This window comes from Pollutibacter soli, assembly GCA_029269725.1.
Lineage (GTDB): Bacteria > Bacteroidota > Bacteroidia > Chitinophagales > Chitinophagaceae > Pollutibacter > Pollutibacter soli.
The window spans coordinates 288,358-403,700 of sequence record JARJHS010000001.1 but is presented as its reverse complement, the minus strand read 5'-3'; the positions used below and the strand labels follow the sequence as shown (position 1 = coordinate 403,700).

Annotated in this window: 96 protein-coding genes, 1 tRNA gene and 1 other RNA gene (2 of these 98 only partly in view); 49 read left to right on the top strand and 49 right to left on the bottom strand. The window is 42.0% G+C overall.

The genetic code is table 11. The annotated features are described in order from the left end of the window. Together P2W82_RS01710 and P2W82_RS01705 are read right to left on the bottom strand one after the other, a co-directional pair. A protein-coding gene (locus P2W82_RS01710) for a T9SS type B sorting domain-containing protein (protein WP_336514101.1) crosses the window boundary here: on the bottom strand, nt 1-1,262 show its start. The gene continues 2,095 nt to the left of window position 1, outside the view; the window shows 1,262 of its 3,357 coding nt (coding positions 1-1,262); the start codon lies at nt 1,260-1,262; its stop codon lies off the left edge, out of view. Nucleotides 1,263-1,294: 32 nt separating this feature from the next. Next, complete coding sequence (locus tag P2W82_RS01705; RefSeq protein ID WP_336514100.1) at nt 1,295-2,053, bottom strand: TylF/MycF/NovP-related O-methyltransferase; 759 nt, start codon at nt 2,051-2,053, stop codon at nt 1,295-1,297. Nucleotides 2,054-2,139: 86 nt separating this feature from the next. Between P2W82_RS01705 and P2W82_RS01700 the strand changes: the two genes are divergently transcribed. The 6 genes from P2W82_RS01700 to mqnE all read left to right on the top strand — a co-directional run bounded on the left by P2W82_RS01700 (nt 2,140) and on the right by mqnE (nt 12,120). Further along, a complete protein-coding gene (locus P2W82_RS01700; protein ID WP_336514099.1) occupies nt 2,140-2,859 on the top strand; it encodes a class I SAM-dependent methyltransferase in 720 nt (239 codons plus the stop codon). Then, on the top strand, nt 2,856-4,010 hold the full coding sequence (locus P2W82_RS01695) for a glycosyltransferase (RefSeq protein ID WP_336514098.1): 1,155 nt from the start codon (nt 2,856-2,858) through the stop codon (nt 4,008-4,010). Before P2W82_RS01700 ends, P2W82_RS01695 begins: the two co-directional genes overlap by 4 nt. Further along, on the top strand, nt 3,994-5,481 hold the full coding sequence (locus P2W82_RS01690; RefSeq protein ID WP_336514097.1) for a polysaccharide biosynthesis C-terminal domain-containing protein: 1,488 nt from the start codon (nt 3,994-3,996) through the stop codon (nt 5,479-5,481). Before P2W82_RS01695 ends, P2W82_RS01690 begins: the two co-directional genes overlap by 17 nt. 79 nt (nt 5,482-5,560) lie before the next feature. After that, nucleotides 5,561-6,865 (top strand): NupC/NupG family nucleoside CNT transporter, encoded by a 1,305-nt coding sequence (locus P2W82_RS01685; RefSeq protein WP_336514096.1) that lies wholly within the window; start codon nt 5,561-5,563, stop codon nt 6,863-6,865. A 308-nt stretch (nt 6,866-7,173) separates the two neighbouring features. Next, complete coding sequence (locus tag P2W82_RS01680) at nt 7,174-10,842, top strand: T9SS-dependent choice-of-anchor J family protein (protein WP_336514095.1); 3,669 nt, start codon at nt 7,174-7,176, stop codon at nt 10,840-10,842. Between the two features lie 102 nt (nt 10,843-10,944). Continuing rightward, complete coding sequence (gene mqnE / locus P2W82_RS01675) at nt 10,945-12,120, top strand: aminofutalosine synthase MqnE (protein ID WP_336514094.1); 1,176 nt, start codon at nt 10,945-10,947, stop codon at nt 12,118-12,120. Nucleotides 12,121-12,123: 3 nt separating this feature from the next. On the opposite strand, the gene P2W82_RS01670 is transcribed toward mqnE, so the two are convergent. From P2W82_RS01670 to P2W82_RS01645, 6 genes are all read right to left on the bottom strand, one after another. After that, nucleotides 12,124-13,557 (bottom strand): TolC family protein, encoded by a 1,434-nt coding sequence (locus P2W82_RS01670; protein ID WP_336514093.1) that lies wholly within the window; start codon nt 13,555-13,557, stop codon nt 12,124-12,126. Beyond that, nucleotides 13,554-14,912 (bottom strand): HlyD family secretion protein, encoded by a 1,359-nt coding sequence (locus tag P2W82_RS01665; protein WP_336514092.1) that lies wholly within the window; start codon nt 14,910-14,912, stop codon nt 13,554-13,556. Before P2W82_RS01665 ends, P2W82_RS01670 begins: the two co-directional genes overlap by 4 nt. A gap of 10 nt (nt 14,913-14,922) precedes the next feature. Beyond that, nucleotides 14,923-16,611: a peptidase domain-containing ABC transporter gene (locus tag P2W82_RS01660; protein ID WP_336514091.1), complete on the bottom strand. Its 1,689-nt coding sequence runs from the start codon at nt 16,609-16,611 to the stop codon at nt 14,923-14,925. A gap of 109 nt (nt 16,612-16,720) precedes the next feature. Then, nucleotides 16,721-18,148, bottom strand: coding sequence for an L-serine ammonia-lyase (locus P2W82_RS01655; protein ID WP_336514090.1), 1,428 nt, complete (start codon nt 18,146-18,148; stop codon nt 16,721-16,723). A gap of 75 nt (nt 18,149-18,223) precedes the next feature. Then, nucleotides 18,224-18,739, bottom strand: a complete 516-nt coding sequence (locus P2W82_RS01650; protein ID WP_336514089.1) for an FKBP-type peptidyl-prolyl cis-trans isomerase — start codon at nt 18,737-18,739, stop codon at nt 18,224-18,226. A 115-nt stretch (nt 18,740-18,854) separates the two neighbouring features. Beyond that, nucleotides 18,855-19,172 (bottom strand): hypothetical protein, encoded by a 318-nt coding sequence (locus P2W82_RS01645; protein ID WP_336514088.1) that lies wholly within the window; start codon nt 19,170-19,172, stop codon nt 18,855-18,857. A 144-nt stretch (nt 19,173-19,316) separates the two neighbouring features. On the opposite strand from P2W82_RS01645, the gene P2W82_RS01640 reads away from it, so the two are divergent. Together P2W82_RS01640 and P2W82_RS01635 are read left to right on the top strand one after the other, a co-directional pair. After that, on the top strand, nt 19,317-20,261 hold the full coding sequence (locus tag P2W82_RS01640) for a hypothetical protein (RefSeq protein ID WP_336514087.1): 945 nt from the start codon (nt 19,317-19,319) through the stop codon (nt 20,259-20,261). Between the two features lie 114 nt (nt 20,262-20,375). Next, entirely contained in the window at nt 20,376-21,089 is a 714-nt protein-coding gene (locus P2W82_RS01635; protein WP_336514086.1) for a lysoplasmalogenase, read from the top strand. Nucleotides 21,090-21,114: 25 nt separating this feature from the next. On the opposite strand, the gene P2W82_RS01630 is transcribed toward P2W82_RS01635, so the two are convergent. The 3 genes from P2W82_RS01630 to P2W82_RS01620 form a co-directional block, all read right to left on the bottom strand. After that, nucleotides 21,115-22,197 carry an aromatic ring-hydroxylating oxygenase subunit alpha gene (locus tag P2W82_RS01630; RefSeq protein ID WP_336514085.1) on the bottom strand — a complete coding sequence of 361 codons (1,083 nt, stop codon included), beginning with the start codon at nt 22,195-22,197 and terminating at the stop codon, nt 21,115-21,117. Between the two features lie 341 nt (nt 22,198-22,538). Continuing rightward, nucleotides 22,539-24,176, bottom strand: coding sequence for a chaperonin GroEL (groL, locus tag P2W82_RS01625; protein ID WP_336514084.1), 1,638 nt, complete (start codon nt 24,174-24,176; stop codon nt 22,539-22,541). A 52-nt stretch (nt 24,177-24,228) separates the two neighbouring features. Beyond that, nucleotides 24,229-24,510, bottom strand: a complete 282-nt coding sequence (locus tag P2W82_RS01620; RefSeq protein WP_336514083.1) for a co-chaperone GroES — start codon at nt 24,508-24,510, stop codon at nt 24,229-24,231. A 73-nt stretch (nt 24,511-24,583) separates the two neighbouring features. Here P2W82_RS01620 and P2W82_RS01615 point away from each other — a divergent pair, with 73 nt between their 5' ends. The 6 genes from P2W82_RS01615 to P2W82_RS01590 all read left to right on the top strand — a co-directional run bounded on the left by P2W82_RS01615 (nt 24,584) and on the right by P2W82_RS01590 (nt 28,023). Continuing rightward, nucleotides 24,584-24,823 (top strand): hypothetical protein, encoded by a 240-nt coding sequence (locus P2W82_RS01615; protein ID WP_336514082.1) that lies wholly within the window; start codon nt 24,584-24,586, stop codon nt 24,821-24,823. Beyond that, nucleotides 24,795-25,724 carry a transcription antitermination factor NusB gene (nusB, locus tag P2W82_RS01610; RefSeq protein ID WP_336514081.1) on the top strand — a complete coding sequence of 310 codons (930 nt, stop codon included), beginning with the start codon at nt 24,795-24,797 and terminating at the stop codon, nt 25,722-25,724. Before P2W82_RS01615 ends, nusB begins: the two co-directional genes overlap by 29 nt. 32 nt (nt 25,725-25,756) lie before the next feature. After that, on the top strand, nt 25,757-26,215 hold the full coding sequence (locus tag P2W82_RS01605) for a DUF1573 domain-containing protein (protein ID WP_336514080.1): 459 nt from the start codon (nt 25,757-25,759) through the stop codon (nt 26,213-26,215). Nucleotides 26,216-26,272: 57 nt separating this feature from the next. Further along, nucleotides 26,273-26,614, top strand: a complete 342-nt coding sequence (gene yajC, locus P2W82_RS01600; protein ID WP_336514079.1) for a preprotein translocase subunit YajC — start codon at nt 26,273-26,275, stop codon at nt 26,612-26,614. 82 nt (nt 26,615-26,696) lie between these two features. Further along, complete coding sequence (gene coaE, locus P2W82_RS01595) at nt 26,697-27,299, top strand: dephospho-CoA kinase (RefSeq protein WP_336514078.1); 603 nt, start codon at nt 26,697-26,699, stop codon at nt 27,297-27,299. Next, a complete protein-coding gene (locus tag P2W82_RS01590) occupies nt 27,292-28,023 on the top strand; it encodes a CPBP family intramembrane glutamic endopeptidase (RefSeq protein WP_336514077.1) in 732 nt (243 codons plus the stop codon). The genes coaE and P2W82_RS01590 overlap by 8 nt, the downstream gene beginning before the upstream one ends. A 260-nt stretch (nt 28,024-28,283) precedes the next feature. Here the strand turns inward: P2W82_RS01590 and P2W82_RS01585 are convergent, their stop codons facing one another. Further along, nucleotides 28,284-29,474, bottom strand: coding sequence for a pyridoxal phosphate-dependent aminotransferase (locus P2W82_RS01585; RefSeq protein ID WP_336514076.1), 1,191 nt, complete (start codon nt 29,472-29,474; stop codon nt 28,284-28,286). A gap of 319 nt (nt 29,475-29,793) precedes the next feature. On the opposite strand from P2W82_RS01585, the gene secDF reads away from it, so the two are divergent. Then, a complete protein-coding gene (secDF, locus tag P2W82_RS01580; protein ID WP_336514075.1) occupies nt 29,794-32,895 on the top strand; it encodes a protein translocase subunit SecDF in 3,102 nt (1,033 codons plus the stop codon). A gap of 90 nt (nt 32,896-32,985) precedes the next feature. Here secDF and P2W82_RS01575 read toward each other — a convergent pair whose 3' ends face one another. Beyond that, nucleotides 32,986-33,333 (bottom strand): HesB/IscA family protein, encoded by a 348-nt coding sequence (locus P2W82_RS01575; protein ID WP_336514074.1) that lies wholly within the window; start codon nt 33,331-33,333, stop codon nt 32,986-32,988. Between the two features lie 77 nt (nt 33,334-33,410). Here P2W82_RS01575 and P2W82_RS01570 point away from each other — a divergent pair, with 77 nt between their 5' ends. Together P2W82_RS01570 and P2W82_RS01565 are read left to right on the top strand one after the other, a co-directional pair. Further along, the gene (locus tag P2W82_RS01570; protein WP_336514073.1) at nt 33,411-33,920 is read left to right on the top strand and encodes a DUF7935 family protein; all 510 of its coding nucleotides are present in this window, start codon (nt 33,411-33,413) and stop codon (nt 33,918-33,920) included. 11 nt (nt 33,921-33,931) lie between these two features. Next, entirely contained in the window at nt 33,932-35,488 is a 1,557-nt protein-coding gene (locus P2W82_RS01565; RefSeq protein ID WP_336514072.1) for an acyl-CoA mutase large subunit family protein, read from the top strand. Nucleotides 35,489-35,499: 11 nt separating this feature from the next. On the opposite strand, the gene P2W82_RS01560 is transcribed toward P2W82_RS01565, so the two are convergent. Then, a complete protein-coding gene (locus tag P2W82_RS01560) occupies nt 35,500-38,076 on the bottom strand; it encodes a cation-translocating P-type ATPase (protein ID WP_336514071.1) in 2,577 nt (858 codons plus the stop codon). A 287-nt stretch (nt 38,077-38,363) separates the two neighbouring features. Further along, nucleotides 38,364-39,986: an ABC-F family ATP-binding cassette domain-containing protein gene (locus P2W82_RS01555; protein WP_336514070.1), complete on the bottom strand. Its 1,623-nt coding sequence runs from the start codon at nt 39,984-39,986 to the stop codon at nt 38,364-38,366. Nucleotides 39,987-40,307: 321 nt separating this feature from the next. On the opposite strand from P2W82_RS01555, the gene P2W82_RS01550 reads away from it, so the two are divergent. Beyond that, nucleotides 40,308-41,606 carry an amidohydrolase gene (locus P2W82_RS01550; RefSeq protein ID WP_336514069.1) on the top strand — a complete coding sequence of 433 codons (1,299 nt, stop codon included), beginning with the start codon at nt 40,308-40,310 and terminating at the stop codon, nt 41,604-41,606. A gap of 321 nt (nt 41,607-41,927) precedes the next feature. On the opposite strand, the gene P2W82_RS01545 is transcribed toward P2W82_RS01550, so the two are convergent. Beyond that, nucleotides 41,928-42,842, bottom strand: coding sequence for an SPFH domain-containing protein (locus P2W82_RS01545; protein ID WP_336514068.1), 915 nt, complete (start codon nt 42,840-42,842; stop codon nt 41,928-41,930). Then, a complete protein-coding gene (locus P2W82_RS01540; protein WP_336514067.1) occupies nt 42,839-43,018 on the bottom strand; it encodes a hypothetical protein in 180 nt (59 codons plus the stop codon). The genes P2W82_RS01545 and P2W82_RS01540 overlap by 4 nt, the downstream gene beginning before the upstream one ends. Before the next feature lie 467 nt (nt 43,019-43,485). Here P2W82_RS01540 and P2W82_RS01535 point away from each other — a divergent pair, with 467 nt between their 5' ends. Further along, nucleotides 43,486-46,032 carry a TonB-dependent receptor gene (locus tag P2W82_RS01535; RefSeq protein WP_336514066.1) on the top strand — a complete coding sequence of 849 codons (2,547 nt, stop codon included), beginning with the start codon at nt 43,486-43,488 and terminating at the stop codon, nt 46,030-46,032. 319 nt (nt 46,033-46,351) lie between these two features. On the opposite strand, the gene P2W82_RS01530 is transcribed toward P2W82_RS01535, so the two are convergent. The 4 genes from P2W82_RS01530 to P2W82_RS01515 are packed head-to-tail and all read right to left on the bottom strand — an operon-like array spanning nt 46,352 to nt 50,666. Next, complete coding sequence (locus P2W82_RS01530) at nt 46,352-47,023, bottom strand: YggS family pyridoxal phosphate-dependent enzyme (protein ID WP_336514065.1); 672 nt, start codon at nt 47,021-47,023, stop codon at nt 46,352-46,354. A gap of 1 nt (nt 47,024) precedes the next feature. Continuing rightward, on the bottom strand, nt 47,025-48,689 hold the full coding sequence (locus P2W82_RS01525) for a hypothetical protein (RefSeq protein WP_336514064.1): 1,665 nt from the start codon (nt 48,687-48,689) through the stop codon (nt 47,025-47,027). Nucleotides 48,690-48,692: 3 nt separating this feature from the next. Continuing rightward, nucleotides 48,693-49,463, bottom strand: a complete 771-nt coding sequence (locus P2W82_RS01520; protein WP_336514063.1) for an ABC transporter ATP-binding protein — start codon at nt 49,461-49,463, stop codon at nt 48,693-48,695. Between the two features lie 48 nt (nt 49,464-49,511). After that, nucleotides 49,512-50,666 carry an acyl-CoA dehydrogenase family protein gene (locus P2W82_RS01515; RefSeq protein ID WP_336514062.1) on the bottom strand — a complete coding sequence of 385 codons (1,155 nt, stop codon included), beginning with the start codon at nt 50,664-50,666 and terminating at the stop codon, nt 49,512-49,514. Nucleotides 50,667-50,713: 47 nt separating this feature from the next. Here P2W82_RS01515 and P2W82_RS01510 point away from each other — a divergent pair, with 47 nt between their 5' ends. Then, nucleotides 50,714-51,736, top strand: a complete 1,023-nt coding sequence (locus P2W82_RS01510) for a cation diffusion facilitator family transporter (RefSeq protein ID WP_336514691.1) — start codon at nt 50,714-50,716, stop codon at nt 51,734-51,736. Nucleotides 51,737-51,808: 72 nt separating this feature from the next. Here the strand turns inward: P2W82_RS01510 and P2W82_RS01505 are convergent, their stop codons facing one another. Genes P2W82_RS01505 through P2W82_RS01495 form a run of 3 tightly spaced genes read right to left on the bottom strand, consistent with a single transcriptional unit; the run spans nt 51,809 to nt 57,138 of the window. Then, nucleotides 51,809-54,313, bottom strand: a complete 2,505-nt coding sequence (locus tag P2W82_RS01505; RefSeq protein ID WP_336514061.1) for a DUF5686 and carboxypeptidase regulatory-like domain-containing protein — start codon at nt 54,311-54,313, stop codon at nt 51,809-51,811. Nucleotides 54,314-54,316: 3 nt separating this feature from the next. Then, nucleotides 54,317-54,673 carry a hypothetical protein gene (locus P2W82_RS01500; protein WP_336514060.1) on the bottom strand — a complete coding sequence of 119 codons (357 nt, stop codon included), beginning with the start codon at nt 54,671-54,673 and terminating at the stop codon, nt 54,317-54,319. 26 nt (nt 54,674-54,699) lie between these two features. Beyond that, nucleotides 54,700-57,138, bottom strand: a complete 2,439-nt coding sequence (locus P2W82_RS01495; RefSeq protein ID WP_336514059.1) for a penicillin acylase family protein — start codon at nt 57,136-57,138, stop codon at nt 54,700-54,702. Nucleotides 57,139-57,259: 121 nt separating this feature from the next. Between P2W82_RS01495 and P2W82_RS01490 the strand changes: the two genes are divergently transcribed. Further along, nucleotides 57,260-57,868, top strand: a complete 609-nt coding sequence (locus P2W82_RS01490) for a MiaE family protein (RefSeq protein ID WP_336514058.1) — start codon at nt 57,260-57,262, stop codon at nt 57,866-57,868. A gap of 393 nt (nt 57,869-58,261) precedes the next feature. Here P2W82_RS01490 and P2W82_RS01485 read toward each other — a convergent pair whose 3' ends face one another. Genes P2W82_RS01485 through P2W82_RS01475 form a run of 3 tightly spaced genes read right to left on the bottom strand, consistent with a single transcriptional unit; the run spans nt 58,262 to nt 60,802 of the window. After that, nucleotides 58,262-58,897, bottom strand: coding sequence for a uracil-DNA glycosylase family protein (locus P2W82_RS01485; protein WP_336514057.1), 636 nt, complete (start codon nt 58,895-58,897; stop codon nt 58,262-58,264). A gap of 34 nt (nt 58,898-58,931) precedes the next feature. Next, complete coding sequence (locus P2W82_RS01480) at nt 58,932-59,909, bottom strand: GSCFA domain-containing protein (RefSeq protein WP_336514056.1); 978 nt, start codon at nt 59,907-59,909, stop codon at nt 58,932-58,934. A gap of 41 nt (nt 59,910-59,950) precedes the next feature. Next, nucleotides 59,951-60,802: a hydroxymethylglutaryl-CoA lyase gene (locus P2W82_RS01475; RefSeq protein WP_336514055.1), complete on the bottom strand. Its 852-nt coding sequence runs from the start codon at nt 60,800-60,802 to the stop codon at nt 59,951-59,953. A gap of 200 nt (nt 60,803-61,002) precedes the next feature. On the opposite strand from P2W82_RS01475, the gene P2W82_RS01470 reads away from it, so the two are divergent. Then, entirely contained in the window at nt 61,003-61,662 is a 660-nt protein-coding gene (locus tag P2W82_RS01470; RefSeq protein WP_336514054.1) for a DUF6134 family protein, read from the top strand. A 161-nt stretch (nt 61,663-61,823) separates the two neighbouring features. Here the strand turns inward: P2W82_RS01470 and rlmB are convergent, their stop codons facing one another. The 5 genes from rlmB to P2W82_RS01445 all read right to left on the bottom strand — a co-directional run bounded on the left by rlmB (nt 61,824) and on the right by P2W82_RS01445 (nt 66,808). Then, nucleotides 61,824-62,564: a 23S rRNA (guanosine(2251)-2'-O)-methyltransferase RlmB gene (gene rlmB / locus P2W82_RS01465; protein ID WP_336514053.1), complete on the bottom strand. Its 741-nt coding sequence runs from the start codon at nt 62,562-62,564 to the stop codon at nt 61,824-61,826. Between the two features lie 4 nt (nt 62,565-62,568). Further along, the gene (locus P2W82_RS01460) at nt 62,569-63,129 is read right to left on the bottom strand and encodes an NUDIX hydrolase (protein ID WP_336514052.1); all 561 of its coding nucleotides are present in this window, start codon (nt 63,127-63,129) and stop codon (nt 62,569-62,571) included. 66 nt (nt 63,130-63,195) lie between these two features. Then, a complete protein-coding gene (metK, locus tag P2W82_RS01455; protein ID WP_336514051.1) occupies nt 63,196-64,455 on the bottom strand; it encodes a methionine adenosyltransferase in 1,260 nt (419 codons plus the stop codon). 46 nt (nt 64,456-64,501) lie between these two features. Next, complete coding sequence (locus tag P2W82_RS01450; protein ID WP_336514050.1) at nt 64,502-65,953, bottom strand: DUF4270 family protein; 1,452 nt, start codon at nt 65,951-65,953, stop codon at nt 64,502-64,504. Between the two features lie 39 nt (nt 65,954-65,992). After that, on the bottom strand, nt 65,993-66,808 hold the full coding sequence (locus tag P2W82_RS01445) for a glycogen/starch synthase (protein ID WP_336514049.1): 816 nt from the start codon (nt 66,806-66,808) through the stop codon (nt 65,993-65,995). A gap of 104 nt (nt 66,809-66,912) precedes the next feature. Between P2W82_RS01445 and panC the strand changes: the two genes are divergently transcribed. From panC to P2W82_RS01395, 10 genes are all read left to right on the top strand, one after another. Beyond that, a complete protein-coding gene (gene panC, locus P2W82_RS01440; protein WP_336514048.1) occupies nt 66,913-67,755 on the top strand; it encodes a pantoate--beta-alanine ligase in 843 nt (280 codons plus the stop codon). A gap of 132 nt (nt 67,756-67,887) precedes the next feature. Beyond that, complete coding sequence (gene panD, locus P2W82_RS01435; RefSeq protein ID WP_336514047.1) at nt 67,888-68,232, top strand: aspartate 1-decarboxylase; 345 nt, start codon at nt 67,888-67,890, stop codon at nt 68,230-68,232. A gap of 21 nt (nt 68,233-68,253) precedes the next feature. After that, nucleotides 68,254-69,279: a lysylphosphatidylglycerol synthase transmembrane domain-containing protein gene (locus tag P2W82_RS01430; RefSeq protein WP_336514046.1), complete on the top strand. Its 1,026-nt coding sequence runs from the start codon at nt 68,254-68,256 to the stop codon at nt 69,277-69,279. Then, nucleotides 69,251-69,742 (top strand): D-glycero-beta-D-manno-heptose 1-phosphate adenylyltransferase, encoded by a 492-nt coding sequence (rfaE2, locus tag P2W82_RS01425; RefSeq protein WP_336514045.1) that lies wholly within the window; start codon nt 69,251-69,253, stop codon nt 69,740-69,742. The genes P2W82_RS01430 and rfaE2 overlap by 29 nt, the downstream gene beginning before the upstream one ends. A 306-nt stretch (nt 69,743-70,048) precedes the next feature. After that, nucleotides 70,049-72,145 carry a polyphosphate kinase 1 gene (ppk1, locus tag P2W82_RS01420; RefSeq protein WP_336514044.1) on the top strand — a complete coding sequence of 699 codons (2,097 nt, stop codon included), beginning with the start codon at nt 70,049-70,051 and terminating at the stop codon, nt 72,143-72,145. A 70-nt stretch (nt 72,146-72,215) separates the two neighbouring features. After that, a complete protein-coding gene (locus P2W82_RS01415; RefSeq protein ID WP_336514043.1) occupies nt 72,216-73,103 on the top strand; it encodes a Ppx/GppA phosphatase family protein in 888 nt (295 codons plus the stop codon). A gap of 119 nt (nt 73,104-73,222) precedes the next feature. Beyond that, nucleotides 73,223-74,038, top strand: a complete 816-nt coding sequence (gene panB / locus P2W82_RS01410) for a 3-methyl-2-oxobutanoate hydroxymethyltransferase (protein ID WP_336514042.1) — start codon at nt 73,223-73,225, stop codon at nt 74,036-74,038. 47 nt (nt 74,039-74,085) lie between these two features. Continuing rightward, the gene (gene amaB, locus P2W82_RS01405; protein ID WP_336514041.1) at nt 74,086-75,609 is read left to right on the top strand and encodes an L-piperidine-6-carboxylate dehydrogenase; all 1,524 of its coding nucleotides are present in this window, start codon (nt 74,086-74,088) and stop codon (nt 75,607-75,609) included. 79 nt (nt 75,610-75,688) lie between these two features. Then, on the top strand, nt 75,689-77,377 hold the full coding sequence (locus tag P2W82_RS01400; protein WP_336514040.1) for a S8 family peptidase: 1,689 nt from the start codon (nt 75,689-75,691) through the stop codon (nt 77,375-77,377). 59 nt (nt 77,378-77,436) lie between these two features. Continuing rightward, entirely contained in the window at nt 77,437-77,949 is a 513-nt protein-coding gene (locus P2W82_RS01395) for a DinB family protein (RefSeq protein WP_336514039.1), read from the top strand. A gap of 3 nt (nt 77,950-77,952) precedes the next feature. Here the strand turns inward: P2W82_RS01395 and P2W82_RS01390 are convergent, their stop codons facing one another. From P2W82_RS01390 to P2W82_RS01375, 4 genes are all read right to left on the bottom strand, one after another. Next, nucleotides 77,953-79,776 (bottom strand): M61 family metallopeptidase, encoded by a 1,824-nt coding sequence (locus P2W82_RS01390; protein WP_336514038.1) that lies wholly within the window; start codon nt 79,774-79,776, stop codon nt 77,953-77,955. Nucleotides 79,777-79,881: 105 nt separating this feature from the next. Next, nucleotides 79,882-82,698 carry a M16 family metallopeptidase gene (locus P2W82_RS01385; RefSeq protein ID WP_336514037.1) on the bottom strand — a complete coding sequence of 939 codons (2,817 nt, stop codon included), beginning with the start codon at nt 82,696-82,698 and terminating at the stop codon, nt 79,882-79,884. Nucleotides 82,699-82,785: 87 nt separating this feature from the next. After that, nucleotides 82,786-84,921: a carboxy terminal-processing peptidase gene (locus P2W82_RS01380; protein ID WP_336514036.1), complete on the bottom strand. Its 2,136-nt coding sequence runs from the start codon at nt 84,919-84,921 to the stop codon at nt 82,786-82,788. A 150-nt stretch (nt 84,922-85,071) separates the two neighbouring features. Next, nucleotides 85,072-85,145: transfer RNA gene (locus P2W82_RS01375), tRNA-His, on the bottom strand. 326 nt (nt 85,146-85,471) lie between these two features. Here P2W82_RS01375 and P2W82_RS01370 point away from each other — a divergent pair. Next, nucleotides 85,472-88,111, top strand: coding sequence for a TonB-dependent receptor (locus P2W82_RS01370; protein WP_336514035.1), 2,640 nt, complete (start codon nt 85,472-85,474; stop codon nt 88,109-88,111). A 275-nt stretch (nt 88,112-88,386) separates the two neighbouring features. Here P2W82_RS01370 and P2W82_RS01365 read toward each other — a convergent pair whose 3' ends face one another. Continuing rightward, nucleotides 88,387-89,043 (bottom strand): protein-L-isoaspartate(D-aspartate) O-methyltransferase, encoded by a 657-nt coding sequence (locus P2W82_RS01365; RefSeq protein ID WP_336514034.1) that lies wholly within the window; start codon nt 89,041-89,043, stop codon nt 88,387-88,389. Nucleotides 89,044-89,161: 118 nt separating this feature from the next. Here P2W82_RS01365 and P2W82_RS01360 point away from each other — a divergent pair, with 118 nt between their 5' ends. After that, a complete protein-coding gene (locus tag P2W82_RS01360) occupies nt 89,162-89,656 on the top strand; it encodes a BON domain-containing protein (protein WP_336514033.1) in 495 nt (164 codons plus the stop codon). 28 nt (nt 89,657-89,684) lie between these two features. Next, nucleotides 89,685-90,056, top strand: a complete 372-nt coding sequence (locus tag P2W82_RS01355; RefSeq protein ID WP_336514032.1) for a LysM peptidoglycan-binding domain-containing protein — start codon at nt 89,685-89,687, stop codon at nt 90,054-90,056. 68 nt (nt 90,057-90,124) lie between these two features. Here P2W82_RS01355 and P2W82_RS01350 read toward each other — a convergent pair whose 3' ends face one another. Continuing rightward, nucleotides 90,125-91,849 carry a phospho-sugar mutase gene (locus P2W82_RS01350; protein ID WP_336514031.1) on the bottom strand — a complete coding sequence of 575 codons (1,725 nt, stop codon included), beginning with the start codon at nt 91,847-91,849 and terminating at the stop codon, nt 90,125-90,127. A gap of 223 nt (nt 91,850-92,072) precedes the next feature. On the opposite strand from P2W82_RS01350, the gene P2W82_RS01345 reads away from it, so the two are divergent. Then, nucleotides 92,073-92,963: a DUF2279 domain-containing protein gene (locus P2W82_RS01345; protein ID WP_336514030.1), complete on the top strand. Its 891-nt coding sequence runs from the start codon at nt 92,073-92,075 to the stop codon at nt 92,961-92,963. A gap of 32 nt (nt 92,964-92,995) precedes the next feature. On the opposite strand, the gene P2W82_RS01340 is transcribed toward P2W82_RS01345, so the two are convergent. Next, nucleotides 92,996-93,490 (bottom strand): phosphoribosyltransferase family protein, encoded by a 495-nt coding sequence (locus tag P2W82_RS01340; RefSeq protein ID WP_336514029.1) that lies wholly within the window; start codon nt 93,488-93,490, stop codon nt 92,996-92,998. A 68-nt stretch (nt 93,491-93,558) separates the two neighbouring features. Here P2W82_RS01340 and P2W82_RS01335 point away from each other — a divergent pair, with 68 nt between their 5' ends. After that, nucleotides 93,559-94,884 carry a (Fe-S)-binding protein gene (locus P2W82_RS01335; protein WP_336514028.1) on the top strand — a complete coding sequence of 442 codons (1,326 nt, stop codon included), beginning with the start codon at nt 93,559-93,561 and terminating at the stop codon, nt 94,882-94,884. A gap of 2 nt (nt 94,885-94,886) precedes the next feature. Here the strand turns inward: P2W82_RS01335 and P2W82_RS01330 are convergent, their stop codons facing one another. From P2W82_RS01330 to P2W82_RS01310, 5 genes are read right to left on the bottom strand one after another with little or no spacing between them, the layout of a single operon-like run. After that, nucleotides 94,887-95,531, bottom strand: a complete 645-nt coding sequence (locus P2W82_RS01330; RefSeq protein WP_336514027.1) for a LysE family transporter — start codon at nt 95,529-95,531, stop codon at nt 94,887-94,889. A 34-nt stretch (nt 95,532-95,565) separates the two neighbouring features. After that, nucleotides 95,566-96,618 (bottom strand): hypothetical protein, encoded by a 1,053-nt coding sequence (locus P2W82_RS01325; protein WP_336514026.1) that lies wholly within the window; start codon nt 96,616-96,618, stop codon nt 95,566-95,568. Continuing rightward, the gene (locus P2W82_RS01320) at nt 96,618-97,346 is read right to left on the bottom strand and encodes an NRDE family protein (protein WP_336514025.1); all 729 of its coding nucleotides are present in this window, start codon (nt 97,344-97,346) and stop codon (nt 96,618-96,620) included. Before P2W82_RS01320 ends, P2W82_RS01325 begins: the two co-directional genes overlap by 1 nt. Next, nucleotides 97,334-97,834, bottom strand: coding sequence for a DinB family protein (locus P2W82_RS01315; protein WP_336514024.1), 501 nt, complete (start codon nt 97,832-97,834; stop codon nt 97,334-97,336). Before P2W82_RS01315 ends, P2W82_RS01320 begins: the two co-directional genes overlap by 13 nt. A gap of 39 nt (nt 97,835-97,873) precedes the next feature. Beyond that, nucleotides 97,874-98,410, bottom strand: coding sequence for a YceI family protein (locus P2W82_RS01310; protein ID WP_336514023.1), 537 nt, complete (start codon nt 98,408-98,410; stop codon nt 97,874-97,876). A 404-nt stretch (nt 98,411-98,814) separates the two neighbouring features. Here P2W82_RS01310 and P2W82_RS01305 point away from each other — a divergent pair, with 404 nt between their 5' ends. The 9 genes from P2W82_RS01305 (at nt 98,815) to P2W82_RS01265 (ending at nt 107,472) form a co-directional block, all read left to right on the top strand. Beyond that, on the top strand, nt 98,815-99,591 hold the full coding sequence (locus P2W82_RS01305; protein WP_336514022.1) for a (Fe-S)-binding protein: 777 nt from the start codon (nt 98,815-98,817) through the stop codon (nt 99,589-99,591). 30 nt (nt 99,592-99,621) lie between these two features. Continuing rightward, complete coding sequence (locus P2W82_RS01300; RefSeq protein ID WP_336514021.1) at nt 99,622-100,137, top strand: hypothetical protein; 516 nt, start codon at nt 99,622-99,624, stop codon at nt 100,135-100,137. A gap of 95 nt (nt 100,138-100,232) precedes the next feature. Continuing rightward, nucleotides 100,233-101,657: a tRNA (N6-isopentenyl adenosine(37)-C2)-methylthiotransferase MiaB gene (gene miaB, locus P2W82_RS01295; protein ID WP_336514020.1), complete on the top strand. Its 1,425-nt coding sequence runs from the start codon at nt 100,233-100,235 to the stop codon at nt 101,655-101,657. An 18-nt stretch (nt 101,658-101,675) separates the two neighbouring features. Next, nucleotides 101,676-102,920 (top strand): sigma-54 interaction domain-containing protein, encoded by a 1,245-nt coding sequence (locus tag P2W82_RS01290; RefSeq protein ID WP_336514019.1) that lies wholly within the window; start codon nt 101,676-101,678, stop codon nt 102,918-102,920. Between the two features lie 4 nt (nt 102,921-102,924). Further along, entirely contained in the window at nt 102,925-103,425 is a 501-nt protein-coding gene (gene lptE, locus P2W82_RS01285; RefSeq protein WP_336514018.1) for an LptE family protein, read from the top strand. Nucleotides 103,426-103,441: 16 nt separating this feature from the next. Then, nucleotides 103,442-105,052 (top strand): hypothetical protein, encoded by a 1,611-nt coding sequence (locus P2W82_RS01280; protein WP_336514017.1) that lies wholly within the window; start codon nt 103,442-103,444, stop codon nt 105,050-105,052. Next, nucleotides 105,049-105,387: a preprotein translocase subunit SecG gene (secG, locus tag P2W82_RS01275; RefSeq protein ID WP_336514016.1), complete on the top strand. Its 339-nt coding sequence runs from the start codon at nt 105,049-105,051 to the stop codon at nt 105,385-105,387. The genes P2W82_RS01280 and secG overlap by 4 nt, the downstream gene beginning before the upstream one ends. 72 nt (nt 105,388-105,459) lie before the next feature. Further along, the gene (gene mltG / locus P2W82_RS01270) at nt 105,460-106,485 is read left to right on the top strand and encodes an endolytic transglycosylase MltG (RefSeq protein WP_336514015.1); all 1,026 of its coding nucleotides are present in this window, start codon (nt 105,460-105,462) and stop codon (nt 106,483-106,485) included. 18 nt (nt 106,486-106,503) lie between these two features. Then, the gene (locus P2W82_RS01265; protein ID WP_336514014.1) at nt 106,504-107,472 is read left to right on the top strand and encodes a YihY/virulence factor BrkB family protein; all 969 of its coding nucleotides are present in this window, start codon (nt 106,504-106,506) and stop codon (nt 107,470-107,472) included. An 8-nt stretch (nt 107,473-107,480) separates the two neighbouring features. On the opposite strand, the gene P2W82_RS01260 is transcribed toward P2W82_RS01265, so the two are convergent. Continuing rightward, nucleotides 107,481-108,065: a TrmH family RNA methyltransferase gene (locus tag P2W82_RS01260; protein WP_336514013.1), complete on the bottom strand. Its 585-nt coding sequence runs from the start codon at nt 108,063-108,065 to the stop codon at nt 107,481-107,483. Nucleotides 108,066-108,145: 80 nt separating this feature from the next. Between P2W82_RS01260 and P2W82_RS01255 the strand changes: the two genes are divergently transcribed. After that, nucleotides 108,146-108,919, top strand: coding sequence for a creatininase family protein (locus P2W82_RS01255; protein WP_336514012.1), 774 nt, complete (start codon nt 108,146-108,148; stop codon nt 108,917-108,919). Between the two features lie 3 nt (nt 108,920-108,922). Here the strand turns inward: P2W82_RS01255 and P2W82_RS01250 are convergent, their stop codons facing one another. Together P2W82_RS01250 and P2W82_RS01245 are read right to left on the bottom strand one after the other, a co-directional pair. Continuing rightward, a complete protein-coding gene (locus tag P2W82_RS01250; RefSeq protein WP_336514011.1) occupies nt 108,923-109,942 on the bottom strand; it encodes a dipeptide epimerase in 1,020 nt (339 codons plus the stop codon). Continuing rightward, nucleotides 109,942-112,653, bottom strand: coding sequence for a 4-alpha-glucanotransferase (locus P2W82_RS01245; RefSeq protein ID WP_336514010.1), 2,712 nt, complete (start codon nt 112,651-112,653; stop codon nt 109,942-109,944). The genes P2W82_RS01250 and P2W82_RS01245 overlap by 1 nt, the downstream gene beginning before the upstream one ends. Before the next feature lie 182 nt (nt 112,654-112,835). Between P2W82_RS01245 and P2W82_RS01240 the strand changes: the two genes are divergently transcribed. Next, on the top strand, nt 112,836-112,985 hold the full coding sequence (locus P2W82_RS01240; RefSeq protein ID WP_336514009.1) for a hypothetical protein: 150 nt from the start codon (nt 112,836-112,838) through the stop codon (nt 112,983-112,985). Nucleotides 112,986-113,601: 616 nt separating this feature from the next. Next, nucleotides 113,602-114,369: a hypothetical protein gene (locus P2W82_RS01235; RefSeq protein ID WP_336514008.1), complete on the top strand. Its 768-nt coding sequence runs from the start codon at nt 113,602-113,604 to the stop codon at nt 114,367-114,369. 164 nt (nt 114,370-114,533) lie between these two features. On the opposite strand, the gene rnpB is transcribed toward P2W82_RS01235, so the two are convergent. After that, nucleotides 114,534-114,943, bottom strand: an RNA gene (gene rnpB / locus P2W82_RS01230) — RNase P RNA component class A. Then, nucleotides 114,943-115,343, bottom strand: the 3' end of a protein-coding gene (locus tag P2W82_RS01225; RefSeq protein WP_336514007.1) for a Smr/MutS family protein. 622 nt of this gene lie beyond the right edge of the window; 401 of the gene's 1,023 nt are visible here — the last part of the coding sequence; the start codon falls outside the window, past its right edge; its stop codon occupies nt 114,943-114,945. The genes rnpB and P2W82_RS01225 overlap by 1 nt, the downstream gene beginning before the upstream one ends.

The following is a 115,343-nucleotide window of genomic DNA, read 5'->3' as shown; positions in this document are numbered from 1 at the left end:
GTTCCAATGAAAATTTCACCAGTTCCAGCATTGGGTGAATTATAAAAGTAGTCCGATGTATACCCTGTATTTCCGGAACTAAAATTACCATTCGGAATAAGATTTGGTCCATCCTTCCTGACAGTAACCACATAGGAAGTCTTCTGACTGGGCTTGATTGTAAGTTCCCTGGTTTGAACTGTTCCATTCCAGCAGTATTGAGTTGCACTATCAGATTTCAATGTTACTTCCTGCCCCAAACAAATCACTGTATCCCTGGGTGATATGACAGCTGTTTTTAAATAATCGATGTAGAGCAATTTTCTTACTGTGTCAGTACACGCGCCACTACCGGCGACTAATAAAACCTCGTAACTACCATTACCGGGATATTTATGTATTGGATTTCTGATTGTACTTACTGGTGATCCGTCACCAAAGTGCCACCTGAAGTTGTTATAAAATGACTGATTGATTGTAAATTGAAAACTATTCGGATCGCAAATCTGCTGCTCAAAATAAAAGTTTGTACTACTTGAAATGTCGGCAGGGCGATCTTTATACAACTCAACTATCTCGTCATTGGTCAACGGTCTGTTATACCAACGCACATCATCCATGTAACCTTTAAAAGGAATTAAGTCTCCTTCCCACCAGTTTCCAAATCTCAACTCACTATTGCAAAGAGCCATCGAATTAAAACTACTCGCTACCGATTTTTTGAGTACACCATTGATGTAAATTTTATGAAACTGGCCGTCAAAAACAATTACCGCGTTGTACCATTTTTGTGCACAGATGGGTTCACCAGTATTGGTATAACTCATTATTGTGATGTCGCCACATCCATTAAGACTAGAAATAATATTTGAGCCAATACCAGGAGCCGGGGGATAATTAATAAAAAACTGAAATTGCTGTCCGCTGGGAGGTGCAGCAGTAAAATTTCTTTTACCAACAAGATTTTGAAGTCTGGTATCATTCGCTTTAAACCAGATAGAAATACTCATTTGAGGAGTAGAAAAATCCCCATCAGTATCATCAACAGAAATATAGTCATCAACACCGTCAAAATAATATGACTTACCCTGCGCACCATATCTATCAATTCCGGGAACTATTCCATTGTGAATAACACCGTGATGATTATTGCCGGATACATCATTTGAATTTCCATCGAAAGCATAACGCGCTACAAGACCGTTATTGAGGTTAACCTGGCAAATACCATTAATCTGAAATAAAAATAGAAATACAAATATCCAAAAAAGGGGGTATTTCATAGCGGTTAGTTCGGTAGGTAGTGTTTTTCAGATCAGATTTCTGTCTTTATAATTATTCTTCCCGTGTCGTCAATTCTGTTTATTATTGGTCGCAAATTTCTTTCGTTGAAAAATTGTAAAACTGCTTTTTTTGCCCCTTCCCAAAATCCGAAATCGTCAATAATCAGAACACCATTTTTTACAAGAAGGTCATACAAATGGGTGAGTTCATGATATGTCGATTCATACCAGTCAGTATCTAATCTTAAAAGAGCGATACTTGCTGGGATCTCACCGGGAATGGTATCTTCAACCTTCCCTTTGATAAGTTTCAGGTTAGAAGAAGGGTAACCAATCTTGCTGATATTAGCCCTGACCTCGTCAAGTGTAGAATAACACCAGACTGAATTCGGATCATTTTTATCCGATGAACTTAACAGTTCAGATGCCAACCTGCCGTCTCCTGCCACAGTATCGTTGCTTGTTGGAGCAGACATACCTTCGAAAGTGTCGTATAAAAATATTTTCCTCGACGTGTTTTTAAATTTCAGTAATGTGAGGGCCATTAACATACAGCTACCGCCTTTCCAAACCCCACATTCAACGAAATCTCCTTGTATATTATTTTCTTCCAGATATTTGACAGATTGATACAATGAAAACAACCGTTCCGGAGACGTCATCGTAAATGGCCGGCATTGATTAAAAATTTCGATAAATGCTTGGTCTGCAAGAATATCCGGGGGAATACTGGGTTTATTCGAGGTTAGCGTATATCCAAATTTGTTTACGATTTTGTTCAGTAGTTTCATGCACTTTTTAATGAAATCAGAATAGTGTCAAAAATAAGTAAACAAGGGGAATTCTAAGTACCTGACAATTGAATTAAAATAGCAATATGACGAGTCTGGCGAGAAACCTTGAAAGGGAATTTAATCCAAATATTACAAGTCCCGTATTTCTGATCAAGCAAAACCTTTATCGTAAAATCAGACAATATGCGCCAAACCTTAATGGCCGGTTAATGGATTTTGGATGTGGCCAAAAACCATATGAACATTTATTCAAAGTATCAAATTACATAGGCGTTGATTTTAAGGGCGAAGGTGAAACATACAGTCAGGAGAAAGTCGACGTTTTTTACGATGGGAAAACGTTACCCTTCGAAGACAATTATTTTGATGCTATATTCAGCAGTGAGGTATTTGAACATGTATTTAATCTCCCCGAAATTCTCATGGAACTAAAACGGGTTTTGAAGCCCGGTGGCAGAATATTAGTCACTTGTCCATTCGCATATGGTGAGCATGAAATTCCAAATGACTATGCCAGGTATACATCCTTTGCAATGAAATATATGTTTGAATCAAATGGATTTAAAATACTTGTCCAGGACAAAACCGGGGGAAATATTGAGGCAATCACTCAGCTTAGAATCGTTTACTGGAATCTTCATATAATTTCTAGAGTCAGAAAAATTCCGGTTGTCAGGTCTCTTTTCCGATTTCTGGTTTTTGTTCCAAATAATCTGTTTGCAATAATTGCTGGCAAAATTTTCCCTTATCGTCAGGATTTATATTTGAACAATATTGTACTGGCAGAAAAAACAGCTGAATGAAGATTGCTTTTATTTCAATTGTAAGAGATCCCTGGGGTGGCAGTGAAGAACTTTGGGCGAAGGCCGCGAAACTCGCATTGGACGAAAAACATGAAGTCTTTATTTCATTTTATAAAAAGAATTATCTCGTACCTCAACTGACGGCTCTTCAAAATGACGGTGCACAAATTATTTTCAGAAGAGGATATATAGCGTACCATACTCCACTTTTCAACCGGGTTTGGAAAAAAGCAAAAAACTTTCTTCTAAATCGCATCTTTAATCCATATAACAGTTTATTTGCCAAGAAACCAGACCTTATCGTTTATAGTTGCTCCTGTTATTCAATATTGGATGACACGGAACTGTTGAAAAAGCTGGAGAAATCGCAAGCCAAATTCATCATTAATACTCAAGTTAATGTCGAATATGGAAAACCAATAAATGAAAGCCAGGCAAACATTGTGCGAGAGGCTTTCCAAAGGGCGTCCAGAGTACTGTTTGTTTCTGAAAGAAATCTTGAGGTTGCCGAAAGACATCTCGCGAGTAAAATATCCAACAGCGGAATTGTTAGAAATCCGGTAAATCTGTCAGATACTTCGATTGTTCCTTTTCCTGACGACACTGGTCGTGTTGAATTCGCTATGGTTGCAAATCTCCTTGTCAATCATAAAGGTCACGACATAATTATTGAGGTTTTAAGTAAGCCTAAGTGGAAAAACAGAGACTGGCATCTTAATATTTACGGTAGGGGGATAGATGAAGGATATATCAAAGCGCTAGTCCAGTTTTTTGATCTCACTGAAAGAATTACTTTTCATGGGCATTCAAAGGATATCCGGAATGTTTGGAAGAGCAATCATTTACTTTTAATGCCATCCTTAAACGAAGGAATGCCACTTGCTGTCGTTGAAGCAATGATCTGCGGAAGAATAGTAATTGCGACTGACGTCGGTGGTCACATGGAATGGATCTCCGACGGAGAAAATGGATTTATTGCTGAAGGAGCCAATGTATATTCATTTGACAGGACGATGGAAAGAGCATGGCAGTCAAGTAAATATTGGAAGATTATTGGAGAAAGAGCACATGAAACTGCAACCGCAAAATATGACCCCTTTGCAGAAAGAACTTTTTTAAATATTCTAGAAGAACATGGGCGAGGTTCGTAGGCAGAGTATTCTTTCAAGTATTTTCATCTATATCGGTTTTGCCATCGGTGCAATAAATATTTTAGTTCTTTTTCCTAAGTATTTTTCAGCTGAACAAATAGGTTTGACAAGAATCATCCTTGATGTTGCATTGCTTTTTGCGACTGCATGCACTTTGGGAAGCATCCCGATCACAATAAAATTTTATCCATTTTACAACACATTTCTTGAAAAGAAAGATAATGATCTTCCATTTTATACAATACTCCTTTGTCTCACAGGAGTATTACTGATGTTCATCATTCTTCCATTTTTTGAATCCACGATAATCAAGAAATTTGGTGCCAGATCACCGTTGTTTGTCGATTACTTTTACCTGGTATATCCATTTACAGCTTGTCTGACATTTTTTTATTTATTTGAAGCTTATTCCTGGAGTCTGAAAAAAACCGTTTTATCGAATGCGCTAAAAGAATTTGCATTTCGAATTATCACTACTGCATTGATAGTATTGTTTATATCAGGCATAATAAACTTTCCTTCATTCATAAATCTCTACTCATACATTTTTGGCATTCCTGTATTAATTTTCATTTTCAGCTTTACAAAAAGTAACAACCTCCCAATCCAGCCGAAACCAAGTCACGTTACACGCAGACTGTTAGGAAAAATGCTTCCGTTTGCGGGGTTTATTTTTGGAGGTTCGATGCTGAACATCATTGCCAGGACAAATGATACAATAATCATAGCCAGTCAGTCTGCAGGAGGCCTTGCAGATGCAGCGGTATTCACAATTGCAACCTACCTGGTGACAGTGATGGAGGTTCCGCAAAGAAGCCTGGTATCCATAACAACACCTGTAATTGCGGAGGCCTGGAGAAGCAAGGATTTAATTAAAATTGACCGACTTTATAAGAAGACTTCTTTGAACTTATTAATAATTGGATTGGGGATTTTCGGACTTGTTTTACTTAATGTTGATGATGCAACAAAATTTCTTGGTCCGGAATATATCCTATTGGGCAGTATTGTTTTGGTGAGCGGTATTGCAAAACTGATTGATCTGGCAACAGGATTGAATACGCAGATTCTGTTGTTATCGAAATTTTGGAGATTGGAATTTTTTACAAACATGCTATTAGTTGGGTTAAGCATCCCGCTTAATTATTGGTTGACTAAAAAATTCAATGTATTGGGACCAGCATATGGAAATTTAATAGCTCTTTCCGTTTTTAATGCCATCAGATTGGGACTTATCTATAAGAAATTTGGAATGCAACCTTTTTCGAAATCGAACCTGTTGGCACTTATGATTGGCACAGTTTCATTTGCTATTGTGTTCGTAATTCCTGTTACAGAGAATATTTTTATTAATGTCGCCATCCGATCAATCATCTTTTGTGGTTTGTATGGACTGTTAATTTTAAAGTTCAAGGTCTCGTCAGATATTCATGGGCTCGTTGAAATAATCAGATCAAAATTTAAATGGTAAAAGATGGGTTGGGAATACTTTTGAAACTATTCCTACTTCCATTTAAATTGTATATTGCTCCTTTAACCATTTCTACTGCATGGAAGTTACTGGTATCGGCCTTTTACGCGGGTTATTGGGTTTAGTCTTCCTGCTGGGTCTGTGCTATATTTTCAGCAATAACCGGAAAGCGATCAACTGGAAACTTGTCGGTATTGGCATCTTCGCTCAAATCGCTTTCGCACTCGGTGTACTTTCCGGTGGCAAATACAATATCTTCCGAATCGTTATCCAATGGCTCTCCGAGAAATTTGTTGAGATCATCAATCTGAGTCATAAAGGCATCGAGTTTATTTTTGGAAATCTCGCTGATGCATCAGGTTCCTGGGCCTATGTTTTTGCTATCCAGGTTTTACCCAATATCATTTTCTTTGCTGCACTCTCTGCCCTGTTATACTACCTGGGAATCCTCCAGAAAGTAGTATACTTTTTCGCATGGCTGTTAAGCAAATTGCGGGTATCAGGTGCCGAAAGTGTATCTACAGCAGCCAATATTTTCCTCGGACAAACCGAAGCACCGCTGATGATCCGGCCGTTCCTCGATAAAATGAACCGGAGCGAGATTCTATGTATTATGATCGGAGGAATGGCCAATACTGCAGGTAGTGTACTTGCCGCTTATGTCGGCTTCCTTGGCGGAACCGATGTAGATCAGCAGAAATTCTTTGCACTGCATTTATTGAGTCAATCCATTATGAGCGCGCCTGCGGCCATCGTTTGCTCGAAAATTCTTTTTCCGCAGACAGAAAAAACCGATAATACCATCCGCGTCAATAAGGAAAAACTGGGTGACAACATGCTTGATGCCATTTCGATCGGTACAACCGATGGTTTGAAACTGGCGGTTAATGTTGGCGCTATGCTGATCGTTTTTACATCCCTGATGTATGTCCTTAACTGGATCCTCGGATCGATCGGTTACCACACGGGTTTAAATGATGTAGTGAAACGCATGAGCAGCGGACGTTACGACGGTCTTTCCTTCCAGATGCTGTTAGGATATATCTTTTCACCAGTCGCCTGGATGATCGGCGTCGATGGAAAGGAAATGGTCCAGGTCGGACAGTTACTGGGAGAAAAAACCGTGATCAATGAATTCCAGGCTTACCTCACTTTCGGATCAATGAAGACCAGCGGCGCCATTGCCGATCCGAAATCGATCCTGATCACTACTTATGCACTCTGCGGTTTTGCCAACTTCGCATCTATAGGTATTCAAATCGGTGGTATAAGTCAACTTGCTCCAAATCAACGTCGTAACCTCACTGAACTGGGCCTCAAAGCCCTACTTGGAGGAACCATTGCATGCCTGATGTGTGCCTGTATTGCAGGAGCATTGGGGTGATGCAAGTTCATAGTTCACAGAAGGCAACGGTCAACGGGTGACAGATAAATTTAACCAGGCTGCAATTTTTGTGTTGTCAGTTGTCAGAACATGTGCAGTTAACCTGAGGAATTCAGTTAACGTTATGAATTGATCTTTTCCCCCCGGTTTTCTGTATCCTGTATTCTGCCCCCTACTCTTCCCGGCTGTTTCCTCCTTACTGCTTACTTCTCACTTCTTACTTTTTTTCATTCATAAAACAATAAAAATGCATGATTTGGAGTCTTATACCTGCCTTTTCGGAAAGGTTTCCGTTGGCAAAATCCAATATGCGTTTTCTTTTAAACCTGATTGCTTTCCTGGCGTTGAGTCATTTGGTTTCCGCGCAGGCGCAAAACCCAGTTTCCTTCCAGGGACATAAACTCGTTTCAACTGCTCCGGTATCCGGCATGTCGATAGAAATGCTGATGAAAGAACGGAATAACACAAAAAGCCGTGTAGCCGCCGGAATACAGCTGCCTGTACATAAGAAATTCAGTCGGCAAAGAAAGTTTGATGAAAATGCCGTACAGTCTGATTTTGACGGGCAAACGCAAAGTCAGTCCAGACCATCACAAAAATCCGGGCGCAATCAAAAAACACTGATCGATTCGTATAATTCGGAAACGCTTCAGAGCTACAACGGCATAGGATACACGAATGTGACTCCTGCGGATGCCAGCCTCGCAGTTGGGCCAGATCATATCATACAGGTTGCGCATGGCTCGCAGGGCAGTACTCTTTTCAGAATCTTCAGTAAAAACAACGGTATTCTTCTCAAACAAGGTTATATGCAAAACCTTGCGGGCGCCACCTATGAAGGATTTGGTAATTGCATCAGCTGGTATGATCAATTAGAAAACCGCTTTATTATGACGGAATTCGGAAGCGATCAACCATTTGGTCTCGAAGTAAATTCACTGATTGTTGCAGTTTCAAAAACACCTGATCCCCTCGATGGCTGGCATATCTATACTTTTTCGGACCTGAATTTTTATCCGGATTTCCCGAAATACGGAAACTGGCACGACGCATGGTATGCAGTTACGCGTGATTTTCAGAATGGATATCTCGGTAGTTCGATCTGGGCATTTAACAAACAACAGATGATCAACGGAGATCTTACCGTGAACGTTCAACGTACGCGTATAGCCGATAACGAAAACAAATACTTTTCTCTCACGCCGGTGTCTCTTGCAGGAAATCTCCCCGCTCCTTCCGGAACACCAGGATTGTTCATGTACTTCAGCGATGAGGATTTTACTTCGGATAGCCGGGATCGTGACAGCGTCGGTTTGCTCGGGTTCCATGTTGACTTTTCAGACGCTGCACAATCATCTGTTCAACCAGTAACCAGCCAGGAAGTATCATCTTTCAAATCGGATATTTGTCCTGATCGCAATTGCGCGGTGTCCCCTGATGGCCAGGGTTACGATGTTCAAAGTGCAACAATTATGAACCGTCCCTGGTACAGGAATTTCGGAGCCTACCAGTCCCTCGTGGCTACACATACTGTTGATGCCAATGGTGACGGACTTGCCGGGCTGCGATGGTATGAGCTCAGACGGAATTTCCCCGGATGGTCCGTGTTTCAGCAAGGTACATTTTCCCCACAGGGAGATCAGGCATGTTCTGAATCCTCACCTATGCATCGGTTTATGGGCGCCATCACTATCAATGCTGAGGGACAAATTGCAATGGGTTATTCTTCCAGCAGCAGCAAACGATACGCGTCACTTTCATTTACAGGAAGAAATGCACAGGATCCCCTGAACAGGATGACCTACCTGGAAACCGATGTAATACAAGGTTCAGGATATGGAAGTTTTGGAAACCGATGGGGCGATTACAGTGAAATTGTGCCGGATATTTCAAACGATTCTGTTTTCTGGTTTACCGGAATGTACGGAGCTGGTCCCACTTCATGGAGAACAAGAATCTTTTCATTTAAACTCACTCCCAAACCCACGCTGGACGCTCGTTTGGTGGCCATTGAATATCCCAACACCTGCGAAAGCTTTTGCTCACAACTTGTAATACCAAGGATCAGGTTCAGGAATATGGGTACGGAAGAGATCAGGTCTGCTAAAATCAATATCCAGGTAAATAACGAAGACATTACCAGCATACCGTGGACCGGACAGCTAGCCATAGCCGAAGAAGCGACCATCGTACTTCCCCCGGATTCATTACCGATCGGAAGACCTTCACTAAAAATCTTTCTTTCAGAAATCAACGGTATACAGGATTCCAACCAGGCAAATGATTCAGCGAAAATCAGCGTCTCGGTAGGTTATTCTGCAGCTTTGCCAATTATCCAGGGCTTTGAAGGCGGCTTCCCCGCCAGTGGATGGGTTCAAAAATCCAACGGTACAAAAAATCTTCGATGGAACAAAAATGTACTGGCAAGTCATTCCGGAAAGTCTTCTATCAGGTTCGATAATTTTAACAATGATGAGCCAGGCAAATATGCGCAATTGCAAACATCATTAATCGATATTACAGGAAGCGATTCAATCCACTTGTCTTTCTGGCTGGCCGCTGCTGCATTGAACGAAAACAATGTCGACACCCTTGAAATTCTGGTTTCGTCAGATTGCGGTGCGAATTTCCAATCGATCTGGGAAAGATGGGGACAGGAACTTGCCACACAGCCGGGGTTTGAATTGAGCGACTATATCCCCACAGCGGATGACTGGAAGCGAGTAAAGATCGACCTCTCTCCTTACATCGGAAAAGAGAAAATCACTCTAGCCTTCAGAGTTGTCAACAACTATGGAAATAACATCTACATAGATGACCTTGAAATATTGAAAACGATTCTTCCAAAAGCAGATATGGCAATTGTCAGTATTGATAAACCGGGAGATATTGAATGTTCGACACGTATCAATCCTGAATTCAGATTTGTCAATCTTGGAAGAGACAGTATACAAAACTTCAGGATTCATTACAAAACAGGCAACGTGGAAGGAGATACATTATGGACTGGTTCACTCCCGAGGACCGACACCGCAGTTGTCAGACTTAATTCCATTGCCACGATGTATGGAGTTAACGAGATAAAGGTCTATGCTTATTTTCCTAATGGATCAGATGATGGCAATACGATAAATGACACTACTTCAAAAACATTTGCGGTTGTTAAAACCCAAGGTTTGCCTGTAAAGGATGACTTTGAATCAGGATCTTCTCAGAGTGAGCTATGGAATATCAGTTCCGACGGTCAGTTTGAAGGATGGAGAAAAACAGATGTAGCCTATTTTTCTGCCACTCATTCTTTACAGGTCAGAAACTTCGGCTATCCCTCAACGGGAGGTGTATCGTTTTTGATCAGTCCCACGCTCACATTCGAAAATGCAGATAGTATATTGTTACATTTCAAACTCGCCGCTGCAAGTTATCTTTCTCCAGCCACTACAACGGAACCCCTGGATACACTGGAAATTCTTTTGACAAAAGATTGCGGCAGAACATTCACTTCTGTTTATAAAAAATGGGGCACAGCTTTACAAACAACGATTGATGCCAATATGCCTGTACTTACTGAATTCATCCCGGGGGCAGCAGAGTGGCGTAAAGAAAAAATTAGCCTTGGACATCTGCTGGGAAGATCAAATAGTTTTATGATACTGTTTAAAGTGACTGGTAATGGCGGAAATAATATTTATATCGATGACTTATCCGTCGAATCAAAGAAAGGTACCGGTACCAAAGACTATAAGATATCACCCAATCCTTTTACAGAGCAATTGAATTTACAGCAATACAATAGTGGTGAAAAAGCAGCAGCTATCGAGTTGCTGAATATTTCGGGGCAGCGCGTTTATTTTCGAAAGCTGCCGCCAAACAGTTCGTTAACAGAAATCAATGCAGGGTTTCTTACGGCTGGGATCTACACGCTCCGGCTAATTTATGGCGATAAGATCAAAACAGAAAAACTGGTCAAAGCCAGGTAATTCAATTGGCTCATCCCGCCGGCTTTTTGAAGTGGCATTCCTGAATGCTGCGATCCGCGACTAAGGTCATTATGTACTAAATTTGCAAAAAAACAGGAGTACATGAGCAAAGCCGTGGTTGAAACGCTTTTGTCAGGATCTGGTGTTTCCGAGGGATTGAAGGTCGTGGGCGTTAAAGTCCTCGAAGGAGAAAGGATTTCTGATGCAGACGCAATTTTATTATTTGAGACTGCTCCGCTCGCTTATGCCGGTGCTCTTGCCAATTTTATCCGGGAGAAGAAACATGGGTTAAAAACATATTTTAACAGGAATTTCCATATCGAGCCGACGAACGTATGTGTTTTTTCATGCAAGTTTTGTTCATACTCCAGGTTATATGCTAAAAGAGAAGAAGGATGGGAACTTTCGATGGATCAGATGATGGACCTTGTACGAGCTTACGACGGCAAGCCTATTACTGAAGTTCATATCGTTGGTGGTGTGCATCCTAAAATGGATATCCGCTTCTTCGCCGAACTTTTAAAATCAATCAAAGCGCACCGGCCGGAACTTCATATCAAAGGCTTTACAGCTGTTGAATTGGATTATATGTTCCGCAAGGCAAAACTAAGCAGAAAAGAAGGATTGGAATTACTGAGAGATGCCGGTCTCGGATCACTTCCTGGTGGCGGCGCTGAAATTTTTGATGCATCAGTAAGAGAACAAATCTGCGCAGATAAGGTAGATGCTGACGGCTGGTTGGATATTCATGCGACTGCTCATCGCCTTGGTATGCACAGCAATGCAACTTTACTTTACGGACATATTGAAACATATACGCATCGTGTTGATCATATGCGCAGACTTCGGGAACTTCAGGATGACACCGGAGGTTTCAATACATTTATTCCGCTCAAGTTCCGCAATCACGACAATGAAATGAGTGATGTAAAAGAGTCGACCATTATCGAAGACATGAAGATGTATGCCGTTTCACGCATTTATCTTGATAATTTCCCGCACATTAAAGCTTACTGGCCGATGCTTGGTCGCCAGAACGCACAACTGACATTATCCTTCGGTGTAAACGATATGGATGGCACCATTGATGATTCAACAAAAATCTACAGCATGGCCGGAAGTGAAGAAAAGAACCCGGCTATGTCAACACAGGAACTTGTTACGCTTATTCACCAGGCGGGCAAAGTGGCTGTTGAACGGGACACGTTATATAACGAGATTCAAAACTTTGGTGACGCAACCCAACGAACAGAGACAAAAGCTTTCAGCAGGAATTAGCACTTATTGCATCAGCCCTGCAGCTCCCTGCAATGCCACAAGCGACTGCATGAATTTGGTCTGCAGTTCAATCAGTTTCTGACGTGTTTCCAGCACTTTATTTTCCCTGCTGTTCAGTATAAACAATGAACTTTCCCCGACAGAAAATCTGGTCTCCTCTCCCCGGAAGAGGCGATAATAGTTTTCATAGTTTCTGCCGGCAATTGCCATCTGCGTTTGAAGATTTCCTACTTCAGTAAACACCGATTTGATTTTATTTTCTATTTGAAGCCTCGTCTGACTTCGATCCAAACCGGCATCGAGCAATTTCAATTTTGCCATCCGATATTCACCCCGACCTTGCGAAAATCGGAGAGGGACGCCGATATCGAAACCGAATTTGTAATTGTTTTCATAAAGCGGTATGGAAGCATTTTCAAACACATTGTACCCACTGTTGAGCAGGTTGCCTTTCAGATTAATCGCCGGAAGCAAATCCTGGAATTTCAATCGGCGCTCAATCTCCAGTATCCTGATCTTATAGTCAAACTGCATCAGTTTAGGATGATATATTGCAGCACTCGATGTCAATTGTTCAAGGGCAGGCAGTTCCATATCGGTGAAATTCACTTTTGTCCAGTTGGTATCGGGGATAACATCGGGTGTGATATAAAAAGGTGTGCTGTCATTCACCCACATGTAATTCGACAGCTCGAGTCCTGATTGCAGGAATTTAACCTGCGATTCATTTTGGGCGAGCTGAAACGATTCCAGTTGAGCAAGTGCTTCTGTTGTGTCAATAGCCGGTCGGTCACCCTGCTGATAACCAATCTTAATAAGCCGGTATCTCGCCTGCGTTACGGCTACTGCTTCCTGCCTTATTTTAAATACATGATAGTCTTTGACCCAGTTCCAATAACTGTAATTGGCTTCTGTCAGCAGATCATTGAATATCTGTGCACGTTCGGCATTACTTAAATCGGTGAATATTCGTGCTTGTTTCAGAACGGCACGACGTTTATCCATCAGCAGATTTTTTGCGACAGGTAAACTTATACCGAGGTAACTTGACTTACCCTTGGTATATTCCGGATTAAGATAATCGCCTATATTATTCTCCAGCCCTGCTTTTACTTCGATACCAAACCAGGTGGGAATTTTTAATTCGGGCCGCACCCAGTTGTAGTAGTTGACACCGTCAAAAGTTTTTCTTTCACCATTCATGCTGAAAAACGGATCAAACCCAGCCCGTGCAGCAATCAATCCGGCGTCGGCCATTTCTGTAAGCAGCTTCGCCTGAAGGGCCACAGGATGAAATGTTCTCACCACGGAGAGAAATTCCTGCTGTGATAACATCTTCAATGAATCTACCGTCTGCGCGGTCACAATTCCCGGAAAAAATACTTTCCAGAAAATGATCGCTCCACATATACAGTGCTTGAATATCAGCCCCCTCATTCAATAGTGGATTTTTTAGGTTTACTCTGAACAATTTTGTAATAATCCGGTGGAAATCCATTGATGTTTCGCCAGAGCTCATACCACACAGGCACATTATTAAGCAAAGCAATCGACTGAGCGCCTGTTCCTAATTTCAACTGTCGCGGCCATCGCTTATCAGTACTATCCTCACGAATTAAAATCCTGAACATACCATTAGGGCTAACCGAAGTTTCAATGGCTGCAACAATGCCACCGAAGGTTCCGTAAGATGATTCGGGCCATCCGCTGAAAACGATTGCTGGAAATCCATCGAATATGATTCTTGCCTTCTGACCATCAGCCAGCAAGGGAAGATCTACCGGCCTTATAAATACCTCGATAGCATAGTCAATTTCGGTAGGCACTATTTCTACAATAATTTCGCCGTCTTTAACAATTTCACCAAAGCCCGCTTTTTTTGCCCTCACCACCTGTCCGTCCTGCGGAGCAGTCAGCACGTACAATCCGCTGCGAACACTGTAGTTCATATACTGATTTTGTAACTTGGCTACTTCACCAGAGCCAGCCTGAACTTCGCTTAGTGACTGAAATCTTTCTCCCTCTGCCTTCGATATTTTTTCCAGGTATTGCTGCATCTCACCATTACGTTCCAGCTGCAGCCGTAATAATTCCTGCTTTGAATTGCTGAATTTAATTTCGGCGCTGGTCTTTTTTGCCAAAGACTCCTGGTAAGCCTGGTTTCTCTGTTCCAGCTGCACCAGTGAAGCAAGGCCCGAATCATACATCACTTTTTGCCTGCTGAACTGCTCAGTTTTTATATTGAGATCATTCAAGGCGGCCCTCATTTCTATACTGTCGCTCATGATCTTCAATTCCTGCTGAGCCACTTTATTTGCGAGCTCTTTCAGTTTAAGATCCCTTGCTTCCTTCAGTGCAGTGATCTGCTGGCCCGACGCAGAAACTTTATTCCGGTAATTTTCTATAGCCATGGATTTGGCATCGATTTGTTGTTGGGTACGCTCCAACAGCTTCGGATCAAGGTAGTCGTCCTTAATTTCTGCAATCTGAACGATGGTATCGCCCTTCTTTACATAGTCCCCTTCTTTCACATGCCATTTTGCAATTTTACCGGGTATGATGCTGGGAAGCTCCTGCGGCCGTTGCTCCTGGCGAAGAGTGGTAACAGCACCACGGCTGCGGATGTTCTGCGTCCATGGCAGAAATAAAATCGTCAGCAAAAAAGCAAAAATTCCAAATACCCAATACTTTACCCGGCTTTTTCTATTGATCAGGTAAATGCTGTCATAGGAACTCAATCCCATTCCCTCAATCTGCTCACGAGTGTTTTTGTTTATAAAATCGAGAGACATTCCTGTTGCTTTAATTTTGTTTTCTTTGTTCATTACTGATCAGGGTTCCATCTTCAAAAGACAAAACGATATCACAATGCTTCGCAAAAGATTCATCGTTGGTTTCAATGATAACTGTTGACGTACTGCAGTTATCGATCAGGTATTTTTTTATGGAATTGATGCTGCTCTCTTCCAGTCCACGCCAGGGTTCATCCATCAATAACAAACGCGGATGACCTACAAGTGCGCGGAGCAGTAATATTTTTTGTATAACGGAACGGGATAACCGCTTTCCCGCAGGATCTAGAATGGTATCAAAGCCGTCTTCCTGGTTCGAAATAAAATCTGAAAGCCCTGCTTCTTCCGCAAGGCGGATGATCATATCAGGAGATATCCTGTCATCACCCATATTAATATTCTGCAACAATGTACCATTAAAAATTTCGAGGTGGCTGATGAGCATTCCTGTCTGTTGCCGGTAAGCGTCCGCATTATAATTGCTAAGCGGTACATTATCTACCAGTAAGCTTCCGGTATAATCATTGTATATCCGGCCAAGCACACGCATAAAAGTCGATTTTCCTGAACCATCAGTGCCCATTACAGCAACTTTACTCCCGCGCGGAATTGTAAAATTGATATTGTGTAATATCTTTTTATGTTCAAAAGAGAAGCCGAGGTTTGATGCGCTTATTAATACACCGCTATGTTCTGTATTGATAGTAAGCGACTGTTCTTTCTCAACAGGCTGGTCAATCACCTTACTTAACTTTTCAACAGCTGTGAGAACATCGTACACGTTGTCCAGGTTGACGATCAGCTTTTCGACAGAATTCAACACCATTAATATTACAATTTCTGATGCGATAAACTGACCGAGATTAAGTTCCTGATCTATCAGCAAAACACTACCCACAATAAGCATGGCAGCAGTTATCAGGACCTTAAAAGCGATAAGTGTCCAATACTGCAACCGCAGGATTTTAAAATGATGGGTTCTCGCTTCTATATATTTCAATACGAGGCCATCTGTTTTCTTCAGGTTAAGTACTGATCCTTTCGAAAACTTGAACGTGCGTACAACGCGGCCCAATTCCTGTAGCCATCCTGCAACCTTATATTTATACTTACTCTCTGTCAGTGAAGTCTGCATTCCCCTGCTTCCTGTGAAATAAATAATTATTATGACAAGAGTGATCAGTAGAAAACTGAAGACAATAAAAATCGGATGATAAAAAGATAATAAGATTAAACCGAAGATTACCTGTATCGATGCCGCCGGGATATCGAGCAATAATTTTGAAATTCCTTTTTGAAGGGCTGTAGTATCAAAAAACCTATTGACAAGTTCAGGAAGATAGTAGTTGTCGATGCTTTTCAGGTCCAGCCGTGGTATTCTGGTCGCATACTCGAATGCATACCGAACGAAAATTTTTTGTTGTACTTTCTCAATGATCTTCATCGAATTTACCTGTACAAGTCCGTTGAAGAAAACGCCGAAAACAACCATAGTAATAAGTATCACCAGCGATGTAGAAATTGCCCCACCTAATACATAACTAATGATGCTTTGAATTCCAATAGGCAACGATAACTGAATCAGACCATATAAGATGGAGTAAAGATAAACAGCACTGATTTCTTTTTTGTCCAATTGCAGTACCTGGAGAATGCGGCTGACAGGACTTTTAATCTGGTTCTCATTTCTTTTGACCATGTGCACCGGTTCAGGTTAATCTTAAAGGAATACAAATTTATACGTCGCCCACATAACATTGCAGTGCCACATTTTGTTTTAGAAAACCTTTATATTTTATCAGCAAAATTCAGCATTCTCTCAAGCCAAGTGGAATATGCAATGCAAGTCCTCCATCAGCCGTCTCCTTATATTTCATATTCATGTCCATTGCAGTTTCCCACATCGTTTTGATCACGGTGTCCAGTGAAACTTTTGCATAGTCAGGTGAACTCTGTAAAGCAAGTTGTGCAGCGGTAATGGCTTTCACAGCACCCATAGTATTTCTTTCAATACAAGGTACCTGGACAAGCCCTCCTATGGGATCACATGTGAGCCCAAGATGATGTTCCATCGCTATTTCAGCAGCCATGATGGCCTGGCGTTGCGTGCCGCCCAGACATTCAGTGAGTGCCGCGGCTGACATCGCAGATGACACACCAATTTCAGCCTGACAGCCACCCATAGCTGCAGATATGGTTGCACCTTTTTTAAATATGCTGCCGATCTCTGCAGCAGTAAGCAGGAACTGAATTATTTTTTCCGGATGATGCCCGTCGCAGAAGCAGATAAAATACTGCAGAACCGCCGGAATAACTCCGGCTGCTCCGTTTGTTGGCGCTGTAACGACCCGGCCAAAAGAAGCATTTTCTTCGTTTACAGCGAGTGCAAAACAACTCACCCAATCTATAGTATATCGAAAATCATTCCCACCCTGCCGGATACTCGCGACCCAGCTTCCGTAATCATTATATTTTCTTCCTTTTAATAAACGCTTATTCAGATCTGAAGCCCTTCTCTTTACCAATAAGCCTCCCGGCAACATTCCTGCAGTATGACATCCCTTATAAATACAATTGCGCATCGTTTCCCAGATATGCTCCAGCCCTTTTCGTGTGTCAGACTCATCGCGCCAGGAAGATTCATTTTCCAAAACAACTTCACTGATGGATAACCCGGTTTTCATGCACCAATGAAGCAGATCACCCGCATTGTCAACAGGAAATGGCAATTGCTGGTTTTTAGAAGATATCTGTTTATAGCCTTCCTGCTCAACAAATCCACCGCCAACTGAATAATATGTTGCGGCGATATTTTCATTAAAAACGGTTTTTGCAAGAAATGTCAATGCGTTGGGATGATAGGGCAACGATTCTGAATATAAAAACTCAATGTCGGTTTCAGGATTGAATTGTATCTGCTTTTTATCTGCCAGCTTCAGCATATGGGTTTCCCGGATGTCCGCGATCTGAAAATCGATTTTATCGATTTCGCAGGTAACCGGATCTGCTCCCAGTAAACCCATTTGCACTGCGATATCAGTACCATGGCCCTTTCCGGTTTTTGCCAGAGAACCGTACAGCAGGACCGTGATGTTTTCTACGTCTGATAATTCATAATTATTTTCAAGTAAAGAGCAGAACATAAGGGCAGCTTTCCATGGACCAAGCGTATGTGAACTGGATGGACCAACCCCAATCTTCAGCATATCGAAAACAGAAATTGATTCGTGCGCCAAAGGGATAGTTTTGATAAAAATAAAAGGCTTTGATGAGTTAAATCACCAAAGCCTTTCAAAGTCTTATAAATATTTCTAGAAAACTTCCTGGAGTTCGATTTCAAAAATCAATATGGAATTACCAGGGATTTTCACTTCACCTGTATTCTGATCAACAACAGGTTGAGGACCATAACCAAGTGTCGGTGGCAAATAAAGAGTAATTTTGCCGCCTTGTTTGATCAGCTGTAAACCTTTGCGCCATCCCCAGATCAGTTGGCCCAACACGAAAACGCGGGCATTGCTGGTCGTAGAATCAAACACATTACCATTGATCAATTTGCCTTTGTACTTTACACCAACCTGGGTGCAGGGATCGCCAACAGCAGTACCCGAACCTAAAGTTTCGATTTTGTAATAAAAGCCTCGGGCGTCTTCTGTAGCATCAATATTACTGGTATCTATATAAGTGTCCAACTTGGATAATTCCTCAGCTGGTACCGAAATGGTTTGGTCGGTATAAGGACATTCCTGGTCGTAATTACTGTCTTTATTACAGGATTGGATTGCTACAATCGTCAGAACAAGACCACAGATCAAAAATTTGCGCATATGTATTGGGGTTTAAAAAAAATTCCGGCAAAGATGGTGATACTGACAAGATTTTTCCTCCGAACGTTTCATAACTGAAATAAAAATCTGTTAATTAGCAGCATCAATCGACAATTCAGGGTTGTAACTCCTTTGCTTTTAACTCTTTATAAAACTGCTCATTTTTCTCCCATTTCAGTTTACGGTAAAAAATCCCGATGAAAACGGCAATGGCAGCAACGGCAACAATCAGAACGGTCGGACTCATCTGTGTATTTGCAATGGCATCAGCACGTTTATACCAGAGTCGTCCGGCAAAGAAATTGATCATTATCGGTAAGGCGAAAATTAAACCCAGCGGCAGGCCAATCATCAGCTGATACGACAGCCTTTTCTGCTTATCCCGGTTCTCCTCCCAGTATGCAATGAATTTCTTTTCTTCCTCCGTCAGCATCGCGCCGCAAAAATAGGCAGAAAGCAGGTACTGGCAAAGGCGCCTAAACCGATGATGCCTATCGGTTTATAAAATATTCGTCTAAGCTCTTCGTTATAGCATTCGGGCAGTAGAAAGATTGCTTAACTGCTAAAAACCAATACCTTGAAAGTATCTCAACTCCTGTTGCCTTATCTCCTGCAGAACAAATCCTTCCATTTAGAAGGACTTGGCAAATTCAGCATTGAAAAAAATGCTACTTTATCGATCGAAGACAATCCAAACGGTTCGTTGCCAAAGGGTTCAGTACAGTTTGAGGCAAATAAAAAACTGGGACCCGACCAGGATTTTATCGCCTATATCTCGAAGGAAACCGGCAAAATAAAACCCTTAGCGAGTTCAGACCTGGAATCATTCACCGTTATTGGTAAGCAACTGCTTTATATCAGCAAACCCTTCGTAATCGACGGAATCGGGCATTTACAACTCGATACTAAACATCAGCTGGAATTTGTACAGGAAGAATACAGCTCTGGCGGGAATATGGAGACAATCAGAAAAGGCAAGTCACAGGAAGATGTTCAGTTTGATGATGATTACCGTCAACCAGTGTCAAAAAGAAAAGCAAGTGGTTCTAACGCACTCCTGATGGCGTTGGTGGTAATTGGTCTCGGCCTTATGGGGTACGTTGCTTATTTCTTTTATGAAAAAACCGAAGGAAAGCCTGAAGTACACGAACAGGCTACACAATTAATACTTTCATCTCCTCCTGAAGATTCTGTTAATCAGATTTCTGCAGACACCTCAGCAAAAACTGAAACTCCCGTAACACCTGATTCGACTGTGACGCCAGCACCTGCACCTGTCACAACGCAGGGTTTTAATATCGTTCTTGAAGTCGCAAAACAAAAGAGAGCATTGAAAAGATATGCTGATCTTAAAGAATGGGGACATAAAGTAGTCATGATCACCAAAGATTCAATTGATTTTAAAATTGCTATCTCTGTTAATAAGCCGCTTTCTGATACTACCCGTGTCCGGGATTCACTCAGTAATTTCTTTGGAAAAAAGGTTTGGGTAGAAATCGTTTCCGAAGGAGCATCCAGGTAAGGTTTCAATACCACACAATTTTGGCGCCGGAGGGATTAAAAAAATCCCGGATAACTTTGCTGCAAATTTTCCAGGAGACTCCTGCGTAAACTTCAATTGAAGTATTTTGGCATAATGCGCAATTCTTCAGTATGGTTCATACTATTTTTTATCGATGTAGTTATCGATCTGTTTTTTGTATTTACAAAAAATAGCGAGGGCAGACTTTTTTCCAAAACATTGCTGATGCCACTCCTTTACCTGGCTTTTTTTTATGCACTACCCCGATGGTCAACATCTGCATTTATTTTTTCGATGGCCATCTTTTTTTCCTGGTTAGGGGATATTATGCTGCTGTTTGATAGTAAGTATCCCATCCTGTTTATCGTCGGTCTTTCGTTTTTCCTTATTGCGCACATCTGTTACATTATTTTCTTCCTGACCATCCATAGAACTGAAAAGCCGAGAAATGGAAGTTCAAAATGGGTAGCTCTGCTGTTGACTTTGATTTATGTCGGTATGATGCTATACCTGTTATGGCCGGGACTCGGATCTTTAAAAGTTCCCGTTGTCATCTATGCACTGACTATCGGATTGATGCTGGTAAGTACACTTCAAATGGGCGGAAAATTAAGCACTGATATGTTATACTATTTCATTTCCGGAGCTTTACTCTTTGTGATTTCTGATTCGATACTTGCTTTCAATAAATTCAGGCAATCATTTTCTTTTGCATCGCCCTTGATCATGATCACTTATTGTCTCGCTCAATTCTTTCTTACGGTGGGGGCTATCCGATATCACCACATGATTATGAAAACACGTAATTGGTTCTCTTCGGGAAGATAATTTCCTCAAATCCGGCTTTAGGTTATTATTTCATGTACTGTGCAATCAGCCTGTGAAAATGATGTGTACCCTGTTCTCTTGTTACAGAATATCTGCCGTGATTATAAAACCTGGAACGAACACCTTTCTGTACGGCTTCCACCACTTCTTCATCTTCCAGTTCAACAGTGTTAAGATCGCTTCCGGCACCAGTATCAAAAAGTGAATCTTTCCATACATAGGTCAGAAAACTGACTTTCGTTTCGTCGACACTCACCGGCTTTACAATATTTACAGATAATCCCCATGGGTAAAAATTGAACATCATATTGGGGAAAACCCAGAAATAATACGCAGCAACATTTTTACCATAATCAGGTGAAGATGTTGGAAGATCAAAACACGGTTCGCCTTCTTTTGCTATTCCCAATTGAAGATTTGAATTTGTAAATAACTCGGTTGTGTAATTGCCAAAGTCAAGTACCGCATTGAGTCCGGCGTGCACAAATGGGATATGAAACCCTTCGAGATAATTCTCGCAATACAATGCCCAATGTGCATGAACGGTATACTCCTTTGATAATCCTGGCATATACCTGAATTCTTCCAGCGGTAGCCACCCTACCCGATGCATCATCTCACTAAAAAATGATTGTGCTGTAAACGAATTCCGGAGAGAACAAAACAACAGGTTTCCCCATTGAAACAGATCGACCGGATGCAGATCATCTTCGGCTGTTGGGAAATTTTTTACTTCTTTGAATTCCGGCATTGTCCTGAATGTTCCATCGAGCTCGAAAATTCTGCCATGGTAACGGCAACGTATATTTGAAAGTTCACAGGCTTCTTTAACGAGCAGGTTTCCCCGGTGTGTACAGACATTGGAAACACAATGCAATTCATTTTTAGTATCCCTGCTCAGCAACAACGGTTCTTCAATAAAAGGAGATAAAAATGCAAACGGATAACAACTTCCTTTTTTTGCAGCAAGCTCACCGCTGCCAATAAATTGCCACGAATTGAGAAAGATTTTCTCCTTGGAAATTTCGAAATATCCCGGATCAGTATAGAAATCGGTAGAGATGGTTCTGGCAATTGATATATCCGGATCTACTTCGAATGAGGGCATCTTTTTTTATCAAGATATTTCTTTTTTAGTTCAAAGCTGAAAGTTGAATGTTTAAAGTTGAACAGCCATTCACGGGGCAACAAGCAACGGGCAGCAGTAAGCAGATACGACGTATTATTTTTGAAGATATTTCCCTGATTTTTCTGTGTTAAGATTTCGATACCCGTATTCCATATCCGGTACTCCGTTCTTTTTTCCGGCAGCAGATAAAGCGCTGCGTTGCTGATGATGTTATTGTATTCTGTTCCCTCTCTTTGCCGTTTACCTTTTACTTAAAAAAAAAGTCCCGCCGGAAAACCGACGGGACCATATCATTCTGCAAATAGGTTGCAGTGTATTTTTTAGTAATCCATACCGCCCATGCCAGGTGCACCGCCATGGTTGTGTACAGGCTCTTCTTTCTTAGGTTTCTCTGCAATCACACACTCAGTGGTGAGGAGCATACCAGCGATAGAAGCAGCGTGCTCAAGAGCAACACGGCTCACTTTAGTTGGATCGATAACACCGGCTTTCAAAAGGTTTTCGAAAGTTTCAGTGCGGGCATTGTAACCGAAATCACCTTTACCTTCTTTTACTTTCTGAACGATGATAGAACCTTCGATACCAGCGTTAGCAACGATGATGCGTAGCGGTTCTTCAATTGCACGGCGAACGATAGCGATACCGGTTGTTTCATCTTCGTTTACCCCTTTCTTTTTATCCAGGGCTTCGATAGCGCGGATATAAGCGATACCACCACCAGGAACGATACCTTCTTCAACAGCTGCACGGGTTGCGTGAAGAGCATCGTCAACGCGATCTTTCTTTTCTTTCATCTCAACTTCTGTAGCTGCACCGATATTCAGTACAGCAACACCACCGCTGAGTTTTGCCAGGCGCTCCTGTAATTTTTCTTTATCGTAATCAGAAGTAGTTGTTTCAATCTGCGCCTTGATCTGTGCGATACGGCCGCTGATATCATCTTTTTTACCTTTTCCGCCAACGATGGTTGTATTGTCTTTGTCGATAGTTACTCTTTCAGCGCGACCCAGATAAGTCAGGTCAGCGTTTTCGAGTTTGTAACCCTGGTCTTCGCTGATCACCAGACCTTTGGTCAGGATAGCGATATCAGCAAGCATTTCTTTTCTGCGATCACCAAAGCCCGGAGCTTTAACAGCAGCCACTTTCAGCGTACCGCGGAGTTTGTTTACAACCAGTGTAGCGAGTGCTTCTCCTTCCAGATCTTCGGAAATGATCATCAGGGGTGCGCCCTGCTGAGCAACTTTCTCCAGGATGTGGAGGATATCTTTCATTGCAGATACTTTCTTATCATAGATCAGGATATATGGATTCTGCAGTTCGCATTCCATTTTATCCGGATTGGTAACGAAATAAGGAGAGATATATCCGCGATCGAACTGCATACCTTCCACCAGTTCGATGCTGGTTTCTGTACCGCGTGCCTCTTCAACGGTGATAACACCATCTTTACCTACTTTCTGCATTGCATTAGCGATCAGCTTTCCGATCTCCGCATCGTTGTTAGCAGAAATGGCAGCAACCTGCTCAATTTTCTTTGTATCATTACCTACCGCCTGCGATTGTTTTTCCAGGCTTGCAACAACGAGTTCAACTGCCTTGTCGATACCGCGTTTCAGATCCATCGGATTAGCGCCGGCAGCAACGTTCTTCAAACCTTCAGTGATGAGGGCCTGAGCAAGAACAGTTGCAGTTGTTGTACCGTCACCGGCAACATCTGCTGTTTTAGAAGCTACTTCTTTCACCATCTGAGCTCCCATATTTTCAATAGGATCCTCGAGGTCAATTTCTTTAGCAACAGTAACACCATCTTTAGTGATAGAAGGTGAACCGAATTTTTTCTCCAGAACCACGTTACGGCCTTTAGGACCGAGGGTTACTTTAACGGCGTTGGCAAGAACGTCAACACCCTTCTTCATTTTGTTACGGGCGTCAATATTGAAATACAATTGTTTTGACATAACTGATTATTTAGAATGCGTTAGTGTAAAATCAATGATTGTAGTGGCTGGATTAAACGACAGCCAGGATGTCAGATTCTCTCATGATCAAATAATCCAGGCCTTCGATAGCGATCTCGGTGCCGGAATACTTGCCATATAAAACAGTATCACCTGCTTTTACAGACATTGGTTCATCTTTTTTACCCGGGCCGGCAGCAACTACTGTTCCGCGCTGGGGTTTTTCTTTAGCAGTGTCCGGAATAATAATTCCACCTGCAGTTTTTTCTTCAGCAGGAGCTGGTTTCACTATTACCCTGTCGTGCAAAGGGGTAATGCTTAACTTCTTAGCCATAGCTTGTTTTTTTTAATTTAATTTGTTGAAGTAGTCAAAACTGAAAATACCTGTGTATCCAAGGTGTATTGGTATGGAGTACGACAAGCGTGCAATTCCTAACGAAAATCAGACCAATCCGGGGTGGCGGGAAAACTTGACAGGAAAAAAGAAAAAAATCCGGCGGATTTTTAAAGCTGGCAGTTCGATTTTACCAGGATTATGTCAAATTTGCATAGACCCTTTTTTTATTGCCTTTTATCAGCCCGGCCTCCTATCTTTGCGCGCCAAATCAGTTCTTTATCATGATCAGCAGAAGAAATATCAGGGTTAAAGTGATGCAGACGCTCTATGGAATTGAGACAAGTGAGCAGGATATTCCAGTGGAGAAATCGGTGAAAATGCTCGATGCACAATTTGATCAGACAAGGCAGTTATTCAGCTACCTGGTTTATTTTATCACGAGTGTTACCCGCTATGCTGAAACCGATTCCAGGAAGAGAGCATCAAAACATTTACCGAGTCAGCAGGATCTTGAAGTAAATACCAAGATCGCCGGAAACTCGCTGCTATGGCAGATTATGGAGGCACCAGGCTTTCAGAAAACCATCGAGGACCTTCATATTAAAAAATTCGACAACCCGGAGCTGACAAAAAAAATCTATCAGCAGTTTACCGAAACCCCCGAGTACAAAGAGTATATCAGCATCGCTTCCCGCGATAAAAAGGACGAGAAGAAAATCATAGAATTTTTATTTGACAGCCTCATACTCCCAAGTGATGATGTGATCAGTTGGGTGGAAGAAAATTTCATTGGCTGGGACGACGATGCTGAGATGATTCAGCAGATGATGAGTGGCCTTTTTCAGAAGCCATCCAGCTATGATTTCACACAACTCATCAGTCCGGAAAAACTGAAATTCGGACGTGATCTCCTGAAAACCGCGATAGAGAAAAAAACAGGTTGTATGGACCTGATCAAGCCCAGACTTAAAAACTGGGATTCTGAGCGTATTGCTGTACTGGATATGATACTTATGCGGATGGGTGTGGCTGAATTGCTATATTTTGAGACCATTCCCACCAAAGTAACCATCAACGAATACATTGACCTGGCAAAAGAATACAGTACTCCACAGAGCGGACAGTTTGTCAATGGTATCCTCGATAATATTCATAAAGAACTGGATACAGACGGAAAGCTGGTAAAAGTTGATTATAAAAAGCAATCCTGATTTCTTAATTTTGCAGACCATAATTTAAAGCCATGAAAGCAGCAGTTTCAGTATTCGTTGTATTTCTTGTGGTAGCATTATTTCTTGTACTCCGCAAGCCCAGTGGTGATGTTCAGGCAGCTACTATACCAGTGTTGCCGGCAAAAGAAAATATCACAGCAACTGAAGGAACAAAAGCATTAACGACAATTCAATGGCTGGACTCCATCAAGCATATGGGATCTGTAAAATCAGGAGAGAAAGTTCAGATCGCTTACCGGTTCAAAAATACAGGCGACAAACAACTTGTAGTTAGTAATGTTGTGGTTTCCTGCGGATGTACAGTGGCGGAAAAGCCGGAAAGACCGATTGCGCCAGGTGAGGAAGGAGTAATTAAAGCGGAATTCAACAGCACGGGAAGGATTGGCTCAAATCATAAAACGATCACTGTGCACACCAATACACCCGGTGAAGTAACATCGCTCCTATTTGATGTTGATGTAATACAGTAATTAAATAACTGTCACATCAGCGAATGCAAACTAACAAGTACAATAAACAACTATAACATGTATTCAATTTCAAGTTTACTTCAGGCAGCGCCCAATGCGGGAATGATGCAATTGGTTTTGCTGGGTGGTATGATCCTGGTATTTTATTTTTTCATGATTCGTCCGCAGGCGCAGAAAGCAAAAAATGCGAAGAAGTTCCAGGAAGGTCTTGAAAAAGGGACCAAAATTGTAACTATTGCAGGTATCCATGGCCGTGTGAATAAAGTAAATGATGATGGAACAATCGATATCGAAGTGAGCCCTGGAAGTTATCTCAAGATCGAAAAAAGCGCAATCAGCATGGAATGGAGTAACCAATTGAATAAAGCTGCCGCTCCAGCTGCGACTGCAACAAAATAGATACAACTTTTTCTGCATTGATCACTATTCCGGATTTATCTTGATTAAATCCGGAATTTTTTTTCAGGAGAAAATCATCCAATTGCTGAGAGTAGGAATTACAGGAGGTATCGGGTCCGGGAAGTCAACGGTGGCGGGCATTTTCAATGTTCTGGGAATACCTGTGTACTACGCAGATGAGTCTGCAAAAAAACTGATGCAGGAAGATCCTGTTAGAAAGGAAATTATTGATTTGTTTGGCGACCAGACTTATCCCCAGGGAATACTGGATAGAAAATACCTCGCAGCCCAGGTTTTTGATAATGCTGAAAACCTGAAAAAACTAAATGCCATTGTACACCCTGCGACAATCCGCGCTGCCGAAGAATGGTTTTTGCAACAGAATTCTTCATATGTATTAAAAGAAGCTGCGATCATGTTCGAAAGCGGCTCAAATTCGGGGGTCGACAAAGTCATTGGTGTTTTTGCACCCGAGGCGATGAGAATAAAAAGAGTGATGGAAAGAGATAATGTTACAGAACAAAAGGTGCGCGATAGAATGGCCAACCAAATGAATGAAGAAAAGAAAATGGCACTGTGTGATTTTGTGATCCTGAACGATGAAACAAGATTGCTGATACCACAGGTAATGGCAGTACACTCTTCATTGCTGGCGTTGTCGGCACAGAAAACCAGTCATGGATAATTTTCCTGTAATCACTGACCATATTTTAATTTTTCTGTACGGGGTTATCATTCCGTTCTTTTCTGGTGTAAAGGGACGTGAGAATTTTGATAATATTATTTTTACTGAAAATCTCCGCAGACGGTTCTATCTCGCCAATAGTGTTTTCCTGGGCCTGGCAGCTTCAGTAATCCTGGTCACCTGGTGGTTATACCATCGACCATTTGAAGCGCTCGGATTTAGGTTACCGGTTACCGGTAGCAAATTTACCTGGGGGGTATTACTTGGTTTCGTACTTGGAATTGCCTATGTAATTGATATTATTTATTCGATAAAACAAGCGAAAAATGATCCTGAAGCCGCTGCGGCCGCTGATGCAGGTACGCCCTTCCTACCCCACCACAAGCGCGAGCTCCCTGCCTATATTCTTCTTTGTATCTGCGCAGGTGTTTTTGAAGAAATTATGTACCGGGGATACATGGTAACATATTTTTTGCCGAAATATAATTTCAGTAATGGTCTTCCGATACTGGCCGCTGTCGCACCTGCATTTCTATTCAGTCTCGCCCACTATTACCAGGGCTGGCATGCTATGATCAAGATTTTTTTATTAAGTCTTCTTCTAGGAATAATTTTTATCCTGACAGAATCTTTGATCATCGTAATGATCATTCATTTCCTGATTGATCTCACCGGAGGTTTTGTGGCAATGCGGTTCCTGAGAAAGATGGAGACTGAGGGTTGAACGTAAAACGTGTAACGTTAAACGTTTAATGTTAAACGTTAGCCTATGCTCGCGATACTTTTATTTTAAAAACTACTTTATAGTTCCGCAAGATAAAAAAGGTTGACACCGAGCAATCATACTCAATATCAACCTAATTTTATTTATTACCTATTGAAAGAATTTTTTCTAAAACGGGAGGAGTTGCAACTCTCGACGGCCTGCGTTCTACGTTTCACGGTACACGTTAAACATTTAACTCACAACTTATCACATAAAACTTACTTCAGCTTCGCCAGCGCATCCTTAATCCTCGCCATTGCTTTTTCGATTTTCTCCATGCTGTTAGCAAAAGAAATACGGATGCATAAAGGTTCACCAAATGCACGACCTGTTACTGTCGATACATGCGCATTGTTCAGTAAGTACATGCAGAGGTCATCTGCATCGTTGATTGTATTTGTTCCGTCGGATTTACCGAAATATTTGCTGATTACAGGGAACACATAAAATGCGCCGTCTGGTTCTGCGATGGTAACACCGGGTAATTCACCTAAGAGTTGAAGCATTCTTGCTCTTCGGCGGGTGAATTCGGTATTCATGTCGTAAGTGGGTTTCATATCACCGAGCAACGCTGTAATAGCACCACGTTGTGTCACGGCATTTACTCCGCTGGTGAACTGTCCCTGCAATTTTTCACAGGCTTTAACCACATCAGGATGGGCAGCAATGTACCCGAGGCGATAGCCCGTCATCGCGTAGCCTTTACTAAGGCCGTTCAAAACGATAATCCTGTCTTTCAGATCTTCAAACTGGGCGATGCTTTCATGCGCACCTACGAAGTTGATGTATTCATAGATCTCATCAGAAAGAATGAATACCTGCGGATGCTTACGGAACACATCAGCCATGGACTTCAATTCCTCCTTTGTATAAACAGATCCGCTGGGATTGCAGGGAGAAGAAAAGATGAAGAGTTTAGTGGCAGGAGTAATTGCTTTTTCCAGCTCATCCGCGTTCAGTTTGTATTTGTTTTCTGCAGATGAACGGATAAGCTTGACTTTCCCTTCGCAGAGTTTTACAATTTCAGAATAAGTAACCCAATATGGAGTCGGAATTACGACCTCATCACCTTTATCCACAATAGCCATTACCACATTGGCAAGGCTCTGTTTTGCACCATTGGAAACAATGATATTTTCAGGTTTATAATCGAGGTTGTTATCGCGTTTCAGCTTATCGCAAATTGCCTGGCGCAGTTCAGGATAGCCTGCTACAGGCGGATAGTGGCTCCAGTTGGCATCAATTGCGTCTTTCAGGGAGGTTTTAATGTGCTCAGGGGTATCAAAGTCGGGTTCTCCGAGTGACAGGTCAATTACGTCCACACCTTTGGCACGGAGTTCACGCCCCAGTTTTGCCATTTTGAGTGTTTCCGGCTCATTGAATAATTCCAACCTGCTAGACAGTTTCATTGTATGGTTTTTAACGTTTTTAATAAAAGCGTGCAAATGTAGTTAATAATACGGATACACCTCGCAGGTTTAAGACCTGCCAGGTTTTTAAAACCTGGCAGGTCTTAAACCTCCCAGGTTGTATCTACCGAGGTTGTTAATTCATTTAAATTCAGGAAATAATGCATCTGTTTCAGCCAAAAAAAGCCTCACTTTGTACAATAAAATGATAGGCAGGAATTCTGATTTTCAGCCTGAAAAAACCCTATCTTTGCCCGCCTTGCCAAAAAAAATCGACGTGATGGCAGGAATAATCAAAAAAGTGTAAACCCGATATTGTATGCAATTCAAAGGTTTGGTTCGGTTTTTTGCCGCTGCTCTGATACTGATTTCCCTTTATCAGTTACATTTTACATGGGTCGTTAGAAGCCATGAGAAAAAAATGGAAGGCAAGGCTAAGGCATTTGTCAATTCCAATTATGCCACAGCAACTGCCGAAGAAAAAGATACCGAATACAAAAGACGCCTGAAGCGCTTACTGGATAGCACACGCGAAGAAACTGTTACCTATGGTACCACTGGCGCGATCAGCTATCAGAAAGCCAAAGAACAGGAACTGAATCTCGGTCTTGACCTCCAGGGTGGTATGAGTGTTACCCTCGAAGTTGAACTTGAAGACATGCTTCGCTCACTTTCAAACAACGCGAAGGATCCGGGGTTAAACAAAGCCCTCGCTACTGCAGACCAACGCAAAGCCAACAGCGATGCAGACTTTATCACGTTGTTTGCACAGGCATATAAAGAACAAAATCCTACTGCAAGACTCGCTTCCATATTTGCAGGTACGGGTCAGCGTAATATTAAGATTGAAGACAATGACAACTCAGTAATAACCAAACTCCGTGCATCAGCGGAAGGCGCAATCAGCAATACCTATAACGTGTTGCTGAAAAGGATCGACCAATTCGGTGTTGCTCAGCCAAATATCCAGCTCGATAAAAATAAAGGTATCATCACCGTTGAACTTCCTGGTGTAAAAGATGATCCTGAGCGTGTAAGAAAATATTTACAGGCGACAGCAAATCTTCAGTTCAGCGAAGTATACAATCTTGGTGAACTTGACAAACCTTTTACAGATGCAGAAAAAGCATTGCAGGATTATTATAGCGGTGTAAAGAAAGTTGTAGACACTGCAGCAAAGCCCGTGGTTAACGCACCTGCGGCTCCGGCAGTGGATGAGGATACAACCAAAACTCTGACTATTAACGACCTTGCTAAAAAAGATACTTCAAAATCTGCTGCTGATACAACCGCAGCTTCTGCTCAGAATGCATATTCTTTCTTCAGAATATTTCAGCCGGTTCCTCCGCAGCAGGGACCCAATGGTCAACTTTCTTTTGCTCCATATTTAGGTTTCATTGCTGCACGCGATACTGCAACTTTCAACAGTTACATGAGTATTGATGCAGTACGCAACCAGTTTCCTTCCAATGTGAAATTCGTTTATGGCGTTGCAGAGAAAAATGATAAAGGTGTAAAATCGGATGTTGTTACTGTATACGCATTGAAAATGCCTGAGGGTTCTGCAAAAGCAAGACTCGAGGGTGATGGAGTTCAGCAGGCATCACAGGATTATGATGATAAAGGAAGACCTTCTATCAAAATGCTGATGACGAAGCAGGGTGAGCGCATCTGGGGTGAAATGACAACGGAGAACGTTGGCAAACCAATCGCGATCGTTCTTGATAACCTGGTTTATTCAGCTCCAAACGTAATCAACCCGATCACATCCGGTACTTCTGAAATCAGTGGAAGCTTCACGATCCAGGAAGCACAGGATCTGGCAAACATTCTTCAGTCCGGTAAACTTCCTGCTCCTGCGAAAATTGTTCAGGAACAGGTGGTAGGACCAACGCTTGGTGCTGCCGCTGTGAAAGGAGGAAGCATGGCCTTCATCATTTCATTCTTTGTGATCTTTATCCTGATGCTGGTGTATTATAATACCAGTGGTTGGGTTGCAAATATATCCCTGGTGTTAAACCTCCTCTTCACCGTCGGTGTGTTGAGTGCGCTGGGTGCAACATTAACAGCTCCCGGTATCGCAGGCCTTGTACTAACGATCGGGATGGCGGTTGACACCAACGTCATCATTTTTGAAAGAATCAAGGATGAGCTTACCAAAGGAAAAAGTTATCAACTCGCAGTTGCGGAAGGTTACAGGCGGTCACTTCCACCGGTACTTGATGGTCACATCACCACCCTTCTTACCGCATTGATCCTTTTCTATTTCGGTCTGGGTCCCGTACTTGGCTTCGCAACCACGCAGATCCTGGGTATCCTTCTTTCTTTGTTCTGCGGTATCCTGATTTCAAGATTGATCACCGATTTCTGGACTAACAAGAATCGCCATTTCAAATATTTCACCAATGTCAGTACGCGCATTTTCAAGCATGCAGCTTACAAATTCATTGAATACAGAAAAATTGCGTATGTAATCTCTGTCGTGGTATTGATTCTTGGTGTTGGATCCTTGTTCAATGGTTTCGATGAAGGCGTGGAATACAAGGGTGGCCGCAGCTACACGGTGAAGTTTGACAAACCCGTGAATACAGAACAGATTACAAAAGAACTTGACAAGTCATTTGAAGGCCAGAATACCATTGTAAAAACAGTTGGTGACAACAAAACGCTTAACATCACTACATCATATCTGATTGAACAAAACAGCAGAACAGCTGACTCAACAGTGGAGCTGGCTTTATTCAATGGTTTGAAATCGGTATTACCTGCGAATTCATCAATTGCTGATTTCCGTCGTGAAAACAAGCAGAGTTCACAAACAGTATTACCGTCGATTTCAGATGACCTGAAAAAAGGGGCTGTTAAAGCAACCATCTTCGCATTGATTGCTATTTTCCTTTACATACTCCTCCGTTTCCGCGATTGGAGATATTCTGTAGGTACATTCGTGGCTTTGCTTCATGACGTTTTCGTTACACTTGCAGTATTTTCTTTCCTGAGAGGAATAGTGCCATTCCCGCTGGAAATTGATCAGCATTTTATCGCTGCAATCCTGACGGTAATCGGTTTCTCGATGAACGATACGGTTATTGTATTTGACCGTATCAGGGAAAATACATCCATTATGAAAGGCGCATCTAAAACCGAGATCATCAATAAGTCGATAAATGAAACACTGAGTCGTACGATCATGACGTCACTCACTGTGTTCCTGACGATCCTTATTCTTTTCATCTTCGGTGGAGAAGCCACACGCGGATTCTCATTCGCGATGCTGATTGGTGTAATAACCGGTTGTTACTCTTCCATTTTTGTGGCAGCACCGATCCTGGTTGACCTTGCAAAAGACAAACCTTTGGGTAAAGAAGAAGCCCATGTGGCAAAAGCAAATCCGAAATCAAAACCAGCCTTAGCTAAATAAGCTGGAATGATAATAAAAGTGAAAGCCCCTGGAAATAAATACCGGGGGCTTTTCTTATCAGAAAAAAATAAAAATCGTTCTCAATCGAACTTACACGGCAAATGAACTTCCGCAACCACAGGTTGCCGATGCATTCGGGTTTGAAAAAATAAAACCACGCGCATCAAGACCGTTCTTGAAGTCAATCTGCATACCAAAAAGATACATCCCGTGAGCGGGGTTAATTATACAGGGAAGACCATCAATCTCAAATATTTCATCCTGCTCTTTCTTCTCATCGAAAGCAAGGATATAACTTAAACCTGAACAGCCACCACCTTTCACACCAATACGAAGCCATTGCTGGCCAGGTTCAGTCTCTTCTTTATGTATCCTTTTCAACTCCAGCAAAGCGCCTTCGGTTATTTGAACAGGAATTGTTGATTGTTCTGTATTCATCATATCAAAATTACGAACAAATGCGTTGAAGTAAAAGTTAATCTGCAAACTGTACATTTGCGCAATACAGCTCAACAATGACAACTGAAAGTATAGTAATCGTCGGTGGGATATTTCTGGTCGTATTTATTCTTGCACTATATATTATTTTCTGGTTCAGGGACAAACAGAAAGCTGCAGTTACGCAACAGCCCAACCAGAACCTGATTAATCTTCGACTGAGCGCTTATGAACGACTGGTCATTCTTGCCGAAAGGATATCATTGCCCAGCCTCATTACGCGTATCCCAGCCGGTGAACTTACAGCCCGGCAGATGCAGGCGGTCTGGACAGAAAATATCAAACAGGAATTCGATTATAATCTCTCACAGCAGATATATGTTTCCAAGGAAGTATGGCAGGCATTAAATAACCTCCGCGAACAGAATATCTTCATCATTAATCAGATGACCAATGCAATGCCACCAAATGCGCGCGGCATTGACCTGAGCAGAAACATTACTGAATTATTAAGTGCTGAACCTAAGGCTTCTCTCCATCCTGTCGTTATTGAAGCATTGAATTTTGAAGCCAGACAATTGCTGTAACTTCCGGTCATATGAACCAGACCAGGCAAACAGATTCGGGCATCGATATTAAAACCTGCTATACTAATGTTGATCTTCCAAAAGGCATTAACGAATATCCCGGAGAATTCCCGTTTACACGTGGTGTGCAGAAAGATATGTACCGCGGGAAGTTGTGGACGATGCGCCAATATGCAGGATTTTCAACTGCCGCAGAAAGTAACAAACGATATCATTATCTGTTAGCGCAAGGTGTGAGTGGATTGAGTGTTGCATTTGATCTTCCGACGCAAATAGGATATGACAGTGATCATCCTTTATCGGAAGGAGAAGTTGGAAAGGTGGGTGTTGCAATTGATAGTCTTGAAGACATGGAAGAACTTTTTGCAGGTATTCAACTGGAAAAGGTTTCAACGTCGATGACGATCAATGCTACTGGTTTTATATTACTGGCTTTTTACGTGGCGCTTGCCAAAAAACAGGGTGCCGATCTCAAAAATATTAATGGAACCATACAGAATGATATCCTGAAAGAATATGCAGCACGTGGCACATATATATTTCCTCCCCGGCCATCGATGCGAATAATAACCGATATTTTTGAATGGTGCAGTCTTCATCTGCCGAAATGGAACACAATTTCAATTTCGGGTTACCATATCCGTGAAGCCGGAAGCACTGCTGTGCAGGAAGTGGCTTTTACCTTAAGTAATGGCAAGAGCTATGTTAAGGCTGCACTGGAGAAAAATCTTGATATCGATATTTTTGGAAAGCGACTGTCGTTTTTCTTCAACGCTCATAATAATCTCTTTGAAGAGATTGCGAAGTTCAGGGCAGCAAGGAGAATCTGGGCCCATATGATGAAAGAACTCGGTGCGACAGATCCGAAAGCGATGATGTTGCGATTTCATACGCAAACAGGCGGCAGTACACTCACAGCGCAACAACCGCTGAATAATATCAGTCGGGTGACTGTTCAAACGCTTGCTGCGGTACTCGGCGGCACTCAATCCCTGCATACAAACGGTTATGATGAAGCGCTTGGACTGCCTACAGAAGAAGCGGCAATGATCGCGCTGCGTACCCAGCAGATTGTAGCGTATGAAAGTGGTGCAGCAGACACCGTTGATCCGCTCGCAGGTTCATATTTTGTTGAGGCACTTACAAAAGAAGTTGAAGAAAAATCACTTGCGCTGATTTCCCGCATTGATGAAATAGGCGGAAGTGTCGTTGCTGTTGAACAGGGATTTATACAGGAAGAAATTGCCCGGAGTGCCTATACTTTTCAAAAAGATGTGGAAAGCAACGAGCGGGTGGTCGTCGGCGTTAACCGTTTCCAGATTGATGAAAATGACACTATTGCTCCATTTAAAATTGATGATAGCATTCGCATTGATCAATCAGAAAAGCTAAAAAAACTTCGTGAAAGACGCGACAATGTCGCCGTGTCGAATTGTCTTGAATCGATCCGGCATGCCGCAGTTAACCATATCAATTTAATGCCTGCGGTTCTCGATGCAGTTGAGCACTACTGCACGCTCGGAGAAATATCCGACGAGCTCAGAAAAGTCTTTGGAGAATTCCGATAACGTTAGACGCTCTACGTTCGGCGTTTGATGACCCATCGCCTGATAAGCTTTTCAAATTCTACTGCGTGGAACAGAACAGCAGCAACACCAAAACAAACAAGTATTTCACTTAAAGTAAGTGGTTGTGTTTTAAACAACTTGTTTGCAAATGGTAAATAAATTACACCCAGTTGTAAAATGATGGTCAGAACCACAGCGCCGAGCAGCGGAAGATTGCTGAAAAATCCCTGCCTGAACAGAAACTGTCTTTCACTTCTTATCGCCATTACATGCGCTAATTGAGTAAATGCCAGAACGGTAAATACAATCGTTTGCCAGTGTTCTTTTGATTCATGAACCGCCCACGCCTGCGTACCAAGCGTCAATCCTGCCATTAAAAGTCCTACCCATGCAATATGAAAACCGATTCCATGTGCAAATAAACTTTCCCTCGTATCTCTGGGCGGTCGCTGCATGATATCTTTCTCAGCCCCTTCTCCAGCAAGTGCAAGACCGGGTAAACCATCTGTCACCAGATTGATCCATAACAAATGGATGGGTAGTAACGGTATCGGCAAACCGAGAAACGGGGCAAGAAAAATAGTCCAGATTTCTGCGCCATTGCAGGTCATGATGTACTTGACAAACTTCCTGATATTATCATAAATCCGACGACCTTCCCTGATCGCTTTTACGATTGTAGTAAAGTTATCATCCAACAATATCATATCTGCTGCTTCCTTACTTACATCCGTACCCGTAATACCCATGGCCACGCCGATATCTGCACGTTTCAGTGAAGGCGCATCGTTAACACCATCGCCAGTCATCGAGACATAATGATGTTTTGCCTGGAGTGTTTTCACAATCTGGAGCTTCTGTTCCGGAGAAACACGTGCATAGACCTTTACCTGCTCGACCCTTTCATTGTATTCTGACTCTGAAAGATTTTTCAATTGTGATCCTGTCAGCACCTGGTCATTGCTTCTCAGTATACCAATCTCCTTTGCAATAAATGCTGCAGTTGCGGGATGGTCACCAGTTATCATGACTGGTACAATTCCTGCTGTACGACAATCTGTAATGGATTGTTTTGCCTGTTTACGCGGTGGATCGACCATACCGGTGAGCCCTGCGTATATCAGGTCTTTCTCAACGTTTGAGTAATCGAAAGGATCAGGAAGACGATCAGTGATCTTATAGGCAAACGCGAGTACTCTTATTCCATCCGCCGCCAGTTTATCTGCCTGTTCAAGAATAATCCTGGCCAGTTGCTGATTTTCAAGCGCAGCTGCAACATACTCCACAGCTCCTTTTGACAAAATGAGTTTTCTTCCCTGGAAATCATGAACAGTACTCATACATTTACGATCAGAATCGAATGGCAATTCAGCAACTCGCGGGAACTGTTCTCTGAATGTATTCCATTGCTCTGCCGAATGCTGTTGTATAAAATGTTCAACCAATGCTATCTCTGTGGGATCTCCGGTGAATTTGTTTTCTTCATCTATACCCACATCATTATTCAACGCTAACGCAGCAGCCAACATCGAAATTTCGCCTTCAATTTTATCACCACTGTCTTTTTCGTCTGTCTTAACCACTTTCATCCTGTTCTCGGTAAGCGTACCCGTTTTATCCGAACAGATAAAAGTGATGGATCCCAAAGTCTCTACTGCAGGTAATTTTCTGATCAGCGCGTTTTGTTTAACCAATCTTTTTGCACCCATTGCCAGCGCTATAGTTATCAATGCAGGTAACGCTTCGGGTATTGCTGCAACGGCAAGAGATATCGAAAGCAACAACATTTTAATAGGTTCCTCTCCTCTCAGAATGCCTACTCCAAACATAATTGCACAAACAGCAAGGATCAGCCAGGAGAGTTTCTTACCAAAATCCGCAAGCCTTTTCTGCAACGGTGTCACTGTTTCACCCTCCTGCAGCAGACTTGCAATTTTACCGATCTCCGTCTGCATACCCGTGGCTGTTACAATTCCTTTTCCACGTCCGTTGGTGATCAGCGTTCCTTTAAAGGCAAGATTGAACCGGTCGCCAAGTGGAATATCTTCATCCGGAATAAGTTTAGAACTTTTATCGACTGGCACTGATTCGCCCGTTAGTGCTGATTCATCAATTTTTAAGATATGCGTTTCCGTTAGTCGGATGTCCGCCGGTACGGCATTGCCTGCTTCGAGCAGGACAAGATCCCCGGGAACGAGTTCTGCTGAAGGAAGGTGATGTGTTGTTCCGTTACGGATCACCTGTGTTTGCAGGGTCGCCAGCTTCTTTAAAGCCTCCATTGCTTTCTCAGCATTGTACTCCTGTATAAAGCCCACCACCGCATTCAGGAAAACAATCACGAGGATGATGATTGCATCAGTCATGTCTCCTGCAAACCCGGATATAACCGCAGCAGCAATCAAAATCAGGATCATGAAATCCTTAAACTGCGAGAGAAATATCATCCAGGCAGGTTTCTTCTTTTTTTCCTGCAGCTCGTTCAAACCAAACTCTTCTTTTTTCTGACTCACCTGCTCATCAGAGAGTCCTATTTCAGAAGATCCTGTTTTAGAATATACTTCGGCAATTTCTATATTATGAAAACCCATAAGTGGCCCTGAAATTTATGCGCGAAAAGCGAATGCGCTAAGGAAGATACAAAGAAAGTAAGAAGTAAAAAGTTAGAGCTAAGGAGTACTGATTAAATCCGAAGTTCTGTATTTCACAGGTTTTAATTACACTGATCTGGAATATTAAAACAATATTAAATCCCTCGTGCCTTTACATGTAAAATGGGAGCTTTGCTCCCATTTATTATGTAAAAATTTTTTCTCCCGATCGTAAGATTATTTCAACCGCAGAACTTCTTACCCCTTCGCTTTCACCTTTATTCTTATTAATACATTTCCTGCCTTAAAAACTTCACTCTTTCATCTTCAAGGTATTCATCGAACGTCATCAGTCTGTCGATGATGCCGTTGGGTGTAAGCTCGATTACACGATTGGCAACTGTCTGCATGAAGGTATGGTCATGCGATGACAACAGTACGATGCCGGGGAAAGTAATACAACCATCGTTGAAGCTCTGGATGCTTTCGAGATCAAGGTGGTTGGTTGGCTGATCGAGTATAATCAGGTTGGGATTTTGCAACATCATCCTGCTGATCATACAACGAACTTTTTCTCCTCCACTCAGTACTGAAGTTTTCTTCATGATATCATCACCACTGAAAAGCATTTTGCCAAGGAAACCACGAAGGAAAGGCTCATCTGCATCTGTCACATTCGCGGGTACATATTGACGTAACCATTCCAGCAGATTAAGTGTTGTTGTGAAAAATTTGTTGTTCTCCACCGGAAGATAAGCTTTTGTTATAGTAGTACCCCATTCAACCTTTCCGCCGTCAGCTTCAGTTTCACTATTAATGATGTCGAAGAAATTGGATACCGCTAATGGATCCTTGCTCACAAAAGCGATCTTATCGCCTTTGTTTACACTGAAACTAACTTTATCAAAAAGTTTACGGCCATCAACAGATTTCTTCAGGTTTTCTACATTCAGAATCTGGTTGCCAACTTCACGCTGAGGCTGAAAAATAATACCAGGATATTTTCTGTTTGAAGGCTGAATCTCTTCGATGGTAAGTTTTTCCAGGGCCTTCTTTCTTGAAGTTGCCTGTTTTGATTTCGACGCGTTAGCGCTGAATCGTGCAATGAACTCCAGTAATGCAGCACGTTTGTCTTCCGTTTTCTTGTTTCTGTCCGATAGCTGTCTTGCCATCAACTGGGATGATTCATACCAGAAAGTATAGTTACCGGTATAGATCTTGATCTTTTGTTTATCAACATCAGCAACGTGAGTACAAACAGCATCCAGAAAGTGACGATCGTGACTCACCACCAAAACGATATTTTCATAATCAGCGAGGAAATTCTCCAGCCAGCTGATTGTTTCCAGATCGAGACCGTTGGTAGGCTCATCCAGCAACAGGATATCCGGGTTTCCAAAAAGCGCCTGCGCCAGCAGCACACGTACCTTCAGATTCGAGGGGATATCTTTCATTAAACTGTAATGAAAATCTTCAGAGATGCCGAGGTTGCTGATCATTGTTGCGGCGTCGCTGTCGGCAGTATATCCACCCATTTCACCAAATTCAGCTTCCAGTTCACCCGCACGAATACCATCTTCTTCCGAAAAATCGGCAAGAGAATAGATTTTTTCTCTCTCCTGCATTACTTCCCACATTTTCTTATGGCCCATCAAAACTGTGTTCAAAACAGTTTGCTCGTCAAATTCAAACTGATTCTGTTTCAGGATAGCCATCCGTTCCCCAGGTGTAATTTCCACAGAACCTTTGTTGGGTTCAATTTCGCCACTTAATATTTTCAAAAAAGTACTTTTGCCTGCACCATTGGCTCCGATCACACCATAGCAATTTCCTTTTACGAAATTGATATTGACTTCATCAAACAACACCCTTTTGCCATATGCCAGGGTAATATTCCTTGCGCTTAACATATTTTTTTCCTGAATTTTTTTGCTCCGGGAACAGCTCCTCGGAAAGCGTGCAAAGTTAGGTCTTTTCAGGCAGCAGACCAAGGGGAAAACAGGCAGCAGGCAGCAAATCAATTCATAAAAACCTGATTGAAAATGAAGAAAGAAACAAAAACAGAAACAGGAAGATATAAGGACTAACTGAACGCTATCAATTGCCTGTTGCCTGAAATAAGCTCTACCCAATCCTCTGCGCATTCGCCATCATCCTCCTCCGGCTGTTCTCTTTTGTCTTTTGCCTCTTGCCTTTTGCCTCTTTTCCCTTATTTTCCGAAAAAAAACAACATGCAAAGACTTCTGATGCTCATGATTGCTTGTTCATTTTCCTTTTCCTTTCTCATGGCGCAGCAGAACAGGATCACGTCCCTGATCAGCCAGCAGGCTACTGCGGTGGAATCAAAAGTGATTGAATGGCGGCGGTATATCCACCAAAACCCCGAACTGGGTAATCGCGAAGTGAATACAATGGCTTACATCGCTAAACATTTACAAAACCTGGGGCTTGAAGTGAAAACAGGTGTGGCGAAAACAGGTGTGGTTGCATTACTCAAAGGTGGAAAACCGGGACCGGTAATTGCACTCAGGGCAGATATAGATGCACTTCCTGTAAAAGAACGCGTCGATATTCCATTTAAATCAGTTGTTACCGCTGACTATCTCGGCCAGAATGTACCGGTGATGCATGCCTGTGGTCATGATACGCACATTGCTATCCTGATGGGTACAGCAGAAGTGTTAAGCAAGATGAAAAATGAGGTACCGGGAACAGTGAAGTTTATTTTTCAGCCTTCAGAAGAAGGTCCTCCCGGTGATGAAGAAGGGGGTGCTCCTCTGATGATAAAAGAAGGAGTAATGGAAAACCCGAAGGTGGATGCTATACTGGGCCTGCATATTTCTTCCGGTCTGGAAGTGGGAAAAGTAACATATAAACCAGGCGCCTTTATGGCTTCGTCAGATTGGTTCACTATTAAAGTGAGGGGAAAGCAAACCCATGGATCATCACCCTGGACAGGCATAGATCCGATTATTGTGGGCACACAAATCGTAAATAATCTTCAAACCATCGTCAGCCGGCAGGAAGATCTGACGAAAGCGCCGGTAGTAATTACGGTTGCAAAATTTCACAGTGGCGTCCGAAGCAATATAATTCCCGAAGAAGCTGTACTGGAAGGAACGATCCGTACACTTGATAGCAAAATGCAGAAAGGTGTACACGAAAAAATCAGGCACGTGGCAAAAAAAATCGGTGAATCCTGGGGCGCCCAGGTCGAAGTGGAAATTGAAACAAAAACACTTGTTACTTATAACGATCCTGCACTGGTCAGTTTATTAATTCCATCTCTTGTCAGTGCCGCTGGTAAAGAAAATGTAAGTGAATCCCGGTGGACGACCGGCGCGGAGGACTTTTCTTTTTTCGGAGAGAAAGCGCCTGCATTTTTCTTTAACCTCGGAGGTATGCCGAAGGGTCAGGATGTTTCAAAAGTGGCACCACACCATACGCCTGATTTTTATATTGATGACAGTATGCTGGATGTTGGTGTGAAGGCGTTTTGCCAGATGGTATTTGATTATAGTAAGAAGTAAGGAGGTCCTTACGTTCAACCTTGAACGTTAAATGTAAGCCTGGCCTGTTTATAGTGCTTCCTTCTTCGGATAAAAAGTAAATAAGTTGAGTCTCTTTGTTAACTTAGAAATTCGGCTCTCCTCACTATGAACGAACAACTAACAACGATGAACGATGATCGATACTAACAAAAAAAAAGAATCGCCACTACGACGATTCTTTTTTTGTTACCCGCTCCAAATTCAAAAAATCTTCACTGTGTTTTATGTTAGGTGCTACGGCTGTTCTGACTTTAAACTTTCAACCTGCCTATGCCGGCAGGCAGGCATTCAACTTTCAACTTACTTAGGCAACTGAAAGATCATTCCGCTACCTGTACCGCTCTGAACGGTCGGGAGTTTGCCATCCCATTTTTCTGCTTTGATATATTCAATGTACAACGCGCTCAACGTTAATTGTTTTCTCCTGATGGATTCTGCTTCACCGGCAGCTTCGATTACCTTGGCTGCACTGTCAGCACGAGCTTTTGCAATTTTTCTCTCACCTTCAGCTATGGCTACTTTAGCCTGGTTTTCTGCTACCTGAACTTCCTGGATCGCCTGTGTCTTCGCTTCAATACTCTGCTGCAATGCAGCAGGCGGAACGATGTTTGTTCTCAGCTGCGAAATCACAAACCATTTTGATACACGACGATTGGCTTCAGCTACGATATCACTCTCGAAACGTTCCCTTTCGTTGAAGATATCATCAACGGCCCATTTGTTTGCAACGTCGTTCACTGTCCCTACAATTGCGGTCTGCAACCACTGTTGCTCGATTTGTTTTACATCCAGGCGCAGGTTGGAAAACATATCACCGATATCGCCAGGTTTCAGTGAATAGTTGAAAGAAGGTTTAATCACCGCTGAAAAACCACCCTTTGTAATTACCGATTGCTCCGGATAATCTATATGCTGCTGGAAAGTCGGGAACTCATAAAGTTTGCTCACCCAGGTGTTTATAATTACCCATCCTGTTTTGTATTCGAATTTGCTGATACCACGATTATCACCGGTAAGATTTACTTTGATACCCACATGACCGGCATCTACCCTTTCCAGTATAAACGGTTGCGCAGCCGCGACTACAAAGCCTATCACGACAATCAGTATGGCGACAAACAATTTTGACCCCGGCAATTTGCCGGTTTGGAGGTGCCTCCGGATATACAAAATCGCGAGAATGACAGTAAAAACAATAAATGCAATGGTTATCATGATCTTATAAGTTTTCTAATCAATGGAACAATCAAAATATAAATCAGGAACATTTCAACTGCAATTGCCAGAAGAGTCAGGAATGTACTGCTGCTCCTGTTGATCAGGAATTCCACATTTACAGTAGTAAGCACAATGAATAACAGGCACTTACCAAATATGATAAAGGCTTTCATTTGAAAAATTTGTTACAGTATACCTAGACTGTAATAGTATAAAAACAGTTGTGTGATCGCAAATTTCATGTTAAAATAAAAGACACTTTTACCTGGTTTCCGGGATTTTTAGATTTGTATGCTTCGTTGCTATCACCTTTTTTACTTTTTTATAAACACCCAAACCTGAACCAAAAACAATACAACACCCGCATTTTCCAGTGGTTAAATCTATAAGTTTCAGATTTTTTTTGGAAGCAATAAATTCCTTTCATAGTTTTGTCCACTAAATTACTAGACTAAACTTTATCCAATGCAGCAAGGCACATTTGAAACAACAGTCAAAATTCAGCAGGCTCAAAATTGTTGCACAGAAAATGGATCAACAGTCCGATGTTGTTAATTCCTTAACTAAAGAAGTAAAATTTTTTGACTTTATAGTCTACCAGAATACTAGACTTATTATGGAAAATTCCAAAACTGCATTAATGAAACGAGTTACACTTCTTACTTTATTATTCTTTCCTTTCTTTGTATCGGCGCAGATTACGGGCCGTGTAGTCAGTGGCAACAGCGGAATTCCTTTTGCAAGTATCCTTGTAAAAAATACAAATATTGGAACCACAGCAGACTCCGCAGGGTATTTTGCGATTAATGGTATTGATAAGTTCCCTGTTACCCTTGTCGTATCTTTTGCTGGATTCGATGCTGAAGAGAAAGTTATCAAGGCTGGAAATACGAGCGATATTGTGATCCGACTCCAGGCACTTTTTCAAAGGGACACAATAGTAATCACGTCACGTCGTCGTCGTGAAGTTTTGCAGGAAGTGCCCATACCCATCAGCGTTATTGGTGGAGCGCAAATCGACAATTCGGGCTCTTTCAATGTGAATCGAGTAAAAGAACTAATTCCGTCAGTTCAGTTATATACTTCCAATCCTCGGAATACCGGTTTGAGTATCCGGGGTTTGGGTTCTTCATTTGGCTTAACAAATGACGGTGTTGATCCCGGGGTAGGAATTTATATCGATGGTGTGTACAATGCGCGTCCGGCCGCTGCAACACTTGATTTTATAGATATTGAGCAGGTTGAAGTACTGCGCGGACCTCAGGGAACTTTGTTTGGCAAAAACACTACTGCCGGAGCTTTCAATATCACAACGCGAAAACCTACTTTTAAGTCGGGTGGAAATTTCGAAATCAGTGGCGGGAACTATGGATTTATCCAGGCAAAGGCGTCTGTAACAGGTGCGCTTACAAAGAAAATTGCGGGACGGTTTTCTTTTTCAGGAACTCAACGTGATGGCCTGATTTATAACCAACGCACGCAGAAATATCTGAACGACCTGAATAATCTTGGAGCTAAGGCGCAGATCCTGTATAAAGCATCTGAAAAAACTTCAATTATATTATCGGGAGATTTCAGCCGGCAAAGACCTAACGGTTATGCCCAGGTGATTGCTGGTGTGGTGCAAACCAAGCGTGCAGCATACCGTCAGTTTAATGCCATCATTTCCGATCTGAATTATACGCTCCCAACATTAAATCCATTTGACAGATTAGTTGATCATGATTCACCCTGGAATTCGGGAAATGATCTGGGTGGTGTTTCGCTGAATATTGATTCTAAAATCGGACCTGGTACATTAACTTCCACTACAGCTTGGCGTTACTGGATTTGGGATCCATCAAATGATCGCGACTTTACCGGATTAGAATCTCTGGCACGGTCAGCCAATTACTCCAGGCACAATCAATATTCACAGGAGTTCAGGTATGCAGGACAGATCTCAGATAAACTGAGTGGCGTTGCAGGTTTGTTTTTTCTTGGGCAGGAAGTTAAAACCAACCCATTTGGTGTAGAAGAATCCGGAACAGCTACCTGGAGATTTTCCCAAAGTACGACCAGTTCCAAGTGGCAGACACCCGGACTTTTTGAAGGTTATGGAATAAATACCAGATCTTCTATTAAGTCGCTCAGTGCTGCTGTTTTCGCGAATGTTGATTGGGAAATCGGAAATGGATTTCATATCATTCCGGGTCTGCGATTTAATTACGACAAGAAAGATGTTATTTATAACCGGAAAACCTACGGTGGCCTACAAACCAATGACCCGGATCTGTTAGCTTTGAAAGCCCTGGTATATTCAGATCAGGCATATGAGGCAGATGCTGATGAAAATCATCTGACATATAATATCACCGCAGCTTATAAACCAAATTCGAAGATCAATGCCTTTGTAACCTTCTCGACAAGCTATAAGCCTGTTGGCGTAAATGTGGCGGGGCTTCCAACGGTTAATGGCCAACCTGCTCTGGATCTCGCTGTCTTGAATCCGGAAAATGTGCAACATTTTGAAGCGGGTATTAAATCCACCTTTACCCGCGACTTTACTTTTAACGTTACACTGTATAATACTGACATTAAGGATTATCAGACACAGGTTCAATCACCTGAGGTAGGGGTAAACCGCGGATATCTCGCGAATGCAGAAAAAGTAAGAGTACGTGGAGTTGAGGTAGATGCTAATTTGCAGGCTGGTAAACATTTTACATTCTTCGGTGCATTATCGTACACCGATGGTAAATATGTGAAGTTCACCAATGCGCCATTACCACTGGAGGAAACAGGTCTTACAGTAGATGGAAAGCAGGTTGCCTTCAAGGACATCTCAGGTGGAAGACTGCCTGGAATATCCGAATGGGCTGGCTCATTTGGAGGTGAATATATCACTCCGGCCGTATTATTAGGAAATACAACCCGGTTCTTTATTGCCGCAGATGCTTATTTCCGTTCTGAATTTTCATCCAGTGCAACGCCTTCTGCATACCTGAACATTCCAGGCTATGCCACCATCAACGCAAGAATCGGATTCCGAGTGAATGCCGGGCTGTCTTTATTCGTATGGTCAAGGAATTTATTTAATAAAGATTACCACGAACAACTCCTTATCGCCAGCGGAAATAATGGTCAGTACGCATCTGTTTTGGGAGATCCACGTACATGGGGTTTTACCGTTCGCTATGGTTTCTGATAATAATGGAATTAAAAATCAGGATGTTTTTGCTAATTAATATTTCTCACGTCATTACAAAAAGCATGGACTTAATCCGTGCTTTTTTTGTTTGCTTAAACCGGCTATTACCTAGTGATAATTTCTTATTTCAAAAATGGGAGGTTTGTAGAAAAATTCCCGTCTCTTTTCCGGTTTTACCACCTTACCGGCTACCAGTTGTGAATTATATAATACCTGAATTTGAAATAAGATTCACGAATTAAGGAGATGTACAAATTGAGCACCGGACTGATCTCAATTGATGTCTTAAAATTATAGCCCGCATTAATTGAAAGAATTAGTTTCTGCTTCCAAACAACAAACTCCCGACCCTGATCATGGTACTACCTTCCTCAAGAGCGATTTTGTAATCTCCGCTCATTCCCATGGACAGTGTGTCAAAATGATCAACATCTTTAAAATAATGATTTCTCACTTCGTCAAAAATTGATTTCAATAATCGGAATTCGTGACGAAGCTGTATTTCATCTTCCGTAAAACTAGCCATCCCCATGATACCACAGATTTCCGCGAATGCCGTTTTTGTGTTCTGCCACTGGGCTAATGCCTGTAATACTTCGTCTTTTGAAAACCCGAATTTGGTTTCTTCCTGCGCAACATGCACCTGCAGAAGACATTTGATCTTCCGGTTTATTTTTCTGCCTTCCTTGTCGATGGTCTGCAACAATTTAATACTATCCACACCATGAACGAGATGCACATATGGCGCGATGTATTTCACTTTGTTTGATTGCAGATGTCCTATAAAATGCCAGCGAATGTCTCCGGGCAGCTGGCGGACTTTATCATCCAGTTCCTGCACATAATTTTCGCCGAAGTCCAATTGCCCCTGGTTGTATAATGCTTTAATATCTGAAACCGGTTTGATCTTGGATACAGCCACAAGTGTTGCGTTGTGAGCTGACACCAACCGCTGAATCGAATGAAAATTTTCAAGATTTACTGACATGTTACACAGCAATTTTTTTCCACGCGAGATTACCTATTGATCTTAATATCAGCCATGCTCCTGTAAAAAGGATCGGAATCATCGCCATAAGAATCCAGTGATGTTTTAAAAGCAGGTAATGAAACCCCACAAGTATTCCAATCATCAATAACTGCAGTAACGACCTTGCAAACCTGCCCGCCTGTTGTTTTGTTGCCGGCTGTCTGCTGAAGGGCAAAAAATGCTCACTAAAAAAAATGATGATGACAAAGCAAAAAAGATTATTAAATATCCCGAAAACAAAATCAAATAGTATCCGCCCTCCCCAGAACCATAAGGAAATAAAAAACAAAATAAGATAGGCTGGTATAAAATATTTTACTACCACAGACTTGATAGCACCAATGATCACACTTCCAGGCTTCTTCAATGGTGTACTGTGATAAATCCAGGATGCCTGGAAATGTTCATTGTACGGGAGGAGAGAATATGCAGTTGAAGTAAGAAAAACGGGAAGATAAATAAGTCCCAGATAGGAAGAAGTATCTTTCAATCTCGCCAGGTTTTCGGCAGCAGATTGCTGATTTTTAAATAAAAAAATAAAGAAAAATACAAGCAAATATCCGAGTGCCGGATAAAATTGCATTTTAAAATTTCTATCCCGGCCAGTAATGTACCAGGTGAGTTGAAAAGCTGCTCTCTCGATTGCATTGCTGTTCACCCAGGAAGACATTTTTTCAGCCAGGTTTTTTTTCTGAGTTACGTTGCTGGTTAATTCTTTTCTGGTATCAGTGCTTTGCTGCAATGCCGCCAGTCGCGAAGAAAAACCGGGTGCAAGGTATTTATTGAGGACCCAGAATCCTGCAATAGGAACAGCAACTGCTAAAGCAATCATAGATAAATGCGTGCCGTCAAATTGCAGATTTTGTATTGCTTCGAGAGACACCGCCATCCATACCGGTGGCAATAAATAGGCGTACCATTGAAGACTTATACTTTCCCGTATATCAACAAAATTGACCAGCCTGGGTAGTACCTGGTAACTGAATGAAAAAAGAATGGTCATGAAAATCTGGAACCAGCTGATGATCTCCCTTATCTTTTGTTCACTTGCAAAACGCATCAGCGCGAGATACAAAAAATAGGTAATAAATACAGCAAGAAGGACAGTAAGAAACGTAGTACCAATAAGCGCAACTCCGGTGATAAAACCAAAGCGGTAAAACGAAAACATCCAGCTTCCGATACCAATAGCTACCGTAAACTGAAACAGATAAACCATTATATGAAATGTCCGAGCAAGAAATAATGTTTTGCTGCTGACCGGCTTGGAAAGTATGATCTGGTTATCGGTGGTATCCAATAGTACAGAAGAAAAATCCGTAACAAGAATCATTGCCATCATGAACAGGACATAGGAATGAAAAAGGACCATGATGGTTTTAAAATCAGTTGCAAACAGTACAATAAAACCAATCATCAAACCAAAGATGGTATAGATAATCAGTACACGGGTGAGCTGATTTGAGTTTTGTTTTTGATTGCTGTTACGCCAGCTCATGTTCACCCGACGATTATCCATCGTCAGCTTTGTCTCCAGGATAATCATTATTTTTTCAAAATCCGGATCCGCCTTCCTGAAAAGCGGTTTGAGAAGTCTGAATATTTTTATAAGGAGTTTATTCATGCATCAATGACTAAGTATATCGATAAACTCTCCTGCTGTTGAGCCATGACCGGTGCTTCCGGTGAGTGAAGTAAATATTTTTTCGAGCGATCCGGTATCTCCGAGTTTGCGAAGATCTTCGAAACTTCCGTCTGCAATTATTTCCCCCTGGTTGATAATGATGATGCGGTCACTCAGCTTCTCCACAACATCCATGATATGCGATGAATAGAAGATTGTTTTCCCTGATTGTTTCAGCTGCAGCAAAATTTCTTTGACCAGGATGACAGCATTTGCATCAAGTCCACTCAATGGTTCATCAAGAAAAATGATTTGCGGGTTGTGCATTAAACCAGAAATCAACAACACTTTCTGTTTCATACCTTTACTGAAACCGTTCATTCTTTGCTCTGCATTCTCACTCAGTTTGAACAGACGAAGGAGTTCAGTGGATTTGTGGAGGATGTCGTTCTCTCCCATTCCATAGAGGCGTCCTGCAAAGCGCAGGTACTCCATCGGCGTAAGCACTTCATACAAAGCCGCATTCTCCGGTATATAACCAATATATTGTTTGATATCCAGCGCCTGCTTGCGTACATCCATTCCGAGTACAGAAGCCTCACCTTCAAATTCATCTAAAATTCCGGAAAGGATTTTTATTGTAGTACTTTTTCCGGCACCATTCGGACCAATATATCCAATGATCTGACCAGGTTCAATCGTCAGGGAGATTCCCTTCAGAACATATTGTCCGTTATATTGTTTTGCAACATTCTGCGTCTGGATAACTGCCATCAGGAACTGTTTACGGAGGAAAAACAATGAAGTCGCAAAACGGTTCGGTTATTTGAGTATCTGCCGTCCGATTACTATGCGTTGTACTTCGCTGGTGCCTTCATAGATCTGTGTGATTTTCGCGTCGCGCATGAGGCGTTCGACATGATATTCCTTTACATACCCATATCCGCCATGGATCTGAACAGCTTCTGTTGTAACCCACATCGCTGTTTCCGACGCATATACTTTGGCCATGGAAGAACTCAATGAATAATCCAGGTGCTGGTCTTTTTCCCAGGCCGCCCTGAGACATAACAAACGCGCTGCTTCGATTCGTGTAGCCATATCCGCGAGTTTGAATTGTATGATCTGGTGCTGCGAAATTTCCTTTCCGAATGCTTTACGTTCCTTTGAGTAAGCTAATGCCAATTCATATGCACCTGAAGCGATTCCCAAAGCCTGTGACGCTATCCCTATTCTACCTCCTGCCAACGTCTTCATCGCAAAGCTGAATCCAAATCCATCATCACCGATCCTGTTTGTCTTGGGAACTTTTACATCACTGAAAAGAATACTGTGGGTATCACTTCCGCGAATACCCAGTTTATTTTCTTTAGCTCCAACTGTTACGCCCGGCCAGTTTTTTTCGATGATTAATGCATTGATACCCTTGCTTCCTTTCGATAGATCTGTCTGCGCCATTACTAGATATACGGATGCAGAATTACCATTGGTGATCCAGTTTTTTATCCCGTTTACCAGGTAATAATCACCCATGTCCACCGCTGTCGTTCTTTGCGAAGTTGCATCACTTCCAGCCTCAGGTTCGCTCAGCAAAAATGCACCTATATAAAGTTCACCATCCTTATTTCCGCGAGCCAAAGGCTTGAGGTATTTTTCTTTCTGATCCTCTGATCCGAAAGTTTCAAGCCCCCAGTTAACAAGGCTGTTATTGACACTCATGCACACACTCACACTCGCATCAATTTTACTGATCTCCTCCATCGCCAAAACATAGCTTACTGAATCCATCCCTGCCCCGTCATATTTCGGATCAACCATCATTCCCATGAATCCCAGTTCGGCCAGTTTCAATATCTGTTCTTTCGGAAACTGTTGTAGTTCATCTCTCTCAATTACTCCAGGTTTGCATTCATTTCTTGCAAAATCACGGGCCGCCTGTTGAATCATTAACTGCTCTTCGGTGAGTTGAAACTGCATAGGTCAATCGTCTTTAGAAACGCAAAATTAATTCAAATGAGGCAGAAATACTAACACCTGTTCGTATCTTCAGCAAAACCTTCTTTATCTCCCGGATTAACATACGTACGCAGCGACTTGTTACCATCATTGCCGTGGTATTATTCATAGTGAAACTGGTGGCCTGGTGGTTAACAGATTCGGTGTCAATTTTGACAGATGCGCTTGAAAGTACCGTCAATGTGGTTGCCGGGATGATCAGCCTGTACAGCGTTATTGTAGCAGCGAAGCCTCGTGATAAAAATCATCCTTATGGCCATGGGAAAGCAGAATTTGTTTCCGCGGCCGTGGAAGGAAGCCTGATATTTGTAGCAGGTTCCGTGATCATTTTTGAGGCTGTACGCACCTATTTCCATCCCAGAAAAATCGACAGTCTTGACTCAGGTATTATCCTGGTTTCGATAACCGCAGTCATAAATTTTATTGTTGGTACTTATACGATGAGGACAGGGTATAAAAATAATTCCCTGGCTTTGATCGCCAGCGGAAAACATTTACGGACTGACACATTTTCGACGTTAGGAATTGTAGCCGGACTGTTACTGATATACTTTACCGGATGGCTCTGGGTTGATAGCGTAGTTGCTATCAGCTTTGCTGTCCTGATACTCATTACAGGAGCAAAAATTATACGCAGGTCACTCGCTGGTATTATGGATGAGTCAGATGCCAAACTACTTGCACAACTCGTGGAAAAAGTGAATGCCAATCGCAATGAAAACTGGATCGATCTTCACAAACTCAGGATCATAAAATTTGGCTCAATATTACATGTAGACTGCCATCTTACCGTACCATGGTATCTTACTGTTCGTGAAGCACATGCTGAGGTCGATCGGTTTTCAGAATTTGTAAAAAAAGAGTTTGGCGAAAGCGTCGAACTTTTTATTCATTCTGATGGCTGCGAAAATTTTTCCTGTTCAATTTGCCTCAAACAGGATTGCCAGGTGAGACAACATGATTTCGTAAAACGACTGCACTGGACCATTGAAATGGTTTCCGATGATTCCAAGCACAGTTTAAAAACCTGACGCTCACCAGAATGCTTGCTGGGGAAGTAAATTCATCCGACAAAAAATTCAGGATCAGTTCCCGGGGATAAACTAATAATCTTCGAAAATCGAATTGAACGCTTTTATTCCTATTCGTATGTCGCTGCCATAAAATCCATTTTCGGAGAAACCCCACACATAGTCAATTCTGAAAATTTTAAAGATATTATCGATGCCGGCAAACACTTCGAAATAGTAATTGTTTTTGTTGATGTAAAGCATATTGCCTCCGGTCACAAGATGCAGGTTATATCTCCTGATTCCAGGTATTTTATTTGTAAGGAATCCATTGTACCGATGTTCAAGATGCATCCGGAAATAAAAATCTGCTGTGTTTGATTTCAGATAATAGGAAAGCAACTGGAAACTGTTCAGGTAAGGATTTGCTTTTATAGAAAGGTTGGCTTCATAGTGCTGATAATCCGGGATCGCTACCTGGCTCTTACTCAGAAATCCGCCCGTCACTCCATGATATCTCAGCTCACCAACAGTTTTCATATTGATATTATCCTGAATTGAAAAGAACCATTTATCAAACTCAATATCGCTGCCGATAATGTTTCTGAAGCCACGTGTATAACCGAGTCGTAATACGGGGTATTTTGACCCGATACTGATCGTTCTGTCAGGCAGTTCAATATAATTTGTTCCCGGCCTGTACGTGATGGTAAAAGCGGTAATAAATGCCTGGTGGTGCGTCAGGTTCTGGCTCGTTAACTCGGTAGGATAATTTGGTGTGTACTTCGTTTTATTTTCTGATTTCCCCCAGAATGTGGTAGTATCAGTATTTTCTAACGGATACCTGTTCTGGTAATGAACATTTGCATCGAACTGAAAACCTTCTCCAAAAGCTTTGCTATATCCAATGGATGCAAATCGCGCCTCATAAATTTTCATGAAGTTATTTCCATCAAATAAAGTAGAAAAAGTATTGATGACCTGGGGAATCGGGTTGTCATTATTGAACTGGTAAATTCTTTTCCCGCCGGAAAATGAAACACTGTTTCTCAGTTTATTTCCAAACCGGTACGAACTGATAAAAAATGCATTGAAATGTTTATTACTGAATCCATATCGAAGTACTGGCGTAATGCTTAATGATTTTCTTCCGGTCCAATCCTTTGTAAATGTTCCGGATGTCTGCACCGACAATCCCTCTACCGTATTAAAGCTGACACTTTTTAATACTGGATCGTATTCAAATGAACGATTTTTACTTCTTCTCTGAAATGTTTGTCCGTTAAGTACCAATCCCGAAAAGGTAAGTTTATTCTGTCTTCGATCCAATGAATCCAGGTATTTCGGATCCTGTCGTTGTTTTTCAAGACTATCCTTTCTTCTGAAATCCACTACCTCTTCATCAAGCAGTGGGACGGGTCGTACAGAATCCCAATATGCCTGGCTTCGTTTATTCGACGCCGTATCATACCTGAGTACGATTCTATCAAAAAATTTCTTTCTATATACTGGCTCAATGGTATAATTAGAATACAGTGTGGTAAAATACCCTCCTCCATCAAATCCAAACATTTTAATCTGTGGATATACATTTTGGGTCTGTAACATCCAGATATCTTTGGCCACGGGCATATAGATCTGATCAATGACCAGCTGATTTACAATTTCCACCTGCGCCTCCTTTGTCAATGTGAGCTGCAGACTATGTATTCTCCATTCGTTTTCTACAATCTGGATATATCCACTGAAAACCGGTTCAAACTTTCTTTTCGGAATCACCTGGATCCTGGAAACCTGTACTCCATCTTCGATAAATGCACCAAGATATTTATACCTGTAATAGTACAAGGCATTATCTGCTATTGGTGATATAAACCCCCGGGGATTCAGAAGACGCGGCAACATTACATTATTCTCATAAAAAGAAATCATTTCAGGGTTACTGAACCCCAAACCATTAGATTGCCCGCTCACCCGGGTGGAAATCACTTCTACTTTCTGCTTATTGGGTTGAGTAAATGAATATTTAGCTATGGTCTCAGAAAGAAAAACGATCCTGTTTCGTCCACTGTCCCCATCTTCCAATTCAATCCGCTGACCCATAAATTTTTTGGGAAATTCATTCAGTTTGATTTGCCCTTTGATATAAACATCACATTGATATGCGCTGACCTGCTTAAGATAATCCGGTCTTTTTTTAATTGCATTTCTGATGATCTCATAAGCCGGATCTTCACCACCTGGCTTGATAACGATCTCCTGTAATGAAAGTGTAACCGCCTTCAGAACAAAATTGAAAATGACCGGTTCGTTTCCAACTGTCAATTGCTTCTCCCGCTTTTCATATCCCACATATTGACAAATGATCGTATAATCGCCGGGAGTCAGATCAAGAAAATATTCTCCATTACTGTTGGAAGTGGTACCAATGGTTGTACCCTTGATAAGCACAGAAGCAAATGGAAGAGGAATGCTCTGTGAATTGAATACTTTTCCGGAAACACGCGTGGCATATGAGTTTATGCCTGTCAGCATCAATACTGAAAGTATGACCAGGTATGAAAAGTACGGATATTGAATTTTCTTACGTGCGTGCAAAGGTTAATTATTTGATTTCATAACAGACCGTAACAAACTGCCGCTCAACGCTGCAAGACCACCAATTAGGGCACCGATCAATGCAGTAACCAGTACCAGTAACAAACTATTTTCTGTTTTCAGAACCAGTACGGACATTTTATTTGCGAGAATGTCCTGGTTGGCTGCAGATCTCGCCCAAGCCATCGTACCCCAAAGCAAAAACAATGCAATCAATCCGCTTAAGAAAGAAAAACCAGGTTTCAGATGAATGAAAACAGCTACTGCAAAAGAAGCGATCGCTATACTCCACCATGGAAGATATAATCCCAATGCAAATGCGAGCAAAGCTGTCAATATGATAGATACTAAAAATTTCATCCTGCGTACAGTTTATTGATTTTATATCATGGTCTGCAATGCAGATGCCATTTCACCCTGCTGTCGTTTGCATCTCCCGGTTTCATTATCCAGGCAGTATAATATTTTCCTTCGGCCCAGGTGTTTACAAAATTATCATAATAAGGACTGCCCGGGTTCCCACTCTGACCGCCAGGATAGACTACTTCGGCCGCAACAGGGGTGGTCATGTGTACCACCATTCGCCAGCTCGGACCATGCGTATGCTGAGTTGCATTTAGAATTCCGTATCCTCCTCCATTCATTATTCCCGCTTTTGCAAATGGAAGCGCGCCATCTCTTAACAAATGATAGATTGTTGTGTTTTTGCTTTTGGCCCACTCAAGTTTACCTTCACTTTCAATTTTCTTCAACACTGTTGAAGCACGCATAAAAGCAGATGTAACCATTGTAGACAGCGATTCAACTTCAGGAGTATTGATATTATCGACAAAACGATATATACTATCTCTGAGTAATCCTTCGAGCAGAACAAATCTTTCCGGTCTTATAACGGGCAAGGGTGAACGATTAAGATCGTCATCAAAAACCACTGCCTGCAAACTATCCCACCAGGTATTGAAACATACCGGCCCTTTTTCCTCCGGATCGTTGTAAAAATTCCAGTGACTTAGTATGTCGAGATATTCTTTATCTTTTGAATCCAGCCGCCCGGTTTCAATATTCATCAATAAGATGGGTAACGCCTGAGATGCAAAAACATTAAAGTTGTTGTTCTGCAGTTTTTTCATATCATCGACTGTGATATTCTGCATCTCAGCCAAAGCTTTATTTAAAGTAATTCCACGGTATACATCATAACTGCCCGGAATAAAATAAGGATATGTTGAATCTACCGGTCGCTGATTGGCGCTTCCCACAAATCCCTCAACAGGATTATGTGCGTGAGGATTTTCCTGTTGCGGAATATAACCATGCCACATATAGCTGCTGTCGGTACCCGGCATCAGGAACTGGCCCTGCCCTTTCCAGCGTAATGGGAAATTCGCCTGCGCCCACATGGCTATGTCTCCTGAACGATCTGCAAACGCTACATTCTGACCAGGAACATTCAGGTATTTTACCGCGGCACTGTAGTCATCGTAATTTTTTGCACGATTCAGCAATAGCCACATGCGCAATGCGTTCGAAGGATCGTGCGCCACCCAACGCAACGCGTAAGCGCCTTCGGTATTCAATTTATCACGATTCGATTCATCATAAATAACCGGGCCGAAAACGGTGTATGAAACAGTATCAAGGATATCCGCTTTGCCTTTTATCTTGATCACTTCCACGCGCTGATTAGCCGGCTTCCAGGCATTTTCAAACCAATACTCAGACCTCGTTTCATCTTTAAATTTGATTTTGTAGTAGTCTTTTACATCGCGACCAGCGTTGGTAAATCCAAAAGCGATATTTTCATTGAAACCAATAACAACCGCAGGTATCCCGGGAAAACTTACACCATATGAATTGTAATTGGGAGTACTGATCTGTATTTCAAACCATATCGAAGGAAAACTCAGGTTGAGATGCGGGTCGTTAGCCAGAATAGGTTTTCCGCTCTGCGTTTTAGAACCAGCAACAACCCAGTTATTGCTACCATTCGCAGGATCTGGTTTGAATTCATCAGTAAACCACAGAGAATCCGTCGAATGAAAATATACAGAATCGGCATTTGCCGGAGGCATGTAAGTAGTATCGGGCCGTGCAAATGGTGTTCCCTTCGCAATGATCGGAGATAATGAATCCGGTATTGCAGGAAACAACAAATTGAATTTTTCTTCTCCCAGAACACGCAACGCATTTGTATACTCAAAATCGTGATCATATCCTGCGAGATCATTTGTCATCGCCTTTATAAACAACGCTGTTTTGAGGTTATTCCATTTTTCAGGTTGATAACCCAAGAGTTTGTATTCGATTGGCAACTCGCTGGAAGAAAGAGAAGAAATATAACTGTTTACACCCGCGGTGTATGCATCGCATGCTGCAAGTACTTCCGGATCACTTTCGATTGACTTCAACATTTGCTCAGCGCCAAATACAAGTCCTTTGCGACGCTGATTTCTGTCATACGATATCGCACGATCCCCAATGATCTCGCTGATACGACCGGCGGCAGCGTGGGTCTGAAATTCCATCTGCCACAACCTGAATTTTGCATGGATATAACCCTGCACAAAATAGGCATCGTTTTCTTCTTCAGCCATGATATGAGGCACCAGACGTTCATCATAATAAACATCGACTTTCCCTTTCAGTTCAGGAAAGCGAATGTCTTCATTATATGTCTGATTAATCGCCTCAGCGTTTTGCCAGATACCTTCCTGAGGACTCAGCAACTTGCCCAGCGCCACCGGCGCCAGTTTTGTCGACCCGAGAATATAAATCAATACGATAGTCAGGATGGATGATAATACCAGCAACAGGACTCTCACCATAGGTTGGTTGATTGATCTTCGAAAATAGTAAAATCCGTTTGGTCAGTGTGAATTGATTTGATAAATGATGATGCCCCTACATTTAATAACCCGCCTTATTTTTGCAACTCAGCCGTTTTATATGGAGGAACTAACAGATGTAAAAAATATTCTTCGTCTTGAATTACCAACCGATCCGCGTTGGGTGAATCTGACAACTATTTCTTTGGAAGATATTCTGACAGATCACGCTTATTGCGAACAAAAGGCCGCTACCAGCTGCATTTCATTGATCCAACGCTATCCTGAAAAAGAAAAAATGGTGGAGGAACTTGCGCCGATTGTTACAGAAGAATGGGGACATTTCCGACAGGTGCTTGCAGAGTTAAATAAGAGAAACTTGAAACTCGGCCGCCAGAGAAAGGACGCGTATGTGAACAAGTTGCTGGAATTCCAGACCAGAGGCGGATCAGAAGCTGATCGTTTCCTCGACAAATTATTATTCTGCGCCTTGATTGAAGCCCGGAGTTGCGAACGATTTAAGCGATTGAGTGAAGGGCTGGAAGATCCTTATTTCCGCAATTTCTACCGGAAGTTTATGGAAAGCGAGGCAGGGCATTATACATTGTTCATCAAACTTGCAGATCATTATGTTCCAAAAGAACAAGTCAGAAAAAGATGGAGAGAATGGCTGGCTTATGAAGCAGAGATTATACGAGGGTTAGAAGTAAGAGGTGACAGAATACATTAGGGTACAGGATTATGGAGTAAACGCTAATTCTGAAAACAGAAAACTGAAAACCGGTAATAAGGCTGGAGTGAACCGTCAATGCTGTCATTTGCAGAGACAACGCATGCGTTGTCTCTGCAAATGACAGATATAAAAAATCAGAAACAGACATACTGTTATGGAAATAACTGCGCTGGTTATGACCACCTGGCTGCCTGAACACACCCTGACAAATGATAACTCAAAATCAGAATACAGAATACAAAAACAGAAAGTAGCATTGAGAAGAAAGTGCAATTGCACGCTTGTTAGTACAATCTGACTACTAATTCTACTGCCCTGCCTGCCGGCATACAGGCTCCCTACTCTTGCCTCCTGTCTGGTTTAAAAAGCCTGAAAAATAAAACCGACAACTCAACCTAAATTCTTACAATACAACTCCACAAATTCCTCCATCTTCTTCCTCCGATACTGCATCACCCAACGCGGATGTGGAAGTGGAACAATTTCCTCAAAGAAACCGTGCGTCTGATTAACTGCAGACAAATATTTAAAGTTTGATCCTTCACCCAGGCAAAATGCTTTTGTAGCGGAAGGAATCAGTTTTAATTGCTGATGAAAACAATCGATGATGAATGACTCGGCACTTTTGATCAGCTGCTTATCATCATAGTAATTCATATTTTTCCCTTCACGAATAAAGCCAAGAGGACTAACCGCAGTGAAAAAAAATTTATTATAGAATTTCGCCGGGCCTCCATAAGCAGTTATCACGCGATAGATAAAATCCGCAGACAATTCAGTTCTTTTCTCCCAGTCATTTTTTATTCCGCAATAATTCTCCAGCTTTTGCGGATCGGTAAAAGGGATGCCGGTGATTCCCCCTCCCAGCCTGCCCGGGTTAATGCCTATGAGATATGTTCGCGGATGATCATCGTGATAATATTTCTCATAAAACTGTTTCGCATAACCGAATGCATGATCATCTGCATACGGATTCATAATTCCAACACCTTCCGGCAACGGAAAATCCATTTGCAGATTTCGCATAAAATTCAGCATACGGTCGCTTATAAACTTGTTTTCAAATGGCATTGGAGAAATAGCTGATCTCGTCATTAAAATCAAGAAATGGAAACTTCTGCGCAAGCGCGTAGGTCTGCTCAAAGTATTTGTTCAAAAAGCTCTTATGATGATCTGATTCAGGATGAAGTGGTTTGTGAACACGCGCAGCATTGATTTTATGAATCTCTCTCATCACTTCACGCGACTCCGGTGCAATGCAACTCTCTGCAAATTTCTGCCATACATATTCGGTGGCCTGGTAATTCGGATGAACCATATCTTCTGCAAAGAAGCGATAGTCCCTCAGATCATCGATAACTAACTCATAAGCCGGGAAATAATGCATTTTATCAAATTTGTCGACGAGATGATGAACTGCATGCAACAATACTGCCTTGCTGCGATTATTTTCTATCAGTCCATCACGCAAATGCCGGACCGGACTTATCGTAAAAATGATATTCAGCTCAGGATTAAATATGTGAAGCTTGTAAATCATTTCTTCAATCGTTGCCTGGACCTCTTCAATCGAAAGCAACCTTTTGTTGAAATTGACCGCGGGTACCTTGTGGCAGTTCGCTACAATTTTATGATCACTTAATTCGTATACAAAGGCGGACCCCAACGTAAGCACCAGCCATCGGGAAGCCTGTAAAAAATGATGCGCCTCCTGTACGGAATTGTTCATGTTCGTCAATGCAGTATTTCGATCCGCACTCGAAAACCTGCTGTGAAATGACCAGCTGGACCAGATACCCTGTTCTTCAAAAAGTTCTTCAACTGTGTACTGTCTGGCGATGATGCAATCATTAATCGACTGTGCCAGGCTTACAGGATTAAATAATATGCCGTGCGGATTATCGAGAATCCTGAATTTATGATTGCTGAGCTTTGCACTCATATGCTCCGTAAAACATGACCCGGATAAAAAAATCTTATCACGAAGCTGCATTTTTTTATCCAGTGGCTGGGGTTGCAGTTCCAATCTGAATTCCATCTGAAAAAATTTTATTAAAATCTTTGAAGGATCAATCTCAATTACACAAACAGACCAGCAGCGATCCTGCTGCAATGAGAAAGTTCTCTTTCATCTATTCCTGTTTCAACTTTCATCTCTTTAAAAAATGAATACATTTTCTCTGTATCCATATTTCCGACGAGCGCATTTCCTGCCATCGGGCACCCACCGATTCCTTTCAATGCTCCATCAAACCGGCGACAGCCCGCAGTATAAGCGGCCTCCAGTTTTTCACGCCAGTTTTCTGCAGTGGAATGCAGGTGAACGCCAACGGTAGTGCCAGGCAAAGCTTTCACTACTGCTTCGGTTATACGACCTACCTGCTCTGCAGTTGCAACGCCAACTGTATCTGCCAGCGATATTATTTCAATCCCCATCGAATGCATTTTCAGAGCCCAGTCGACCACTTCTGCCTCATTATACCGATCACCATATGGATTGCCAAATGCCATCGAAAGGTAAACAACCAGTTGCTTGCCGGTTTTCATGCAGGCATCCTGTATAGTTGCAACACGTTCAATAGATTCTTCCATCGAACTATTTGTGTTCCGGAACTGGAATGTGGGGGAGATGGAAAAAGGAAAACCGAGAAAATGGATGTGTTGCCAATGGGCCGCCTGTTCCGCACCACGGAGATTGGCAACTATCGCCAAAAGCTTCGTTTTTGTGCCACTGAATTCCAGCTTTTCAATTACATCAGGTGTATCAGCCATTTGCGGAATCGCTTTAGCAGACACAAAACTTCCGAAATCTACCGTGTCAAAGCCGCATTTCAGCAAGGAATTGATATAATTCACTTTCACTGCCGTCGGTATAATTGCCGGCCAACCCTGCATGGCATCCCTGGGACATTCGATCAGTTGAACCTTCATCTGTTATAATATAACTTATTAATGCAAGATATGAAAGAGGACTTTCACCGGTTATAGTAACCATACTCACCGGTTTAGGGTAAAGATGGAATTAAATTTGTATCTACTTTTGTAACGAATCTGCTTTCATACCTGTCATACTACAAAAGCAGAGAGGATCGGGATCGCTTGCCATGTATTAAAAAATACAATGGAAAGTTATGGGGTACAAAGTAAAATCATATCGTCAACCGAAGCTGACTTCCACAAAGTTCAATTTCATCCGGATATTATTTCTGATCAATATTTTACTGCTCAGCACTGCATCAATCTCTCAAAATAAATCCGATGGCACTGATCTCTATTATGACGTTCTGAAAAATAACACTGTCATTGGCCAGATACATGCAGTCAAAAAAAATAATTCTGCGGCAACGGAGTACATTATTGAATCCAACGTTAACCTGGAAATGATGGTGGTGGACTTCAAGATCTATTCAATTGTACGGGCTGCATTTTCAGAAGGGCAGCTGTTACAGAGTAGCCTGGTACGTAAGGTAAACGGAAAAGAAAAAGTGAATCTGAAAATTAATAGGTCTGATGATAAATACATTTTGCATGAAGCATCGTCAGTGAAAACCATCAGCGAAAAAATTCTTTATACTACCGCATGCCTCATGAGTATGGAACCGCTGAACATTGTGAGGATTTTTTCAGAGAATCTGAAACAGTTCATTACTGTGAAGATGGTTAAGCCGCATATGTATGAGCTTCAACTTCCTGACGGAAATAAACATACTTACTATTACGAAAATGGAATTTGTGTGTGGGCGAAAGTGAGTACCTCGATTTCAGATGCGATGTTCCGGTTGAAGAGGTGATTTCAGGCAGCAGGCAGGAGAATGGAGATTTAGTAGTAAGTAAAAAGTAACAGGCTTTCCATGCAGGACCTCATATCATTTGCGATCGCTTATATTTCGTGGTTCCCGTTTTCGGTTTCAATTTTCTTCCTGTTTCTGTTTCCAGTTTCTGTTTTCTCCCTTCATATGCCGCGTTGCTTCATCGCTTCAAACAATATAATTCCCGTTGCAACGCTCACATTTAAAGAATCAAATTTCCCTTTCATTGGAATTTTGAAACGGATATCTGCAGCCTTGCTCATATAGGGCTGAACACCTTTATCCTCACTACCAATGATAATCGCACAGGGCTCCTTGAAATCCACAGAAGTCAAATTTTCCTCTCCGGTAAGATCACTGCTGTATACTTTGATCCCGCTGAGATGCAGACTGTCAACGGCTTTCAGCAGACTGCTGACACGGGAAACTTTGATTTTTTCCAGGGCACCAGCAGAAGCTTTCAAGGCTTCTTCATTCAAAGCCCCTACTCCCCGATCAGGAATGATGATTGCCTGTGCACCGCAGACCACAGCCGTTCTCGCAATACCGCCAATATTCCGGATATCTGTCACACCGTCAAGAATCAGAAACAGCGGTACTTCTGCATTTGCAAAACACTGATCAATTACATCCTGCAGTTCGTAGTAATTCACAAGACTGCTGACAGCAACCACGCCCTGGTGATTACCACGGGATAGTGACATCAGTTTTTCCGTTGGTACCAGGTTAACGGGCACCTGCAGTCGAACTGCTGTTTGTTTTATCTCAGGAATAATATCGCCGGCAGCATTTTTCTGAATATAGATTCGTTCCATTGGCCTGCCATCTTTCAGGGCTTCCAGTACCGGCTGTCTTCCGATGATCAATCCTGAACTCTTGCTCATAGTCTTATTTTGAAATACCGCTGTTTTCTTCGTGCAAAAAAAGTTTCAATCTCAAAATTCCGCAAACCGTAAGTGAATCTGTAATACTGCCGTTGATCACCATCTGGTACACTTCTTCAACATGCATTTTCTTCACCTGCAGATCTTCTGTTTCTTCCGGACTTGCCTTGCCTTGCTGCAATCCGCGTGCAAGGTAAACTATACCATATTCATCGGAAACCGAATTGGAAAGATGAAGTGTTATCAATTCATCCCACCTGGAAGCTGTAAGCCCCGTTTCTTCCTGCAATTCGCGTTTTGCTGAATCAATAGCTGGTACCGATAATGCCCCCCCTCCTTCAGGAATTTCCCAACTGTACTGGTTCAAAGGAAAGCGGTATTGCCCGACAAGATAAATATTCCCCTCTTCATCCATCGGGATTACACCTATAGCCAGGTTCTTGAAATGAACCTTTCCATAAATACCTTTTCCACCACCAGGCTGAATAACATCAAACTCGGTAACACTGATCCAGGGATTATCATAGACCAGTTTTTCGGAGAGAATTGTCCAGGGATTTTCCATCGCTTTAAATGATTCGAAAATAAAAAACCTCCCGCTATGGGGAGGTTTTTTTACCAGGCAACCTGTTTATTTAATTTTGAAAGCCTTCTTTACCTTATCAACGAAATCAAGTTTCTCCCAGGTAAACAATTCCACTTTTACTTTTTTGCTTTTACCATCTGCAGAGCTGAAAGTTTTTTCTACAACTTCATTTACACGACCCATGTGACCGTAAGCAGCGGTTTCGCTATAGATCGGGTTGCGCAATTTCAGTCGTGTTTCGATAGCATAAGGACGCATATCGAACAATCCTTCCACTTTTTTAGCGATCTCACCATCAGTGAGGTTCACTTTTGCAGTACCGTAAGTATCAACAAAGATACCCATCGGCTTTGCCACACCGATGGCATAAGAAACCTGCACAAGGATTTCGTCTGCAACACCGGCAGCAACAATGTTTTTAGCGATATGACGAGCTGCGTAAGCTGCACTACGGTCTACTTTGGAAGGATCTTTTCCGCTGAATGCACCACCACCATGCGCACCTTTTCCACCATAGGTATCAACGATGATTTTTCTTCCGGTCAAACCTGTATCTCCGTGAGGACCACCGATCACAAATTTCCCGGTCGGATTGATATGATAGTTGATTTTATCGTTGAAGAGGGCCTGTACTTCTTTTTTACATTTAGCTTTTACACGAGGGATGACGATTTCACGAACATCGCTATTGATTTTTGCCAGCATCTTATTATCTGCTGCAAAATCATCATGCTGTGTGGAAACCACGATAGCGTCTATGCGTAATGGTTTGTCGTTATCATCGTATTCGATCGTCACCTGGCTTTTTGCATCCGGGCGCAGGTAAGGCATTTTAGAATTTTTCTCTCTTCTGATGTTGGATAGTTCCTTCAGAATTTTATGAGCCAGATCCAATGCCAGTGGCATATAGTTTTCAGTCTCATTGGTAGCATAACCGAACATCATGCCCTGGTCGCCGGCGCCCTGGTCTTCTTTCTTTTTTCTTTCAACACCCTGGTTGATATCGGCTGATTGTTCGTGAATAGCTGAAAGAATTCCGCAGGAATTCGCTTCAAACATATATTCACTCTTGGTATATCCTATTTTGGCAATAACCTCACGGGCTATTTTTTGAACATCGAGGTAGGTATTCGATTTCACTTCACCTGCAAGTACAACCTGACCGGTTGTTACCAGCGTTTCACACGCCACTTTCGAATTTGGATCCCAGGCCAGAAAATTATCAATTAACGCATCTGATATCTGATCGGCTACTTTGTCAGGATGACCTTCAGAAACACTTTCAGATGTAAATAAGTAAGGCATACTAGTTCAGGTTTTTGTGAATATTTAGTTTAAGATATGCATAACTTCAAATCAGTGAATAAATTATGCGAAGTTTCATTTTTCTTCCCGAATATGAGCCACCTCCGAGTTTCACCCGGTTCCAGGCAAGCGTATTCAATCCAAACCCCATAAATAGATCGGGATATCTTACCACCCATGGCGAGTACAGGTATAGGGGAAAATTGGGTGTGTTTTTAGTAACTATCGACTGTACATATCGGCTGATGAAAAATTTATACTGCGCAAGGGAAACGCCGTTTTCGGTAACCGGCTTATTCACTCCACCAAACGCGGCAGGATTGTAATTAAGGGAAAGAAATCCATCAAGCAGGATCGGACGTTGCTTTTTTATTGTCGTATCTAAATAGTCGAGGTATAAAGCCGGCGGGGCCGTGAGAATATTGTTCAGATCATTCGGCCCGGGAACCTGGGTCATTTCCAGTGATGCCAGGTGAACCATTACATTTCCTCTGGTCTGTACAAAATTGTTGAGCGATGGAATTTTGATGATATTGTAGGTACCCGGACTGGTCTGTATATAGCTGACGCTGTCTCCTGCAGGATTTGAAGGTATATGTGCTGCGATTTCAGATCCTGAATAGTCCCTCACGATATGATTCAGATGCGCACTAAATGTCACTGCATCAAAATTGAAATTTCTTGCAGTTGTATCATCAACACCATTTTTCTTGTATCGATAATATAATCTGAGATGGGTACTCGTGTCATTAAGAGCAAAATTCATCAGGGCATTAGCATTGGCACCATCGCCCGTAGTTTCAGGAATAATAGCAAACCCATTAAAAAATGCCCTGAATAAACTGTCTGAAGCATAAGGGTGGAATGCCGCACTGTCCTGGGCAAGAAACCGATTTCCCAGTTCGTCGTTAAGACGGATCCGCAATTGTCCGGCAAGCTTCTGACCAACAGGGAAAATAGAATCATTTAAAATACTTGGAGCAAAAGTTTTTGAACCAAGAATACCCGGTTTTACCGGCGCACTGATATTCGTTGCATACGATGTATCCCTTCGAACGACCTGGTCCATTTCATAAACATTCACTTTCTGAAGAGCAGTAGTATCTCCCCAGGTACCCGTCCATTTCATACAAAGAACGATAGAATCAAGGTAGAGACTATCCTTTACGTTTTCAAAATAGTACTTATAAAATGTGGGTTTGAGTTCGAGATAAATAGCTGCGGTAGTTTTACCAAACAAGGGATCATTAGATATATAACCTAAAACATGATCAGAAGTGGTTCCCTGAACATCCCTTCCCATAACCGGAAGAGCTGAGTCTCCGAAATAATAATTGGTAGAAATTACTTCGAGCGAAGTATCGAAAGTGTGAACATTATCGACAGCAGGCAAAAGATCGACACCGATATCTGTCGTCTTGATTTTAGTGCAATTCCCGAAAAAAACTACAATAATAAGTACGGCCGCAAATCCTCCCAGAACGCTTTTAAAATTCACCTATAATGGGTTTATTCAGTGTTAGTTATACTTCAGGAATCACTTGTTCGCAAGGTCGGTATACAATTGTAAATACTCTGTTAAATCAGAATCTGCATTGTATGGAATTACCTTCTTTCCGCGCACTTTTCCAAACTCCTCAATAAGTGCGGAATTCACTTGTTCATCACCGAAAGAAATAGCATCTGCATGTGCAGCACCACCCCTGAATAAAGCAGTATTATTATTTTCCTTGAAAGCTTCCAGATCCTTTTCCTTAATACTGTTATGTATTACCGCTCTCTTCAGGAAATCAGTATGCAGTTTTTCTTTAAATGTATTCTGACCAATAGTATAGATTACTTTACTGTTTCCGAACACAGGCTCTTTTTTATAAGCTGTCTTCAGATAGAAAGGAATTAATCCGGTCATCCATCCACTGCAATGGATAATATCAGGCGGCCATCCAAACTTTTTTACAGTCTCCAGAGCACCTTTGCAGAAGAAAATCGTGCGAAGCCAGTTATCATCGTACCATTTATCATGCTCATCCTGGAAAATGTATTTCCGCTTGAACATGTCCTCGTTATCCAGGAAGTATACCTGCAAACGGGCATTAGGTAACGACGCCACTTTGATTTGCAGCGGGTAGTCGTCATTGTCAATCGACACATTGATACCAGATAGCCTGACAACTTCGTGCAAACGATGTCTGCGTTCATTGATTACGCCAAAACGAGGCATAATACACCTTACTTCAAAGCCACTGTCATTCGCCTTAATCGCCAGTTTATTCACGATCTCTGAAAACTCAGTGAGTTCCAGGTAGGGTGACATCTCATTGGCAATAAATAAAATTCTTTTCTTTGTTACCATCCGGGGCAGGTTAAAAGATATAAAGGGTAAAAAAGGTTTGCAAAGGTAAGGATATTCTCTAAATAGCATTCCTGTACCAGGTTAAAGTGTATTTAAAGAATTATATGATCATTCATTCACATATTTCACCACTGCAGCAATCGCTGGAAAATGAGCGGTTTCAAGGGAAAACTATCGGCTTTGTTCCTACAATGGGTGCACTGCATGAGGGCCATCTCCGGCTGATCGATGCTTCAAATCAGGCGTCAGATGTGACCGTTTGCAGCATTTTTGTTAACCCTAAGCAGTTTAATGACCCTAAGGATTTTGAGAAATACCCGAATCGCATCGGTGCCGATCTGGAAATGCTTTATGCGCGTGAAGCCGCGGCGGTTTTCATCCCGGCCGTGGATGAAATGTATCCACCGGGAGTTGCTTTTAATAAGACTTATGATCTCGGCGGTCTCGACACCCGGATGGAAGGCGCCTTCCGGCCCGGGCATTTCCAGGGCGTTTGCCAGGTAATGGACCGGCTTCTTCATATCGTCAATGCAGATCTCCTGTTCATGGGTCAGAAAGATTTTCAGCAATGTCTGGTGATTAGAAAATTACTGGAAATCACGGGTTTAAAAACGAAGCTGGAAATTTTTCCGACCGTCAGGGAAACCAGTGGACTGGCCATGAGCAGCCGCAATATGAGGCTCAGCGCAGAACAAAAAGAGCAGGCTACCCTCATATATAAAATACTAATGGATCTGAAAAACGACCTGAGACCCGGTGACCTGGCATCGTTAAAACGGTCTGCCATAAGCGAACTTACCAACGGTGGCTTTAAAGTTGATTATGTTGAAATTGCCGATACCGAAAACCTCAACCCTATCCATTATTGGGACGGCAAACAAAAAGCTGTTGCAGTCGTTGCAGCTTTTTTAGGTGAAGTGAGATTAATTGATAACATGTTGCTGTAAACATTAAACAACTAATAACTGTTAGATCGCATAAATAGTTTGTTCGATCTTTTCTGAACACTCAATTTCGATAGGTAGCGGCAATAATCTCTGCTGCAAATCTGATAACCCGATATCCCTAACTTTGCCGCCATGTTAATAGAAATTCTGAAATCGAAGATTCACCGGATGACCATTACTGAAGCCAACCTGCATTATGTAGGCAGTATTACAATTGATGAAAATATCATGGAGGCTTCCGGAATTATTGAAAATGAAAAAGTACAGGTAGTTAACGTAAACAATGGATCACGGATTGAGACTTATGTAATTAAAGGGAAGCGTGGATCCGGTGTTTGTTGCCTGAACGGACCAGCTGCGCGACGTGGCGCTGCTGGTGATATTGTAATTATCATTTCTTATGCAACAATGGAATACGAAGAGGCTAAAGCCTTTAAACCATGGATCGTATTTCCGAAAGAAAATAACCAGCTGTAGCCTGACTTTGAACATGACCACATGAAGAAAATCATCCTAACCACTTTACAGTATATTTTCTTTCTCGGACTGGGACTTTTCCTGCTATGGTGGACAACAAAGGACCTCTCTCCTTTTGAGGTTGATCAGCTCAAAAACGCTTTGAAAGAAGCCAATTACCTGCTGATCATTCCTGCGATGATTTTTTTGCTGTTAAGTCATTACAGCCGGAGTCTGCGATGGAAGATCCTGATGGAGCCGTTGAACTTTCAACCTTCCACCACGAATACTTTTTTCGCAGTGATGCTCGGATATTTTTTCAACCTGCTGGTTCCGCGACTAGGCGAAGTAATGAAATGCACTATCCTTGCCCGTTATGAAAAAACTCCCGTTGACAAATTAATCGGTACGATGGTGGCAGAAAGAGCCATTGATGTGATCTGTCTGATCATTGTGATCTTTATCACCATTTTTATTCAGATTGATATTGTAGGGGATTTTGCTTTGACTGAGTTCAAAAAAGCATATACCACCAGAAGCGGAAGTTTCGACACAAAAAAGGTTTTGGTTATTCTTGGTGGAATGGTCCTGATAATAGGTACGGCAATATGGGCATTAAGAAAATATCGCCATATTGGCTTTATCGGAAAAATAATTACCGGAATCAAAGGCATCTGGCAGGGATTGACCAGCATACGTTTTGTAAAAAGGAAAGCTGCATTTGCATTTCATACGCTGTTTATCTGGGCCATGTATCTACTGAGCATCAGGATCGGTTTTTATGCGATGGAGCCCGTAAGTCACCTGGGAATCGGGCCTTCATTTACAATCCTTACGTTTGGAAGCCTTGCGATGATCATTACTCAGGGTGGAATCGGTGCATACCAGCTCGCAGTGCAGAAAACTCTCACGCTTTACAATATTGGAGAAGTCGATGGTCTCGCCTATGGCTGGCTGTTATGGGCATTTCAGACAATATTGGTGCTGGTTATAGGCCTGTTCTGTCTCTTTATTTTACCTTTTTATAACAGAAAAAGAAATGAAAAACTCAGCCTCGGTAAAGGATAAAATTTATAACCGAATAGACCTGGCGCGCCAGGTGGAACGTTGGAAACTGCTGAACAAAAAAGTTGTTTTTACCAATGGTTGTTTCGATATTCTGCACAAGGGTCATATCGAACTTTTATCCAAAGCCGCTCAGCTCGGGGACATACTCATTGTCGGATTAAATGCAGATTCCTCTGTAAAAAAATTAAAAGGAGAAGAGCGCCCGGTTAATGATGAGAATTTCCGATCGGAAATCATGGCTGGTCTGCTTATCGTTGATGCCGTATCGTTATTTGAAGAAGACACACCTTATGAACTCATCGAAACAATTGTTCCCGATATTCTTGTTAAAGGAGGCGACTATAAACCAGAAGATGTCGTCGGTGCTGAGACTGTCATAAAAAATGGCGGAAATGTTGAAATTATCCCCCTCGTAAAAGGATATTCAACGACAGGAATTATTCAGAAGATAAGAGAACTTTGACAAAGTCAGCGCTGTGACCTAAGGTGCAACCAGGGCCGGAATTCCGGTGTCGTTTAGAAAATGCGTTGAGTCTTTAGCTACCTCTTGTATTATCATAATTGAAATGATCGTTTAACTTTACGCAAACATGATTTTCTGATTTCATTATTCCTCGTGGGTCTGAAAAATAAAAAATGATAAATATTTTTACTTAATCTACCTCACTGCCCCCGGGCTTCTTCCCTCTTACTTTTCAGTTCTTTCTTTCAAAAACTTAATCTTCCTTTTTAGTCCACTGTTTTATATTTACGTTTCCCAATATATAAAATGACGAAAGCGCCGAAAAAGACGATTCCAAGGGATATCAGCTGGTTATCATTCAACGCCCGGGTATTGCAGGAAGCGGCTGACCCAACTGTGCCATTGAAAGAGAGGATAAGGTTTTTAGGTATCTTTTCCAATAACCTGGACGAGTTCTTCCGGGTAAGGGTAGCCGCTTTGAAAAGGATGATCAGTTTAGGGAAGAAGGCAAGGATGCACCTCGAGCAGTCTCCGCAAAAGATACTTGATTCCATCCAGCTGATCGTCCTTGAACAACAATCAGAGTTCAACCGGATCTGGAATCTTATTCTTCAGGAAATGAAGAGGGAAAAGATCATCATTAAAACGGAAAAAGATCTTACCCGGGATCAGCAGAAATTTGTGACGACTTTTTTTGAAGAAGAGGTTCGTTCGAATGTGAACCCGCTGATGATTGAGAACATTCAGGAGTTTCCGTACATGCGCGAAAAATCTATTTACCTGGCAGTCGTCATGTCGAGGAAAAATTCTGCCTATAAAAGAAAGTACTCCCTGATCGAAGTGCCTACACGTGCAGTTTCCCGGTTTATACAGCTGCCATCTTCGCGGCCTGGTGAACACCAGATCATTTTGCTGGAGGACATTATTCGTTTTAACCTTCCACAGATTTTTGCATTTTTCGAATACGAAAAATTCTCAGCACATATAATCAAATTTACAAAAGACGCTGAATTTGATATTGACTATGATGAAGCCTTGTCACTAACGGCAAAGATTGAACGAGGTTTAAAAAACCGCAGGCGTGGCAAGCCTGTACGTTTTACCTACGATAAAGAAATCGATCCTGCATTGCTGGAATACCTGATTCGCAGGAGCGGACTGACTAAAAAAGATCACCTGATCCCCGGCGGGCGCATTCATAATTTCAGGCATTTTATGGACTTCCCTTCTGCTGTTTTCCGGGGGAAACAAAACCGGAGAAAGCCATTCATGCAACAGGATCTGAGTAACACTACAAGGGTAACAGATGTTATCCTGAAGAAAGATGTACTGCTTAGTTTTCCTTATCATTCCTTCAATCCAATCATCGACCTGCTGAGGGAATCCGCTATGGATCCGGATGTAACGATGATAAAAATTACGGCCTATCGTCTCGCCAGCCAATCCAAAGTGGTTAACGCATTGATCAATGCCGCCAGGAATGGCAAACAGGTGATCGTGGTGCTGGAGCTTCGTGCAAGATTCGACGAAGAGAACAACCTCGAATGGAAAGAAATACTTGAGCTGGAAGGAGTAAAAGTGGTCACCGGCGTTCCTGATCTGAAAGTACACGCTAAGATCTGTCTCATAAGGAAAAGAAAGAATAACCAGACGATCCACTACGGCTTTGTAAGTACAGGGAACCTCAACGAAAAAACGTCGACTGTCTACTGCGATCATTGCCTGCTCACGGCCAATAAAAACATCATGGCGGATGTAAACCGCATATTCAATTACCTGGAGAATCATACAACAGGCGCCAAATACCTGAAAATGTGCAACACGTTACTCATCAGTCCCACCAATATGCGAAAGGAACTGCTGAAGAACATACAGGCTGAAATCAAGGCAGCGCGCTCGAAGAAAAAAGCATCAATAACAGTAAAATTGAATTCACTTTCGGACGATATATTGATCTTTAAATTATATGAAGCAGCAACCGCGGGCGTAGAGGTGAAGATGATCATCCGCGGTATTTGCTGCGCATTAACACAGAATAAGAAATTCAAAGTTGCTATGCGGGCCATCAGCATTGTTGACGAATACCTCGAGCACGCGAGGGTATTGATCTTTCATAATCAGGGTAAAGAAAAAGTAATTATCTCCTCTTCTGACTGGATGGTACGAAATCTTGATCATCGTGTTGAAGCCGCGGTAGTTATTCAACAGCCTGCGATTGCAAAAGAGTTAAGGGAAATAATCGAAATCCAGCTCAAAGACAATGTCAAAGCCAGGATACTCGATAATCACCAAAATAACAAATACGTCAAAGCAGTCGGTAAGAAAATAAGGTCCCAGGTGGAGATATATCAATACCTTCTTAAAAAAACAACTGCACCGGCACAGGTTGTTACACAAGACTAATCCCTGTTTTTAAAATAAAAAAGACAGTTCAACAAGACGGATGGCTTAATATTGCCGTAAATTTTTCTTATTGCGACTTGCTGCAATTGACATAGGAAGTAATGCTGCGCGCCTGCTGATTACCGAAGTGAATATCCGTAACGATGGCACGCCCGGATTTATCAAACTGAACCTCGTGCGGGTACCCCTTCGCCTGGGATTTGATGTTTTCGATACGGGTGAAATCACCAAAGAAAAAATCGGCATGATCCTGCAGACCATGCGTGCCTATAAACACCTCATCAATGCTTATGGCGTAAAATATATAAAAGCATGCGCAACTTCCGCCATGCGGGATGCCAGAAATGCGGATGATATCATCAGGAAAGTAAAACTGGAAACCGGGATCGAAATAGAAATCATCAGTGGTGATCTTGAAGCCACTTTGATTTATGAAAATCATATTGCGGAGACGATGAGTAAGGATCAATCCTATTTGTACATCGATGTTGGTGGTGGTAGTACCGAGCTCACCTTTTTCGATGAGGGCAAACTGGATATCAAGCAATCGTTTAATATTGGGACCATTCGTCTGCTGAAGAATATGGTCACCGATGATCACTGGAACCAGATGAAGGATTTTCTTAAAAACAAAGTGAAGGCCGGCAGAAAAAATATCATTGCCATCGGATCCGGTGGAAATATCAATAAAGTATTTTCCCTTTCAAAAAGAAAAGAAGGAAAATCATTGAATCTGGAAGTACTCCGAGACTATCATAAAGAGTTGAGTAATTTCACGATCGATGAGAGAATTGAAATCTATAAATTACGAAGAGATCGTGCGGATGTAATCGTCCCTGCCCTGCTCATCTTTATCAATGTGATGCGCTGGGTGGGCTGCGAAGAAATTTATGTACCTAAGATTGGGCTTGCTGATGGATTGATACACCATTTGTATAATGAAGTAATGACGTTTTGAGCGCAATACGTCTTCATTTTTTAAAGAGCTTGCCGGTAATAAAAGAACAAAGCCATTAATCAGCAACGCGGAGTCGGACCTGACAACCGGCAACTAATTTTACAATTGACAACTATCAAATGAGCGTCAACAAAGAAATAAAAAGAATTACCACCAACACGCTGGTGAAAATGAAAGCCACCGGTGAAAAGATTTCTATGCTTACCGCATATGATTTTTCTTTTGCCCGCATTATTGATGAAGCTGGAATTGATATAATTCTTGTTGGTGATTCTGCGAGTAACGTGATGGCTGGTCATGAAACTACACTACCCATCACACTGGATCAGATGATTTATCATGCACAGTCTGTTGTAAGAGGTGTGAAAAGAAGTTTGATTGTGGTTGATCTTCCTTTTGGTACTTACCAGGGCAATTCGATAGAAGCGTTGAGTTCTGCGATAAGGATCATGAAAGAGACCGGTGCCCACGCGATAAAACTGGAAGGTGGTGAAGAAGTAGTTGAGAGTATCAAACGCATTATTTCTTCCGGAGTTCCAGTGATGGGACATTTGGGTCTGACGCCGCAAAGCATTTACAAATTTGGTACTTACCAGGTACGCGCCAGAGAAGAAGAAGAAGCATCGAGGTTAAAAGCCGATGCAAAATTACTTGAAGAAGCAGGATGCTTCGGTATCGTTTTAGAAAAAATTCCTGCACAGCTTGCGAAAGAAGTTTCGGAAAGTATTTCAATCCCAACTATCGGAATCGGCGCGGGAAAATATTGTGATGGACAAGTATTGGTGATGCATGATATGCTGGGCATCAATCACGAATTCAAACCGCGTTTCCTCAGGCAATACCTGAATTTATATGAGCTCGTCAATGGCGCCGTGAAAGAATACATTGAGGATGTGAAGCAACAACGTTTCCCGGATGAAACGGAACAATATTAGTTGGATACTTTTTGAACTTTTCTGATTAACTATATCAAATTTTTTCTATGGATTTTTTGCAGAAACTGGGAATTGATTCATACAACCAGGGGGTATCCACCGGGGTACACTGGGTCGGATCAGAAGGAGAAATCATTCCGTCATTTTCACCTGTCGACGGTAAACATATTGCATCGGTGTTCCTGGCAGATGCCAATGGTTACGAAACAGCTGTTGCAAAAGCGCAGGAAGCTTTTAAGGAATGGCGGTTGTGGCCGGCACCAAAACGAGGAGAAGTGGTGCGTGAAATCGGTATGAAACTTCGCGAACACAAACATGCCTTGGGTCAGCTGGTCTCCTACGAAATGGGTAAAAGCCTGCAGGAAGGTTGGGGTGAAGTACAGGAGATGATCGATATCTGTGATTTTGCGGTTGGGCTTTCCCGTCAGCTCTATGGATTAACCATGCAAAGTGAAAGAGCAGGCCACCGTATGTATGAACAATGGCACCCATTGGGCATCACGGGTATCATATCAGCATTTAATTTCCCAGTGGCGGTTTGGAGCTGGAATTCCATGCTGGCCTGGGTATGCGGAAATGTCTGTATCTGGAAACCATCTGAAAAAGTTCCGTTGTGCAGTATCGCCTGCCAGCACATTACAGCTGAAGTATTTGAAAGATTACAGGTGCCCGAAGGCGTTAGTAACCTGGTAGTGGGTGGCAGGGACATTGGCGAATTGATGGCCAGGGATCATCGCATACCACTGGTGTCTGCGACAGGCTCTTCACGCATGGGAAAAGCTGTCGGCATCGCAGTTGCGGAAAGGTTTGGTAAAAGCTTACTGGAACTGGGAGGAAATAATGCCATCATTATAACACCGGATGCAGACATCGATATAGCGATGACGGGTGCTGTATTTGGTGCTGTAGGTACTGCTGGTCAGCGTTGCACCACTACGAGGCGTCTCATCGTTCATTCTTCGATTTATGAAGAAGTAAAATCAAGACTCGTAAGAGCTTACAGCCAGTTGAGAATCGGCAATCCGTTGAACCAGGAAAATCATGTCGGTCCGCTCATCGATACTATGGCGGTGGATATGTACTCCAAAGCCATCGAAGCCTGTAAGGACCAGGGAGGAAATTTTATCGTGGAAGGAGGCGTTTTAAATGGTGACGGTTATGAAAGTGGATGCTATGTTAAGCCCTGTATTGCAGAGGTAAAACCCGATTACCCGATCGTTTGTACAGAAACTTTTGCTCCGATACTTTACATTATGCCGTACAATGATCTTGAGGAAGCGATAGAAATTCAGAATTCAGTACCCCAGGGGTTATCTTCTTCAATTATGACAAAAAACCTGCGGGAAGCGGAGCTTTTCCTTTCACAAAGCGGAAGTGATTGTGGAATCGCCAATGTAAATATCGGAACCAGCGGCGCAGAGATTGGTGGAGCTTTTGGCGGAGAAAAAGAAACCGGTGGCGGCAGGGAAAGTGGCAGCGATTCATGGAAAGCTTATATGCGCAGACAAACAAACACGATTAATTATTCCGCGAAATTGCCTCTGGCCCAGGGAATTAGGTTCGATCTCTAATCTTATGCAAAAAATGACGGAAGGCCTGTAAACACCACGGGTTCTCAGTATTTTTACTGCTTTAAACGATTTGTACATCATGAAGAGACAGGTGCTGGTAGTAGCCATATCTATGTTTTGTTTGCAGGGCTACGCCCAGCAAGCCGCCGTAAAGCAGATTCCGAAATCGTGGCATATGCTTGATTATCAGACGGATGGAATATACGGAACCAGTGTGGAAAAAGCCTACAGAACGATCCTTAGGGATAAAAAACCCAAACAAACCATTATTGTTGCAGTCATTGATTCCGGAGTTGACACCACTCATGAGGATCTTAAGCCGGTTTTGTGGCATAACCCGGGAGAAATTCCAGGAAATGGAAAAGACGATGATGGCAATGGCTATGTTGATGATGTTTACGGTTGGAATTTTCTCGGAGGAAAGGATGGACGTAATGTGACGAAAGACAGCTACGAGGCTGCCAGGGTATATTATCGCTACAAGAAAAAATACAGCCAGATCACGAGTGATAGTTTATTAAGCCCGCAGGAAGCATGGGAATGGAAGAACTATCGTCGCGCCAAAGTACAAATTGAAAGCCAGGCGAAAGAAGCTTCGATGTACGTATTGTTCCTGAAAAGCATTGTGGAGAAACTACCGGCGATGGATAGCGTATTGCAGAAATCGATGAGCAAAAATCTTTACACCGGAGATGACTTGCTGCGATTCAAAGCAACTACCGTTGAAGAGTCCAAAGCCAGGAATACCGTCCTTGGTTTGTTTCAGCAACTGGAGCAGATGGATAAGTACAATAAACAAATGATCGACGATCTGATGACTTTCTACGATGGAGAGAAATCGAAAGTTGATGCTGCTGAAAAAGGCCCCGAAGATTATCGTGGTTTGATCGTGCAGGATAATTACTCGGATATCAATGACCGTTACTATGGCAACAATGATGTGATGGCGGGTTCCCCAATGCATGGCACACTTGTATCAGGCATTATTGCAGCCAGTCGTTCAAATGATATCGGTGTAAAAGGCATCGCTGACAATGTCCGGATTATGGCCATTCGTACTGTTCCCGAAGGAGACGAGCATGATAAAGATATTGCGAATGCGATTCGTTATGCAGTTGATAATGGCGCCAGGGTGATCAACATGAGTTTCGGCAAAAGTTTTTCTCCCGACAAACAATGGATCGATGACGCTGCGAGATATGCGGAATCCAAAGGGGTTTTATTAGTGCAGGCTGCTGGTAATAGTTCTGCAAATGTGGATCAGCAGGACGTCTTCCCGAATCCTAATCCGCTGGACGGAAAATCGAAACCTCTTACCAACTGGATTACCGTTGGAGCCAGTGGAGCGCTTAAGTCAGAACTGGCCGCATCATTTTCTAACTATGGGAAAACGAAAGTAGATGTCTTTGCCCCCGGGGTAGATATTTATTCCACGCTTCCTGGTGGAAATATCTACGGAAGTGAATCAGGTACAAGTTTCGCAAGTCCGATTGTTGCTGGTCTTGCAGCATTGTTGATGAGCTATTATCCTGAACTCAGTGTAAAGCAGGTGAAATATGTTATTGAAAAATCCGTAACTCCAATGAACGGAACCAAAGTAACCAAACCGGGTGCCGAGACACAGATCGAATTTACCGAGCTGTCTGCTACCGGAGGGCTTATCAATGTATACGATGCAATCAGATTAGCCTCCACACTGAAAGGTGAAAAAAATGAGCAGGAAAAAGTTCTTCCTCAGCCCAAACTCAAAAAAACACCCAAAGGATAGGTTGAATTTTTACAAAATGCAGGTCGGTTTGTTGTTTTAATTACTTTTAGAAAAAAAAGATGGCCCGCCCGAAACCTGAAGATTATCCCCCATTTTACGAAACGTATGTGAGCCTGGTAAAGGAAGAAGATGTTCATCAGGCGATTTCATCTTCACTGGTTGAATTAAAAAGTAATTTGTCCGAAATCACCAATGAAAAAGGAACATATGCTTATGCTCCCGGCAAATGGACCGTAAAACAATTGCTGCAGCATGCTATTGATGCGGAACGAATCTTTCAATATCGTGCATTGTGTATAGCCCGGGGTGAACAGCAGTCTCTTCCCGGTTTCGATGAAAATTCGTACGCCGCCAATGCAGATGCATCTGATCGTCATTTAAAAGATCTGAAAGAAGAAATGATGAACCTGCGTCAATCCGGGTTAATGATGTTTCAGAGTTTTACTCCTTTTATGCTCCAACAAAAAGGCACTGCAAATAATAGCCCTATAACAGCATTAAGTCTCGGCTACATACTTATTGGACATTGGCGCCATCATTGGGGCATCCTTAAATCAAGATACGGCATTTGACGTTCAGCGTTGATCGTGTAATGTTGAGCGTGTCCAGCTTTCCAGGATCCGCTTCTGCAATTCATCAGCATTTTCCAGCACCGTGATTTTAAAATCGGGTTCAATTTTTTCAGATGTTGTTACCTCAATTGATTTCTGTTCACCGTTATGCAAAACAACAAAATGCACCTTTTCCCCTGCCTGCTTTTCCTTTAAAATGAAAGCGGTTGGATGTTTTTGAGGTACATCGCCATTTATTGATATTATAACCATACGGCGACGGATACCTGCGTTCCAGGCAGGCGATTGATAGTCCACATTCGTAACAATAGTCGTATCATTCTGATTGCGGGTGGTAACTCCCAACCATGCGCCGGGAATTTTTTTCGGCATGGTATCAATGTCCAGTCCGCCGTATCTGAAATATTTTTTATAGTCGATAGGCTTTGTTGTTGAAACATATTCAAAGAACTCATTCAATTTTTTCCCGGCCATTTCTTCGCAAACAGCCCTGAATTCTTCAGGCGTAAACCCTCGCTTTTTCTGCTGATAATAATCTCTGTACAATTTCCGCATTACATCGTCCAGGGATCTTGTGTTACCGGATGCATGGCGGATATTGAAATCAAGCATCAATCCCAATACCGAGCCCTTATCATAAACGGAAACGGTTCTGTTAAAATCATCATCCTGCCTGCCGAAAGGACCATCGGACCAGGTATTGTAACTCGCTTCGGTGGCGGATTGAAATAACCTGCCGGGTTTATTTTCATAACCCAGTAAACGATCCCGGAAGGCATTAATCAGCTCCTGTAAACTGATCAATCCCGCCCTGCATACAATCAGCTGGTCATAATACACAGTAATACCTTCAGAAACCCAGAGCATGGTTGTTTTATTCTCTTTGTCGTAATCAAATGGACCCAGCTCGACGGGACGGATGCGTTTCACATTGTAATGATGAAAATATTCATGTGCAAGAAAAGTGTACATCCTTCTCTTTCCATCAGGTGTTGATAATGCATTTCCTGTAAATCCAAATGTTGTTGAATTCAGGTGCTCAATACCTCCGGGACCGGGACCGATTCCAAGAAAAAAATATTTCCTGTATGGAATATCTCCAATCGTTGCAATGGCTTCCGCAACGATTTTCTGCAAATCATCTATGAATGCCTTCCTGTTGAACTCACCCGGTTTATATGAAGCAAAATAGTGCGGTATTTTCTTCACCTGAAAAGGCTCCAGGTATTCCAGGGAACCAACAAGGATGGGGCTGTCGAAAAGGATATCAAAATTGTCAGCAGTGAATCTGCGATGATCTTTGTTCCAGAAATGCAATCCGGTGGCAGCACTCCATTGATGAGGAATATGCAGACTGACATGTGCCATCCTGTTCAGTTCCTCAGGCACATACATGAACACACCTGTTGGTACGATATAAGCATGGCTGGTATCAACAAAAGGTGTTGCTACAAATGCTCTTGCTGCTTTTACCAGGTAGGTAATTTTTACCTGCTGTTTTGGTCCGGAAGGGATCTTCCATCCGTTCCTTGATGACTTTATTACAGCGAGCGATTTTCCGGTTTTATCAGCAGCAGAGAGATTACTTACATTATCTGCAAAATTGAGCAGCTGATAATACCCGGGAGTCCAGGCAGGCATTCTTATCTCCAGAGTGTCACCGTTATGGTCAGGCACCTGCATTTCCACCAGGAACTGATGTGTTTCCGGCTTTAATCCGACTGTAAACAGGACTGCCGATTTTGAAGCTTGTCCAAAGGTTAAAACTGAAATTAAAAGACCAGCCGCCAGCCAGCAAAAAGCGGAAAAAAGTTTTCTCGTGTTCAATCTTTGAATTTTGCGCCTATACGAAACAGCCAGTTACTTGCCCAGGAATTACCATCGGCAAAATCAATCACTCAGCTTCTGTTTCTCCTCCCTCTTTACTCCTGCCTACTTCGATTCAGGATATAAAGTACCGATCAGGTAATTCTTCATATCCAGGTATTTATTGGCGGCAGTCTTCACGTCATCAATTGTCAACGCATTCACAACAGATTCGTACTGCAACGTCCATTCCGGATCAAGACCACGCACTTTATCGTTACTCAATGTCATCAACCAGAATTCATTCTGCTTCACCTGCTCATGATATTGATTCTTCCATGTCTCTTTTACTTTATCAAGCTCTTTTTGTTCACAACCGTTTTTCCTTAGATCTTCATAAATACCAAACACTGCTTTTGTAAGTTTCTCCGCATTTTCCGGTCCGCAGGGGAAAGAAGTTGCAATAGTGTATGACCCATAAGGCACATTAGAAAGGCTACTGTTAGCTCCACCACCATAAATACCTCCCATTGATTCCCTTAACTGATCAATTACTCGGAGTGTAATCACTTCAGACAATGCACGAAGTTTTATAGCTTCTGTCTGCGAATATTCGGCGTTGCCGGAAAAACGAATTACTACCTGGCTTTTCTGATCTTCACCTTTTTTAATTTTTGCATCGATAACGCCCATCGCCGGTCGCAGACCTACATCGGTATATTTATGTGTAGTCGGCGACGCTGGAAGACTGGCGATATATTTTTCAAGCAATGATCTGAATTTTACTGAATCGATATTGCCGACAAAAGTGAAATGCATTCCATCAGCGTTTCCAAATATTTTATTGTACACAGCCAACACTTTATCGGCACTCATCACATCATAATCAGAGGGTTTATCTATCACAGGCATCCATGGGTTGTTGTTATAACGCAAACGGGTAAGGGTATCCTGGAAATAAGTTCCCGGATCAGCCATCATATTCTGTACATATGATTTCTGTTTTGCAATTTCTGCCTTGAACAATCCTTCATCTTTTCTTGGCGCAGTAAAATAGAGATATATCAACTGGAAAAATGTCTCAAGATCCTTAATACTGCTGTTGCCTTCAATTCCTTCATCATACATATTGATGTACGGCAATACAGAAACAGCTTTACCAGCAAGAAATTTTTCAAGATCGACAGGTGTTAGATCTTTAACCCCCATTTCCATCACCATCGAAGCACCGGCTTCAGCATTCATTTTATTTTCCAGCGGGAAATTGCTGAATCCACCAGGGCGCATAGCATCCATGAGGATTTCATCATTCTTGAAATCTGTAGGTTTTAATGTCACAGTTACGCCATTACTCAAAGTGAGATTGGTCGTTTTTAATTTATCATTCTTCGATTCAGAAACAATTTTACCTGCAACGGGACCTTTATCAATAAGGCTTCCTCCAACAGATTTTTCAGTATAAGCTACTACCGGGAGTTTTCCTGCATTGTCAATCATGCTTAACAATTGAGCATCCGTAGGCAGGTTTGATTTTGCATTTTCCGGACCCATCAGGATTGCAAACTGACCAGTAGTCAGGTCTTCCCCTGCAGCATATTTATTTATTTCGGCAATAGTGATTCCCGGAAGATAAGCTTTCATGAATTCCAGTTTGTCATCGAAGCTGATCATGTTGGAACCACTCAGGTAATTACCGATATAAGTCTGAACAAAAACTGCTGATTCGGTTTTGTCTTTATCTGCACTAGCCCTTTCAACACTTGTCATCAGGTTACTTTTTGCGCGATCGAGTTCAGATTGCAGGAATCCATATTTTTTTGCAGAACCATAAGTTGTAGCAAAAGCCTCGATTGCTTTATCTACAGGTTTATCGCCAAGTAGCGCAAATGAAGCATTCGCTTTATAACCACGAAGGAAACTGATAGAACCTGCACCACCAATTACAAACGGAGGCTCTTTACTCTTGGTGATTTCAGCAATGCGCTGATTAAGCATGTCACTATAGAGAGATTCGATTACTACTTTGCGATAGTCGTTCCAGGTTTTTACCTTTTCAGATTTTTTAAATGAATGAATAATCTGCAATACTTTCTGCGCTTGTTCTTTATCGGTAAGTACCATCGCAAGATTGCTCTTTCTTTCTTTTATCGGAATTATTGAAGGACGTACACGTGCTTTTGAAGGATTTTTGAATTTGCTGAAGTGTTCGACGATTTTCTTTTCTGCTTCTGCAGGATCAATATCACCAACAACAACTACGGCCATCAGGTCCGGGCGATACCAATCCTGGTAAAACCTCCGTAAAGCATCCGGCGAAAAATTCTGAAGAATACTGTCTTTACCAATGGGCAAACGCGTTGCATAAGCTGAGCCATTGAATATAACAGGGAGATATTTTTTTGACATCCGCTCTCCTGCCCCCTTTCCAATTCTGGATTCTTCAAGAACTACTCCTCTTTCTTTATTGATCTCTTCCGGATCAAGCAATGCATTTCCGGCCCAGTCTTCCAATACAGTAAATCCCTTTTCAACTTTTGCAGGATCATCAGTTGGAATCGGAAGAATATAGATTGTTTCGTCAAAACTGGTAGATGCGTTCAGGTCCGCACCGAATTTTACACCTATCGATTGCAGATAATTCACCAATTCATTCTTCGGGAAATTTGTTGACCCATTGAAATTCATATGCTCCATAAAGTGCGCCAGGCCCTGCTGATCGGCATCTTCCAATACCGATCCGGTATTCACTACTAAACGTAGCTGCGCTTTCTTTTCAGGTTTTACATTCTTACGGATATAGTACATCATTCCGTTCGGTAACTTACCCACTTTGACGCCGGGATCCTGGCGGATCTGATCAGTTAGCTTAAAAACAGGAGTACCCGTCTGTGCCTGCGTGAGAGCAGTTGCAAAAAAGGTCAGCAGTAGGAAGAGTTTGCGCATGGATGTTTTTTTACAAAAATAGCTTTATGAAAATAAAAAAAGTCATCCGCCTGCCGCGGATGACTTTCCGTTTATACAATTTTTATTCTAGTTTGTTTTTGCAACAGCAGAAGTCTGTTTGATCATATCATTCATCACATTTACTGTTTCGTTCAGGTAAATGTCTTTTGTAAGAGATTTCAGCCACTGTTTTCTCCTTTCAAGCTTATCATTATCAGCTGAAAGGTATTTTTCATCTTCCGGAAGTAAAGACACCGGAAGCTCTTTTTGCTGTTTAGTGAGTTCATCCAGTTTTTTGGAAACTGCACGAACTTTCTTCTGCTCTTCGCGGAATTTATTAATGTTTAAAGAATACTCACGGTCGTTATTTTTCTCCAACCATGCGAGGCTTTCATTAATAGCTCCAAAAGTCGGACTGGCTTTGATCCTGTCCATACTTGAAGAACGTATGCCATTGAGATCATATCCCGGATTTACCGGATTGTATACAGCTTTCTGAATTTCATCCCATGGCAAAGCTTCCGGGTTATCTTTTTCCCTGTACTTCAGGTATTCGTAAGTGTCAGGTATTACAATATTTGGCGTAACACCTTTCAGCTGAGTAGAGCCGCCATTGACGCGATAAAATTTCTGCAGTGTAAGTTTAAGTGTCCCCAGGTCACTGTTATCACCCGAAGTGAATGAACTCGTTTTCTCAAGACCAAGGTTACGCTGTACAGTACCTTTACCATAAGTTGAAGTACTTCCGATAATGATACCACGATTATAATCCTGTATGGCCGCAGCGAAAATCTCTGATGCTGAAGCACTGAACTCGTTCACCATTACAGCAAGAGGGCCATCATACAAAACACCTTTTTTATCATCACGTAGAATGGTTGGTCTTCCTTCCCTGTCTTTTACCTGAACAATAGGACCCTCAGGAATGAAAAGACCAGCTATCTGTACTACATCGATGAGTGACCCACCGCCGTTGTTACGAAGATCCATAATAATGCCCTGGACATTTTGTTCTTTCAGTTTTTTCACTTCATTCTCTACATCCTTGGCGCTGCGTGCGCCGTTTGGCCTTTCCCAGTCAGCATAGAATTCAGGAAGAAAAATATAACCAATCTTTTTGTCGCCTTCATTTATGATTACGCTGCGTGCAAATGTTTCTTCAAGTACAATTTCATCGCGATCCAGGGAGATCACTTTAATAGCACCATCTGCTTTTTTCAGCGTCAGTTTAACAGTAGTTCCTTTTTTACCACGGATAAGCTTCACTGCATCTTCAACTTCATAACCTGCAACATCCACCGGTTCTTCATTGCCCTGACCTACTTTTAATATCTGATCGCCAACCTGCACCTGTCCTGATTTCCATGCAGGACTTCCGGTTACAAGCGTTGCAATTTTAATTGCACCGTCATCACCACGAAGTGATGCCCCAATACCAAAAAAGCGTCCGCTCATCTGTTCGTCAAACGACCTCTTCTCGAGCGGAGGGAAAAATGTTGTATGGGGATCCATCATTCCTGTGATGGTATTCACCAACATGTTAAATCTTTCTTCTTCAGTAAACTTTGTACGAAGGCGCTCAAAATTACGGTCAAGCGTAGCCGTTACTTTCTTACGCGCTTCACGTTCGAGGGTTGAATCAGCTTTCGCTACATAATCTTTCTTCGACGCATTCTGTTCCCTTTCTTCAATTGAAGAGCTGTACCTGTCCAGCGCCATATACTTCAAACGTTTACGCCATGCTTCTTTCCGGGCAGCTTCATTCGCCGGATAATCCAGCTTATCACCGTCAAGTACCACCGACTCGTCAACCGTATAATTAAATGGCTGAGCTAAAATGGGCTGATAGATTTGAGCAGCTTCAGCTATTCTTTTCTGATAAATTTCATTTGCAGCGTAAAAAAATGCTATCGGAGCATTGTGCAACTCATCATCAATCCTTGTCTCGTATTTTTTCAGCTCTTTTATATCCGACTGAACGAAGATGTTTTTGTCCGGATCAAGACTGGAAAGGTACTTTTTGAACACGTCTTTCGAAAACTGATCATCAATCTTCCTTGGGCTGAAATGCGCATCCTCAAGCATTTCCGAAATCTGTGTGAATATCTTCTGGTATTTATCTGCAGGTCCTTTGATTCCGGTGTTTCTTGTGGTAGCAAAAGCAATCAGAATTGCAGAGAACAAAAACACCAGAATGAATGGGACAGATTTTTTACTAAACATATTGTTGAGGTATTTAAAGGCCATCTCCAAAATTAACGGTTTTTGAGAACCATTGTTGTAGGTCTGAAATCCATTTTGACAAAGGATATGTTAAGAAGTTGGGGTGGTAATGGCAACAAAAAAGCCTTCATTTCTGAAGGCTTTTTCACGGGAGGATAATGGGGCTCGAACCCACGACCCCCAGAACCACAATCTGGTGCTCTAACCAGCTGAGCTACACCCTCCGTGTTTGAGGACGGCAAAATTAATCAAACTTGTGTTTCCTCCAAAATGAGTTTTGCTTTTAAAAATCGTTTGCCGTTTTTCCTTTCAATTAGCAGAGAAAGTCCGTTTTGAGCCCTCGTCTCCCTTCCAAGCTTCATCCAACAACCCTTTACTCAGCTTTTTTCAGGGACCCGGTTTGCCCTTATGTTTTCTGTTTAAGCGTTCACGAACTTTTGTTCAATGCCATCAAACACCGCTTATCTCCCACATATTACCGTTGTAAATAATAGGTACAGAAGCCCGAAGGTTTTAGGTTTCAATGCGCATCTAAAGTCAAATTTTTGCGATGAGAATAGTTTTTACCTTGTTTATGAGTGTGTTAGGCCTGGCTGCCAGTGCCCAGTTTCCGGCTGGCGGAGGCGGCAGACCTGGTGGCGGACAGAATATGAATATGGGAAGGTTCTATGGCCGTATCCTTGACAGTAAAACCAACAAGGGCGTTGACGCAGCTTCCGTGCAGCTTATTCAAAACAAATTTGATTCCGTTTCCAAACAAAGAAAAGATGTTGTAATTGCTGGTCAGCTGACCCGTGCCAATGGTGATTTCAGTCTTGAAGGCCTACCGATTATGGGTCAGTTCAAACTCAGGGTTTCGGGTATTGGTTACCAGCTTTACGAAAAACCTGTAAAGTTTGAAATAGGAGGCCCACGCAATGGCGACATGAGCCAGATGCTTAATAAAATTGACGTTGACCTTGGCGATATAAAACTTGAACTCGATGCAAAAGTGATGGATGAAATAAAAATCACCGGTGCAAAACCATTTATGCAAATGGGCGTTGACCGAAGGATTTTCAATGTTGAAAAAAGTTTGATCAGCACTGGCCAGACAGCCACAGAACTCATGAAAAACATTCCCGGTATCGATGTTGATATCGATGGTAATGTAAGCCTGAGAAACAGCCCTCCTACTATTTTTGTCGATGGCAGGCCTACAACACTCACGCTTGATCAGATCCCTTCGGATGCAATCCAGAGTGTTGAGATTATCACGAACCCATCAGCAAAATTTGATGCATCCGGTGGTACAGCGGGTATCCTCAATATCGTGTTAAAGAAAAACCGCAAAGCAGGATACAACGGTAATCTGAGGGCAGGTGTTGATTCACGTCTTCGTTTTAATGGAGGCGGTGATATCAATATTAAACAGGAAAAAGTGAATCTTTTCGCTTCTGCGATGTTCAACCAACGTAAATCTATAAGCGAAGGAACATCGGTAAGGCAGGATTTTTATACAACGCCTAATATCACGTTCAACCAGAAATACAATAGTGAGAACAAAGGCCTTTTCATGTTTACGAGACTCGGTGCTGATTTCTTCCTTAACAACAGGAACACATTAACTGTATCGGGTAACTATGTACAGGGTGGATTTGATAACGTTGATGATATCGCTTTCAAAACAGATTCAATCATTAATAGTATTGTGAAAAGTGAGTACGGCAATCGTACATCGACAGGTGACTTCAAATTTCAGAATGTAGGCGGTGCCATCGGGTACAAGAAATTATTCAAGAAACCCGGGATGGAGTTCACTTCCGATCTGAACTATACTTACAACTCCAATAGAAGAGATTTCATTTATAATACACAATACCTCGATTACAACTCGAATCCGAAGGGAATTCCCATCGAGCAAAAACAATCTGGTAGTGGTAAAAACTCCTTCTATACCATTCAGGCTGATTTTGTGAATCCAATCAATGATAAATCGAAATTTGAGTTGGGTGTTCGTGCAGCAGTCAGGGATGTACAGAGTGAAAACCTCAACTATATCTATGATCCTGTCTCCGGAGATTATATTCCGGTAGTAGTCATTAATGCAAATTACAAATACATCGATCGCGTACTTGCAGCCTATGGCACGTATTCAAACATGATCGGTAAGAAATTTACCTACCAGTTGGGTTTGCGGCTTGAAAGCTCAAGATACAAGGGAACACTGCTTACCGATGGATCAGAGTTCACCAACTCCTATCCGTTCAGCGCATTTCCGAGTGCGTTCCTTACATACAAACTCAGCGAATCACAGGATCTGCAATTGAGTTATTCAAGAAGAATCAACAGGCCCAACTTCTTCCAGCTGATGCCGTTTGTTGATTATTCTGACTCACTGAATATCAGTCGGGGTAATCCGGCATTGGTGCCAGAGTTTACCAATTCGCTGGAAGTGTCCTACCAGAAAACATTCAAGAAAAACCACAGCCTGTTATTCTCGACTTATTTTAAATACACAAACGACCTGATCACAAGGTACCAGGTGAAAGAACAGAGCCAGATCAATGGCCGCGATATCATCGTCAATACCTGGGTGAATGCTAATAACAGTATGTCCTATGGATTTGAGGTTACATCAAAAAATCCGTTGGCAAAGTGGCTTGAAGTAACTACGAATCTGAACCTGTACAACTCTTCCATCAACGGGGAAAATCTCTCACAGGATCTTGCAAACTCCATGTGGAGCTTCTTCGGAAAAATGAATGCTGCATTCAAATTACCACAGAATTACAGTATACAATTGAGTGGTGATTATCGCAGCAGATCCGTACTGCCACAAGGTGGCAGTGGTGGCCGTGGTGGTGGATTTGGCGGCGGTGGAGGCGGACCTTTCGGTGGGGCACAAACGACTGCACAGGGTTATATTGCTGACAACTACGGAGTCGATATCGCTATCCGCAAAGATTTCCTGAAAGATAAAGCAGCATCAATCACGCTTTCAGTAAATGATATTTTCCGTACCCGTGTGTATGCGACACATTCATTCTCAGAATATTTTGTACAGGATGTTTCCAGGCGCCGCGACTGGCAGGTATTCCGCCTGAATTTCAACTGGCGTTTTGGTAAGCTTGATGCATCATTGTTCAAACGTAAAAATACAAGAAGCGGCATGGATGGTATCCAGGAAGGAAACAACATGCAGCAATAACATAGTTTTGGTCAGGTAGTTGGAAATCCAATCTTTTTTTGAAAACCGGGTGGTTTACCATAAAGGGCTCCGATGTTGATCGGAGCCTATTTTATTAAAGTAAGAGGGAAGAGGTATGAAGCAAGAAGTGTCGGGGGGTATTAGATTAACCTAATGCTGAATTTGCATTACAACTGTACAATTAAGCTGCTTAAAAAATGATTTGAATCTCTTTCTCCTGTGCTTTTGAAAATTGTGTTTGCAGAACTTCTTACCTCTCCCCTCATACCTCTTACTTAGTTCTTCTTCCCTTCTTTCATCGGCACAAACGAAAACTGATCGAAACGTTCTTCGATAAAACTGCCGTCGGAATTCTTTACCAGGCGCAGCATTCTTTGAAGATCTCCTTCATTTACCGGGATTACCATAACCCCACCTGTTTTTAACTGGGCGATGAGTTTTTCAGGAATGAAAGGAGCAGCAGCAGTAACAATTATTTTATCGAAGGGAGCATATGTGGGTAAACCCTCAAATCCATCGCCGTAGAAAAATCTTATGCCCGGAAAAGACCTGGCATAAGAAAAAAGTTTGTTCTGTTCGTACAGTTTTTTCTGTCTTTCAATTGTGTACACCTGTGCACCCATTTCTGCAAGTATGCAGGCCTGGTAGGCACTTCCGGTTCCGATTTCAAGAACTTTATCAAATGGCTTTACATCGAGAAGCTGCGACTGGTAAGCGACTGTATAAGGTTGAGATATAGTTTGTCCTTCAGCGATTGGGAAGGCACGATCTTCGTATGCATGTTTGGTAAAAGCGGAATCGAGGAAAAAATGCCGCGGTACGGCCTGGATAGCTTCGAGAACACGTTCATTTGTGATTCCTTTGGCCCGGATATTGTTGACCAGATTTTTTCTCAGGCCTTTATGCAGATAATTATCTTCAGAAGGTCGCATGGCCGCAAAACTAATTGTTTCATCATTAATTTATCATAATCAAAATGGACACCAGTTTGTATTAGTTTTTTTGCTGATATACCTTAATCACTTATCTTAAATATCAAAACCATATGTTATGCAATTAAAAAAAGTAATCACACCATTCACGGGAATCCTGTTGTTTGTCCTGATGTTTTTTGCAGCATGTAAACCCAGTGATGCCAGTATCGCCGAAAGCGCAAAAGCAAAAGTGTCCGCGGTTAACAGTGCTGTTACTGTCGATGTCAAAGATGGTGTAGTAACACTTGCAGGACAGGTTCCGGACGAAGCCACCAAATCCGCCGCTGAAACCTCTTTACAAGGCTTGAAAGGAGTGAAATCAGTTGTTAATAATATTACGGTTCCTCCTCCCCCGCCTCCACCGGTAGTGATCAGCCCAGATGAAATCCTCCGTAAAAGTGTTGATTCCGTTTTCGCAGCAAAAGGAATTTCCGGCGTTACAGCGGCTGTATCCAACAGCGAAGTAACACTCACGGGGTCTGTAAAGAAAGATGTACGCATAAAAGCCATGCAGGCAGTTAATGAAGTACATCCTAAAAAAGTGATAAATCAGATCACCGACATCAAATAAAAACTTAACAAACTGAAAACCTACAAATATGGCTTTAAGCGATAAATATTCCGAACTCACCAGTGCTGCACATGCTCACGGTGTTTCTGATTTAAGCGTAGTGGAACAGAACAATGTATTGTATGTTACAGGCACTGCGCCATCCGAAGGGGTTAAAAAAACACTCTGGGATCTTTATGAAAAAATAGATCCTGGAATGAAATCAGCCGACCTCGTTCTTAACATCAGTGTAGCTGCGGGGAGTGCCACCACTTATGAAGTAAAGTCCGGAGATAATCTTTCCAAAATTGCGAAACAATACAGCGGAATTACCTGGAAGGATATTTTTGAAGCAAATAAAGACAAGATCAAAGATCCGGATAAAATATTTCCCGGCCAGGTACTCACAATTCCTGTCTAGATCGTTATGTTTTAAAGAGACGAAGGCAGCCAATGGCTGCCTTCCTTTATTAAATTTAATCGAATCGATCATAACTTCAGATCAGCAATGATCTTCCTGATTTTGTTATCCAGTTTCTCTTCTATTTTTTTGAAATCTTCTTTTTTATCCAGTTTTTCATTCACACTAAAATAAAACTTGATTTTAGGCTCAGTGCCCGATGGCCTTGCGCTGATTTTTGAACCGTCTTCAAGAATAAACTGGAGAACATTACTTTTAGGAAGGGTGATCGCTTTTACTTCGCCGCTTACGAGGTTGGTAGCCTGTTGCTTTTCATAATCCAGCAAGCTAATCACTTTTGATCCGTTCAATGATTCCGGTGGCGCCTGGCGGAACTGCTCCATCATCGCTGCAATCTGTTGCTGGCCATCCATTCCTTTTTTTGTAATAGAAATCAGGTGTTCCTTATAAAATCCATAACGGAGATACAACTCGATCAGCTTATCATAAAGACTGTTTCCTTTGTCTTTTTCATACGCTGCCATTTCGCACAGGAAAGCAACGGCGCTGATGGCATCTTTATCTCTCAGCTTATCACCCACCATTAATCCATATGACTCTTCACCTCCGATCACATAATTTTCCTGTCCTTCTTTTTCCCTGATGAGTTCGGCAATCCATTTAAATCCTGTCAAAACATTATAACAACTGATCTGGTTCTGCTTCGCGATTTCATCAATCATATCAGTGGTCACAATGGTTTTGATAACCATATCATTCGGCTTTGCCAATCCCTTCACCTTCCTTGCTTCAATCAGGTAATTAAATGCAAGTACAGCCGTCTGGTTACCATTCATGAGTATCCAGTTTCCTTTATCATCTTTAACGCCGATGCCTACACGATCAGCATCTGGATCGGTACCGAGGAGAATATCTGCATTAATTCTTTTCGCCTGTTCGAGACCGATACTCATCGCTTCGCTTTCTTCCGGATTCGGATATACTACAGTTGGGAAATTGCCATTAGGTTCACTTTGCTCCTCAACAATATGAACATTTGTAAATCCAAATTTCTTCAAAATAGCAGGTACTAAAATGATACCTGTTCCGTGTATCGGCGTATATACAATTTTAAGGTCGTGTTGCCTGGCGATTACTTCAGGATAAACACTCAAACCCTTGACCATATCCAGGTAAGCTTCATCAAGTTCTTTTCCAATGATGGTAATATTTGATTCTCCCCCACTCCATTTCACCTCATCAACCGAAGCAATTTTTTCAACTTCCCCGATAACATTATTGTCATGAGGCGGTACGAGTTGGCCACCATCTTTCCAATAAGCTTTGTATCCATTGTATTCTTTCGGGTTGTGTGAAGCCGTACAAACAACACCCCCGTTCGCTTGCAATTTCCTGATGGTAAATGAAAGTTCCGGCGTCGGACGAAGTGCTTCGAAGAGATACACCTTGATTCCGTTTGCAGCCATTACATTTGCTGTTATTTCCGCAAATGTTCTGCTGTTGTTTCTGCTGTCGTGAGCAATAACTACACTGATTGGAGAATCGGGAAATTTGGTTCTGAGGTAATTGGCAAAGCCCTGTGTTGCCATACCGATCGTGTACTTATTTATTCTGTTTGTACCTACCCCCATTATACCCCTGAGCCCACCGGTACCAAATTCAAGACTTCTGTAAAATGCGTCTGCTAACTCTTTCGGATTCTCTGCTTCTAATTTTCTGATCTCTTGCTTTGTGGCTTCATCATAATTGCCTACCAGCCAGTTTTGTACTTTTTCCTTAATGGCAGCGTCCATGTTCGTTGCGGGTTAATTTTAAGTTATGGTGACTGTTCTACGTTGAACGATAAACGTTAAACGTTCAACGTTCATAAAGATACTTCAAAACAGATATGTAATTTTGACGTTGAATGAATAATTGCCAAAACCCTGATCACCACTGAAATCCGGTATTCAAATACTAATCACCTGCTGTATTCTCTTTCTGAGTGACCGATGTTTTGCGCAACTTCCTGCAACAATGCCCCGGGATTCTTCCGTATCTGTTTCACCAACTAAAATAAAAAATCAGGCAAACAAAGGCCGTGTCTGGCTTATTGGAGGACTGCAAACCGGGATATGGGTGGGGTCATTTATCGCACTCAACCAGGCATGGTACAAAGGTTATGAAAAAGTGGATTTCCATTTTTTCAACGATTGGCCGGAATGGCAACAGATGGATAAGGCAGGACATGCCTGGACGGCATACCAGATCAGCAGACTTTCAACAGATATGTGGCGATGGACAGGCATTAAGAATAAAAATGCAATCATCCTGGGAAGTGTAAGCAGTATCGCTTACCTGAGCATTATTGAGATCCAGGATGGATTTTCAGACAAGTGGGGGTTCAGTACCGGCGACATGATAATGAATTTAGCCGGGGCCGGGTTATTTCTGTCACAGGAATTCGGATGGAAAGAACAAAAGCTTATGATTAAATTCAGTTATTATCCTTTCAGTTATGACCCGAGCGTACAGCAACGCGCAAACGATCTTTTCGGAACAGGGGCTGAAAAAATTCTTAAAGACTATAACGCGCAGACTTATTGGCTGAGCGCTAATATTCGTTCCTTTTTTCCTGATTCTAAAATACCCAGGTGGCTCAACCTTTCCTTTGGTTATGGCGCAAGAACAATGCTTGGGGGAACTGAAAACGTCTGGACAAATGAAGATGGGACGTTAACCGACAGATCAGATATTCCCAGGTACAGAAAATTTCTGCTGTCAGCCGATATCGATCTCACCCGTATCCCGGTGAAGAAAAAATGGCTGAAAACCATATTCTCCATGGTGAATGCGGTAAAGATTCCCGCACCGGCGATTGAGTTTAATACGCAGGGGAAAGTGGTTGTTTATGGAATGTATTTTTGAGATGTCCAAACGTTGAACGTTCAACGTTAAACCTACTTAAGATAAGCACCTTTTAATGAACTGCCTTCAACTTCAACATAAATATGTTCCATCAATGTTGTGGCGAGAGAAAGACCTACAAAATCAGGATGGATGGGATACATTTTATGACTCCTCTCTACCAGCACGAGGGTCTGTATTTTTTTGGGATAATACTCAAGAAAGGGTTTCAATGCGTACAACAGTGTTTTACCACTATTGGTAACATCATCAACCAGTATAATTACTTTATCTGAAAAATCCTGTTGGGAATTGATAGTTATTGTTTCAGGATGTTTTTTATCCAGTGATACCGAAATTAACTCTGTTGTAATTGACGATATTTTTTTAAGGTGCTCACATAAAGCTGTTGCAACTACAAAACCATTGTCGAGAATCCCGGCGATGATGATATGATTTTCACCGGGATTGGCCTCCAGAATTTCATATGCAAGTCTTTGGAGTTTCATTTCAGTAACTTCAGCAGAAAGAATATATTTATTGTCCATGGGGCTTAATCTTCAAATTCCCTGTGTATAAACAGGTTGGTGTAAATTTACAAATCTAACCCTCTTGTATGCATATAATCGCACAGATCATTTTTTTCCTGTTAACTGCAACAGCTGTTTGGTTTTTCTCCAGGAAAATTATGGCCATTCGCAGGAATATCCTTCTGGGACGAGATCAGCAACTGAATGACCGCAAACCAGAGCGTTGGAAAAATGTGTTATTACTGGCTTTCGGTCAGAAAAAAATGTTCAGAAACCCACTGGTGGCCTTCCTGCACCTGGTAATCTATCTTGGATTCATCATTATCAATATCGAAGTACTGGAAATTGTATTGGACGGTTTGTTGGGAACACATCGTCTTTTTGCCCCATATACCGGGAATGCGTACACGTTCCTGATCAACAGCTTTGAACTGCTCGCGGTTGGTGTAATTACGGTTTGTGTGATTTTTCTTTTGAGAAGAAACCTGGTATATGTAAAACGCCTGTGGAGTAAAGAGCTCGATGGCTGGCCAAGATCAGATGCCAACTATATCCTGATTACGGAAATTCTGCTCATGGTTTTATTTCTGACCATGAATGCGACTGACACGCTCCTGCAACAGCGCAGTGCCCCCGGGTATAACGCGCATCCGACAGGAAATTTCCTCTTTTCATCAATGATACATCCCGTGTTGGATGGCTTCAGTAATGCAACATTGATCGCAATGGAGAGAACATGCTGGTGGCTGCACATTATGGGCATCTTCGCGTTCCTGAATTATCTTCCCTGGTCAAAACACCTGCATATCCTGCTTGCATTCCCCAATGCCTATTACGCAAGACTTGAACCCAACGGAAAGATGGAAAATATGCCAGAGATACAAAAGGAAGTATTGTATGCTATGGCTCCTGAAACTGCTCCGGCTGCTGGTGCAGAACAACCTCATTCAAAATTTGGTGCAAAAGATGTTTCAGACCTCAGCTGGAAAAATCTTCTCGATGCGTATAGCTGCACAGAATGCGGACGATGTACTGCTGCATGCCCCGCTAACATTACCGGGAAAAAATTATCTCCAAGAAAAATTATGATGGACACCCGCGACCGGCTCGAAGTGGTAGGGAAAAGTCTGGATCAGAAAGATAAGGAACCTGCATCGGGAAAGACATTGTTGCGTGATTATATTACCGAAGAAGAGTTAAGAGCATGTACTACCTGCAATGCATGCGTGCAGGAATGCCCCGTGAGTATCAATCCGCTGGACATCATTTTACAATTGCGTCGTTACCTCGTAATGGAAGAGAGCACTGCGCCCGCGGAATGGAATTCCATGTTCAGTAACGTCGAAAACAATTTTGCGCCCTGGAAATTTTCTCCTGATGAGCGCGATCAGTGGGCCCACACCAATAGCTGAGATCACTCATCGAAAACTTTTCCATTTTGGATGATCATCTTCACCAGTTGAATGATGGCTGTCACTAAAAATATGCCGCCAACAATCCAATGAATTACGTTCTGATTTGCATTGAGACTATCCACCAGCAGTTTTCCACCGAGAATAAAAACAGAATTGCCTATTAGTGTTCCAAATCCAATCCCTGCAATATAAAAATTGAACTGTCCTGCACCCGGCACCAATATTTTTCTCGTAAATAAAATGGTACTCCACCCAAACCAGAAAGGTATCTGCATGGGGTTTACAGCACTCATAATCGTACCAAGAAAAAATCGGGGCAGGGTGTTAGAAAGAATAGGATTTTTCTGCATTGTCGGATTAAGCGCAGTATAAAAACTGGAAACAGCAAGGGCAAGGATTATAAACAATGTCACCCATTCCAGCAAGATTAAAAGCTTCTTTCTTTTCCGAACCCAATCCATAGCCACAAGGGATAAGCGCACATAAACCATTTCCACCCAAATCGCGCCAAAGGCAAAATAATATGCCGGAGCGATACCATCGCTGACGGCAATCTGCATGGCAGATACATTTAATGTTCCCAGAGGAAGCGTTCCCAGGAAACTGATAAACATACCCGTGGTAAAAATCCGTAGAAATGGCATGCTATTATGTGGATGCGAATGGCTCGGTTGGTTATTATTCTGTAATCTCCTTTATCTGCTTCCGGATCACATTGTATTTCCGGAACATTTCCTTGCCTTCTTTCAGACTAAGATAAGGAGCTCCCTGCTTATGATTCTTTATGCTGACTGTAGTCATGATCCACCAGTGACGTATGATTTCTTTCCAGGCATAAATTATGGAATGCTCCGGATCGTACATATGGGTAGGTTCTGCACCCGCGCCATTTACTTCTATAATCATAAAATCCCTCGCATTTCGAAGAGATTCCCAATCCCTGAAACGAATATCCAGCCGACCGAAATTAAATCCTCTTATGCGCGAAGTAATCTGATCCATAGCACGTGTTAATGAGGGATCAATCTTATCACTGTCATCAACAAACTTAGATCCGCGGGCGTGATTTCCATAAGGAGAAACAATCACCTTTTCTCCTTTGCCGGGAATATGGTGCCATTCGACTCCCAGGGTATTTTTCAGACTTTCAGAATAAACTATCGCGCGCTGATCATTCAATATTAAATCACCGATGCTTTGTTTGCCGTTGCCTGTTACGGCTAAAAATTCCTTTTTTACTATCCCCGTGATCCGGCCACTCTCCTCTCCTGGATACCGATAATAAAAAATGCCAACCTCATTTTCGAACTCCACGGCCTCCTGTATGTGAAAATCGATGGTAGCCGCTGAAGCATATTCGCTTAATTCCTTTTCCGTTTTAATTTTCCTGACGCCTCTCCCCCTTCCGCCTACATCAGGCTTACCAAACAAGGGATAACGGAAACCGTTAGACGCAATAGCAGCGCAGACTTTTCTATGATCAATGTCCCGGGGGAAATGAATTGTGCGGGGGTATAAATCCGACGGCATGATATCATGAATGTCTTTCTTGGATTCATTCATCATGCCTCCGTTTTCGATTCCCGGATTTGAAGTATTGAAAAAATAAATGGCCCTTGCTCTTAACCACAATACTATCCAAACAGGGAAAACCGGAAAATACACCACTTCAAATGGCCAGTATTCCCAATTGAATAATTTTATAAAAAAGGGTTTCCGGGAAAATGCCATCAGTACACAAGGGATGTTTGGCGGAATGGTAAAGAATTCCGGTAACGTTTATGATTCCTGAGATCGTGGTAATACATCATTCCGCCCGAATCATTAATTGCTATTGAAGTAATACTCACTGTATAAACTGCCCCTCCCCGATTCATTTTTAAATCGTTGTGGCCATCACCGTCGCCGGTGAATTCATGAAAATGCAAAATCTCTTCCTGGGAATGCTCAGAAGCCGAATCAAGCCATGCCTTAAACCATCCGGTCCTTTTCTGAATAATTTCCTCATCGTAAAGCGTCACCGACGACCAGATATGTGGTATGGCGGGATCTTTTTCAGCGATGTGTTTTTGATCACCATCCCACCGGCATTCGAAAAGCACATTTTTATCAGAAATGATTGCAGTAAAAGGTTCAATATTTTCCAACTGGATTTTTTCAAAAACAGTAACCGGTGCAAAACTATCTGCAATTTCAAGCAGAATTAACCCTCTGCTTTTTCGATAAGGTGGTTTCGTAATATGTCCAACGAATCCACCGTTCAGAAAAACTATAGCATGCCCGTTTTCATGTAAAGCTATCCACGTACCCCCTGCATCGCGATCTTTTGGATACAAAATTTTACCCGACGAACTATGGTGAATTTCCGGCGCAAGGGCATCGGATCGGAAATGCTTTTCATCGCGGTTCGAAGTAAGGAAGATCTGATCGGCGGCTGGCAGAAAACTTACTGTGCACATGATTTGTTATGCTTGACAGTTGCAGCGGCAACGCCATATGTTTCAGGGACCTCAATTTCTTTGAACGAACGGAGACCCACCCGTATCAGGGCCATATGGTGAATAGTATGTTCGAGATTATAGACTATCTCGCGGTAATAATTTGTCGGGAAACGCATGAGATCCGAAGAATCATCATTATACACACCTTCCAGTATCAGCGCTTTGTCTTCCTTTGCCAGCGAGTCATGAATTTCCTGCAGAAGTTGCATGGCAAATCCCTTGTCCTGTTCTATTTTCTGATCTCTTTTCCGGATCTCATAATTGATAACGCCGGTCGTATATCCATTCTCAAGACATTGAAACATTTCAATAATATGACGAACATGCTGTCCAATAGTTGAGTTCCCCAATTGCGCACAGGAAAATTTGTACTGTTCAGCGCTGAGTTGATCCAAAGAAACGGTAAGCTGGGTAAAAACATTTCTTACGGCTTGTTGCAACTGCATTTGAATTGAAAATTGTTTTTGGTGAGTTTCTTCGAATCACTATTTTCCAAGAACGGCCAAAGATACAGTCAAATTATCACTTAGGGAAATGCTCGAACCACCTACATTGAAATCTCTTCTGTTCAATGGAAACTCGGCCTTGAACATAGTGCCGCCATTGGCCTGGCTGGTCGTGAATGGAAATTGAATAGTCTTTTTGGTTCCCTTTATAGTGAGTTCGCCTGTAAATTCAAAACTGTTCACACCGTCTTTTGCTTTGGTAATTTTCGAAGACACCAACCTGATTTTAGGAAAGTTTTTTACATCAAAATATTTTTCCTCCTTAAGATCGTTATTACGCATATTAATTCCGGTATTGATTGTATTTACATCTACCGTAACATCGAAAGATGCTGAAGATAAATCCGCCGGATTAAAATGCATTGTACCGTTAAGTCCTTTAAAAGATCCGATCACAGTCCCTCCAAAATTCTTAATCCTGAATTTAACAGCAGATCCCTCATCAACGGGTTTCATGTTTTGTGACTGAGTCAATATAAAAAGACCGATCGTTGCTATTAATGTTATTTTTTGCATATCCCAATGACCATGATCTCTCCAGGTCGGTTCGAAAATTAGGTAAAAAACGGATGCACTTAAGCATTACCGTCAGGTTTAACAGATTGATTATGCCCATTATCAATTAAACAAATGCAGTGCCAGTTAAAGATAATGCCGGTCAGAGATTAACCTGATTTTCATCAGCAAATAATTCCGGTTGTTCACAGCATCAATGCAAAAATCAACGTGCCCGTTTGTTGCCTTTTTCTCCGGGGAACTTCGAAATTTTATAAGAGGCTCGCTTCACCAATGAATATGGTGATGATCCGGGAAAAGGATTGGTTAAGGAACAGACCTGAACTGACGATTATAAAATATCCCGCCAGAAAAGCAACTATATTATATTTGACGTTCATGAACGAATTATAAACGAAAATGCTATGGTCGTACCTGTAATGGCAGATCTTTTCGCAGCCGGTGAACAGCCGGAAGTACTATTCTGGGTAGGCTGTTCCGGTAGTTTTGATCAACGGGCACAGAAAATAACAAGGGCTTTTGCCACTATTCTCGATAAACTGGGGATAAAATATGCTATTCTCGGAAAAGAAGAAATATGCACAGGGGATCCGGTAAGGCGTGCCGGAAATGAATTTATGTTTCAGATGATGGCGTATCAGAATATCCAGATACTGAACAACTACCAGGTTAAAAAGATAGTAACGACCTGCCCGCATTGTTTCAATATTCTTAAAAATGAATATCCTGAACTGGGTGGAAACTATGATGTAGTTCATCACTCTAGTTTTCTCCAGGAGCTGATCGATTCGGGAAAAATCGTTTTACAGGATCGTGAAAAATTCAAAGGAAAAAAAATCACTTTCCATGATTCCTGTTACCTGGGTCGTGCAAATGGAATATATGAAGCACCAAGAAAAGTACTCGAAATCCTGGATGCTGAACTTACCGAAATGAAACGTTGCCGTTCCAACGGTTTGTGTTGCGGTGCCGGCGGCGCCCAGATGTTCAAGGAGGAAGAAAAAGGTAATATCCGCATCAATAGCGAACGCACAAAAGAAGCCCTGGAAACCGGGGCAAGCATCATATCGACCGCCTGTCCTTTCTGTAATACAATGATGACCGATGGCGTGAAAGAAAATGCAAAAGAAGATTCGGTTAAAGTATACGATATAGCAGAACTGATTGCAGCATCTCTCTGATAGAAAACCGCGGTTCCTTAACTTTGTGAAATGAAACTGGAATACAATCACCTGCTGCCTTCAGATTTTTCTGCTGATTCAAGAGTCTGGATTTATCAGTCGAACAGGCTGTTTACAATGGCTCAGGCGCTGCAGATTGAGGAAATGATCAATGCTTTCGTTTCATCCTGGAACACTCACGGCACCCCGGTGAAAGGATTTGGAACCCTCTTCTTCGGACGATTTGTAGTGTTGATCGCAGATGAAACACAGGCTGGGGTCAGCGGTTGCAGTACAGACAGCTCTGTGAGGGTCATAAAGGAAATTGAAAAGTTATTCCAGGTTTCCATGTTCGATCGGAACCTGCTCGCATTTTTTGTAAAAGATAATATCCAGCTGATCCCTCTCAGTCAATTCAATTATGCATTCGAACACGGAATTATCGGAAAGGATACCGTCTATTTCAATAACATCGTACCTACGCTTGGGGAAATGAAAAGTAACTGGCTGATTCCGGTCGGATCCAGCTGGCTCAATAAACGCTTCCATTCGCTGAAATCAGTGTGAACCATTTCCGGAAAAATTAACCAGGTTGTTCAATCTGCCAAACTGTCACTGTTTGGTTTTTTCCTTATTTTTGCCCTTCTAAAATTAAAATAAGCATGTTGGAGACCTTACAGCCAAAGGTTCAGGATGAGTCAAGGCAGGGAGAAGCTTATGCACCGGCCAATGGTGTATTTAATGACTATAATAAGAAATTTTATATAGAAAGCTATGGCTGTCAGATGAATTTCAGCGATAGCGAGATTGTTGCCTCGATTTTGAACGAACAAGGTTTTGGTTCGACGAGGAATGTGGAAGAGGCAGACCTTGTATTGCTGAATACCTGTTCCATCCGGGAAAAAGCAGAGGTTACCGTTCGAAAAAGACTTACAGAATTCCGGAAATTCAAACACGATCGTCCGGGTCTGCTGATCGGCGTTTTGGGCTGCATGGCCGAACGACTTAAAAGCAAGTTACTGGAGGAAGAAAAACTGGTTGATCTGGTGGTTGGTCCCGATGCTTACAGAACGCTTCCCGGACTGATCGGGGAAGCTGGTGAAGGTCAGAAAGCCGTTAATGTGCTATTAAGTCGCGAAGAGACCTATGCTGATATTTCGCCGGTCAGGTTGAATAGTAACGGAATTACAGCGTTTGTAAGCATCATGCGCGGCTGTAATAATATGTGCTCATTTTGTGTTGTTCCTTTCACGCGGGGCCGCGAGCGCAGCAGGGATGCAAATTCAATTGTTGCAGAATGTACCGCACTTTTCAACGAAGGATACCGGGAAGTTACCTTGCTCGGGCAAAATGTTGATAGTTACTACTGGGTCAATGATTCAAAACAGGAAGTCACTTTCGCCCAGTTACTGGAAAAGTGTGCACTGATCGATCCTGAACTGAGGATAAGATTCAGTACCTCTCATCCAAAGGATATTACGGATCCGGTCCTTTATACGATGGCGAAGTATCCGAATATATGCAGGTATATACACCTTCCCTTACAAAGTGGTTCTACAAGGGTATTGCAACTAATGAACAGGACTTATACGAGGGAATGGTATATCGCCAAAGTAAAAAGGATCAGGGAAATTATGCCTGACTGCGGCATCAGTTCAGATATCATTGCTGGTTTCTGTACTGAGACAGATGAAGATCATAAGGATACGTTGGATGTCATGGAACAATCGGCTTATGATTTTTCTTACATGTTTATATATTCTGAAAGGCCGGGAACGCTTGCCGCAAGAAGATATGCAGATGATATTCCCGAAGAAATAAAAAAAGACAGGCTGACACAAATCGTGAATCTGCAGAATCGACTATCGCTGGAGAGTAACCGAAAAGATATTGGCAAGACATTTACCGTACTTATTGAAGGCGATTCCAAACGCAGTGATCAGCAATGGATGGGAAGAAACAGCCAGAACAAGGTTTTGGTGTTCCCGAAAACTGATCATCCTGCATCTCAGAAAGGTAATTATATTGATGTAAGGGTTATTGATTGTACGCAGGGTACACTGATCGGCGAAGCCATTGCCGGTTAAATTGAAGAATAAAATTGTATGGAAATTCAAAGTATTAAAAACAGGTTTGGAATCATAGGCAATTCTCCTGCGCTGAATTATGCGTTACAGGTAGCAGCGCAGGTAGCCAATACGGAGCTGACGGTACTGATCAATGGTGAGAGCGGTGTAGGAAAGGAAGTATTCTCACAGATAATCCACGCATTATCTGCAAGAAAACACAATCCATTTATCGCTGTAAACTGCGGAGCCATTCCTGAAGGAACAATCGACTCCGAATTGTTTGGTCATGAAAAAGGATCTTTTACAGGTGCAGTTGATGCTCGTAAAGGATATTTTGAAACTGTGAACGGCGGTACTCTTTTTATGGACGAAATCGCTGAAATGCCACTCGGTACCCAGGCCCGCTTATTGCGTGTTTTGGAAACCGGTGAGTTCATCAGGGTTGGCTCTTCCAAAGTGCTGAAAACCGATGTTCGGGTAATTGCAGCGACGAATAAGGACCTCCTGGCTGCTACACAAAGTGGAAAATTCAGAGAAGATCTTTACTACAGGCTGAATACAGTTCCTATACGTGTTCCAGCTCTTCGTGAAAGAAAAGAAGATATTATACTCCTGTTCAGAAAGTTCGCAGTGGACTTCGCAGAAAAATACAAGGCCTCGCCTATTCAACTGGATGAAGACGCCAAAAATGTGTTAATCAATTACTCATGGCCGGGAAATGTGCGGGAACTGAAGAATATTGCTGAACAAATTTCAGTGTTGAGCCAGGATAAAATGCTCACCGGTGATGATATCAGGAGGTTTTTACCCGATCAACACGGAACGCGGTTACCCATGCTGGTTAATACAGGATCAAACGGCCAGGCTGATTTCATGAATGAAAGGGATATTCTCTACAAACTCTTTTTTGACATGAAAAAAGATGTTACAGAGCTGAAAAAAATGTTTCTTGATATTCTGAAAAATCCTGGTGCTACAGCAGCTGCTGGTGCGCGGGTTTCGGATGCATACCTGCACGATCTGGCGATGGTACATGATTCAGAACCTCTGACTGCAAAACCGTTGATGCCTTCCCCAACCCAGCCGGTTATCATTACGGACAATGCTATCCAGGAACATACAGAAGTTGATGAATCACTTAATATCATGGATAAGGAAAAAGAACTTATCATAAAAGCATTGAAAAAGCACAGAGGTAAAAGAAAAGATGCGGCCTCGGATCTCGGAATCAGTGAACGCACATTATATAGAAAACTTAAGGAATATTATATTGAGGAATAGGACTATGACATTCAGGTTATTGATATTATTTTTGATCGGATTTGTCGGGATTCAGGGAACCTGCAGGGTTTCAATGAAAGATGTATCTATTCCGCCGGATGTAAAAACGGTCAAGGTTAACTATATAGAAAACAGGGCACGTTATATCAATCCGCAGTTGAGTCCGCGTCTGACGGATAAACTCAGGCAGAAGATCATCAACCAAACCCGCCTTTCGCAGGTAAGCGGCGATGCTGATTATGAAATATCCGGGACAGTGACTGACTATTCAGTAAGTACTTCAGGCATTTCAAATCAACAGGTGGCGAGTAATAACCTGAACGTGTCCGTTAGGATTGTATTCAGAAACAGGCTCGATGAAAAGAAAAATCTGGAGACCAGTATAACTCGTAATTTCCCGTTTTCTGCTTCCCTGTCATTATCACAGGCAGAATCACAATTGAATGAGCAGATTATTTCAAACCTTACCGACGAAATTTTCAATAAGATTTTTTCAACCTGGTAATAACGGACGGTAGCTTATGCAGGATGATTTTAATTCAATGGTTCATGAGATGCTTGGATATTCACCTTCGGACGAGATTCCGGAGAATGAATTTGCACGTCTGACTGCTATATACGCATACTCTCCTTTTATACAGTTTTTATATTCCCAGAAACTAAGGGAAAAAGATCCCCACAGGTATGCAGCTTCAGTTGCAAAAACAGCATTGTACTTCAGCAATCCTCATTGGTTGAACCATCAGTTAAGGGATGAACATCCTTCCCGGCTAAAGACGAGAAATTACCGTAAGAATGAATCCGTTGTTGTAGAGACCGGCGAGGTTGATATCGACGAAATAATTGATGCTGATGAACACTCAGAAGTTAATATTGCAAACGAAACATTTGACCACCATCCAGTCAATTTTGCAGAAGAGCTGATTGAACCGATAACTACACAGGTCGAAGAGACAAAAGTAGAACCTGTAGAAACCATAAACGACTTATATACTCCGGATGAATCTTCAATCAATGAAGAAATCAAATCTGAAAATAATTCGGTTGAAAAAACTGAATCTTCTAACTGGAATATTGAATCTCCGGTCGTTGAAAATCTTTTATCCGGAGAAGGCGAATTAATATCTCCGACAGAAGATGAAAAAGTTAAGCCCTTTGAAACTATCAATGATCTCTACAGTTCGGAAGAGGTAACAATAAATGAAGAATTAAGATCTGAAAATCTTCCTGTTGATGAAACTACAGCAACAGAAACAAGAGAATGGGATAATGTGACTTCCGCTGTTGAAACAGCTGAGGCACAGCATGATATTACATCTGAAGATCAGGCCCTTTCGTCGCAGGCTTACCAGGAAGAGTTTTTACCAGATGACATTGTTAACGAGGTAGTACCGATTGATGAGAATTATGATCTGTTGGATATATCCCAGGAAGAAAGTGAGCAACTGGTATATGACCAGGATGATCATTTTTTTGATGAAGAATTAAACAGCATAGAAGAACAATCGGTTACAACTGATACTAACGACGTACAACAAACGAATATTCCCGCAGTTGAAGAATCTGGTACAGTTGAGGTTGAATCTTTTGGGAAGAACATTAAAGAAACTGCAATAACCGAACAGGAATTGCCTGTTGAAATAGTCAATGATATTGACCAGGTTGAATTACCCGACGGCACCAGCAATCAAACCACTATCTCGGATGCGGCAACTATTCAACCCGGGGAATCAAAAAAACCAGCTGCTGCTGGTGAGCTTGCATTCGAGCCTTTGTATACGATCGATTATTTTGCATCCCAGGGAATTAAGTTAAGCACCGAGGACGATGGCAAAGATAAATTGACTACCCGGCTAAAAAGTTTTACCGACTGGTTGAAGTCCATGAAGAAACTACACCCTGAAAAATTATCCAGGGAAATCGACGAAGCTACTGAATTGAATATCAAAACAGGCGCCGAACATTCCAATGACCAGAGTGAAATTCTCACTGAAACAATGGCAGAGGTTTTTCTGAAACAGGGATTGAATGAAAAGGCCCTCGAAGTATACGAAAAATTAAGTTTGCTCAATCCTTCAAAAAGTGATTACTTTGCAGCCAAAATTTCCGCACTTAAAGCGATTGGAATATGACGACTTTGTTTTTAATACTGATTGTGCTCTCCTCTGTGTTGCTGGGTCTTATCGTGTTGATTCAGAACCCCAAAGGTGGTGGTTTGGCGGGTAATATTGCTGGTCTTGGCAACCAGTTTATGGGCGTAAAACAGACCAATGATGTGTTGGAAAAAGGCACCTGGATACTTGCAGGATTCGTAGCTGTACTTTGCCTCGTTTCATCACTTCTGATTAAGAACAACTCAGAAAGTGATAATAAACTTATCCGTGGAATCAACCCCAACAGTTCCAATACTGCTCCGGCTCCGCAGGGTACCTTGCCTGCCCAGCCCGTTGATACGCCAAAAAAATAAATGTTCAGATAATTTGTTATTTAACCCTGCCTTGAGCAGGGTTTTGTTTTATTTTGAAGTCAAGTTTATCCTATGTTAAAGAAAGTATTGCTGGCCCTCATCATTATCGTAGCCCTTGCGGCGGCAGTGGCTTATTTTTTGTTTTTTACCTCGGCGACTTCTTTCAGCGGAAAATCCAGATACTTTTATATCCCCACGGACAACGCAACAAAAGCTTATGTTTTAAAGGAATTGACAGATAGCAGCATAACAAGCCGCGTAGAAATTTTCAGCATGGTTGCTGATAGATCAGGATTATGGACCGAGATTAAACCCGGCCGGTACGAAATCAGGCAGGGAGCGAATATTATTCAGATGGTTCGCCTATTGAAAAACGGGACTCAATCTCCCGTTCGCCTTGTAATAAACAAATTCCGGACAAAAGAAGATATGGCGAAGCGACTCGGACTTCTTTTTGAACCCGATTCACTACAGTTTATCCAGTTCTTAAATTCACCGGATTCCCTTTCGAAAATGGGGCTGGACACAAATACAGCCATGACAATGGTCATTCCAAATACATATTCGGTTTTTTGGAATACCAGTGCAAACAGGCTTTATCATAAACTGTTTTCCGAATCAGCCTCATTCTGGACCAGCGAAAGAATTGCGAAAGCAGGTAAACTCGGCCTAAACAAGGAACAGGTTTATACGCTCGCATCGATCGTGGAAGAAGAATCGAACAAAAACGACGAAAAACCGATTATTGCGAGTGTCTATCTGAACCGACTGAAGAAGAATATGCGTTTGAGCGCTGATCCTACCGTAAAATTTGCGCTGAAAGATTTTGGTATCAAGCGTATCCGGTTTAAGCACATCAGCGAATCAGCTGCATCACCTTACAACACCTATCGTAACAATGGCCTTCCTCCTGGCCCGATTTGCACACCTTCAATAAAAACAATTGATGCTGTTCTTGATGCAGCAGAAACCGACTATTTATTTTTCTGCGCAAAACCTGATTTCTCAGGCTACCATTCGTTTGCGTCCAATGAAAAAGATCATTTTAAAAATGCCGCAGCCTATCAGAAAGCCCTCGACAGCTTATTGTTAAAATAGTATTTTCATGAATCAATCATGATTAAACTACAAAGAATCATATTAAATTCTCTTCCTGTCAGATTCGTAATCAGGAAGTCGAAAAAAATGATCCTTCCGGGTTTTGAAGGAATCCCGCTGTATGATGTAGGTAAATTCTTTTTTCAGCAAACACAGCAGATCGGTTTGAATGATCGGGCGGCCTCTATTTCCTTCAATTTTCTACTTGCAGTTCCGCCTTTATGCATTTTTATATTCACCATGCTGGCCAACCTCCCGTGGTCGCAGAAATTGTACATAGAAGCAAATGATCTGATAAGGCAAATTTCGCCTGATGAAAGTACATATACGATTCTGAAATCTATTATGGATGATTTTTTTAAACCCGGAAGCGGATTTATCTCCATCGGTTTGATCCTTGCCATTTACTTTTCTTCCAATGCGATGATCAATATCATGTACACTTTCAATAAATCAATGTTACATATTGAAACTGAAAGCCGGAATTTTTTAGAAAAAAGATGGGAAGCAATAAAACTTACTGTCATTCTGGTTTTCCTGATCATCGGCACATTGCTGGTAATGCTGACCCAGGGCGCACTACTGGACGTTATCCGCAAATGGCTTGGTTTGCGTGACGAATCAATTACATGGCTTGTTCAGCTTATCCGATTTTCAATTACATTTTTACTGGTTTTTTTTGCAGTTGCCCTGATATACCGATTTGCACCGGCAGTACAGAAAAAGTGGAAACTGAAATCTCCGGGAGCGATCCTGGCTACATCAGTCATTTTGATTTTTACTTACCTGTTCTCCTATTGGGTCAACAATTTTGCTTCCTATAATAAGGTGTATGGCTCGATAGGAAGCATCCTGATATTAATGCTGCTTGTGTTCGTAAACTCGATGGTCTTGCTGATAGGATTTGAATTAAACGTGAGCATCAATTCCTTAAAAAGTCTCGCCCAGAAAAGACAAAAAGAAGAAAACAGGAAGGTTACAAATTAGGCTCAGGGCTATTGTGCAATTCCCCATCTACGTGAAAGATTTGTCACCTGGTTAACATCAGGATTTACTCCAACATATGCGCCTTTCAACATTCGCTGCCTGAAAGATTCGTACAGTGTCACTGCACAGGCGACAGAGATATTGAGTGATGGGTTCATTCCAACCTGAGGGATAATGAAATTAATGTCTGCCAGGGAAGAAAGCTTCCCGCTGATTCCATCCTGCTCATTTCCAAATATGAATGCAATTGATGCAGTTAAATCAAGATCATAGACAGGAACAGAACCAGATTTCAGATTACTTGCATAAATCAATTGATGCTTTGACCTCACTTCACCAATAAGTGTTTCCACATTTTCATACTGGAAAACATCAACCCAGCCCGCAGTGCCTGCGTTACTTCGCCTTCCCCAACTTTTAACAGGAGGTGTTTTGTCATTGATAACATAAATATCCTGGATACCAACCGCATCACAGGTACGCATAACTGCAGATACGTTGTTTGGATTATATACATTCTCAAGGATAACCGCCAGGTTGGATTGCCTGTTGTTAATAACTGATTGTAGTTTCTGAAATCGTTGTGGAGTCATTTCAATATAGAAAAACGATTCAAGTTAAAAAGATTTCTGCGTAGCAATATGTCCCGCGCCTCTTATCTTTATAATAAAAAATGACCTACTCTCCCCGTCCATTTCTGCTTTCCGAAACCAATTGGGAATCTGTTCAGAAGACCCGCTTTGACCTTGCTGTATTACCCTGGGGAGCAACAGAGGCGCATAACTATCATTTGCCTTATGCTACTGATAATTACCAGGTAGAATATGTAGCTGAAAAAGCTGCAGAACTTGCCTGGGCAGGAGGTACAAGACTTATAGTACTGCCTTGTATTCCGTTCGGAGTAAATACCGGACAGCTGGATATTCCACTTTGTATGAATATCATGCCTTCCACGCAGCTGGCAATTTTGAAAGATGTTTGCGATGTTCTGCAAAGACATGGCATCAGGAAATTTATTGTTCTAAACGGTCATGGCGGAAACAATTTTGTGAGTATAATCCGCGAATTATCCGGCTTGTTTCCTGAAATGTTCATAAGTGTTGCCAACTGGTACCAGGCGGCTTCGCGCGAAGGAATTTTTGAACATCCCGGCGATCATGCTGATGAGATGGAAACCAGTGTAATGATGGCGATTCAACCGGGGTTAGTATTGCCATTGGAAAGAGCTGGAGATGGATCAGAAAAAAATTTCCAGCTCCGGGGATTCAAAGAGAAATGGGCATGGTCGCCGCGACCCTGGACGATGATTTCCGCTGATACCGGTACCGGGTACCCGAAAAAAGCGACTATAGAAAAAGGGAAGAAATTTTCCGCGATTGCCATCGAAAAACTGGCTGAGTTTTTTGCTGAGTTCAGTTCAAAGACGAAAGCAGAAATGTTAGCTTAAGATTTAATAAAAGGGATCAACATTGACTCCAAGACCGGGTGCGGGAACAAGCTGCAACTTAGCTTCAATATATTTCAGACCTTCAACCGGATCATCTTTTAGTAACAACGGTCCATCTGCATCAAGGTAATCCACTAACGGGCCGAGGTGAGCAATAGCTGCAGTTCCGATGGCAGACTCATTCATGCAGCCAATCATTATTTTTAAACCAAGGGAGCGGGCTTCCGTTATCATCCTTTTTGCCGGTGTAATTCCGCTGCATTTTGTAAGCTTAATATTGATCCCGTGAAATCCTTCCGAACATTTCCCCACATCCGATTCCGTGACGCAACTCTCATCAGCAAATAAAGGCAAAGGAGATATCGCTTTGAGTTTTTTAATCCCTTCCCAATCCTCTTTTGAGAGAGGCTGTTCAACCAATTCAATCCCCATTTCGCTTAAATGACCAAGGTTGTTTTCAGCATCATACATTGTCCACCCCCCGTTTGCATCAACCCTGAGAACTGCGTTTGTGCGTGTACGCAAATCCCTGAGGCGTTCAATATCTCCTGCTGTACCCACTTTGATTTTATATACCGGCCAGGGGTTATCAACGATTTTTTGAATCATTGCTTCACTGTCCGCAATACCAATGGTATAGTCAGTAACTGGCATTTCAGATGGGTCTGCAGAAAATAACTGGTACAAAGGTTTCCGCATTAATTTGCCATACAGATCCCAGGCTGCAATATCAAGTGCACAAACAAGAAAAGGATTGGAAGGAAACAGGTGATGTAAAAAATGCCAGAAACGATCCGGAGTGGTCAATGCAAAATTCTCAACAAATTTCAATTTGTTTTCAAGGTCAGACTGCATTGTTGCCGCCGGAATATTGTAATAGGCAATTTCGGGCGCTTCACCATAACCCCTGGTTCCTCTCCACTCAAGTTCCACCTGGAAAATGCGTTGGTGGGTTTTTGTTCCTTTCGAAATCGTAAACGGATAATGAAAGGGAAGTTCAATAATTCTATGGCGGATATTCATCAGTTAAAATTTGCTCTTCCGGAAGAAGCTATTAAACTCTTCAGGTCAGCATTGAAGTCTTTTTCGATCAGCATGTCTTCAAGATAGATATGCATCCGATATCTCCAGTAATGTTTCGGATTCGCGGGAACGTTTATTCGTTCTTCCTGCGGATTTATTCTGCGAAGATGCTCATCGATTCCTAAAATATCCTGCAACTGGAAAATGGCCCATTGCGCCGGCGAATGCAAATGTTGTGAAATGATTTCCTTATTAATCCAGGGTTCGCAGGTTGGTGGCGCCGCGCCATATTTTCCAAGCATCTCATTGTAAAATTTCTGCGTTTTTCCCCTGTCTTCCTCCCACCATCCGCGTATTGTACTCATGTCATGTGTTGAAGGTGTAACGACTGACAGATAAGGAGCATGCGCTGGATTTGAAAAAACAGAACTAATGTTTTTCGGCATGCGCTGAATCTCCAGGCTCAAAATACCGAGCGCCTGCATTACATGCGGCACACAATGAGGTACCATTCCAAGATCCTCACCACAAATCAACATATCCGTTGCCCTTTTCAGTGCAGGGAGTTTTTTCATTGATTCGATCTCCCAGAAATGATCCTGTCGGCGGAAAAAGTAATCGACATATAACTCGTTTAATTGCCATTTCAAATGATCGTCCAATCGTTTATAAGACGGCGTCGTCAGCATATTGATCCGGAAATGAAACTTGCCGGATACTGCCCCTCCTTCGTCGAACAAAATCACATTTGAGATAAGGTCATACAAACCTTCCATGATGTGCTGATTTTCATCCGTCGGCGATAACTGTGTGAAATGATCCAATACCTGTCTCTGCGTTTGAAACTCTGGTTTTAACGTATAGGTTTTGTCGGAACCTTCGATCAAAAATGGCTTGAATTTTTTTTCGTTTGGACCAAACATTTCCCAAAGAACTTCATCAGTGATAAATGGAGTACAGTAACGCTTATAGTCAAACCAGATACCTCTTTCACTGAATTCATTCCGATGTACGGGAATTGCCGGAACAAATCTTCCCAATATACCCTCTATAGCATCAATTGGAATCGACCATATTCTGAAAAAGCCCAGGATATGATCGATGCGGAAAGCATCAAAATAATTGCTCATTTGTTCGAAACGCCACTTCCACCATAAATAACCATCCTGCTGCATTACATTCCAGTTATAAGTCGGGAAACCCCAGTTCTGCCCTTTTATCGCGAAGTCATCCGGTGGTGCCCCGGCCTGAACATTCATATCATACCATTCTGGTGCCGTCCATGCATCTGAGCCATAACGGTTGATCCCGATGGGAATATCGCCTTTCAATATCACTCCCTTGCTGTGTGCATATTGATGCGCTTCTTTCAGTTGCTTATGCAGATGAAACTGAATGAAATAATGGATGGCGATCTTATCAAAGGATTTACTTTTCTTATCGCTTAATTTTTCAATTTCCTTTTGATTATAAACTGAATACTGCTTCCAGCGTGAACAATCCGGCGTATCGTATTTATCGCGGAGGAAACTGAATGCTGCGTAAGGAACCAGCCAATACCTGTTCGATTCAAAAAAAACATGGTATTCTTCGTCGCTGAAAGTCTCCTCCTTCATTGTCTCATACAACAGACTTAGCGCTTCCAGTTTTAATTTTATCACAGACTCATAATCCACTTCCTGCAGATGGTTCAGATGATCTCCTTTCTTTTTAAATGGTTTTACTATGGAAGCATTTTTCTTACCGGCTACTTTTTCGAGATTGATGTACAATGGATGCAACGCGAAAGCAGAAATAGCGGAATAGGGATAAGAATCCACCCAGGTATGACTCGAAATAGTATCATTTACAGGCAACAACTGGATCAAACGCATACCTATAGCCGAAGCCCAGTCTGTTAAAAGCTGCAAATCAGTGAATTCACCCGTTCCCCAGCTTTTTTTACTTCTCAGAGAGAAAACCGGGATAGCTACCCCACTACCCTTCCAGGTATTATTCGGGAGATGAACAAACCCATCGTGAATAATGATAGTCCTTTTTTTATTTGCCGGCTTAAACAGATTTCTGTTTGAACCCGCTTCGAATCGTAGAAACTCTTTTGTCTTATTATTGATTACACCATACTTGTATTCAATGGGAAATGAAACGTGAGTAAAATTCAATTTTATTTCAAACCAATCCCCTTTGTTTTCCAATGGAAGAGGTTTTAAAACATCCCAGTTGTTTAAAACTTCAGACGATCCAAGCAAACATACTGTCTCATCTTTATGTAACAATGGCGCTTTCACTCTGAAAATATGTGTGGCACCCCGGTACTGCTTAACCGGAGTCGATTTTTTCCGTTCCGGCAATAGAACATTTCTGAATGGAGAAGTATAAAAAACATTTTCAAATTCACCAGTATTATTCCATACATCCACCAGTTGAATTTCCGGTGTTTTTATTGCAGCAACGGGAATGAGTCTGTCGTCTTTAAGTTCAATTATGGGATCATCGCCATCTGTTTGAAAAATATATCTATAACTGATCCATTCCTGCGCCTGCAATTCATCATCCGGAACTTCAATCTGAAGTTGCCAGAATTCATCGCTCTGGTATTGCATTCTGACTGCTTTGCTGAAATCACCTGACCCCAATTGTGGAATCGAACCCGAGATGCTGAGGTGTTGGCCAGATCGTGTATAAAACCTGACAAAAAAATGGAGTTTCATACGAGCAAGTTAGTTTGGGAGATTAAATATAGTGTTTAAACTAAAAAAGTGTAGGAATTACACAAAACATCCCGACTAATTCAGATAAACAAGGGCATTATTCTGATATTCAATCAACGAGTTTGTGTTTCAATATTTGTTTTTCTCCGTTGCGGCCTTATCTTCGTGAAAAATTTAACTGCATGGATAAGAGATCGAAAAATATGTATTGGTTACTTTTCTTCGTTTCTCTGATAGTTGCCGTTCTCGTTTACTTTTATCTGCCTTCAATGACTTCAATAACGATTGTACCGGTCGTTACCACTTTTGTGAAGGCACTCGATCTTATCTAAACTAATTCATTTTTATTGTTGTTCATCTTTTCCGGGTGGGATGAGTTCACCTGAACCAGCTCGGCTTTTGAAATCCGGAAAAGGGAGCTTCCCCATTCCTGATCTTTGCCTCTTTACTCCAATCTGCGCCCCAAAAAGCTTCGCTAATAACTTTACCTGCCAGCCATCCTTTTTAAACAGCTTCCATCCCGCGATTTTTATAGTTAACATTTCATTTGTAACAATGATCTCATTTTTGCGTCTCTTAATATTAGAAAAAAGAAAGTTCTTTGAAGATTATTCATAAAATAAGTGTAGAACGATTTCGTTTTAGTAAATGAAGACTTGAAAACGAGGTGTTTTTAGATAGATTTCAAAAAAGCGATAGTGGGTGTTTGCAAATGTGAAAGATAATATTTAACTTTGCGCAGCCATTTGAAACCTGAACCTCCGCTCCCCGGCACTTACGGACACCGGGACCTAACCAGATAATCAACCCGCGGAATTTCTACCATCAACATACTTGACCATTTATAACGATTATTGACCAGACATAGTATTATGTATAACAAGGTAGCGGTCTTAGACTATATCTTTGTCATACAATAGAACAAGAAAAGTAAACAATAGATAGTATATGAAACGTAAGATGGAAAAAGTGACTCCAAAGGCAGGAACACTTAAACAAGCTAACCAACTCATGAGGACCGGAAAGAGTTTATCCGGAAAATTGAGTGCCTTCGTCCTCATGGCAAGCATGGCTTTCTCAACCATGTCATTCGTTCAGGATGATGACACTTTGAATAAAAGTGCAGCATTGACAAACGTTGACAAGACTGAAAAAACCGAAGACTGCTGTTCAACAGCAAAGCCAGCCGCTAAAAGAAATGAGCGCAATGTTTACAGGCTTTACAATCTGCCTTCAGCAGAAATGATCAGGAAATCTGACAATGAAGCTTACACGAATCTGCGTCATTCTTTAACTGAGAGCAAACTTAAAGCTCTGGCAATGCTGATCAGTGAATCAGACCGCGCAATCAACAATGAGTTTAAAAAAGAAACTACTGTTGATATGAGCAACACTTTCAGCAGCAATTCAGCTGATGAGATGATTGGTGACCAGTTCAAAGCAGAAAACATTACAGTAATCGGAGCAGAGGCTGGTAACAATGCAGACGTGGACATGAATGATGTATTCACAGCAGAGGTTGCCGGAATCAAAATCGACGGATCAGTTGCGTCCGGTGCTGACGAAGATCTGAACAATGATTTCCAGGCTTCAGTTATCTGGGAAAGCTATCCTTCTGCTGAAATGATCAGCAAAGCAGATGCGGAAATTAATTTCAATCACACGCAGGATTTGAAATACAACAGTTTCGCAAAAGCGAAAACTGCTAAAAAATAAGTTGGTTTTGGTAGGGCCTGCATCGCAGGTAAAAAAAAGAGATAAAGCCCCGTTATGGGGCTTTATTATTTATTTGAGCGAGTCAAATATGAGGTTTTACGTTTAACGTTTAACGTTTAACGTTTAACGTTAAACGTTAAACGTTAAACGTTAAACGTAAAACCAAAAACTACAAACCTGTAAGCCGGATTCTGTTTCCCGGTAAAACCGGAATAGTCATCATTTATCTGTTTCGCAAATTACTTCGCGAAATCAATCTGCCTACCCATTCACGACTCCCGAAGAAGATCAACCGAGTCAGCTGATTTCCGGTTTCCCGGAATCCGTGAACCTATGTGGCATTTCAGCACGCAAGGTTTACCCGAAATAAATATTACTATTTATCCCCGGAAGCTTTTACCTCCCGTTTTCACCATTTCCTGCCGGAAAAATCCGACAGGTTGTTATTTTCTGTGGCACTATCTGTCCCGCCAAAGTAAAACTCTGACAAGCCCGGTTGTTCGCCGGTACGATGCTCTGTGCTGTCCGGACTTTCCTCCCCATGTTTTCATGAAGCGATGACCCGGTTTGTAGTTATTTATTAAAATAAATTTCTGTCGCTCCGTAACCAAATGAAGGATGATACCTGTTTACAAATGACTTTACTTCTTTTTTTAAACGAAGAAGATCATGGATTTCATCACGCAGCTTTCCACTTCCTACACCATGTATTATAATCAACGAATCAAGATGATGATAAATGGCCAGTTCAAGATATTTTTCAAACGTTCTCAATTGCAGATCCAGGATTGCATAGGTATCCAGTTTCTCCCAACGATCATCAAGTTTCTCTATGTGTAAATCTACAACTGATCTCGCCTGTTCAATATAAGTTCCCGCTCTATCGGCCTGGTATACACGATACCCGGCTTTCGAAAGTAAATTGAAGTTCGTTTCCTTTTCCTCTTCCACCCTTTCCGGATATTCATTGAACA

Bases quoted from the DNA above. Each gene is read 5' to 3' on its own strand.
- P2W82_RS01565 (WP_336514072.1), top strand. From the start codon at position 33,932: ATGAACCAGACCAGGCAAACAGATTCGGGCATCGATATTAAAACCTGC.
- amaB (WP_336514041.1), top strand. From the start codon at position 74,086: ATGGATTTTTTGCAGAAACTGGGAATTGATTCATACAACCAGGGGGTA.
- mltG (WP_336514015.1), top strand. From the start codon at position 105,460: ATGTTAAAGAAAGTATTGCTGGCCCTCATCATTATCGTAGCCCTTGCG.
- miaB (WP_336514020.1), top strand. From the start codon at position 100,233: ATGTTGGAGACCTTACAGCCAAAGGTTCAGGATGAGTCAAGGCAGGGA.
- rlmB (WP_336514053.1), bottom strand. From the start codon at position 62,564: ATGAGCAAGAGTTCAGGATTGATCATCGGAAGACAGCCGGTACTGGAA.
- P2W82_RS01635 (WP_336514086.1), top strand. From the start codon at position 20,376: ATGCGCAATTCTTCAGTATGGTTCATACTATTTTTTATCGATGTAGTT.
- P2W82_RS01260 (WP_336514013.1), bottom strand. From the start codon at position 108,065: ATGACTCCACAACGATTTCAGAAACTACAATCAGTTATTAACAACAGG.
- P2W82_RS01335 (WP_336514028.1), top strand. From the start codon at position 93,559: ATGCATATAATCGCACAGATCATTTTTTTCCTGTTAACTGCAACAGCT.
- P2W82_RS01460 (WP_336514052.1), bottom strand. From the start codon at position 63,129: ATGGAAAATCCCTGGACAATTCTCTCCGAAAAACTGGTCTATGATAAT.
- P2W82_RS01540 (WP_336514067.1), bottom strand. From the start codon at position 43,018: ATGAAAGCCTTTATCATATTTGGTAAGTGCCTGTTATTCATTGTGCTT.
- P2W82_RS01490 (WP_336514058.1), top strand. From the start codon at position 57,260: ATGGAGGAACTAACAGATGTAAAAAATATTCTTCGTCTTGAATTACCA.
- P2W82_RS01495 (WP_336514059.1), bottom strand. From the start codon at position 57,138: ATGGTGAGAGTCCTGTTGCTGGTATTATCATCCATCCTGACTATCGTA.
- P2W82_RS01300 (WP_336514021.1), top strand. From the start codon at position 99,622: ATGAAACTGGAATACAATCACCTGCTGCCTTCAGATTTTTCTGCTGAT.
- rfaE2 (WP_336514045.1), top strand. From the start codon at position 69,251: ATGAAAAACTCAGCCTCGGTAAAGGATAAAATTTATAACCGAATAGAC.
- P2W82_RS01560 (WP_336514071.1), bottom strand. From the start codon at position 38,076: ATGGGTTTTCATAATATAGAAATTGCCGAAGTATATTCTAAAACAGGA.
- mqnE (WP_336514094.1), top strand. From the start codon at position 10,945: ATGAGCAAAGCCGTGGTTGAAACGCTTTTGTCAGGATCTGGTGTTTCC.
- P2W82_RS01235 (WP_336514008.1), top strand. From the start codon at position 113,602: ATGAAACGTAAGATGGAAAAAGTGACTCCAAAGGCAGGAACACTTAAA.
- secDF (WP_336514075.1), top strand. From the start codon at position 29,794: ATGCAATTCAAAGGTTTGGTTCGGTTTTTTGCCGCTGCTCTGATACTG.
- P2W82_RS01245 (WP_336514010.1), bottom strand. From the start codon at position 112,653: ATGAAACTCCATTTTTTTGTCAGGTTTTATACACGATCTGGCCAACAC.
- P2W82_RS01290 (WP_336514019.1), top strand. From the start codon at position 101,676: ATGGAAATTCAAAGTATTAAAAACAGGTTTGGAATCATAGGCAATTCT.
- P2W82_RS01555 (WP_336514070.1), bottom strand. From the start codon at position 39,986: ATGTTAAGCGCAAGGAATATTACCCTGGCATATGGCAAAAGGGTGTTG.
- P2W82_RS01475 (WP_336514055.1), bottom strand. From the start codon at position 60,802: ATGAAGGTTCAACTGATCGAATGTCCCAGGGATGCCATGCAGGGTTGG.
- P2W82_RS01380 (WP_336514036.1), bottom strand. From the start codon at position 84,921: ATGTTTAGTAAAAAATCTGTCCCATTCATTCTGGTGTTTTTGTTCTCT.
- P2W82_RS01525 (WP_336514064.1), bottom strand. From the start codon at position 48,689: ATGAATAAACTCCTTATAAAAATATTCAGACTTCTCAAACCGCTTTTC.
- P2W82_RS01620 (WP_336514083.1), bottom strand. From the start codon at position 24,510: ATGGCTAAGAAGTTAAGCATTACCCCTTTGCACGACAGGGTAATAGTG.
- P2W82_RS01605 (WP_336514080.1), top strand. From the start codon at position 25,757: ATGAAAGCAGCAGTTTCAGTATTCGTTGTATTTCTTGTGGTAGCATTA.
- P2W82_RS01660 (WP_336514091.1), bottom strand. From the start codon at position 16,611: ATGGTCAAAAGAAATGAGAACCAGATTAAAAGTCCTGTCAGCCGCATT.
- P2W82_RS01480 (WP_336514056.1), bottom strand. From the start codon at position 59,909: ATGGAATTCAGATTGGAACTGCAACCCCAGCCACTGGATAAAAAAATG.
- P2W82_RS01695 (WP_336514098.1), top strand. From the start codon at position 2,856: ATGAAGATTGCTTTTATTTCAATTGTAAGAGATCCCTGGGGTGGCAGT.
- P2W82_RS01250 (WP_336514011.1), bottom strand. From the start codon at position 109,942: ATGAATATCCGCCATAGAATTATTGAACTTCCCTTTCATTATCCGTTT.
- P2W82_RS01545 (WP_336514068.1), bottom strand. From the start codon at position 42,842: ATGATAACCATTGCATTTATTGTTTTTACTGTCATTCTCGCGATTTTG.
- P2W82_RS01515 (WP_336514062.1), bottom strand. From the start codon at position 50,666: ATGCAGTTTCAACTCACCGAAGAGCAGTTAATGATTCAACAGGCGGCC.
- panD (WP_336514047.1), top strand. From the start codon at position 67,888: ATGTTAATAGAAATTCTGAAATCGAAGATTCACCGGATGACCATTACT.
- P2W82_RS01305 (WP_336514022.1), top strand. From the start codon at position 98,815: ATGGTCGTACCTGTAATGGCAGATCTTTTCGCAGCCGGTGAACAGCCG.
- panB (WP_336514042.1), top strand. From the start codon at position 73,223: ATGAGCGTCAACAAAGAAATAAAAAGAATTACCACCAACACGCTGGTG.
- P2W82_RS01470 (WP_336514054.1), top strand. From the start codon at position 61,003: ATGGGGTACAAAGTAAAATCATATCGTCAACCGAAGCTGACTTCCACA.
- secG (WP_336514016.1), top strand. From the start codon at position 105,049: ATGACGACTTTGTTTTTAATACTGATTGTGCTCTCCTCTGTGTTGCTG.
- P2W82_RS01255 (WP_336514012.1), top strand. From the start codon at position 108,146: ATGACCTACTCTCCCCGTCCATTTCTGCTTTCCGAAACCAATTGGGAA.
- P2W82_RS01685 (WP_336514096.1), top strand. From the start codon at position 5,561: ATGGAAGTTACTGGTATCGGCCTTTTACGCGGGTTATTGGGTTTAGTC.
- P2W82_RS01340 (WP_336514029.1), bottom strand. From the start codon at position 93,490: ATGGACAATAAATATATTCTTTCTGCTGAAGTTACTGAAATGAAACTC.
- P2W82_RS01590 (WP_336514077.1), top strand. From the start codon at position 27,292: ATGGATAATTTTCCTGTAATCACTGACCATATTTTAATTTTTCTGTAC.
- P2W82_RS01705 (WP_336514100.1), bottom strand. From the start codon at position 2,053: ATGAAACTACTGAACAAAATCGTAAACAAATTTGGATATACGCTAACC.
- P2W82_RS01445 (WP_336514049.1), bottom strand. From the start codon at position 66,808: ATGGTAACAAAGAAAAGAATTTTATTTATTGCCAATGAGATGTCACCC.
- P2W82_RS01520 (WP_336514063.1), bottom strand. From the start codon at position 49,463: ATGGCAGTTATCCAGACGCAGAATGTTGCAAAACAATATAACGGACAA.
- P2W82_RS01485 (WP_336514057.1), bottom strand. From the start codon at position 58,897: ATGCGAAATCTGCAAATGGATTTTCCGTTGCCGGAAGGTGTTGGAATT.
- P2W82_RS01280 (WP_336514017.1), top strand. From the start codon at position 103,442: ATGCAGGATGATTTTAATTCAATGGTTCATGAGATGCTTGGATATTCA.
- P2W82_RS01650 (WP_336514089.1), bottom strand. From the start codon at position 18,739: ATGCGCAAATTTTTGATCTGTGGTCTTGTTCTGACGATTGTAGCAATC.
- P2W82_RS01535 (WP_336514066.1), top strand. From the start codon at position 43,486: ATGAAACGAGTTACACTTCTTACTTTATTATTCTTTCCTTTCTTTGTA.
- P2W82_RS01330 (WP_336514027.1), bottom strand. From the start codon at position 95,531: ATGCCATTTCTACGGATTTTTACCACGGGTATGTTTATCAGTTTCCTG.
- P2W82_RS01665 (WP_336514092.1), bottom strand. From the start codon at position 14,912: ATGTCTCTCGATTTTATAAACAAAAACACTCGTGAGCAGATTGAGGGA.
- P2W82_RS01430 (WP_336514046.1), top strand. From the start codon at position 68,254: ATGAAGAAAATCATCCTAACCACTTTACAGTATATTTTCTTTCTCGGA.
- P2W82_RS01395 (WP_336514039.1), top strand. From the start codon at position 77,437: ATGGCCCGCCCGAAACCTGAAGATTATCCCCCATTTTACGAAACGTAT.
- P2W82_RS01350 (WP_336514031.1), bottom strand. From the start codon at position 91,849: ATGGACGCTGCCATTAAGGAAAAAGTACAAAACTGGCTGGTAGGCAAT.
- P2W82_RS01500 (WP_336514060.1), bottom strand. From the start codon at position 54,673: ATGAAATTTTTAGTATCTATCATATTGACAGCTTTGCTCGCATTTGCA.
- P2W82_RS01365 (WP_336514034.1), bottom strand. From the start codon at position 89,043: ATGCGACCTTCTGAAGATAATTATCTGCATAAAGGCCTGAGAAAAAAT.
- P2W82_RS01670 (WP_336514093.1), bottom strand. From the start codon at position 13,557: ATGAGGGGGCTGATATTCAAGCACTGTATATGTGGAGCGATCATTTTC.
- metK (WP_336514051.1), bottom strand. From the start codon at position 64,455: ATGCCTTACTTATTTACATCTGAAAGTGTTTCTGAAGGTCATCCTGAC.
- P2W82_RS01310 (WP_336514023.1), bottom strand. From the start codon at position 98,410: ATGCAAAAAATAACATTAATAGCAACGATCGGTCTTTTTATATTGACT.
- panC (WP_336514048.1), top strand. From the start codon at position 66,913: ATGATCATTCATTCACATATTTCACCACTGCAGCAATCGCTGGAAAAT.
- P2W82_RS01265 (WP_336514014.1), top strand. From the start codon at position 106,504: ATGATTAAACTACAAAGAATCATATTAAATTCTCTTCCTGTCAGATTC.
- P2W82_RS01385 (WP_336514037.1), bottom strand. From the start codon at position 82,698: ATGCGCAAACTCTTCCTACTGCTGACCTTTTTTGCAACTGCTCTCACG.
- P2W82_RS01355 (WP_336514032.1), top strand. From the start codon at position 89,685: ATGGCTTTAAGCGATAAATATTCCGAACTCACCAGTGCTGCACATGCT.
- P2W82_RS01700 (WP_336514099.1), top strand. From the start codon at position 2,140: ATGACGAGTCTGGCGAGAAACCTTGAAAGGGAATTTAATCCAAATATT.
- P2W82_RS01370 (WP_336514035.1), top strand. From the start codon at position 85,472: ATGAGAATAGTTTTTACCTTGTTTATGAGTGTGTTAGGCCTGGCTGCC.
- P2W82_RS01345 (WP_336514030.1), top strand. From the start codon at position 92,073: ATGCCCCGGGATTCTTCCGTATCTGTTTCACCAACTAAAATAAAAAAT.
- P2W82_RS01325 (WP_336514026.1), bottom strand. From the start codon at position 96,618: ATGGCATTTTCCCGGAAACCCTTTTTTATAAAATTATTCAATTGGGAA.
- P2W82_RS01360 (WP_336514033.1), top strand. From the start codon at position 89,162: ATGCAATTAAAAAAAGTAATCACACCATTCACGGGAATCCTGTTGTTT.
- P2W82_RS01240 (WP_336514009.1), top strand. From the start codon at position 112,836: ATGGATAAGAGATCGAAAAATATGTATTGGTTACTTTTCTTCGTTTCT.
- P2W82_RS01570 (WP_336514073.1), top strand. From the start codon at position 33,411: ATGACAACTGAAAGTATAGTAATCGTCGGTGGGATATTTCTGGTCGTA.
- P2W82_RS01585 (WP_336514076.1), bottom strand. From the start codon at position 29,474: ATGAAACTGTCTAGCAGGTTGGAATTATTCAATGAGCCGGAAACACTC.
- lptE (WP_336514018.1), top strand. From the start codon at position 102,925: ATGACATTCAGGTTATTGATATTATTTTTGATCGGATTTGTCGGGATT.
- P2W82_RS01400 (WP_336514040.1), top strand. From the start codon at position 75,689: ATGAAGAGACAGGTGCTGGTAGTAGCCATATCTATGTTTTGTTTGCAG.
- P2W82_RS01630 (WP_336514085.1), bottom strand. From the start codon at position 22,197: ATGCCCTCATTCGAAGTAGATCCGGATATATCAATTGCCAGAACCATC.
- P2W82_RS01680 (WP_336514095.1), top strand. From the start codon at position 7,174: ATGCGTTTTCTTTTAAACCTGATTGCTTTCCTGGCGTTGAGTCATTTG.
- ppk1 (WP_336514044.1), top strand. From the start codon at position 70,049: ATGACGAAAGCGCCGAAAAAGACGATTCCAAGGGATATCAGCTGGTTA.
- nusB (WP_336514081.1), top strand. From the start codon at position 24,795: ATGATCAGCAGAAGAAATATCAGGGTTAAAGTGATGCAGACGCTCTAT.
- P2W82_RS01320 (WP_336514025.1), bottom strand. From the start codon at position 97,346: ATGTGCACAGTAAGTTTTCTGCCAGCCGCCGATCAGATCTTCCTTACT.
- P2W82_RS01690 (WP_336514097.1), top strand. From the start codon at position 3,994: ATGGGCGAGGTTCGTAGGCAGAGTATTCTTTCAAGTATTTTCATCTAT.
- P2W82_RS01315 (WP_336514024.1), bottom strand. From the start codon at position 97,834: ATGCAGTTGCAACAAGCCGTAAGAAATGTTTTTACCCAGCTTACCGTT.
- groL (WP_336514084.1), bottom strand. From the start codon at position 24,176: ATGTCAAAACAATTGTATTTCAATATTGACGCCCGTAACAAAATGAAG.
- P2W82_RS01530 (WP_336514065.1), bottom strand. From the start codon at position 47,023: ATGTCAGTAAATCTTGAAAATTTTCATTCGATTCAGCGGTTGGTGTCA.
- P2W82_RS01645 (WP_336514088.1), bottom strand. From the start codon at position 19,172: ATGCTGACGGAGGAAGAAAAGAAATTCATTGCATACTGGGAGGAGAAC.
- yajC (WP_336514079.1), top strand. From the start codon at position 26,273: ATGTATTCAATTTCAAGTTTACTTCAGGCAGCGCCCAATGCGGGAATG.
- P2W82_RS01575 (WP_336514074.1), bottom strand. From the start codon at position 33,333: ATGAATACAGAACAATCAACAATTCCTGTTCAAATAACCGAAGGCGCT.
- P2W82_RS01615 (WP_336514082.1), top strand. From the start codon at position 24,584: ATGGAGTACGACAAGCGTGCAATTCCTAACGAAAATCAGACCAATCCG.
- P2W82_RS01550 (WP_336514069.1), top strand. From the start codon at position 40,308: ATGCAAAGACTTCTGATGCTCATGATTGCTTGTTCATTTTCCTTTTCC.